The sequence below is a fragment of the Mesorhizobium sp. BR1-1-2 genome (assembly GCF_020165435.1).
Lineage (GTDB): Bacteria > Pseudomonadota > Alphaproteobacteria > Rhizobiales > Rhizobiaceae > Mesorhizobium.
Genome location: NZ_JAIUID010000002.1, coordinates 55,560 through 166,126, shown reverse-complemented (window position 1 = coordinate 166,126; position 110,567 = coordinate 55,560). Strand labels below are relative to the sequence as shown.

The window sequence follows — 110,567 nt, the reverse complement described above, 5'->3', positions numbered from 1 at the left end:
CCACATGCTGGCTGTTGGCGACAAGACCTTCAAGCGGCGTGTGCTGGAATTCTACGCCGAAAATCCGCTTTGACCCGGCGCAAGAGCCCGATAAAACCTGAGGCACAAGCCCAATATCACGCCGGTTTTTGCAGCGCTTCGAGCGACCGGGTGAGATTCAGCCTGGCCTGCCGCTCGAAGCGGCGGCGGAATTCCTCGCTGTGGAAGATGTGCGGGCGTGTCAGGAAGCTGTTCAGCACCGCGCCGCGTCCGGCCCGCCACATCGGCTCCTCCACCCATTGATATTCGGCGCGGATCGCGCGCTCATAAGCATCGAATGCATCCGGCGCTGCGCCCAGGATAGACAAATCCATGTCCAGGAAAAGAGCGGCGTCACGCACCGCGGCCGTGTCTTCGAAGTCGGGCAGCTGATGTGTTGCGGTGGCAAGGATCATGGCGCTGATGCGGCCGAGGCGCTCGGCGTCGAGGCGGTGCGCGAGCTTTTTCTCCGCGAGCGCCGCGCTTTGCGCCTCATTGTCCTTGGCACGGCTGTCATAGACGGCGTCGTGGAACCAGATCGCCGCCTCGACGGCTTCGGGATCGCCGAGCAGCTCCCGGTATTGGCCGGCGAGCGCCAGCATCGCCTCGATATGGGCAAGGTTGTGGTAATGGCGGTCCTCTCCCTCATAGAGGGCGGAAAGCTCGCGTTTGAGGGCATTGTCGAGCAAGCGTTCATTTTCCATGGCGGCTTGAATTCCCGCGAACCAAATCCATTTGACAAAGCACTAAGGAAAATTGAGTTCAATCGTGCTATGATCTGGCTTATATGTGCGGCCCGATATTAGGCAAGGCGGCAGGACGACGTCGATGAACAGCATCAGCATTTCCCGACACAGCGCGTTGCAGCCGGTCGATCCGATCTGGCGCTCGATCCGTGACGAAGCGATGGACGCGGTCAATCGCGACCCGCTGCTCGCCGCCTTCCTCTATTCGACCATCCTCAATCAGGAGAGCCTGGAGGAGGCAGTCATCCACCGGCTGGCCGAGCGGTTGGCGCACCAGGACATAGGCTCCGATCTCATCCGCCAGACCTTCAAGTCGATGTTGGCCGACGACAAGGATTGGCCGACCACCGTGCGTGTCGATATCCAGGCCTATTACGACCGCGACCCGGCCTGCGACCGCTTCATCATGCCGGTGCTCTACTTCAAGGGGTTTCACGCCATCCAGACCCACAGGCTGGCGCATTGGCTGTGGAACCAAGGGCGCAAGGATTTTGCGCTCTATCTGCAAAGCCGTTCGTCTTCGGTCTTCCAGACCGATATCAATCCGGCGGCCCGCATCGGCAAGGGCATCTTCATCGACCACGCCACCGGTCTGGTCGTCGGCGAGACAGCGGTCATCGAGGACGACGTGTCGATCCTGCACGGTGTCACGCTCGGCGGCACCGGCAAGGCCGGCGGCGACCGTCACCCAAAGATCCGTCGTGGCGTGCTGATCGGCGCCGGCGCCAAGATCCTCGGCAACATCGAAATCGGCCATTGCTCCAAGATCGCAGCCGGTTCGGTGGTGCTTTCGCCGGTGCCGCACAACAAGACGGTCGCGGGCGTGCCGGCTCGCGTCGTCGGCGAGACCGGTTGTGACCAGCCGTCGCGCCAGATGGACCAGCTTCTGCCGTCGCAGACGATGGACCAGGTCGTCAGCTTCGACATCTGATTTTCACCGCGGGGCGTCGCGGAGTTTCGCACTGCTCGCGCCGACGGGTCCGATTGCCGTGCAATACGGCGAGCTTGCCTTTACATCGCCATCGTCGACGTGTCAGAAGCGCCGTTCAAACGAGCAAGCCGATGATCGGAGAAGACTGTTGAAGCCTGACGAAATCAGAAAGCTGGACGCCTATTTCAAGCGCGTCTTCCAGAACCCCAAGCTTGAGGTCAAGGCACGGCCGCGCAAAGAGGATTCGGCCGAAGTCTACGTCGGCGACGAATTCCTCGGCATCGTCTTCAAGGACGAGGATGACGGCGACTATAATTTCTCGATGGCGATCCTCGACATCGATCTGGGCTGATCCCACCATCCCGTGGCGGTGCCGGACGCAAACGCGGCCGGCCTTCCCCTCAATGTCCCGTCTTCAGGACACGCCCGGCCTCGGCGGTGATTGCCGCGTCAAGGGCCTGCCAATCCCCCAGAAATTCTTTCGGGAAGCGATAGGTGAGGCTGAGATCCTCGCCGACATGGATGTCGCGCTCGCAAGGCGCCAGCGATTGTTCGGCTGCCGGCCCACTCAGGCAGCGGGCCACGAATGGGTCCTTGCCGGGCCGGTTGCCGACAACGAGCACCTCGTTGAGGTAACCTGATTTCGCGTTGAAACCGTAAATCGTCGTGCCGCCCGGACCTGCCGTGCCGGGCTGCACGATCAGCGCGCTGTAGATCGGCCCGAAACGTCCGCTCATGTCGCGAGACATCATCTGCTGTTCGAAGGACAGGAAGACGATGCTTTTGGCTGGCCCCGTGTGATTGAAATCGCTGCGGGCAGCTTCGCTGTAGCCATCCATCTGGGGGTAGCGCAGATAGAGGTCGAGCCGCGAGGCGATGCCGTCGCGCCGCGCCTGCTCGAAACGGATGAAATTGGCGGGCACGGCGATGACATTGTTGCCGATCACCACCTTGCGCATCGTCGCATCATCCGTGTAGCCGGCCATGGCGATCGAATGGCCGGCCCATTTGCCGCCAAGGCTGATTGCGACCGACAGCAGGGCGAGTGCCGCGAAGGCGTAGAATACCCGCTTCATCAGCGTGGAATCGACCACGGTGAATTCGGGGTCGTCGGCTATCGCTGCCTGCTTCATCTCTGTCCCCGGATTCCTGTCCCGTGACGGCACGCATCGCACGGCACGGCTCTTGCAGTCCTTCCAGCGACTGTGCGATTTCATGGTAAACGGAAGGTAAAGATGGGTCCGGTTGAGCTAACTGCGCTCGCTTTTCTTGTCGGGTTGACGGCTTGTGGGCTGGCCGGATCGGCAATGGAGTTGGTTGCCGGGCGCAAGGTCGCGTTCACCGAGCCTTATGTGTCCTCCGCGCACGTACTGCGTTCGCTCGCCGCCACGGCGTGCGCCGGACCGTTCATGCTGCTCAACGATGCCTTGGACGCCCGCCGCGAGGGGCGCATTTCGTCTGTGGCGCTGGTCTCCTGCGGCTGCACGGCGGTGGCCTGGATGCTGGCGCTCGGCATCGTCCTCGTCGCCATTGCGTGTTGGGGGGCTGCCAACCTAGGGTCTTTCGACTTCCAGGCTTGAAACGAATCGGAGACCGGAAATGCCGCTTTATGCGATCGATGGCACAGAACCAAGCTTCGCGGATGCGGATTCAAACTGGATCGCGTCCGATGCGACCCTGATCGGCGACATCAGCATCGGCCGCAATGCCGGCTTCTGGTTCGGCGTCGTCATTCGCGGCGACAATGAACCTGTCGTGATCGGCGCCGACACCAACGTGCAGGAGCACACGGTCATGCACACCGATCCAGGCTTCCCGCTGACCATTGGCGAAGGCTGCACGATTGGACACCGGGCCATGCTGCATGGCTGCACCATTGGCGACAACAGCCTGATAGGCATGGGCGCAATCGTGCTCAACGGCGCCAGGATCGGCAAAAACTCGCTGGTCGGCGCCGGCGCGCTGGTCACCGAAGGCAAGGAATTCCCTGACAATTCGCTGATCGTCGGCTCGCCGGCCAAGGCGATCAGGGTGCTCGACGAGGCGGCGATCGCGAGGCTGCGAGCTTCGGCCGCGCACTATGTCGCCAACGGCAAGCGGTTCAAGGCGGGGTTGAAGAAGGTCTAGGCTTCCGCCAGAAATGGCGGAGCCGGCCCGGGGACGGGGCCGGCTCCTTAGACCCGGTCGTTGGGACGGGGAGGGTGGGGACTCGACCGGGTTTCTCCTTAGGCGCATCGCGTTGATGCGTAGCGCCTGGTCTCTGGTTCACGCGTGCCGGTCCCCCAAAGCTGCGCGTTGGTCGCCATGGATCGACGCCTTCAGCGGACGCTGGCGACCGCGTCGGCGCGGCCGTCGTTGATCGTCACCCATACGCCGGAGTTGGTATCCGACTGTCGCTTGAGGTAGGTGTAGTCGGTGTCCGTCCAGGACAGGACCTTGGTTTCCAGATTGTCGAGGATGAACTCGCCGAGGCTGGTGCGCACGGTCAGCACCGCATGGCCGTCACCGTTCGGCTGGCGCGCGACCGTCATCAACAGGTTGCCGGCCGAAACGCCGGCGTCCATCAGCTCGCGGCGCTTTTCCAGCGCGTAGTCCTCGCAATCGCCATAGCCATTGTCGGGATAGGCCCAATATTCCTCGACGCCGTTGTTTTCCATGTCGGTGCGCGGCTTGATGCGGGTGTTGACCGAATTGTTGATGCTGACGATCGTCGCCCACAGCTTGCGGGTCAATTCGACCGGCGCCCCCTTGGGTGTCCGCTCGCTGCACTCGCCCGGTATGCGCCGGCAGAATTCATAGTGGCCGACAGGCTGTGTGGTGCGGCCGCCGGTGTGCATATAGGCCGGTCCCGCGGCATATGCTGATCCCCAAGCGGAAAGCTGCATCGCCATTGCCATCAGCAACAGCTTGCCCCTCGTTTTCTTCATTGTTCTTGTCTCCCCGTTCGAAGGAGACATTGCCACAGGTGGATTTATTCGACGCAAAAGCGCGCAGTAGATATTGAGTAAAACGCCCCTAGAATAAGTATCAAATTTGAAACTTTTGAACGGTCAATCGTTTAACGTTTCGGGGACTGAAGTGCCTCGAATTGCGCTGTCGTGAAATACAAAAACCGGCCGCGAAGGCCAGTTTTGATTTGGACGCTGTTGCGCCTTCAGGCGCGCGGCGTGTTGAATTCCGAATCGAGCGTCTCAGGCCGCTGGATGACGGCGAATTCGATGGCGACGCCATCCTCGAAATGACGCACGATCTGTCCGCGCATGGTGCCGAGCATGACCTGGACGCCGATCGCCGGCTTGACGTCGATCTCGATCGCCGCGCCGGAGAGCGACAGGTCGATGATGCGGCACTGGTACTGACGCCCGTCGGTGAGCTGCAGGATGCTGGTCGGGTTGCGGGGGGCGACGCGCTCGTGGCGGCGGTCTTCCGGCAGATCGAGCTCGTGCTTGTTGGCGAGCCACGTCAATTGCGCGGCGAGCTTGTCCTTCTTGCGGTCCGACGCAATCACCGTCATTGCGAAACCATCCTGCAAGGTGCGGGTGACGACGCCTTCTATGCGGCCGATATGGTCGATATAGGCGATGACCTTTTCGCCGGGCATGCCGATGCGGTCCGTGCGAAGCGCGACGTTACCCGGCGACATATCGACGACCTGGCAAGGATGTTCGGTGCGGTCTTCCAGCATGAAGCGCCCGTATATCTTGACCCGGACGCGCTGAAAGTTACGTCTCTCAGCTTGGGACGGCGCATAGTCGACCGCCGCTGACCTCATGACTGCCTACACCCCGTTTGGCATCCCCGCGCTCCGATGCCAGGGACTTCATCCCAGAACTACAGCAAAGCGGGTTAACAAAGGGGAAAAACGGGCCGGCGGGGCTGTAGGATCGTCAACTATTCCTCGCGCCCGCCATCGAAGACGACGAGGTGGCGAATGCGGCGCGCGCGGCCGAGCGCGGAGATGGTTTCGGGCGCCTCCAGTTCGGCGGGAACAAGCGAGGGAACATCGATCGCCGGGCGGCTCGCCAGCAGCTCTTTTTCCGGATCTATGACACGGATCGAATCGATCAACGCATCCGTGATCGGGTCGGCGCCCAGCCAGAACGGCTTCTCCACAGCGCTGATCACGCCGAGGCAACGCGGGTTTTCGACGCCGCCGTCCAGCGGCAAGGCAAGCAGTTCGAACTTGTTGGAACGGCCGTTGCGGCTGAAGCCCTCGAACATGATCAGCACGACGGATTTCTGGTCGAACACGCCATGGATCAGCTTCGAAACCAGCCGCTGGTCCTTCTCGCGCCACAGCGAAGGGAAGGAGAACCCCTTGAGTTCGCGGCCGTAGGAGGCGCAGAGCCTTGTGCCGGCCAGCCGGAACACAGCTTGCCCACGCGTGTCCCTTTCCAGGATGAACGTGTCGGCCAGCAGCGACTTGATGTCGGCCGGCTCTACTTCCGAGCGCTTCGGAGCAGGGCGTCCATCACGCAAGCGGTTCCAATACTGGAACAGCGTGATCGATCCGTTCTGTTTCATGCTAAGCAGCTCCGCGCATTCTGTCGTCTGATGTCCCATCGGTGAACAGAAGGGCGCCCTCCGATGACCTACATGCGTTGCGGAGCAGGAAGCGTGCCAGCGTCGTTAACACTTGTTCACGGGTCGGGGCCGTTAAGGTTAACAAGTGGTTTACGTTGCACCCAGGCGAGCCGCGTGGCACACAAAAACCACTCCAGAAGCGGTCGTTTCGCGACGATCGGCAGCACTTCAGTCAAGAGTTCGGGGGAACAGGGGGACTCGACAGCCGTTCAAGGGAAACCTTGGACGGCTTTCTTTTGATTCGGCACTTTTGATTCGCGCTCGGCGATTCGCCCTTTGTGGTCCGGCGGGCAGTGGTCTAGATGCTCGCAACAACGAATCCTGGACCGAGTGCTAGTGCGCATGAGTGAACCTGTAAGCCCACCGGAAATGGAACAGGCGGATCGCGAGCCCGAGCCGCGTCGCGAGCCGGTCTTCAACCTGCCGCCGATCGTGCTGGCGGTGATCGCCATTTGCGTGGCCATCTACCTGTTGCAGCAATACGTGCTGAGTGATGCTCAGCAAATGACACTGCTTTACGACGGAGCCTTCATCCCTGTCCTCTACACCGGCCAATACGGCTTCGACTGGTTCCTGTTCACGCGGCCCTTCACCTATGCCTTCATGCATGGTGGATTTGCCCATATCGCCATCAACATGGTCTGGCTCGCTGCCTTTGGCTCGCCGCTGGCCAATCGGCTCGGAGCCTTCTGGTTCGCGTTGTTCTTCGCCGCGACGGGACTGGCTTCAGTGGCGCTTTTCTGGGCCATGCATCCATATGGCGAAGCGCCGCTGGTCGGTGCTTCCGGTGCGATATCGGGCATGATGGGAGCGGCGGCACGCTTTGGCTTCCGTACGGATCGTTCGGCGGGCAAAGCCGCATTCGCCGGCCCCGTACTGCCGATAGCAATGGTGCTGCGTTCACGTGGCGTGATGATCTTCCTTGCCGTTTGGATGGTGATCAACCTTGTCACCGGCCTTGTCGGCTTCGCCCCCGGCGTCGACAGCCAGATCGCCTGGGAGGCTCATATTGGCGGCTTTGTCGCCGGCTTCTTCGGCTTGCGCTGGTTCGACAGAAATTGGCAGCCGCTCGACTGGGAGACGACCGACCACCGCACTTGAAATGCAACCGATCGCGGCGCACGATGTTCACTCTTACGTGAAAGCCGGTCAGGGCAGGAACCGGTTGGCAAAGTAGAGGAGGACGCCATGACGGTTAAGGCCATTCTTGAGCAAAAAGGCCACGACGTGTTGACGCTCGGGCCGAACGAAAAACTGAGCGAAGCCATCCGCATCCTTGCCGAACACAGGATCGGAGCGTTGGTCATCACCAATGGAGACCGCAAGATCGTCGGCATCCTGTCCGAGCGCGACATCGTGCGCGTCGTCGCCAGGGAAGGCGCAGCCGCGCTCGACATAGCCGTTCGTTCCGCAATGACGCCGAAAGTGAAGATCTGCAACGAGAACCACACCGTCAACGAGGTGATGGAGATCATGACCCGGGGCCGCTTCCGCCATCTTCCGGTGGAAAAGGACGGCATGCTCGACGGCATCGTGTCGATCGGTGACGTGGTCAAGCGTCGTATCGAGGACGTCGAGCGCGAGGCTGAGGAAATCCGCGCCTATATCGCGACCGCCTGAGCGGTAAGCAACCGCCGGCCGCGCAAACGGCCGGCGGGGCGATAGCTACCTGTTGTCGAGTTCGGAGCGGACGAGTTGGAGCCCGCGCCGCGTGATGCGGTAGGGGCCGCCGTCCGACGACGAAACCGCCTTCTTGCGTTTCAGCTTCCGAAACAGGTCGAGGTCGACGCCGGGGTAGTGCCAGCCGTCGCGGGTCAGGCATTTGACGGAGGCGATCCGTTTCTTCTCGCTCTTTTCGATTTCGATGCGTCCGCCCTGCGCGAGCAGGTGTAGAACGCGTTGTTCAATACGCGAAATATCCATGGAGAGAGTTCCGGGAAAACAACAAAAGCCGCCGCCGCGAAGCTTCGCGGCACGGGGTTTCAGGTTTTCTGCCCTGCCTCGTTACGAGGTCAGGGCCTTACCGGGACTGAGCGTAAGTGGACATCCACTCTCCATTGGGATGGATGGCCTATAGGCGAAAGCGGCGGAAAAGGCCAGCGGGCGGCTTTACGCTTGTCTCGCGAGGCGGTTTGCACTAGCGAATGACTTTCATTTTTAACGTGAAACTCACGTCCGAACGTGAGTTCGGTCCCGTAATTCGCAGGCTACCATGAGCATCATCGACACCCGCACGCCCGACGCGAAACGCCTGATCCCCGGCGCCACCGGCGACTGGGAAGTCATCATCGGGCTCGAGGTCCATGCGCAGGTGACATCGGAAGCAAAACTGTTTTCCGGCGCTTCGACGTCGTTCGGTGCCGCCCCCAATGCGAATGTCAGCCTGGTCGATGCGGCAATGCCCGGCATGTTGCCCGTCATCAACGAGGAATGCGTCAAGCAGGCGATCCGTACCGGCCTCGGGCTGAAGGCGCAGATCAACCACAAGTCTGTCTTCGACCGGAAGAACTACTTCTACCCGGACCTGCCGCAGGGCTACCAGATCTCGCAGTTCAAGCAGCCGATCGTCGGCGAGGGCACGGTGATCGTCTCCGTCGGTCCCGATCGCCAGGGCGAGTTCGAGGACATCGAGGTCGGCATCGAGCGCCTGCATCTGGAGCAGGACGCCGGCAAGTCGATGCACGACCAGCATCCGACCATGTCCTATGTCGATCTCAACCGCTCCGGGGTGGCGCTGATGGAAATCGTGTCGAAACCGGACATGCGTTCGGCCGACGAAGCCAAGGCCTATGTCACCAAGCTGCGCACCATCGTGCGTTATCTCGGCACCTGCGACGGCAATATGGACGAAGGCTCCATGCGAGCCGACGTCAACGTTTCGGTGCGCCGTCCGGGCGGCGAATTCGGTACGCGCTGCGAGATCAAGAACGTCAATTCGATCCGCTTCATCGGCCAGGCGATCGATTTCGAGGCGCGCCGGCAGATCGCCATCATCGAGGATGGCGGCACGATCGACCAGGAAACGCGGCTGTTCGACGCCGTCAAGGGCGAGACCCGGTCGATGCGCACCAAGGAAGAGGCGCACGACTACCGCTATTTTCCAGATCCCGACTTGTTGCCGCTGGAGTTCGACCAGGCCTATGTCGAAGCGCTGGCCAAGGAGTTGCCGGAACTGCCTGATGACAAGAAGGCGCGGTTGATCTCCTCGCTCGGCCTGTCGACTTACGATGCCTCGATCCTGGTGTCGGAAAAGCCGATCGCCGACTATTTCGAGAAGGTGGCCGCTGGCCGCGACGGCAAGCTCGCCGCCAATTGGGTCATCAACGACCTGCTCGGACAATTGAATAAAGCTGGCAAGGACATTGAAAACGCTCCGGTTTCGCCAGACCAGCTCGGCGCCATCATCGATCTGATCAAGGATGGCACCATCTCCGGCAAGATTGCCAAGGACCTGTTCGAGATCGTCTGGAACGAGGGCGGCGACCCGCGCCAACTGGTTGAGAGCCGCGGCATGAAACAGGTTACCGACACCGGCGCTATCGAAAAGGTGGTGGACGAGGTGATCGCGGCCAACCCGGACAAGGTCGAGCAGGCGCGCGCCAAGCCGACCATGGCCGGCTGGTTCGTCGGCCAGGTGATGAAGGCGACCGGCGGCAAGGCCAACCCGCAGGCCGTCAATGACCTGGTCAAGGCCAAGCTGGGCATCGAGTAGACTATGTTCGTGCGCACCGCCGGGGATCGCGACCTCGCCGCCATCCGGGCGCTGCTGGTCGACACCTGGCATGCGACCTACGACGCCATCTACGGCGCCGAACGGGTGACCGAGATCACCGATGAGTGGCATTCGATCGCCTCGCTCACGGCGCGGCTGGCAAAGCCGAACAGCGAGTTCCTCGTCGCCGACGATGGCCGGCGCATTGGCGGCATGGCATTTGCCGAGGCGGTCGATGGCGGCGGCTTGATCATGCTGAAGCAGCTTTACGTGCAGCCCGGCCTGCAGGGCCGAGGCATCGGCGGCATGCTTCTCGACGAGATCATCGAAAGTTTCCCGGAGGCCCGCGCCATCCGGCTGGAAGTGGAAGAGAAGAACACGCGCGCAATTGCCTTCTACCAGGCGAACGGCTTCGTCCGGACCGGCCGCACCGACAATTGCGGTTCGGCCCAATCCGCTATCCCGGCGCTCGTTTATGAAAGGCCGCTTGCCGCATAGCGGCGGACCTTTTCGGGGTGCGCAATCCGGCGGGTCGAATTCAGCGATCGAGCCGCGGCCTAACTGGCGGAAACATCCACATTGTCGATCAACCTGGTCTTGCCGAGCCAGGCGGCGGCGAGCAGGCGGCCCTCCTGTCCGCGGCGCCACGGGCCCAGCGTCCGGCTCTCGCGAACTTCGACATAATCGACCTTCTGGAAACCGGCCGAAAGCAGGGCGCGGCTGGCTTCGCCTGTCGCGCCGTTCTGGTCGGCGCCGGCCGCAAGCGCTGCGGCTGCCTTGCGCAGGACCACGTTGAGCCGGCGGGCGATCTGGAGTTCGGCCTCGCCGAGATAGGCGTTACGCGATGACATGGCGAGGCCGTGCGCGTCTCGGATCGTCGGCGCGCCGATGATTTCGACGGGCAGGTCGAGGTCGCGGCAGAGCTGCCTGACGACGCACAACTGTTGATAATCCTTTTCGCCAAAGACCGCGACGTCGGGCGACGTCTGCAGGAACAGCTTCGCCACGACGGTGGCGACGCCGTCGAAAAAAGTCGGTCGAAAATCCGATTCGAGGCCGGCGGAGGGACCGCCGACCGAGATTTTGGTGGCAAAGCCGGCAGGATACATCTCACCAACGCCGGGCGTGTAGGCAAGATCGGCTCCGGCCAAAGCCAGCTGGTCGAGATCGCGGGCGAGCTGACGTGGATATTTGTCGAGATCCTCGCTCGGCGCGAACTGCGTCGGGTTGACGAAGATCGAGACGACGCAGCGCTCGGCTCTTTCAAGCGCGATCCTGACCAGCGACAGGTGCCCTTCGTGCAAGGCGCCCATTGTCGGCACCATGGCGACGCGAAGGCCGTCGCGCCGCCAGTCGCGGATCCGCGCGCGAAGGCCGGCGACCGTGTCGACGACGAGGGGCCGGCTCATCTGTTGTCCTTGCCCAAGGTGGCCGAAAAGACATTTTCGGGGCCGGGGAATGTCCGGTCTCGTACCTCGCTGGCGTAACGTGCGGCCGCATGCGAGACCACGCTGCGCAAATCGGCGTACTTCTTGACGAATTTCGGCACGCGGTCGACGGTGAGCCCGACCATGTCGTCTATGACCAGGATCTGGCCGTCGCAAACGCCGCTCGCGCCGATGCCGATGGTCGGGATGGCGATGCGGCGGGTGATTTCGGCCGCGACCGCCTCCACCGTGCCCTCGATGACCACCGAAAAGGCGCCCGCTTCTTCGACGGCGCGCGCATCGGCAAACAGCGCTGCCGCATTCTCGTCGGTCCGGCCCTTGATCCTGTAGCCGCCGTCCTTCTCGACGGATTGCGGTAACAGGCCGATATGGCCCATGACCGCGATGCCCGCATCGACGACCGCGGCGATCTGCCGGGCCATACCGACGCCGCCCTCGAGTTTCACTGCCTGGCAGCCGGTTTCGCCAACGATACGCCGCGCCGAGGCAACCGCTTGGGTCGCCGAATCCTCATAGCTGCCGGCCGGCATGTCGACGACAACGCAAGCCTTGGCGGAGCCGCGCATCACCGCTTGCCCATGCGCGATCATCATCTCCAGCGAGGCGCCCAGCGTCGTTTTGTGGCCATGCAGGACCATGGCAACGCTGTCTCCGACCAGGAGCAGGTCGATATGCTCATCGAGCAGCCGGGCGATGGGGTAGGTATAGGCGGTGAGACAGACGATCGGCACGCCATGCTTGCGGCGGCGAATGGCGTCGGCGCCGATGCGAATGTCGGTGGTCGGCGATTCCGTGGCCAATCGTCACCTCCTTCGGCCAACCGTCGGCCGGATACCCACACGGGGCGGGCGCGCGCAGAGCTTTAGAAAGGCTGAGGGTGCTTGGCAAGCACCATACGGCGCGGGCCAATGCATCACAGGCTTGTGTCGCCTTACCGGCTCGCCATTTGCGCCCGCCAGGCGGCAAGACCCTTGCCTTCCCGAAGGGCTGACGCCATAAGCAGGAAACGGGCGCCACGGGCGCGAGGGTTTTGAAGATGAAGACTTTCCTTACGCAGTTTTTCACCTGGTGGAACGGCCAGACGCTTGGCACTCGCCTGCACACCTGGCGCTACGGCAGGAAGGTCGGGCAGGACGAGGTGGGCAACGTCTACTACGAAGGCGGTGTCGATTCCGAGGGACGCACGCGCCGCTGGGTCATCTATCGCGATTATTCCGAGGCTTCTTCTATCCCGCCCGGCTGGCACGGCTGGATCCATCACCGCGTCGACGTCGCGCCGCCGAGCGACGATTACAAGCCGCGCGACTGGCAGAAGCCGCATCAACCGAACCTGACCGGCTCGCCCTCGGCCTATCGTCCGAAGGGCTCGGTGCTGACCAACCAGCACCGTCCGCAGGTCACCGGCGACTACGACGCCTGGACGCCCGGATCGTAAGCGGGCGTCGGTCCTTTATCGCCACAATTGGTGTTTAGCTGCTTGCTGATCAAAAAACGGCGACTAGCCTTTGTGATAGAGAGAATCACCCGGGCGCTAACCACCGGTATCCCTGCATGAGCATTTCCAGCCTGACATCGATGGGCGCACTGATGGTAGCCGCCGGGCTCACCGTTAGCACCGTGGCACTTGCCGCTTCGCCAGAGCCGGCCGCACCCGCGCCGGGGTCGGATCGAATCACCAACCCGGTCGCCGAATTCGCCGGCATCGACAAGATCACCGGCCGCATCATCACCTTCGATGTCTATATCGACGAGACGGTGCAGTTCGGTGCTTTGCAGGTGACGCCGCGCGTCTGCTACTCCCGGCCGCAGAACGAGGAGCCGAAGACCGATTCCTTTGTCGAAGTCGACGAGATCACGCTCGACCGCAAGATCCGCCGCATCTTCACCGGCTGGATGTTTGCCGAAAGCCCTGGTCTCAATGCCGTCGAGCATGCCGTCTATGACGTCTGGCTGAAGGCCTGCAAGCAGAAGTCGGATGTGCCAGCGCCCGATGCGGCCAAGACCGATGCGGCCAAGCCCGATACGGCCCAGCCGAATGCCACGGCCGCTCCGGCTGCGGCCGAACCGGAAGCCACGGAACCGCCTACGACCAGCACCAACTGATCCTTCGGAACCGCCTTGACGGCAACGCGTTGGGCCCTGACGGCCATACGATGCGCGCCGGGAGGATTTTCCGATGTCTGCCAGAAAGCGGATCACCGCCAGCATCAAGGAACTGCTTGAGCTCGAAAAGGGCTTCTGGACAGGAGATTCGGCATTTTTCGCGGCCAATGCCGACACCGAGTGCCTTGTGGCATTTCCGCGGATGGCCCAGACCATGAGCAATGCCGATCTCGCCGAAACCGCCGCCGATCCCAAGCGATGGCGTGATCTCGAGATCGATCTCAAGGGCGTCGTGGAACCAGGCAGCGACATCGTCATCCTGGCCTATGAAGCGCATGCCGTGAGGGGCAATGGCGAAGCCTACGCGGCGCTGGTCAGCACCGGCTATGTCCATCGCGTCAACGGCTGGAAGATGATGTTCCATTCGCAGGCTCCGCTGGAAACGAAGGTCTGCTGACGGGCTGGACCATCAGGGGAAAAACACCGCTTCTCCCTTCAGCGCGTCGGCCAGCATCTTCTCGTATTTGCCGCGCGGCACGTCGATTGCGCCGAAGCGCTTGAGGTGTTCGGTGGTGAACTGCGTGTCGAGCAGCGCGAAACCACGCGCCTGCAGGCGTTCGACGAGATGCACCAGGCAGATCTTCGAAGCGTCCGTTTCCCGGGAAAACATGCTTTCGCCGAAGAACACCCGCCCCAGCGATACGCCGTAGAGGCCGCCGACCAGCCGTTCCTCGCGCCAGGCCTCGACCGAATGGCAATGGCCGATGCGATGCAACTGCACATAGGCCTCGCGGATCGGCGCGTTGATCCAGGTGGAACGGCGCTCCTCGCGCCTTTCGGCGCAACCATCGATCGTCGCCTCGAAATCGAAGTCGAAACGGATGTCGAAGAGCTCTCGCCGAAGCGCCTTCTTCAGACTTTTCGGCGTGTGGAAGCGGTCGAGCGGGATGATGCCGCGCGTCTCCGGCCGCACCCAGAACACTTCCGGGTCGGCGGCACTTTCGGCCATCGGGAAGACGCCCGAGGCGTAGGCCTTGAGCAGAAGGTCGGTCGGGATACGATAGCCTGGCGCGTAGGGGCGAGTCATCGCTTCATTATAGCGGCAAGTCGGGGGCTATTCGCCTTTGGCCAGATATTTTTCCAGCCAGTGGATGTCATAGTCGCCATTGGCGATGTCGGCGTTGCCGACGAGGTCGCGAAACAGCGGCAACGTCGTCTTGATTCCGTCGACGACGAATTCGTCCAGCGCCCGGCGCAGCCGCATCATGCATTCGACGCGGTTGCGCCCGTGCACGATCAGCTTGCCGATCAGGCTGTCGTAATAGGGCGGGATCTTGTACCCGGAATAGACGCCGGAATCGACGCGGATGCCAAGACCGCCTGGCGTGTGGAAATGGGTGATCGTGCCGGGCGAGGGCGTGAAGGTGCGCGGATCCTCTGCATTGATGCGGCACTCGATGGCATGGCCCTGGAAGCGGATGTCTTCCTGCTTGACCGAAAGACCGCCGCCCGAGGCGACACGGATCTGCTCATGCACCAGATCGATGCCGGTGATAGCCTCCGTCACGGGATGCTCGACCTGCAGGCGCGTGTTCATCTCTATGAAATAGAACTCGCCATTCTCGTAGAGGAACTCGATCGTGCCTGCGCCGGAATAGCCGAGATCGGCGATGGCCTTGGCGCAGATATCGCCGATGCGCGAGCGTTCCTCGGCGTTGAGGGCGGGTGAGTTGGCCTCTTCCCAGACTTTCTGGTGGCGGCGCTGCAAGGAGCAGTCGCGCTCGCCGAAATGCACGCCCCGGCCAAAGCCGTCGCCGAACACTTGCACCTCGATATGGCGCGGCTTTTGCAGGTACTTTTCAATATAGACGGCGTCATCGCCGAAGGCCGCGCCCGCTTCCGAGCGGGCCGTCTGCAAGGCGACTTCGAGGTCGGCCTCGGTATGCGCCACTTTCATGCCGCGGCCGCCGCCGCCGGCCGATGCCTTGATGATCACGGGATAGCCGATCTCTGCGGCGATGCGCTTGGCCTCCTTTTCCTCGGTCACCGCACCGTCGGAGCCGGGAACCACCGGAATCCCGAGGCGCTTGGCGGTGCGCTTGGCTTCGATCTTGTCGCCCATGATGCGGATATGGTCGCCGGTCGGACCGATAAAGGTAATGTTATGCGCGGCCAATATGTCGGAAAACTTGGCGTTCTCCGACAGGAAACCGTAGCCGGGATGCACGGCGTCGGCGCCGGTGATCTCGCAGGCGGCGACGATCTGGTGGATATTGAGGTAGCTGTCGCGCGATGGCGGTGGCCCGATGCATACGCTCTCGTCGGCGAGCCGAACATGCATGGCGTCAGCGTCGGCGGTCGAGTGCACCACCACCGTCTGGATGCCGAGCTCCTTGCAGGCACGCAGCACCCGAAGCGCGATTTCGCCTCGATTGGCGATGAGAATCTTCTGGAACATTAGGGCCGCTCTACTCGATCACGACGAGCGGCATGCCGTATTCGACCGGCTGTGCGTCCTCGAACAGGATCGCCGTCACCGTGCCGGCGCGCGGCGAGGGGATCTGGTTCATCGTCTTCATCGCTTCGATGATCAGCAGCGTCTGCCCTTCCTTGACGTTCTGGCCGATCTCGATGAACGGCTTAGCATCCGGCGAGGGTGCCAGGTAGGCGGTGCCGACCATGGGGGAGGCAACGGCGTTTTTCGACACGTCGGCCGTGGCCGGAACGGCTGCGGTGGCAGGTTGGGCCGCCGGCGCCGGCGCAAAGGCCGGCTGCGGCGCGGCTATCGCGTGAACCGCCGGTGCCTGCCGCGATACGCGCACCTTCAGGTCACCCAGCTCGACTTCGATCTCGGTGAGATTGGTGTCGTTCAGTATGCCCGCCAGGTCGCGGATCAGCTGCTGGTCAACACCGGTCTTCTTTATCGACATTTTCGAGCCTTCTGTTTGTTGGCCGGTCATAGGCGTGCGGCCAGCGCCTGCAGCGCCAGCGTGTAGCCGAGCGGCCCAAAGCCACAGATCATGCCGACAGCGACCGGCGCGACCATGGAGACGTGGCGGAATGATTCCCGCGCATGGATATTGGAAAGATGAACCTCGGCGACCGGCAGCGGCGCCACGGAACGGATGGCGTCGTGGATCGCGATCGAGGTGTGGCTATAGGCGCCGGGATTGATGACGATGCCGGCGGCCTTGTCGCCGGCTTCCTGGATCCAGTCGACGAGGTCGCCCTCGTGGTTCGACTGGCGGAAATCGATTTCGAGCCCGAGCGCCGTGCCCGCCTCTCTGCAGTCGTCCGCGATGGCGGCAAGCGTCTTGCCGCCATAGATGCCAGGCTCGCGCTTGCCGAGCGCGTTGAGATTGGGACCGTTCAGGACGAAAACCGTTTTCAAAAAATGCCGACCTTTTCCGGCACCGGCGTCAAACCGGCGCTGGGCCCTCTATAATGGGCATAGACGCCCGCGGAAAGAGCGCAAGTGCGTTCTTTCACTGTCCACAACAGGCGGAAATGCGCCCGTGAAGAAAACCCGCGGCCGATCAAAGCGCGGCTTTCGCCGCCTCGATCTTCTCCGCCAGGACTTCCTGTCCGAGCGCCCCGAACACCACCTCGTTGCCGACGACATAGGACGGTGTTCCGGTGATCGCCAGCTTGTTGGCGAGATCGTAGGTCTTGGAGAAGGCTTCGGTGATGGACGGGTCCTTCATCTTTTCACGCAGCGTCGCTTCGTCGGCGCCGAGCGAAAGCGCGACCTTGATCGCCGCCGCCTCGGTGGCGCGTCCCTGGCCGCCGAGCAGCGCATTGTGGAACTCGCCGTACTTCTGCGGCATCATCAGGTGGAAGGCCATCGAGACGACGCTGGCTTTCTGCGAATCCGGCCCGAGGATCGGGAACTCCTTGAGCACGAAACGCAGGTCCGGATCGGCCTTGGTCAGCGCCTGCATGTCTTCGATGGCGCGTTTGCAGAAGCCGCAATTGTAGTCGTAGAACTCGACGATCGTGACCTTGCCGTTCGGGTTTCCGACCACGCCGTCGAAGGAGGAGTTGAAGATCTGCTCCTTGGCGCCCTTGATGACGCCGAGATGGGCGATGCGCTGCTCTTCCTTCTGCTTGGCCTCGAGCGCATCCTGGACTTCCAGCAGCAGTTCCGGATTCTTCAGGAGATAATCGCGGATGATGCCTTCGACCTCGGTGCGGTCGATCTTGGTATCGGCCGCTGCCGTCTGAAGCGGTTGCGCCGCACCCGCTTCCGCGATTTGCGGGCTGCCGGCCACGAAACCGAACGCCAGCATGGCAAGGGCTATCGCAACTCCCGTGGTGCCCAGCAACAGTGCCTTTTTCATCGTTCCGTTCCTTTGCCTGTTTTCCGGTCTGGCTGCGTCGCAGCGCACGGCCGGAAGGTTCATTATACCTTGCCCGACGGCTTGTAGTTTATGATGTCCTGGGCGCGAATCCATCGCGGCTCGCCGCGTTTGAGTTGCTGCTGCGCTCGCATGGCGAAGATCTTCGCATCCTTGTAGTTACCGGAATAGAAATGACCCTCGGCCGTGGCGAGTTCGGCGCCCGGTATGTCTCCCAATTCGCCATAGGCCTGCGCCAGATAGCGGTATCCCACGGAATTTTCCTTGTCGCGTCGCAGGCCGTTGTTGATCTGCACCACGGCCTTTTTCAAGGCGTCGGGAGTGCCCGTCGCCATCAACGCCTGACCGAGCGAAACCGGCAGCAATCCGGATCGCGCCTTGTCGAGGCTGACTGCCTTGGCGTAGGCATCGGCAGCTTCCTTGGGCTTGTTCGCCTTCATCAATATATCGCCGCGCAATTCCTGGAAATAGGCGTTGCCGGGCTGGGCCTTGATCAAGGCGTTGGTCTTGGCGAGTGCGGTGGCGATGTTGCCGAAAAGATAAGCCGATTGGGCCTCGCCATACTGCGCGGCAAGGCTGCCCTGCATCTTTCGCATCAGCCGCGACGCGGCGGCCTGGCCTTCCATGTAGACAGCGATCTTCACCCGCATCATGTCGTGGCGCAATTGCAGAGCCGGCGCATCGACCTTGTCGAGATAGGGGCTCTGCTTGACCAGCACTTCGAGGTTGGAGATTCGGTCGCGCGGCATCGGATGGCTGATCCGGTAGGGATCGACCTGCGCGCCCGACAGCGACAAGGCCGTCTGGAAACGCTGAAACGTCTTCAGCATGCCCATGCCGGACTGGCCGGTGGCGTTGAGATAGGTGATCGCCGAGCGGTCGGCCGTCATCTCCTCTGTGCGCTGATAGGCGAGAATGCTGCGCTGCGCCATCTCGCCGCCGCCAGCCGCCACGCCCACGCCGGCGCCGGCAAGTCCGCGGCTGTTGGTGGTCGCTCCGGCGACCATGGCCCCGGCGCCCAGCAAGGTTGCGATGATGGCCATCGTCTTGGCGCGCTCGAGCTGGTCACGCAGTTTCTGCTGGTGGCCGCCGGCGATGTGGCCGGCCTCGTGGGCGATGACGCCGATGATCTCGTTGGGCGTTTCGGCTTCCATCAAGGCGCCCGTGTTGATGAACAGCCGGCGTCCGGTGACGAAGGCATTGAAGCTCTGGTCGTTGACCAGGACGATGTCGATGCCGTCATTCGCCAGACCGGCGGCCTTGAAGATCGGGCGGGCGTAGTCGCGCACCAGCGCCTCGATCTCGGCATCGCGCACCACCGGCACGTTCTGGGCGAAGGCGCTGATGGAACCAGACACCGCGACGGCGACGCCAAGCGAAAGCGTCGCAACGACGCGCGCTGCCCGGGCAACCATCGATTTGGGTCGGCTCAACATGACGTGTCCACTGGTAGACGAGCGGGCGAAAGATGAAAAGTCGGCACCGGAAAAACTTCCTCAACTTGTGATCCTCACACCAATCGGGCATTTGTGCGGCGCATGCACCAGGATGTGGCGCGCTCAATCGTCGGATCGAGGTCAAAATGGTCGTTTCGCTCTCACGCCGTGGCAATGTCGAACCCTTCCACGCCATGGATGTGCTGGCCGAGGCGAACCGGCTGAGAGCGACGGGCGCGCCGGTCATTTCCATGGCCGTCGGCCAGCCGTCCGATCCGGCTCCGGCCCGCGTTCGTGCCGCGGCGGCCAGAGCTTTGCAGGACGGGCGCATTGGCTATACCGATGCGCTGGGCCTGGCTGGATTGCGCAAGGCGATCGCCGAACACTATGGGGATCACTACGGGCTTGATGTCGCGCCCGACCAGATCGCGGTCACCACGGGATCCTCGGCCGCCTTCAATCTCGCTTTCCTGGCAATGTTCGATCCTGGTGACCGCGTCGCCATCGCAGCGCCGGGCTACCCCGCCTATCGCAATATCATGGCGGCGCTCGGCATCGAAGTGATCGAGATCGAGCTCGGCGATGCGGCCTATCTTCATGCCGCTCACCTGGAGACCGCGCATCGCGAAAAGCCGCTGAAGGGCGTGCTGTTCGCAAGTCCGGCCAACCCGACCGGCGCGGTCATCCCGGCCGATGATCTCGCGGACCTGGTCCGGACGGCGGAGGCGCTTGGCATTGCCGTCATCTCCGACGAGATCTACCATCGGCTGGCCTATGCGGCGCCCGACACCACCGCACTCGCCTTTGGCACCGGTGTCACAGCGATCAACTCCTTCTCGAAATATTATTGCATGACCGGCTGGCGCATCGGCTGGATGGTGCTGCCTGAAGCGCTGGTGCGGCCCATCGAGCGCATTGCGCAGAGTCTCTACATCTCGCCGCCGGAACTGTCGCAGGTCGCCGCAATCGAGGCCTTTGCCGCTACCGAGGAGCTGGAGGCGATCAAGGGTCGCTATGCCTGGAACCGCGAGCTCCTGATGAGGCGTCTGCCGGAGCTCGGCTTTCCGCTTGCCGCACCGATGGACGGTGCCTTCTATGCCTTTTGCGACGTCACCCGGCACAGCAATGACAGCATGGCCTTCGCCCGCAAGATGTTGGCCGAGGCGCATGTCGCGGCCACGCCCGGCCGGGATTTCGACACCCAGGCCGGGCACCGCACCATGCGGTTCTCCTATGCCGGCAGCCATGACGACATGGTCGAGGCATTGGCGCGCATCGAACGCTGGCTGAGATAGATCCATGCCGGAACTCGAGCAGGCCCTGGCCGAAGTCGCGGCCGAAATGGCCGAACGCACCGATCGCGGCGAGGTCGCCACCTATATTCCGCAACTCGGCAAGGTCGATCCCAAGAAATTCGGCATCGCAGCCGTCACCAATGACGGCCGTGTGCTTATGGCGGGCGACGCCGACCAGCCCTTTTCGATCCAGAGCATCTCGAAAGTGTTCACCTTGACGCTGGCACTGGGCAATGTCGGCGATGCGCTGTGGAAAAGGGTCGGGCGCGAACCCTCGGGCAACCCGTTCAACTCGATCGTGCAGCTCGAGCATGAGAACGGCATTCCGCGCAATCCATTCATCAATGCCGGCGCCATCGTCATTTCCGACATCCTGCTTGCCGGCCATCAGCCGCGCGAGGCGATCGGCGAGATCCTGCGCTTCATCCAGTTCCTCGCCGACGACGAGACCATCATCATCGACCGCGAGGTCGCGGCCTCGGAGCGCGCCACCGGCTACCGCAACTTCGCGCTCGCCAATTACATGAAATCCTTCGGCAATCTTCATCATGCGCCGGAGCTGGCGCTCGGCGTCTATTTCCACCATTGCGCCATCGCCATGAGCTGCCGGCAGCTTGCGATGGCCGGCCGGTTCCTCGCCAATGGCGGCAAGAATCCGGCGACCGGACATTCCGTGGTGTCGGCCGAGCGGGCACGCCGCATCGGCGCCATGATGCTGACCTGCGGCCACTATGACGGCTCCGGTGATTTTGCCTTCCGCGTCGGCATTCCGGGCAAGAGCGGCGTCGGCGGCGGCATATTGGGCATCGTGCCCGGCGTCGCCTCGCTCGCCGTCTGGTCGCCCGGCCTCAACGCCAACGGCAATTCCAAGTTGGGCTCGATCGCCCTGGAAAAGCTCGCCAGGATGATGAACTGGTCGATCTTCGCGCCGTAACGTTCCGGCAGATATGAAAAATCCCGCGCCGTCTTTCGACCGCGCGGGATTCTTTTATTCAGAAAATCAGTTCAAAGGGCTGAAATCCTAGAAGAAGCCTTTCCGCTGCCACCAGCCGGCGCGCTTCGGCTTCTCTTCGGTCTTGGTTTCCGGCTCTTCGGCGACGGTCGAGGAAACCACCGGCACGACCGGAGCATCGATGGCCGCCGGCTTGCGTCGCGACGGACGGGCCTTCGGTGTGTCTTCGGCGGTCGCTGCCGCTGCCTCGTCCGATGCCGTGGCTGGCGTCTCGGCGGGTGCCGGAACGGCCAGTTCAGCAGTCGGCTCCTCGGCGACGGCCTCGACGGCTGCCTTCTTCGGCTTGGCTGCACGCCGCGGCTTCTTGGGCTTCTCGGCGGTCGCCGCCTCGTCGCTCACCGGAGCCACGGGCTCTTCGACCGCGGCGATTGCTGCCGGCTCGATCGCAGGCTCGCTTTCGGAAGCATCGACCCCGGAAGGCTCGGTCGTTTCATCGGCGCTCGCCTCGGCCTCGCCTTCGCCATCCTCGCGCCGGTTGCGCTTGCCGCCGCGTTTGCCGCGGCGACGCTTCTTGCCCTGGCCCTCGTCGGATGCTTCCGCCGTTTCGGCCGTTCCGGCTGCGGGGACCGGCGCCTCGTCGCCGGCTTGCGCCTCGTCACGGCTCACCGGGCTTTCCGACGTGGACAGATCGTCGGCCTGCACGGACACGGAAGCACCGTCGGTGTGGCCATGTTCGCGATCGCGATCCTTGCCGCCGCGGCGTCTGCGACGCTTGCGGCGCTTGCGGTCGCGGCCTTCGCCCTCTTCGCCGGGCCTCTGCTGGTGCTGACCTTGCTGCGGCTGACGCGGCTGCTCGGCCTGGGCCGGTGCCTCGTCTTCCTCCTCGGCGATGGTCTCATCCTCCGGCTCTTCCGGTTCGACATAGGCCGGCAGGGTGCGCGCTTCGACGAAGCCTTCCGGCTTTTCGGCCAGCGCGCCGCGGAAGATCGCATAATGCTGCGAACCGACCGTGTCGTCGGCCTCAAGTGTGATGGTCAGGCCGAAGCGGCTTTCCAGTTCCACCAGCGTGCCGCGCTTGTGGTTGAGCACATAGAGCGCGGTCGCCGCGGGCGTGCGAACCGTGATGTGGCTGCGCGAATCCTTGAGCAGGAACTCCTCGATCGCCCTGACCACCATCAGTGCGACAGACGAATCGGAGCGCACATGGCCGGTGCCGCCGCAATGCGGGCAAGGCTTCATGGTCGATTCCAGCACGCTGGCGCGGATGCGCTGGCGCGACATCTCCATCAGGCCAAAATGCGAGATGCGGCCGACCTGGATGCGCGCGCGGTCGTTCTTGAGGTGATCCTTCAACCGCTTCTCGACGGCGCGGTTGTTGCGGTTCTCCTCCATGTCGATGAAGTCGATGACGATCAGGCCGGCAAGGTCGCGCAGCCTGAGCTGGCGGGCGACTTCCTCCGCTGCTTCCAGATTGGTGTGGAGCGCGGTGTCCTCGATCGAGTGCTCCTTGGTCGAGCGGCCCGAATTGACGTCGATGGCGACCAGCGCCTCGGTCTGGTTGATGATGATGTAGCCGCCGCTCTTCAGCGTCACTTGCGGCTGCAGCATGCGGTCAAGCTGCGCCTCTATGCCGTTGCGCACGAAGATCGGGGTCGTATCGCGGAACGGCTGAACCACCTTGGCGTGGCTCGGCATCAGCATGCGCATGAAGTCCTTGGCCTCGCGGTAGCCCTCTTCGCCGGAGACGAGGATCTCATCGATGTCCTTGTTATAGAGGTCGCGCACCGAACGCTTGATCAGGCTGCCTTCCTCGTAGACGAGGGCAGGGGCGGTGGACTGGAGCGTGAGATTGCGCACGTTCTCCCAAAGCCGCATCAGATATTCATAATCGCGCTTGATCTCTGCCTTGGTGCGGCTCTCGCCTGCGGTGCGCAGGATGACGCCCATGCCTTGCGGCACTTCGAGATCGGCGACCACTTCCTTGAGGCGCTTGCGGTCGACAGCACTGGTGATCTTGCGCGAAATTCCGCCGCCGCGCGCCGTGTTCGGCATCAGCACGGAATAGCGGCCGGCAAGCGACAGATAGGTGGTGAGCGCTGCGCCCTTGTTGCCGCGCTCTTCCTTGACGACCTGCACCAGCAGGATCTGGCGGCGTTTGATCACTTCCTGGATCTTGTACTGGCGGCGCATCGGCTTACGGCGGTTGCGCGCTTCCTCCAGGGCATCCTCGGCGCCGACCGATTCGACCTCGTGATCGTCCGGATGCGAAGACTGAACCTCTTCCAGCATGCCGCGATCATCGTCACTGGATTCACTGCCCTGTTCCGTCTGCGGGACAGGTTCGGAAATCACTTCGGCGTCGACGGAGGCGGCGATCGACGTCGGACCGCCCTCGCGGGTCTCGCCTTCGTTCTGTCCAGAAGATTCCTCGCTCAGCTCGGGGGAGGCTTCGCCAGGATTGGATACATCCGCGGCCCGTTCCGAGATATCGGCCGCATGTTCGATGGTTTCCGAACCGTGGGAAGTGTTCTCCGAGACGGCGTCGTTGCCATTGTCGGCGCCGCCTGCCTCGCCGGCCGTTTCGGTTGCCTCGTCGGCATCGGCCCCGCTCGCATCGCGCTTGTGTTCTGCGCGGTCGCGGCCCTTGCCGCCGCGCCGGCGCCCGCGCCGGCCGCGATCGCGGCTCTGGCGGTCGTCGCCTTCGCCGTCCTCATCGTCCTCGTCCTCGGCTTCCTGCGCTTCAGCGCGCAGCAGCGCCTGACGGTCGGCGACGGGGATCTGGTAGTAGTCGGGGTGTATTTCACTGAAGGCGAGGAAACCGTGACGGTTGCCGCCGTATTCGACAAAAGCTGCCTGAAGGGAGGGTTCGACGCGCGTTACGCGGGCGAGATAGATGTTTCCTTTGAGCTGCTTCTTGTCCTGTGATTCAAAGTCGAATTCTTCGATACGATTACCGCGTACGACGACAACGCGTGTTTCCTCCGGGTGGGAGGCGTCTATCAGCATTTTGTTGGGCATTATTTCGTTTCCCCCCGGCAGCCGTCAGCCGCAGCTTGCGGCGCAAAGGCCGCTGCTGTGTGTCTGGATGAATGTGGGTGCCGGATGTCTGAATGTCCGCCGGACGGTGCCTGCGCGCCATGGCGGTGCCGCCCGCAGCCATATTGGCGCGGTTTGATGCGGACCTTTCCATGATTGCGCTTGAAGCCATCGTCACCAGCAGAACCTTTTGAACCAAAGCCCGGAAACCGGACCAGCTTGTTTGCTCATACAGAGCCGGCGCGGGACAAACCCGGCCGTTTTCCTCACGCAGGCGATTCCCCCGCCACGGGCGCACACCTGCGAAATTCGTCGCGATCACCTGAACCCTTCTCGCATGGAGCGAAAGGAGCCGCCTTTCGTCTCACCTGTAGCGGGAAGCTGCGGAGGAGGGCGGTTCCAGGATTGCAGTGATCCACTATCGCTTTTATGATTTGGCGGGTTGGAAGGCAACCCCGATTTCCGACGCCGGCAAAAGCGGTTCCGGCACGGAAGCATGGGTCCGGGCCTCGCGTGAAAAGGCTTGGTTAACCTTCTCTGGATACCAATCGTTAATCGAGTTCGCGGCCTAACCGGCACTTCGACTACATGACCGGGCGCCTTGGCGCCAAACCGGGAGCGACTGCAAAGAGATGGGATTGGCAGGCTTCACAGACAAGGGCAGTCGTGCCGGCGGCCGTTTGCTCGCGATCTTCTGCCTCCTGCTGTCGATGACCATTTCGTTGGTCGCCAACGCCGCCGATGCCCCGCTCACGGCAACCGGTTACAAGATGGCGGGCGATGCCACCAAGATGCGCATCGTCATGAATTTCGACCGTGAGCCCGACGTCAAATGGTTCCTCTTGCGCGGGCCCAATCGTCTGGTCATCGATCTGGCGAATACCAGATTGGCCATCAATGCCAAGGATTTGAAGCCTCGCGGGCTGGTCAAGGGCGTGCGCCTGGGTGAGTTGGAGGCAGGCGTGTCGCGGCTGGTTCTCACCGGCAAGGGGCCGTTCGCGGTCGACAAGCTCGATGTTCTCAAGAACGAGGACGGCGCGGGCTACCGCATCGCCATCGACATGTCGGCGGCCTCCGAACGCGAGTTCGACACTGCCCTTGCCAATCAGGCGCTGACCACCGGTTCCACGGTTTCGACCGACAAGGGCGGGCGGGTCGGCACCGGGCCGGTCTCCAATCCGGGTCATCGCTTCACCGTCATCATCGATCCGGGCCATGGCGGCGTCGATGGCGGTGCCGAGGGCCTGAACGGCACAGTCGAAAAGAACGTCACGCTGGCTTTCGCCACGGAACTGCGCGACAAGCTCGCCGCCGTCGGCAGATACGATGTCTTCATGACGCGCGACACCGACGAATATTTGCGGCTGGACGACCGCGTGCGCATCGCTCGTCAGCATGAGGCCGACCTGCTCATCTCCATCCATGCCGACACCATCAGCCTCAAGGGTATCCGGGGCGCGACCGTCTATACCGTTTCCGACAAGGCTTCGGATCCGGAAGCACAGGCGCTTGCCGATCGTGAAAATCTCTCCGACCAGTTCGCCGGCATGGAGATCAAGGACGACAACAAGGAAGTTACCGATATCCTGATCGACCTGATCCGCCGCGAGACTCACACCTTCTCGATGAGTTTCGCCCACACGCTGGTCGGCCAGCTGTCGACCAGTGTCGGCCTCATCAACAATCCGCAGCGTTCCGCGGGATTCAAGGTGCTGAAAGCGCCTGACGTCCCGTCCGTGCTGGTCGAACTCGGCTATCTCTCGAATGCCAAGGACGAGGCGCAGCTGCTCGACGCCGACTGGCGCGGCAAGGCGGCGCAGAGCATCACCAACGCCGTCGCGCTGTTTGCTTCCGCGCGTGCCGGAACGGGAACCGGGGGCTGAAATGCCTGACGACGCCTGCAACCACAGGCAGCGTTGCGCAACGACAACACCCGACGCTTTTATTTGCTGCTTTCGGCCACGAAATCGGGCCTTGCCGTATTTTGCCCACATGGCGGCGACATGGGTTTTCGATTACGGGTTGGGACCGGCTCGAAAGCTTGCGCGGAAGGCGGCTTCGTCTAGGAAATTCCCGAACCAAGGACTGGAGCGGGCATGATTCGTCTCATTGGCTATTTCTTCGGCATCGGCACGACGCTGGCCCTGCTGGTCGCGGCGGGCGTTGCCATCTATATCGGCCATTTGTCGAAGGATCTGCCCGACTACGAGGTGCTGGCCAAATACGAGCCGCCGGTGACGACCCGCATCCATGCCTCGGACGGCGCGCTGATGGCCGAGTACGCGCGCGAGCGGCGCTTATACCTGCCGATCCAGGCCATCCCCGACCGCGTCAAGGCGGCCTTCCTGTCGGCCGAGGACAAGAACTTCTACAACCACCCCGGCATTGATGTGACTGGCCTCGGCCGCGCCATAATCGTCAACCTGCAGAATTTCGGCTCGGGCAGGCGTCAGGTTGGCGCCTCGACGATCACCCAGCAGGTGGCGAAGAATTTTCTGCTGACCTCGGACCAGACCTACGAGCGCAAGATCAAGGAAATGATCCTCGCCTTCCGCATCGAGCAGGCTTATTCCAAGGACCGCATTCTCGAACTTTACCTCAACGAAATCTTCTTCGGTTTCGGCGCCTATGGCGTTGCGGGTGCCGCGCTCACCTATTTCGACAAGTCGGTGAACGAACTGACCGTGGCCGAGGCCGCCTATCTGGCCTCGCTGCCCAAGGGGCCGAACAATTATCACCCCTTCAAGCATGCCGACCGCGCGCTTGAGCGCCGCAACTGGGTCATCGACCAGATGGTCGAGAACGGCTACGTCACGCGCGAGGAAGGCGACAAGGCCAAGGCGGAGCCACTCGGCGTCACGCCGCGCCGCAACGGCACCTATCTGTTCGCCGGCGAATACTTCACCGAGGAGGTGCGCCGCCAGATCATCGCCCGCTACGGCGAGAACGCGCTCTATGAAGGCGGCCTGTCCGTCCGCACCACGCTCGACCCGAAGATCCAGCTCATCGCCCGCAAGGCGATGCAGAACGGCTTGATCAAATACGACACGCTGCGCGGCTACCGTGGGCCGCTAAAGACGATCGACGTGTCCGGCGACTGGGGTGTGCCGCTGGGCAATGTGAAGGGGCTGGAAGACGTTCCCGAATGGAAGCTCGCGGTGGTGCTCGACAGTTCGGCATCCGGCCTGTCGATTGGCTTGCAGCCGGCACGCCAGGCGTCGGGCGACATCGTCAAGGAGCGCGTCGAAGGCACCGTCAGCAAGGAAGACATGGGCTTTGCCATGCGCCATGTGGTCGGCGGCAAGACGGTCAGGGCCAAGTCGCCGGCCGATGTGCTGAAGCCGGGCGACGTCATCTTCGTCCAGAAGAACGAAGGCTCCGACGCCGCCTACAGCCTGCGCCAGGTCCCCGAAGTGGAAGGCGGCCTGATCGCCATGGATCCGCACACCGGCCGCGTGCTGGCCATGGTCGGCGGCTTCTCCTACGCGCAGTCGGAGTTCAACCGCGCCACCCAAGCCATGCGCCAGCCCGGCTCTTCGTTCAAGCCGATCGTCTATTCCGCCGCGCTCGACAATGGCTACACGCCGGCGTCGGTGATCATGGACGGGCCGATCACCATCCAGAGCGGCAACACGACCTGGACGCCGAAGAACTACGACGGCACGGTTGCCGGTCCGGCAACCCTGCGCTCCGGCATCGAAAAGTCGCGCAATCTGATGACTGTGCGCCTCGCCAACGACATGGGCATGAAGCTGGTCGTCGAATATGCCGAGCGCTTCGGCGTCTATGACCATCTGGCGCCGTATTTGCCCATGGCGCTGGGTTCCGGCGAGACGACGGTGATGCGCATGGTTTCGGCCTATTCGATCATGGCCAATGGCGGCAAGTCGATCAAGCCGACACTGATCGACCGTATCCAGGACCGCTACGGCAAGACCGTCTTCAAGCAGGACGAACGCGGCTGCGAAGGCTGCAACGCGGCCGAATGGCAGAACCAGCCGGAACCCGAGCTTGTCGATAATTCCGAACAGGTGCTCGATCCGATGACCGCCTACCAGATCACGTCGATGATGGAAGGCGTCGTCCAGCGCGGCACCGGCGCCACCATCGCCGAGCTCGGACGCCACATCGCCGGCAAGACCGGCACCACCAACGACGAAAAGGACGCCTGGTTCATCGGCTACACGCCGAACCTCGTCGTCGGCCTCTATATGGGCTACGACACGCCGCGCGGCCTTGGCCATGGCGCCACCGGCGGCGGCCTCGCCGCTCCTATCTTCAAGGACTTCATGCGCGTGGCGCTGGATGGCACGCCCAATGTCGACTTCAAGGTTCCCGAAGGCATGAATCTGGTCGCCATCAACCGCAAGACAGGCATGCGGGCCAATTCGGGCGATCCCGGTACCATCATCGAAGCCTTCAAGCCGGGCACCGGGCCAGCCGACAGCTATTGGGTGATCGGCATGGGCGCCGACGGGTCCAATGCCTCCGGCGGCGCGCTGTCGCCTCAGGCCAACCAGGCCATCCAGTCGGGCGGCGGCGGTCTCTACTGACGGGGATGAAAATGCAGGGTTGGGCCGGCCCCAGGCCGGTCCAATTTGCTTTACAGGCGGCGGCGCCGTCCCTATGTATCGCGCCGACCAGGCGTCACTTTCAGCAACAGGATAAACCACCAGGCCATGCGCGCGGAAACGCAGAATATTGTCGACGAGATCAGGCAGGCGATTACCCTGCTGAGGAGGCATCTTTGACTGGGATCAGGCCATAAAGCGGCTTGAATACCTGAATGTCCGCGCCGAGGACGCCAGCCTCTGGAACGAACCGCTGGAAGCGCAGAAGCTGATGCGCGAGCGCCAGGGCCTCGAAGAAGGCATCGCGGCGGTCAGGGGCCTGACCCAGGCGCTTGAAGACAATATCGGCCTGATCGAACTCGGCGAGGAAGAGGGCGACGAGAGCGTCGTTGCCGAGGCTGAGGCCGCGATCCGCTCGATGCAAGGCGAGGCTAAGGCCCGCCAGGTCGAAACGCTGCTGTCGGGCGAAGCCGACGCCAACGACACCTATCTCGAAATCCACGCAGGCGCCGGCGGCACCGAAAGCCAGGACTGGGCCTCGATGTTGCTGCGCATGTACACGCGCTGGGCCGAGCGCCGCCGCTTCAAGGTAGAGGTGCTGGAAGTGCATGACGGCGAAGAGGCCGGCATCAAGTCCGCGACGCTGCTGATCAAGGGCCACAATGCCTATGGCTGGCTGAAGACGGAGTCCGGCGTCCATCGCCTGGTGCGCATTTCACCCTATGACAGCAACGCGCGCCGGCACACGTCCTTCGCCAGCGTCTGGGTCTATCCTGTCATCGACGATACGATCGAGATCGACGTTTCCGAATCCGACGTGCGCATCGACACCTATCGGTCGTCCGGTTCAGGCGGCCAGCACGTCAACACCACCGATTCGGCGGTGCGCATTACCCATCTCGCCACCGGCATCGCGGTCGCCTGCCAGGCCGAACGCTCGCAGCACAAAAATCGGGCAAAGGCCTGGGAGATGCTGCGCTCGCGGCTTTACGAGGAAGAGCTGAAAAAGCGCGAAGCCGTCGCCAACGCCACCGAAGCATCGAAGAGCGACATTGGCTGGGGTCACCAGATCCGCTCCTACGTGCTGCAGCCCTATCAGCTGGTGAAGGATCTGCGTACTGGCGTGGAAAGCACCAGCCCGTCGAGCGTGCTCGACGGCGACCTCGATGACTTCATGGAAGCCTCGCTGTCGCAACGCATCGAGGGTGGTTCTGGAGAAGCAGTGGCGGACCTGGATTAGGGCCGGCACCTACAGCGCCACACATTTGGATTGGATGATGGCTCGCAAGCTTGTTGGAAAGTGCTTCTGCGGCGCGATGCACTATGCGGTCGCTGACGAGTTCCTGTACGCGGCGAATTGCCATTGCTCGAACTGCCGGCGCACGACAGGTTCGGCTTTCAAGCCCTTCGCGGGCATCGAACGCGCCAAGCTTGTCCTGACCAAGGGCCACGACATGTTGCTGGTCTTCGGCGACGACAACGGCCATGACGCGCACTGCAAGCGGTGCGGTTCGCTGCTCTATTCGGTCGTGCGTGAGGGCGCCTTCGTCCATGTCGCGATGGGAACGCTCGTCGACGACCCGAGCATCCGTCCGACCGAGCATATCTTCGTCGGTTCCAAGGCGCGGTGGTATACGATCAACGACGGCCTGCCGCAGTATGACGAACACGTGATCGCAGGACCTGCCGGCGAATAGGCCGGAACTTCTCTCGCTGAATCTCGTTATCTGCGATCCCGTCTTCTGGGCATGGCTGTGCCTGCCTATCCAATCGAGAGACGGCGCCTGTTTTCTGTTGCCGATGCGCCGGATTCAGCCTGCGACGTCGGCATGCAGTGGTTTCTTGCGCCGACTCACAAATCGGCTCACCATCCATGGTCGAGGGGAGACAAAAGCATCTATGGCCGGGCGCGGCAGAACTACCCGCTGACGATCCGGCCGCTGGGAAGACACGTTTCAGGAACGGGCAAGCGAAACGCTTGATGCTCGTCGAAAGGAGCGCTTCCATGTCTGCTGCCCCATCAAGATCGGCTCGGGCCGCGGTGGGCCGACTCATGCTCTGCCTGCTTGCAATCGGAGCGATTGCGTTGCCGATGGCGCCTGCCTTCGCCCACGATGCCAAGCCTACAGCGGCGAAGCCGCTGGGTTGGAGCTATCCGTTCGCATGTTGTGCCAATTACGACTGCCGCACGGCCCATACAGGCGAGGTTTTGGAAAAACCCGAGGGTTATGTGATCGCCGGGACAGGGGAAGTTGTCCCGATGACCGACAAGCGTGTGAAGGACAGCCCGGACGGCGAATTCCACTGGTGCGCGCATCAAGCGGGTCTCGACGCCGGTAAGACGATCTGCCTGTTCGTGCCGCCGCGCTCCTACTGAGCCGGAGAGGCGCGGCGGCGACCGGCCCGGGGCGATGGGCGGCGGGCCGCCTGCTGAAGGACGGTTGCCAGGACGGCTCCTTTGTGTTGCGCTGCCTGCGGGCGGCGGACAAGGGAGAGGTAACGTCCATGACCATCAAGGGAAGCTGCCACTGCAAGGCCACGATATTCGAGGTTTCGCAAGCACCGCAGACGCTGACGCAGTGCACCTGTTCGTTCTGTTCGAAGCGCGGTTCGCTCTGGGCCTACTACACTCCGGCGCAGTTCAAGCTCCTCACGCCGCAGAAGAATGTTTCTTTCTATCTGTGGGGATCGAAGACCGTTAAGCACGGCTTTTGCGACACCTGCGGCTGCGGGACCTTCACCGAAACACCGGACTGGTCGAGCGGTGAGCCGGATTTCGACAATCCCAAGATCAGCGTCAACTCGCGGCTGTTTGACGATTTCGATCTGGACAAGGTGGAAGTGGTGGTCATCGACGGCAAGAATCTCTGGTAGATTCCCGGATGCCCAATCGGGAAATTTGTGCCCCGGGGAAAAGCCGTGGCCGGCGCTTTTCCCGTTCCGTTTTTCGCCGCATTTCATGGTACAAGTCGCGCGAAGGGCTGATTTGGCGCCACCGCAAGGCGTGACTTGGAGAGGGACAATCCTATGAAGAAGACCGTGCTCGTCGTCGTGGCGACGGCTGTGCTGGTGAGCGCCTGCACCACCACCGATCCGTATACCGGCGACCAGAAGATTTCCAACACCGCGGCCGGTGCCGGCCTCGGCGCTCTGGCCGGCGCCAGCCTTGGCCTGCTTGCCGGCGGCAATGATCGCCGCAACGCGCTGATCGGCGCCGGCATCGGCGCGCTGGCCGGCGGCGCCATCGGCGCCACCATGGACCAGAACGAAGCCGAACTGCGCCGGCAGTTGGAGGGCACAGGCGTCAGCGTAACCCGCTCCGGCGACCAGATCATCCTCAATATGCCGTCCGATATCACCTTCAACGTCGATCAGGACGCGGTGAAGCCCGGCTTCTACCAGGTGCTGAATTCGGTCGCGCTGGTGCTGAAGAAGTTCAAGCAGACCACGGTCGACGTGTTCGGTCATACCGATTCGACCGGCGGCGACCAGCACAATTTCGATCTGTCGCAGCGCCGCGCGCTAGCGGTCGCCAACTACCTGGCCGGCCAGGGCGTCGATTCGCGCCGCTTCGCCGTCACCGGCTTCGGCAAGACCCGTCCGATCGCGTCCAATGCCACGGCCGAGGGCCGCGCCCAAAACCGCCGCGTCGAGATCCAGCTTTCGCCGCTCACCTGAGCAGCATCGATCAGAATGCAAAAACGGCTCCTCAAGGGGCCGTTTTTTATTTGCAAAATGCGACCGATGGAGGCCTGCGGCCCCGGGTTCTTCTATAATGTTGCGGTGGGGTCGGCTTATCGACCGTCATTCATTGGATCAGGCGCTGCCGCCGGACGACATGGGCAACGATCAGTCCATGAATGAGCAGCCCGACCGCAGATCCAAGGACATGGAAGCCCGTTCCCGAACCGGAAAGCGTCAGGATCGACCAGATGGATGTGGGTAAGAACAAGACAGTTGCGGTGATGAGCCCCGGGTTATAGCTGCGCATCCTGATTGCCTGCGCGATGTGAACGAAAGCGTTGATCAGGGTGGTGTAGGCGGCGATCAGCCCTATCCCGGCATTGACCGTGACAGCGAGGGTGAAAACCAGGGAGTAGATGCCCCATACACCCGGTACGTTGATCACAAAGACATCGAAACGCGTAAGCAGCGGCGCCCCGCCGCCGAGCATCTTGTTGACAAAAAGCCGGAACCGGTCGTCCGCATGCTCCTCGTATTGGTGGAGCATGTAAATCGGGATCAGCAGGAAGACGGCGAACTCGGCTGTCTTTAATCGAGCGGCCAGCCCGATCGCCACCACGCACAGAGTGAGGCCGGCAAGCACGCCACCATAGACCCAATCTTCCACCAGACGCTTCATCACGCCATCTTCGGCGACGCCGTGCGTCCTTGCAACACACGACGATATCAGACCTTGGCAACGATGCGCATGAGGCCGGTGTGTCGTCGCCGAAGCCAACGGTCGCATGGCTCGGCGATTACGGCAACAGCTTCGCCGGCCGCGACCGGCCGCTCTCAGATTGAGATTGGCATGCCAGAGAATTAGCTAGTCCTAAATAACCGCTTTCCCGCAGCCATGGAAAGGAATAGCATCGTCGCTGTTCCGGAGGGGATGAGGCGGTACACCCGGCCGCGCAATAAGCATTTTTCAGCCTCGGTCTTGCACGGCCAGATCAGAAAAATCTGGGAGGAATGCATGACAAGAACAGCCGGCCTTGGGCGCTGCGGCGTCCTCGCTTTAACAGGTCTTGTGAGCGCATGGTTGGGCGTCGCGGCGGCTCGGGCCGAGGACGCCAACAAAGCTGACATCGAGGCCTTGAAAAAGTCGCTCGCCAAATATGAGGACTACACCGCCGCCGTCCGCGACCTTTATCTGTCGACGGTCGGCTGCGTCTACTATAGCGGAGAAAAGATATCCGGAGCGATGTATTACCCGAAAGGCGCCATGGGCATCCATTTCGTCAACGTCCCAAGTGTCGGCCAGAAACTCGACCCGATGCGCCCCAATGTGCTGATCTACGAGCCGACGAAGAACGGTCTGCGCCTGGTTGGGGCGGAATGGCTGGTGCCGCTGACGCCGGATCTCAAAGAGCCGCCGAAGCTGTTTGGCCAAACCTTCATGGGTCCGATGGAGGGACACTATCCGCTCATCCCGAGGGAGTTCGTCCACTACGATCTTCACGCCTGGCTGGGTGATAATCCGAACGGCATGTTCAGTCCGACGAACCCGAACGTGAAATGCAACAAGGCCGAGTTTCCGATGTTGGAGAAGCCGACCAAGATGATGCCTGGGCCGATGTAGCGGCCAGCCCAGCCAGGAGCTTGCCGGGAGGGCAAGCCGGATGGCCGTCTTGCCTGGAACTAGTCGTCGGTCAGCCCTTGGCGACGATACGCATGAAGGCCGGCATGTCGTCGCCGAAGCCGACGGTGCCGTCGTTTTCGTCGTCTCGGTTGCGGGCAGGGCGACGGTCATCTCGCTGAGGCCTGGTGTCGCCGCGCTCCGGTGCACGCTGCTCGCTGCGCGCCGCGGAGGCCTTGCGCCCGGAATTTTCCGAGCGGATAGCGTCCTTGCGCGTGCGCCGCTCACCGATGTCGGCGACCGTCTCCTCGGCCACGACCGGCTGTTCATCGCGCACGGTTTCCGGCGCCGCGTCTTCGCTGTGCTTGGCCTGGCGTCCGCCTCTCTTGCGCTCGCCCCTGTCCTTGCGGTCGTCGTCCTTGCGGCCGGCGCGACGCGGCGCACCGCGGCCACGGCGCGGAGCTTCGTCCTCGCCTTCGCTGGCCACCACCGTCGACAGGTCACCGTCATGCCATTCGATCTTGGTGCCGATCAGGCGTTCGATGGCGTCGATGTACTTGGTGTCGGACTTGGTCGCGATGGTAAAGGATTTTCCGGAGCGCCCGGCGCGGCCGGTACGGCCGATTCGGTGGACATAATCCTCGGCATGGATCGGCACGTCGTAGTTGAAGACGTGGCTGACATCGGGAATATCGAGGCCGCGCGCCGCCACGTCGGAGGCCACCAGATACCGAAGCTTGCCGTCGCGGAAATTCGCCAGCATCTGCATGCGTGCGCGCTGGTCCATGTCGCCATGCAGCGCGCCGGCGTCGAAATCATATTTCAGCAGCGAGCGGAACAGCTCCGACACCTCGATCTTGCGATTGCAGAAGATGATGGCGTTCTTCAGCTCCGCATCCTCGGCGCGCATCAGATTGCGCAGCGTCTCGCGCTTGTCCCAAGGTTTCGAGCCTGACTTGACCAGCCGCTGGGTGATGTTTGTGGCGGTAGAGGCAGCCTTTGAAACCTCGACGCGCACCGGCGCGTGCAGGAATTTTTCGGTGAGCTTGGTGATCTCGGGCGGCATCGTCGCCGAGAAGAACAGCGTCTGCCGGGTGAAGGGGATCATCTCGCAGATACGCTCGATGTCGGGAATGAAGCCCATGTCGAGCATGCGGTCGGCTTCGTCGATGACGAGGATCTCGACGCCGTTGAGCAAGAGCTTGCCGCGCTCGCGGTGGTCGAGCATGCGGCCGGGCGTCGCGATGAGCACGTCGGCGCCACGCTCCAGTTTCTTGTCCTGTTCGTCGAACGACACGCCGCCGATCAACAACGCGATGTTGAGCTTGTGGTTCTTGCCGTATTTTATGAAGTTTTCCTCGACCTGCGCCGCAAGCTCGCGGGTCGGCTCCAGGATCAGCGTGCGCGGCATGCGGGCGCGGGCGCGGCCCTTCTCCAGTCGTGTCAGCATCGGCAGCACGAAGGAGGCCGTCTTGCCGGTACCGGTCTGCGCTATGCCCAGCACATCCTTGCCCAAAAGCGCGTGCGGAATGGCGCCGGCCTGGATCGGCGTCGGCTTGAGGTAGCCGGCATCGGTGACTGCGGAAAGGACCTTCGGCGATAGGCCGAGGTCCGCGAAAGTCAACGCTTCTTGAGCGGTCTGGGTGTCTGAGGACAAGTTCTGGCTGTCTTTGGCTGTTCGGGGAAGCGCAACGGCATCCGTCGCGGCAGGCGCCGCGCGCCCGCAAGATCATCACTGCAACTAGGCGCAAGCCCGCGATTTGTCAACACAAACGGCCGGGAATGGCTCGATTGTGAAGTCGTAACCTTAATTGCTATGTCTGATCCGGCCGCTTATCCGCGCGCCGGCTCAATATCGGCTCAATAACGGAACTGTTCCGCCAGTATGCGTTCGTTCCACGAGTGATTGGGATCGAACAGCAAAGTTGCGGTCGCCCTCGCTGATTCCCGCACCGTCACGGAAGCCACGGCCTTGACTTCCGTATGGTCGGCGGCGGCGTTCACCGGCCGCTTTTCCGCCTCCAATATGTCGAAGCGCACGGTCGCCTTGTTGGAAAGCAAAGCGCCGCGCCAGCGGCGCGGGCGAAACGGGCTGACGGGGGTAAGCGCCAGCAGCGGCGCGTCGAGCGGCAGGATGGGCCCATGCGCCGAAAGATTGTAGGCGGTGGAACCGGCTGGCGTGGCGATCATCACGCCGTCGCAATTCAGTTCCTCGAGCCGTACCTGGTCGTCTATGGTGATGCGGATCTTGGCCGTCTGATAGGACTGGCGCCATAGCGCCACTTCGTTGATGGCCAGCGCCGAGACGGTTTCGCCATCGGAGGTAACAGCCTGCATCTCCAGCGGGCGGATCGTTTCGGCGACCGCTGCCGCGATGCGCTCGGCGAGACCTCCGGAACGGTATTCGTTCATCAGGAAGCCTATGGTGCCACGGTTCATGCCGTAGACCTTTTTGCCGGTTCCCATCGTATCGCGCAAAGTTTGCAGCAGGAAACCGTCGCCGCCGAGCGCCACAACGACCTCGGCTTCCGCGACCGAATGCTGGCCATAGCGCGCCGACAGGCTTTCCAGCGCCGCTTTGGCGTCAGGCGTGCCGGACGAGACGAAGGCGATGCTGTTGGCGGCTTTGCTCATGGCTCTCCGACGATGACCGGTTGGCGGCTGGGCCGGGGTAGCATGGGCGGGCCTGTGTGCAAAGAGAGCTCGCAGCCGTGTGGTTCGAACCGGCAGTCGCGAATCATATCAGGGAACGAGCCAATGTGATGGTTAAGGCCGGGCTTAAACTCTCGTAAAGCCGCATCGATCATGTTAGCCGGCATGGGTGGCGTGGGGGCGCCCGCAGCGAATTTATGCCTTTCAGGATACGAAAGACGCTGTGGCACTTTTGATCGTGCGTGAATCCTTCGAGAGTCGAGCCCGATTTCGGGGACACGCGCCAGCCGGGACCAACATATTGCTGGTAACACGCCTGATCATCATCTCCATCGTACTGGGAAGCTTCGCGCTTGTCTTCGCCGAACTGGTGCGCCACTCGGAAGAAACAAGCCTCAGGCCATTGCCCACGGCCTCGCGTTGCGGCGACGCCGTGGGAACGCCTTGTCCGCAAAGGGCGCTATAGATCAAAACTAGCTGATTGCTAGGAGCGTGGTTGCAGATGGCAGCCGGCTTGGCGTTTCTGTGCCAGATACTCGTCGATCAGCTGGCGATAGCGCGCCTTGCCGAAACTCGGGAAATGGCCGCCATGCACGACCGAGACGTCGAGGTCGCGCATGGCAAACAGCGTCCCCAAATAATCACCGATATCGGAATGGTAGACGTCGTCGATCAGCGGGCCGTCATAGATGATGTCGCCGGAAAGCAGGATGCCGGTCTTCTTCTCGTACAGCGCGATGCCGCCTGGCGAATGGCCGGGCGTGTGGATCACCTCGAAGGCGCGATCGCCGAGGTCGACGATGTCGCCATGTTCGAGCAGGCGGTCCGCCGGGGCGGGCACGATGCGATAGCGCGCCGTGTCCCAACCTTCCGGCTGGCGATCGAACATCTCTTCATTGGCGTAGCGGTCAGCCACCGTCCATTCGTTGCGCGGATCGGCGAGGATTTCAGCCTCGGCCGCATGCACGCAACGTTCGGGAAATTCATGGTGGCAGCCTATATGATCGAAATGCGTGTGGCTGGCGACGCAGGTGAGCCTGCGCTCGCTGACCAGCGGCACATGGCGCCTGAGGCTGAAATGGCCAAGCCCGGTATCGAACAGCAGGTCGCGGTCGCGGCCGCGCACATGCCACATATTGCAGCGGAAGAATGGTTTGATCCATGGTTCGTGGATCAGCGTGACACCGTCGCCCACGCGGATGGTTTCGTACCAGTCAGGTGCGTCGACGACCGCAAGCATGCCCATGTTCAATCCGCCAGCAGGATGATCTTGTCTGTATCGCAGGAAACCGAGATCGTGTCGCCCGGCTGCACGGCGGACGTCGCGGGCAGTTTGGCGATGAATTGCAGCTTAGCGTCTTCAGCGGAGACCGCGAGCACGCGCTTGAAGCTGCCCTGGAAGACGACGTCGCTGACCTGCGCCTTTCCCAGCTTGGTGGCGCCTGAGGTCTCGGCCAGGGTAAGGTGCTCCGGCCGGATGGCCAAGGCAACCGCCGATCCCACCGGCAACGCTCCGGACGCCGAGACCGGCCCGACCTGTGTCGCGACAGTGCTTGTCCTGTCCTTGATCTCCATCACCGTTCCGCCAAGAATGGTGCTCTCGCCCATGAACGTCGCCGAAAAGCGTGTCTTTGGGCGCGCATAGACGCGCTCGGGCGGCCCTTCGTCCTCGATGCGGCCATCATTCATGACAACACAGTGGTCGGCCAGCGCCATAGCTTCTTCCTGGTCGTGGGTGACGTGGATGAAGGCGGTGCCGACGCGCTTCTGAATCGCTTTCAGCTCATCCTGCATCTGCCGGCGCAGCTTGAGGTCGAGCGCGCCGAGCGGCTCGTCGAGCAGCAGCACCGCCGGCTCGATCACCAATGCGCGCGCCAGCGCCACGCGCTGCCGCTGGCCGCCGGAAAGCTGGTGCGGCTTCTTGTCGAAGGCGGCAGCCAGTCCGACGAGCGCCAGCGCCTCGCGCGCTTTCGCGGCGCGTGTCGCGCCGTCGACGCCTTGCATACGCAGGCCGAATCCGACATTGGCGCCGACGCTCATATGCGGAAACAGCGCATAATCCTGGAACACCGTCGTTGTCGGGCGCTTCGCCGGCGGAACCGCGGTGCAGTCCTCGCCGCGTATGAACACCTTGCCTTCGCTCGGTGTGACGAAGCCGCCCAAAATCGACAAAAGCGTCGTCTTGCCGGAGCCCGAAGGTCCGAGCAGGATGGTATAGCTGCCGGGCTCGATCCCCAGCGAGACGTCTTTCAGCACCGCCAGATGGCCGAAACGGTGCGAGACGCCGCGGATATCGACCAGGGGCGCGCTCATGCCGGCTTTCTCCGCAGCAATGTCAGTTCGAACAGCACGACCAGCACGATGGAGACGGCGAACACCAGCGAGCCGACTGCGTTGGTCTTGGGGTTGAGGCCGGAGCGTAAGAGATTCCAGATTTCGACCGGCAGCGTGGTTTCGAAGCGCGTCAGCAGGAAGGAAATCACGAATTCGTCCCAGGAAAAGGTCATCGACAGGAAGAAGCCGGCGAAGATGGCCGGCGACATCACAGGCACGGTGATCAAGAGCAGCACTTTCCATTCCGGCGCGCCGAGGTCGCGCGCGGCGCGCTCGATATTGATCTGGTGGTCGCCCATCTGGCTGTAGACGATGGCGAAGCAGAGCGGCAGGTTGATCACGACATGGCCGATGCCGGCGGCCATCAGCGATTTCGGCACACCGGCCCAGTTGAACAGCACCAGCAGCCCCATGCCGATGATGAGATAGCTGACGGTCAGCGGCAGCGTGATCAATCCCCGCAGCAGGGCCGAACCCGGCAGCACGAAGCGCGCGAACGCCCAGGCGCTGAGGAAGCCAAGCGTGACGGCCGCGAGCGACGAAAGGACGGCCACCAGCAGCGAGTTCGTCAGCGCCGATGTCAGCCGCGTATCGGACAGGACGGCCTGGTACCAGCGCAGCGACGGGCCGGTGAAGGGTGGGATGGGGAAGGAGGTTGCTTGCAGCGAGAACAGCACGAGCACGACCACTGGCAGGAAAATGAAGGCATAGATGGCGATCGCGTAGAGACAGGAAGCGATTCGGACGATCCGGCGCATCTCAGGCCCGCTCGATCTTCAGCCAGCGGGCGCAGGCGAGATAGGCGATGGTCACGACCGCCATCAGGATGATCGAGAGCGCCGAGGCCAGCGGAAAGTCGCCGCGCCTGCCGATCTGCATCATCACCAGCTGCGGCATGACCAACTCGTTGTTGCCGCCCAGAATCTGCGGCGTGATGTAGTCGCCGATGCACAGCACGAAGGTGAGAAAGGCGCCGACCATGATGCCGGGCAAGGTCAGCGGCAGGATGACATGCAGGAAAGTCCGCACCGGCCCGGCGCCGAGATCGGCGGCGGCCTTGCGGTAGCTCGGACTGAGCTGCTTCAAATTGGCGAAGATCGTCAGCGTCAAAAGCATGACGAAGAAATGCACGAAGCCGGTCACGGTGGCGAAGCGGGTGTTGGCGAGCTGCAGCGGTTCGCTGGTCAAGCCGATACCGGTCAGCGTCCGGTTGATGACGCCGTTCTGCGCCAGCACCAGAAGCCAGGAATAGGAGCGCACGACATAGGACGTCCAGAACGGCAGCACGGCCAGCATCAGCGCCAGCCGCTGCCAGCGTTCCGGCACCTGTTCGGCCAGGATCCAGGCGAAAGGATAGGCGAGCAGCAGCGAGACCACGGTGACGATTGCCGTCACCTGAAGCGAGTTCACCATCGCTTGCCAATAGGCAGGATTGGTGAAGAACTGGCTGTAGTTGGCTGATGTGAAGCCGCCGCCCTCATGCGACGTCAGGCTGGAAAGCCCCATGGCGATGAAGGGCAAAACGAAGAACAGCAAGGTCCAGCCGAGCGCCGGCGTAACCAGCGCCCACGGCAGGGCCTTGTTCGCGGTGCTGCTCACGACGCCCGTCTACTGCGCCTGCAGCATCTCGGTCCACATGTCCTGCATCTTCTTGTCGAGGTCGGCATTCGGCGCCGGATAGGCCTGGGCGCGGGCAAGGAATTCGGGCTGCTCGTCGAAGCGCAGGATCTTCTTCTGGTCGTCGGTGAGCGCCGCCTTGCTATTCGCCGGCATGCCCCAGTAGCAGGACGAGGTGGCAAGCCGGGCCTGACCCTCCGGGCTCATGATGTATTGGATGAATTTCAACGCCATGTCCTTGTTCTTGGAATCCTTGAACATGGCCAGCGACTGCGACCACAGCACGGCTCCCTCCCTGGGTATCGAGAAGTCCAGCGCCGGGTTCTCCTTGGCCAGGCCCGCCGTCACCCACTCACCACCGCCGACCAGTATGTCGACCTCGCCGGTGGCGAGCGCCGTCTGGCTGGCGGTCACCTCGCCAACCAGCTTGGCGTTGGCCTTCATCTTGAGCAGCTCGGCCTTGAGGGCGGGAAGGTCGGCCTCCGTGAGTTCAGCCGTCTTCTTGCCGATGGCGAGTGCCGCCATGCCGATGACCGGCAGGTAATAATCGTAGATGGCGACCTTGCCCTTGTACTTGTCGCTTGTCAGCGACGCCAAGGATTGCATGTCGGCCGGGTCGACCTTGGTCTTGTTGAAGCCGATCGTGTTGTAGCCGAACTTTTCGGTGATGCCGTAGCGCTTGCCGGCGACCACGGTGGAACTGTCCATCTTCACCTGCGGGAAGAGGTCGCCCAACGGCAGCTTGTCCTCCGGCAGCGGCTCGAACAGGCCCTTTTCCACGCCGCGCGGCACATCGATGCTGTCGATCACCATCACGTCCCAATCGCCGGGTTGCGACTGCTCGACGATGGCGAGCCCCGCGCCGGTGCCCTCGAATTCCTTGACGTTGACCTTGATGTTGTTGGCCTCTTCGAAGGGCTGCAGCAGCGCCGGGTCGGCGTGATCGCACCAGATCAGGGCGTTGAGATCGGCGGCTTGGCTGGCGCCGGCTGCTGAGAGCATCAGTGCCGTGGCGCCGCAAGCCGCGCGCAGATGCCTCTTCAGTGTTGAAAGCGGATTGTTGGATCGTGCGGACATCGAGTGTTCTCCCTTGCCTTTATGGCTTCTTGCAAAAAATTGAACCAATTCTAAAATTGAGTCAATTCTGTTTTTGTGGCAGACAGCCGGCATGAGTGGATTGAGGGCAAGGCAAAAGGCCGACCGGCACCGCCGCATCATTGAGGCGGCGGCCGAGCTTTTCCGCGAGGCCGGTTATGAAGGCGCGAAGATCGAGACGATCGCCGCCCAGGCCGAAGTGTCGATCGGGACGATTTACAATTACTACCAGAATAAGGGCGACATCCTCGGCGCCATCGTCTCCATGGAAGTCAACGAGGTGCTGAATGCTGGGCAAGGCGTGGTGGACAGCCCACCGGCCAATGTCGGCGATGCGCTGGACACGCTGATCGGCATCTATATCGAGCACTCGCTGCACTATCTCAGCAAGGAAATGTGGCGTCAGGCGATGGCGATCTCGACGCAACTGCCCGACAGCCCGTTCGGTCAGGCCTACACCGCGCTCGATCGCGCCTTGACCGAACAGATCCGCGCCCTGATCGCAAGGCTGCTGGAGATCGGCCTGGTGCGGCGCGACATCGACGGGCAGGCGGTGGGTGAGCTGGTCTTCAACAACATGAACATGATGTTCATCGAGTTCGTGAAGCGCGACGAGGCAAGGATACCGGAGCTGCGCGCGGCGATAAGGCGGCAGAACCGGATTCTCGTCGCCGCGATCGGGGTGTGAGGGCGGCCCTGTCAGCAAGAGGCAGGAGCTGATCGCTTAGGCAACGAACGCGCTGAAATCCCCTCTTGGGTTGAGATTTAAATCTGCTACCACCTATAGGGGTATCAAGGGGAGGGGTTGGATGCAGTTTTCTATCTGGCATTGGGCAATCGTGCTGTTGCTGATCGGCGTGCCTGTTTTCTTTGCCGTCCGGTCAGCCAGCAAGCCATCGCAGAACCCGGAGCAGCTTGCCGGTTTCGGCGGCTGGCTGATGCTGTTGGCTATCGGGCAAACATTGGCACCATTCCGCACGCTGGCCGACCTGTTCTCGTCGAGCGAGGGCTACCGGCAACTCTTGCTGCTGCCAAATGGCCCATTGGCTGTCTGCGGCGAAATCGTGTTGCTGTTGGCGGTCTGCCGCCCGAAGCTTCCAACCACAGCGCATCGGCAACAGTGGTCCGAACTGACCTACCATTCTTCTCGGGTGTCTGTTCACAAGGCGCATATTCGACTATGCTGTTTTAGCGGACATCGGTCCGTTGATACTTGTCGTGTTGGCTTGCTTGATTCCGGCATAAATATAGGTGCCGAAGGGGGGATCGAATGGCCGGTGAAAAAGCGAATGGTCCCGGCTGGGTTGTCACCATTGGGTCAGCCTTAATTGCGCTCGTTGGATCTTATTTCACCGCGAACTATGCAGCCACGAGCGCGGTTGCCGTTGCGAAACAGCAAGCAGATGCCGCGATAGCGTCAGCCAAGACACAGGCCGATGCGGCGGTACAGACAGCAAAGCAAACGGCTCAAGCCTCAATCGACGCGGCGAAAGCAGCGAACCGCGTCGAAATGGCGAAGCTCGCCCTTACCTATGTCAACGACAAAACGACGCCGGAAGGGATACGGGCTTGGGCGGTGCGGCTGTTGGCTGATTGCACCGGTGTTCCTCTCACGCGGGAAGAAACGGACGGCATAGTGAGGAAAATCGGCCAACTCGAACCCGAGGACCCGAATGGCAAGCTGCCATGGCCGAGCCTTGGCGATCCGAAGCTTGGCGCAATCGTCAAAGCTCTCAAACAAGACTATTCCGCCGCGTGGTACCCGACACAAGGCAACATATGAGACAGAGCGGTGCGGCGCACCATGCCACTGTCGATTTCTGAGCAGCGGCTGTCCGAACAGACGCCAGCTCGACCCTAGATAAATTCGCTGTTCGAAGTATGAAGAAGGCGAGGATGAACGATAGCGTTGTCATGCTGCATCAAGGCTGGTTCTAGAGCAGCAAACATTCAAACAGAGGCTAGCTGCACACAGGCCACGGCGAGTTCGCAATGAAATCAACCCTGAGCCCCAAAAGGTGGGTGGCCTGCCACCCGAAGCTCGAAGAGCGAAGGGTGGTGCCCCCGGCAGGAATCGAACCCGCGACCTTCGGTTTACAAAACCGCTGCTCTACCAGCTGAGCTACAAGGGCATGCGGCACCGGTTAGCCATATTTGCGGCGCCAGTAAAGACAAATGTCGGTTTTGAGGCGCTCATGAACGCTGCCGGGCGACAGACACGGCATCCTGAAAATGGCCAATTCGCTTCCTATATCCTACGGCAGGTGCAATCGCTTGGGCGAGGCTGTCGCATGATCAGATTCGTCATCATCCTGCCTATCGTCGTCATAGCCTGGATGCTGCTGGTGAAGCTTATCAGAAGCGTCAAGAACGCCAATGTCGACTGGACCGGCGTCACCACCATCATCGGCTTCATCGCGCTTGCCTTCTGGCTGCGCCATGTCACGGGCATGGGGTGGTGAGTAGTGAGTAGTGAACCGCACGACCGACATCGGTACTCACTACTCCCACTCCCCCGAAAAAATCTCCTCCCCCTTTCGAACCTTTTCCCGCGCTGCGCCGACTGATGGTCAGAGGCGAATGGGTCGCCTCGATCAAAAGATCCAGGAGATCATCATGTTCAAGCGCACTCTCGTCTCAGGCCTCGTTGCCATCTTCGTCGCCGCCGGCGCGCTCGCCGGCACCGTCGGCACGTCGTCGGCCCACGGCATGCACGGCCACCATCATCATCACCACCACCATCACAAGAAGCACTTCAAGAAGTTCTGGTGGAAGCACCACAACCATCATCACCACAAGCACGGCAAGGTGATCATTTTCCTTTGATGGAGGGACCCAATTCTCCCGAAAGGGCGGCTTCGGCCGCCCTTTTTTCGTTGGGCAAAAGGGGCGGGCGATCAATGTCTAGCCAGCCCCTTGCAGGCCGCCGTCAGCACGACCTCCTCGGTTCACGTTCAAAAAAGATTCGAACCTTTTTCTTGTGCCGAACGACAGATGATCAAGAGGCGGATGGGTCGCCTCTCCAAACGAAGCAAGGAGATCATCATGTTCAAGCGTGCACTCGTTTCCAGCCTCATCGCAACCACCGTCGCCGCCACCGCTCTGGTCGGCACCGTTCAGCCCTCGGCGGCTCATTCGCATCACCACCACCATGGCCTCGGCATTGGCATCGCCACCGGCGTCGGCGGTTTTGTCCTGGGCAGCCTGCTTGCCCAGCCTCGCACCGTCTACGTCGATGAGGACGGCGGTTCGTGGCACGTCCGCCGCTGCTTCGATCGCTATTCGAGCTACGATCCGGACTCTGACACCTACATTGGTTACGACGGCTATCGTCACTACTGCCGGCTCTGAAAAGGAGGAGCACCGTTCAGCACCGGAAGAGGGGCTCAGGCGAGCCCCTTTTCTGTTGCTTGGACGGTGGGGCCACCTGTTGGATTGGCGGACTTTCAAGGAGATGCCTGAACCCACGGTCATCGGCCTTTGTCGACGCGATCGGCAATGTACAGGCATTTCCCGAAGGCCTAATCTGCTTTGGCGATGATGGGGGAGGGTGACCCTTGGACGAGCAGGATCCGAAAGAGGAACAGGTCGAAACGATTTTCCGCAACGGCACGGTCACGACCGTCGGCATCCTGCTGGCGTTTTCGCTGGGCTTCATCACTCATTGGGCCGCCAACCCGATCCCGTGGCAGACCTATCACCTGACCGCCGTGCTACCGATCCTGGCCGGCATCGCCTTGCAGATGCGGGCACTGTGGCTTCTGCTCGACACAAAGTGCCTGCAGCGGCGCGTTTTCGAGCGCGCCAACCGCATCTTCATCGCCGGCCTCATCTTCACGGCCTGCGGCGTCGGCATGGCGATCCTGCTCGATTTTTTCGATATTGCGGCGAGGAGCGCGCTGCCCGGGGCAGGTTGATCATCCGGTTTGCACGCCACCGATCATTTTGGTCACCTCGGCCGCGGCGCTGTGCACCAGCGGGCCGATCTCGGCCAGCCGCTCAGGCGTCACCCGGACCGTCGGGCCCGACACGGAGACACCGCCGATCGGTTCGCCGAATTCGTTGAAGATGGCCGATGCCACGCAGCGCATGCCTGGATGCCGTTCCTCGTCGTCGACCGACCAGCCGCGCAGCTTGATCGTCGCGAGATCGCGCGCGAGGGCAGGGATGTCGGACAGCGTCCTGTCGGTGAAGCGCTGCAGGCCGGCCTTGCGCAGGATGGTTCCGACGCGCTCCGGTTCCAGATGCGCCAGCACCGCCTTGCCGATGCCTGAAGCATGAAAGGGGCTGCGCGTGCCCGGCCGGAAGAAGGCGCGGATCGCCTGGTGCGTCTCGACCTGGCCGACGAAGACCACGCAATCGTCCTCGGCGACGCCGAGATTGGCGGTCTCGCCGGTTTTCTCCATCAGTTCCTGCATGACGATGCGGGCGCGGTCGACCAGCTTGCGGCGGCGCAGGAACGCTGCTCCCATCCGGTAGGTCTCGACGCCGATCGACCAAAGCTGGTCCGAACTGTCGAACTCGACCATGCCGTGGTTTTCGAGCGTCGTCAGCATGCGGTATGCAGTAGAGGCAGCGAGACCGCTTCGCGCTGAAATCTCGCTCAGCGACAGGCCGCTGCCTTCGGCAACGATGGCCAGGATGCGCAAGGCACGATCCAACGACTGAACCGAAGCCGCTTCCGTCGGGCCGTTGAAGGCGCGCGGCCGACCGCGCTGGCGTTTTTCAGCGGTATCCATGGCGCCATCATGCCCGATTTTTCCGAACGGACAATGAAAAAGTTTTTCACGCATTCTGCATTGCCACATTTTGGAAAACAAAAAGAGGAATGAAATCAACATACAACGGCAGCTTCTTAGAAATGAAAAAATATTCTGAAAAAATTGAAAAATAGCCGGCTTGCTGACATTCTCGGCCATCCAACAATGACAACCCTGTGGAGGGCCGGAAAATGGCCAGGATGCGCGCTGTCGATGCGGCGGTTCTCGTTCTCGAAAAGGAAGGCATCGCCTGCGCCTTCGGCGTCCCGGGCGCGGCGATCAATCCGTTCTACGCGGCCCTGAAGGCGAGAGGCACCATCCGCCATGTGCTGGCCCGCCATGTCGAGGGCGCCTCGCACATGGCCGAGGGTTTTACCAGGGCCAAGGCGGGCAATATCGGGCTCTGCATCGGCACGTCTGGCCCGGCCGGCACCGACATGATCACCGGGCTCTACTCGGCCGCAGCCGATTCCATCCCGATCCTCTGCATCACCGGCCAGGCGCCACGGGCGAGGCTGAACAAGGAGGATTTCCAGGCCGTCGACATCGCCGCCATCGCTTCGCCCGTCGCCAAATGGGCGGTCACGGTCATGGAGCCCTATCTCGTGCCGATGGCGCTTCAGAAGGCATTCCACCTGATGAGGTCTTCGCGCCCGGGACCGGTCCTGATCGACCTGCCGGTCGACGTCCAATTGGCCGAGATCGAGTTCGACATCGACGCCTATGAGCCGCTGGCGCCGTTCAAGCCGGCGATGACGCGCGCCCAAGCCGAGAAGGCGCTTGCGATGCTCAACGCCGCCGAGAAGCCGCTGATCGTCGCCGGCGGCGGCATCATCAATGCCGATGCGTCGGACCTGCTGATAGAATTCGCCGAGATTACCGGCGTGCCCGTCATCCCGACGCTGATGGGTTGGGGCGCGATCCCCGACGACCACCGACTGATGGCCGGCATGTGCGGGCTGCAGACATCGCACCGCTACGGCAACGCGACGATGCTAGAAGCCGATTTCGTGTTCGGCATTGGCAACCGCTGGGCAAACCGCCACACCGGTTCCGTCGATGTCTACACCAAGGGAAAAAAGTTCATCCATGTCGATATTGAGCCGACGCAGATCGGCCGTGTGTTCGCACCCGATCTCGGCGTCGTCTCGGATGCGGGCGCCGCGCTGAAGATGCTGCTCGACGTCGCCACCGAATGGAAAACGGCCGGGAAGCTGCGCGACTGGTCAGGTTGGGCGAAGGAATGCCAGGGCCGCAAGAAGACAATGAAGCGCAAGACGCATTTCGACCAGGTGCCGCTCAAGCCGCAGCGCGTCTATGAAGAGATGAACAAGGCGTTCGGGCGCGACGTCACCTATGTCACCACGATCGGCCTGTCGCAGATCGCCGGCGCACAGTTCCTGCATGTCTACAAGCCGCGCAACTGGATCAATTGCGGCCAGGCCGGCCCGCTCGGCTGGACACTGCCGGCAGCCCTTGGCGTGCGCGCCGCCGATCCCGACCGCACCATCGTGGCGCTGTCGGGCGACTATGACTTCCAGTTCATGATCGAGGAACTGGCGGTCGGGGCGCAGCACAGGTTGCCCTACATCCACGTTGTCGTGAACAACGCCTATCTCGGCCTGATCCGCCAGGCGCAGCGCGGCTTCTCGATGGATTACGAGGTCAGCCTCGCCTTCGAGAACATCAACCGGTCAGACGACCCAGAGGCCGGCTACGGCGTCGACCACGTCGCTGTTGCCGAGGCGATGGGTTGCAAGGCGGTCAGGGTGCGCAAACCGGAAGAATTCGCCGGTGCCTTCAAGGAGGCGCAGCGGCTGATGAAGGAGCATCAGGTTCCGGTGGTGCTCGAATTCATCCTCGAACGCGTCACCAACATCTCGATGGGCACCGAGATCGACAAGATCACTGAATTCGAAGACCTTGCCGAACATCAAGAGGATGCCCCGACGGCGATCGTGATGCTGGACTAGGAGAAAGAGAATGCCGCGTTTTTCAGCCAATCTTTCGATGCTCTTTGGCGAGCATGACTTCCTCGACCGTTTTGATGCAGCTGCCCGCGCGGGCTTCAAAGGCGTCGAATATATAGGCCCCTACGACCATGCCCCCGAGGTGGTGGCCGCGCGGCTGAAGAAGAACGGCCTGACACAGGTGCTGTTCAACCTGCCTGCGGGCGATTGGGGGAAGGGCGAGCGCGGTATCGCCGTTTTGCCGGACCGCGTGCCGGAATTCCGCCAGGGCATCGCCAAGGCGATCGCCTATGCGCAGGCGCTCGGCTGCTCACAGGTCAATTGCCTGGCAGGCATCGCGCCCGCCGGTGTCGACCGCAAGGTGCTCGAGGATGTGTTTGCCGAGAACCTCGCCTTCGCTGCGGAGAAACTGGAGCAGGCCGGTATCAAATTGCTGATCGAGCCGATCAACACGCGCGATATCGAGGGCTTCTTCCTCAACTATTCCGACCAGGCGCTGGCGCTGATCGACCGTGTCGGCTCGAAGAACCTGTTCCTGCAATACGACATCTACCACATGCAGATCATGGAGGGGGATCTCGCCCGTACCATCGAGGCAAACCTCGGCCGCATCGCGCATATCCAGCTTGCGGACAATCCCGGCCGTCACGAGCCGGGGACGGGCGAGATCAACTATCCCTTCCTTTACGAGCACATAGACCGCATCGGTTATTCCGGCTGGGTCGGGGCGGAATACAAGCCGAAGGCGGGGACCGCAGCGGGATTGGGCTGGTTTCGGGAACTGGCCGGGCAAGGGAGCGCGGCGGCTTAGCAGTAGGAATTTGAACCCGCGCTCTACGGCGCCCCCTCTGGCCTGCCGGCCATCTCCCCCACAAGGGGGGAGATCGGATGTCACCGGCGGCTTCGCCAAATTTTTTGAACCGAGAAAGTTGAGGCCGGTGCCGGAACTGCCAATCTCCCCCCTCGTGGGGGAGATGTCCGGCAGGACAGAGGGGGGCGCGACGGAACTCGGCCTCAACAATGGAGAACCACTATGGAAACCATCGGCTTCATCGGCCTCGGCATCATGGGCGCGCCGATGGCGGGACATTTGCTGGACGCCGGCTGCACGGTCATCGCCAGCGACCATCGCTCCAAGCCGCCGGCCGATCTCGTCGCCAGGGGCCTGAAGTCGGTCACCGGCCACGCCGCCGTCGCGAAGGCCGCCGATATCATCATCACCATGGTGCCCGACACACCGCAGGTGGCCGAGGTGCTGTTTGGCGGGAACGGCGTCGCATCAGGTCTTTCCGAAGGCAAATTGGTCATCGACATGAGCTCGATCTCGCCGATCGAGACAAAGACCTTCGCCGGAAAAATCAACGAGCTGGGCTGCGATTATCTCGATGCGCCGGTCTCGGGCGGCGAGGTGGGAGCCAAGGCCGCATCGCTGACCATCATGGTCGGCGGCGAGGAGAGGGCCTTCGAGCGCGCCAGGCCCGTTTTCGAGAAGATGGGCAAGAACATCACTTTGGTCGGACCGAACGGCGTCGGCCAGACCACCAAGGTCGCCAACCAGATCGTCGTCGCGCTGACCATTGAAGCCGTCGCCGAAGCGCTTGTTTTTGCTTCAAAAGCCGGCGCCGACCCGGCCAAGGTCAGGCAGGCGCTGATGGGCGGGCTGGCCGCCTCGCGCATCCTCGAAGTGCATGGCGAGCGCATGGTCAGGCGCACCTTCGCGCCGGGTTTCCGCATCGAACTGCACCAGAAGGATCTCAACCTCGCCCTGGAAGGCGCAAGGGCGCTCGGCGTCTCCCTGCCCAACACGTCGACCACCCAGCAACTGTTCAATTCCTGCACCGCCAATGGCGGCGCCAGGGAGGATCACTCGGCCCTGGTCAGGGCGCTGGAGCGGATGGCCGGGCATGAGGTAGGCAGAGGCGAATAGCGAGTAGGGAATAGCGAATAGGGGTTGCAGCCGCGGAGAGCCGGGATTGGAGTTCGCTACTCGCTACTCGCTACTCGCTACTCGCTACTCGCTACTCGCTAAAAATTTCCGTGCCGCATAAAGGCTTACCGCCGCCGCGTTCGACACGTTGAGAGAGCGGATGGCGCCGGGCATGTCGAGGCGGGCCAGTGTCGTCACCGTCTCGCGCGTCTTCTGGCGCAGGCCCTTGCCTTCCGCACCCAGCACCAGCGCAAGCTTGTCGCCGGCAAAGCTCGTTTCGAGTTCGGCCGGGCCGTCCGAATCGAGACCGATTGTCTGGAAGCCGGCCTCATGCAGTTGCCCGAGCGCGTCGGCCAGGTTCTTCACCTCGATCTGGTCGATATGTTCGAGCGCGCCCGAGGCTGATTTCGCCAGCACGCCCGATTCCTGCGGGCTGTGGCGCGCCGTGGTGATCAGCGCGCCGGCATCGAAGGCGACCGCCGAGCGCAGGATGGCGCCGACATTGTGCGGATCGGTGATCTGGTCGAGCACCAGCACCAGTCTTGTATCGCCGAGCGCGTCGAGGCGCTTGGGCTTCAGCGGCTCGGCCTCGATCAGCACGCCTTGGTGCACGGCATCCGAACCCGTGATCTTGTCGATGTCCCTGGGTTCGGCCAGCTCCGCCTTGAAGGGCAGGGCCGCGAGGTCGGCCAGTCCCAGCCTCTCGGCGGCATTGCGCGTCACCAGCATTTTTTTGACCTTGCGGCGCGGATTGTCGAGTGCCGCCCGCACCGTATGCAGGCCATAGAGCCGCACCAGGCCGTCGGCTGCGTTCTCTCCCGGCGGCACGGGCTGGCGCGGCCGGAACGCCGGCGCGCCGCCGCTCTTCTCGTCGCGGTGCGCGCGGCGCAGCTTGGCGTAGTGGGTGTCTTTCGGGGTGCCGGTCTTGTTGCTCATGGCCGGCTTCTATAGCGGTCTCCGGCGGCCAGGGATATGGTCCGTCGCCGCAGCCGGCGAACAACATCGAAAAACCCTTCCCGCGCGGTTGACACCCACTGGCCTTGCCGCCATAAGGCGCTTCGCTGATTTCGGAGAAGTGATACTCGGGTCCGGATCGGCAAGAATGCCTCGTTGCATGGCTCCGGCGGCAGACTGGAGAGGTGCCCGAGTGGTTAAAGGGGACGGACTGTAAATCCGTTGGCTTAGCCTACGTTGGTTCGAATCCAACCCTCTCCACCACTGCCGGCCCGGAAGCCCTGAAACGTGAAAGCATCGGAGGCGAAAAGCGCATGGCGCTTTTCCAGGAAATCCGATACTTCAGTGCAAGGCGCGGGTATAGCTCAGTGGTAGAGCAGCAGCCTTCCAAGCTGAATATGCGGGTTCGATTCCCGCTACCCGCTCCAGATTTCCAACCGCGCCATCGGTAAGCTGAAACACTGCGCGGCCAGGTCGCGCAGCGCTCCAGAGGATGGCTGTCCACTCGTTTCAGCTGTTGAAGGCCGATGCGACCTGGTGTTGCTGCGGCACCTGGCCGTTCGGCGTCAGCTTGTCGACGATGCCCGGCAGGGCTGCGGACAGTTGCTTGAGCAGCTCCTGCTCGTCGAGCCCGGTCCGCTGCGCGATTTCCCGGATGACCTGCGGTCCGATCGCATTGCCCAGGTCATTGGGGTTGATCGGCTGGTTCTGGCCGGTTCCGACCCAGGAATCGGCGACGTTGCCGTGGCCGGAATTCTTCAATTTGTCGAGCAGGCCGCCCAGCCCGCCAAGAAGGCCGCCATCGCCTGCCGTGGCTTCACTGGGCTCGGCCGGTACGGGAGCCTGGGCTTGCTCCGGCTGTTCGGCGCTCCTGCCGCTCAGCATCTTTCCGACCAGCAACGCGCCGAGCGCGATCATCAGGGGTTTGGTGATGTTGCCGCCTGGAACGGCATTGTCAAACAGTCCCATCGTGGATCTCCTTGTCAGCCAAGCCCGCCCCATCCTCACAATGGCGCAAACGGGCGGAATTTCAAGCTGGCTTGAGCTTTTGACAATCATATGAAAATGATGGACGCGGCAGGGGATTGGAGAGGAAAATGTCAATCATCAGCTGGATTATTCTGGGCGTCATTGCCGGCTTTCTTGGCAGCAAGATCGTCAACAAGAGCGGCCAGGGCATGATCATGGATATCGTGCTCGGCATTGTCGGCGCCATTGTCGGCGGCCTGATCTTCAGCGCTTTCGGCGCGTCGGGCGTCACGGGCCTCAACATCTACAGCCTGATCGTCGCCGTGGTGGGCGCTGTGGTCGTGCTGTGGGCCTACCACCAGTTCGCCGGCAAGCGCACGATTTAAGCGCCGGCGCCGAACTGTCTGATACTTCGAATTCCGCCGAGGCAACACCGGCCGCCGGCCGGCATGCCCGGCAGGCCTGCCTATGGCATCAGGATTGCGTCGGCCGCGGCGAAAAAGATCAGCGTTCCCGCGATGAACACCGCCCAGCCGACAAGCGACTTGCGGATGGCCGCCTTGTGCTCGGCGTCGGAGTGCTTGTTCTGGTCAAAATCGGTCATGGGGAAGCTCCCTTGGCTGATCATCATGTCTTCGTCGATCAGACGATGCTTCGCCGATTAGACGATCAATCTGGCTACTGCAATATCAGCTGAAAGGGCATATGCGGGCGCCTGCCAGGGCGCCAGGCCTATGCGACGACGGTCAGCCGGCGCTTGCGCTGGTCGAGCGAGACGATGGCCAATCCGCTGCCGACAACCAGAAGGATGCCGCAGACCGCCAGCGCATTTGGGAATTGTCCGAACACCAGCAGGCCCGAAATCACCGCCCAGACGGTGAAGCAGTAGTAGAACGGCGCCACCGCGCTGGTCGGCCCGACGCGATAGGCCATGAAGATGAAGAAATGGCCGAAGATCAGGAAAAACCCGGCTCCGGCCATGAGCAGCAAATGATGCGCTTCGGGCATGATCCAGCGCTCTGAAACCAGGTGTGCCGCACCGGCGCCGATCAGCACCACCACGACGGCGGAAATCGCCACGATCATTCCGGGCACCTCGGCCGGGACCCGCCTGCCGGTGAGATCGCGCGCGGCCGACAATGCCGCGTTGCCGAGCGCCAGCAAGGCGTAGACCGAGATGCCCTGCATGGTCGGTTGCGCCACCATCAGCGCGCCGATGAAGCCGAGGCCGATCAGCGCCATGCGCTGGCCGCCGATCCGCTCGCCGAACAGGATGGAGGAGCCGACCAGCATCAACAGCGGCGTGACCTGTCCGAGCGCCGTGGAATCGGCGATCTGCATGTTGGCGAGCGCCACGACATAACAAAGGATGGCGGCCAGTTCGAGCAGGTTGCGGTGCAGCACGCGCTTGTCGAAGATCAGCGGGATTTGTTTGCCATAACCGAGCGCAAACAGCAGCGGAAAGCCCCAGAGCGCCGCCGCGGCGCCGCGCAGGAACAGCACTTCGTAGGACGGCAGGCCCGCCGTGGCGAGCTTCATCATCGTATCGTTGACGAGATACGAACCGGTCGAGACGATCATGAACAGGGGGCCGCGAACGGCTGTCGGGATGAAATGCATCGGTGCAGGAAATCAGAGCGGGAACGCCGCCGCAATGGGCCATGGAGCGCCGACCAATCCGACAGCAACCGACGAGCGGCGCGCGCAATGCCGGCGCCATTGCGCAGGGGTTTAGGCCATTCCATTTCGCGCGGCACGTTCCTATATCAGCGGCATATCCCCGCAATCGGATCACGGGTTCGGACCGAGTGAGACGGCGCCCAGGCAAAAGACGCTTGTGTTTTTTGGCCTTTGTCGCTAATCGCCCCGCATTCGACTGAACTGAAGGTCCAGGCCGTCCAAGGAAAGAGACTATGGCAAAAGGTAAATTCGAGCGCACCAAGCCGCATGTGAACATCGGCACGATTGGCCACGTTGATCATGGCAAGACGTCTTTGACGGCAGCGATCACCAAGTATTTTGGCGAATACAAGCGCTATGACCAGATTGACGCGGCGCCGGAAGAGAAGGCGCGCGGCATCACGATTTCGACGGCTCACGTTGAGTACGAGACGGAGAACCGTCACTACGCCCATGTCGACTGCCCCGGCCACGCCGACTATGTGAAGAACATGATCACCGGTGCCGCGCAGATGGACGGCGCGATCCTGGTCGTGTCGGCCGCCGACGGCCCGATGCCGCAGACCCGCGAGCACATTCTTCTGGCCCGCCAGGTCGGCGTGCCGTCGATCGTGGTGTTCTTGAACAAGGTCGACCAGGTCGACGACGCCGAGCTGCTTGAGCTGGTCGAGCTCGAGGTTCGCGAATTGCTGACCAAGAACGAGTTCCCCGGCGACGACATTCCGATCGTCAAGGGTTCGGCGCTGGCGGCTTTGGAAGATTCGGACAAGAAGATCGGCGAGGACGCGATCCGCGAGCTGATGGCTCAGGTCGACGCCTACATCCCGACGCCTGTCCGTCCGCTCGACAAGCCGTTCCTGATGCCGATCGAGGACGTGTTCTCGATCTCGGGCCGCGGCACGGTGGTGACCGGTCGCGTCGAGCGCGGCGTGGTCAAGGTCGGCGAGGAGCTGGAGATCATCGGCATTCGTCCGACCACCAAGACGACCTGCACGGGCGTCGAGATGTTCCGCAAGCTGCTCGACCAGGGCCAGGCCGGCGACAACATCGGCGCGCTGCTGCGCGGCGTCGACCGTGAAGGTGTCGAGCGCGGCCAGGTTCTGGCCAAGCCCGGTTCGGTGAAGCCGCACAAGAAGTTCGTGGCTGAAGCCTACATCCTGACCAAGGACGAGGGCGGCCGTCACACGCCGTTCTTCACCAACTACCGTCCGCAGTTCTACTTCCGCACCACCGACGTGACCGGCATCGTGTCGCTGCCGGCCGGCACCGAGATGGTGATGCCTGGCGACAACATCACGGTCGACGTCGAGCTGATCGTGCCGATCGCCATGGAAGAGAAGCTGCGCTTCGCCATCCGTGAAGGCGGCCGCACCGTCGGTGCCGGCATCGTCGTCACCATCAAGGAATAGTCGACACCGGCATCAGCCGGATCGAGAAGGAAGGGCGGTCCTCGGGCCGCCCTTTTTTGTTGGCGACCGAAGATCAGCCATTGGCATGCCGGGGCCGACACGCAGTCGAACGGTAGCCGCGTCATCGAACTGGCCATCGAGGCAGGTTGAGGCCCGCTCCATTTTTCCGCTATCGTCGCTGCAGGCGGCGCTGGGCGGAGGTCGAGTATGAGCCAGGATGTTCCGACACTGTATGAATGGGCCGGCGGCAGCGAAGCGCTGAACCGGCTGACGCAGACCTTCTATGACAAGGTGGCGCAGGATCCGGTCGTCGGGCCGGTGTTCAAGCATATGTCGCCCGACCACCCCGCCCATGTCGCGGCCTTTATCGGCGAGGTTTTCGGCGGCCCGAAAACCTACAGCGAAAAATTCGGCGGCCACCGCGAGATGGTGATGCATCACCTGGGCAAGCATTTGACGGAAGAGCAGCGCCGCCGCTGGATCAGTCTGCTGGCCGATGCCGCCGATGCGGTCGGCCTGCCTGACGACCCGGAGTTCCGTTCCGCCTTCATGGGCTATGTCGAATGGGGATCGCGGCTCGCCAAGATGAACTCCAATCTCGGCGAAACCTGCGACCCCGAGACCGAGCCCATGCCGGCCTGGGGCTGGGGCGTGCCTGGCGGGCCGTACCGGGTCCCGGACACCAAATAGCCGGCCAACGGATACACCGGCCGGCAGGCAAGATCTCCGCGAATGGCATGCCGACGCACTCGTGCGTGAACCGGCGATCGATGGCGGCGGGCTGGCCGTCGGCCATCCCGATTTCCGGCAAAGGGGATGAAGGCGCTTTTGCTTGCAAACCGCTCTTTACAGAGCGCGCGGAAGCTTTTAGGAAGCCCCTGCTGCGCCGAGGCGCACGTGTACGGGCATAGCTCAGTTGGTAGAGCGGCGGTCTCCAAAACCGCAGGTCGTAGGTTCGAGCCCTGCTGCCCGTGCCATTTCGAGAAATGGCACGTCAAAACAAAAACTCAGCCATTTCCTAAATGGCCATCAGAAACGATATTTCTGAGGGCTGCCCTTTGAAAATCGGCGACCGGCTTGCCATATTAGGCTGATTGAGGCATAAGGGCGCCATAGCCGGGACGGAACGACTGGATGGTTCCGAGGCGGCGTTTGGTCATAAAGCGGACACTTGCCACTTGCGTGGATCAAGAATCGGTTTTATGTAGACGAAACAGACACGCGACGCGTGGAGCTGGGAAGCCGGCTTTACGCGTCTGATTTGCATGGGCGAAATGATTGCGCTGATTCGGCGCGAAAATGGACCCAGGCGGCACGTCCCGGCCAGTGGGATCATCCAGGAGACCCGGCCAACGGGTCTTGAAGACAGAGCGGCATATGGCTTCGAAAACCACAAATCCTTTCGTCTTTCTCCAGCAGGTTCGCGCGGAGACCGCCAAGGTGACTTGGCCATCGCGGCGCGAAACGATGATCTCGACGGTGATGGTTCTGGCCTTCGCTGTGATCGCGATGATCTTTTTCTTCACCGCCGATCAGCTCATGGGCCTCGCGGTCGAACAGATTCTGGGCATTGGACGCTAAGTCCGGCGATTACGGAGAAGTCGTGAAATGACTACGCGCTGGTACATCGTCCACGCCTATTCGAACTTTGAGAAGAAGGTCGCCGAGGACATCGAGAACAAGGCCAAGCAGAAGGGCCTGTCCGCCGATATCGAGCAGATCGTCGTGCCGACCGAGAAGGTCGTCGAGGTTCGTCGCGGCCGCAAGGTCGATGCCGAGCGCAAGTTCTTTCCGGGCTATGTGCTCCTGAAGGCCAACCTGACCGACGCCGTGTTCTCGCTGGTCAAGAACACGCCGAAGGTCACCGGCTTCCTGGGCGACTCCAAGCCGGTGCCGATCACCGAGGCCGAGGCGCAGCGCATCCTGAACCAGGTGCAGGAAGGCGTCGAGCGGCCAAAGCCCTCGGTCACCTTCGAGATCGGCGAGGCGATCCGCGTTTCGGATGGCCCCTTCGCGTCCTTCAACGGCTTCGTCCAGGAAGTGGACGAGGAGCGGGCGCGGCTCAAGGTGGAAGTTTCGATCTTCGGGCGCGCCGTGCCTGTCGATCTGGAATTCGGACAGGTCGAAAAAGGCTGATCCGAAATCCCTGGCGCCGTTCCGGTGGTCAGGGGAGGCGGCGCGGCAACGCGCGGCCTGAGAACGGTGGGAGGCGAATGCGGCTTTAGCCGGCCGCAGGAACCGCACCACCAGACTGCAACAGCCGGTGCTTTCCCAGATCGTGGGACCGGCATAGACAAAGGCAGGAATAGAGATGGCTAAGAAAATTGCAGGCCAGCTCAAGCTCCAGGTTGCCGCGGGCTCGGCTACGCCGTCGCCCCCGATCGGCCCGGCGCTTGGTCAGCGCGGCATCAACATCATGGAGTTCTGCAAGGCGTTCAACGCGCAGACCCAGGAAATGGAAAAGGGATCGCCGATTCCGGTCGTCATCACCTACTACCAGGACAAGTCGTTCACCTTCGTCATGAAGACGCCGCCGGTGAGCTACTTCCTGAAGAAGGCCGCGAACCTGAAGTCGGGCTCGAAGGAGCCGGGCAAGGTCAAGGCCGGCACGATCGGCCGCGACAAGGTGCGCGCCATCGCCGAGCAGAAGATGAAGGATCTGAACGCAAACGACGTCGAGGCGGCCATGCGCATGGTCGAGGGCTCCGCCCGCTCGATGGGTCTGGAAGTGGTGGGCTGAGATCATGGCAAAGATTGCAAAGCGTGTATCGAAGACCCGCGAAGGCATCGATCCCAACAAGGCTTATACCTTGGGTGACGCGCTGAAGCTGCTCAAGGATCGCTCCACGGTCAAGTTCGACGAGACGATCGAAGTCGCGATGAATCTCGGCGTTGATCCCCGTCATGCCGACCAGATGGTCCGCGGCGTGGTCAACCTGCCGAACGGCACCGGCCGCTCAGTCCGCGTCGCCGTGTTCGCCCGTGGCGACAAGGCCGAGGAAGCCAAGGCCGCCGGCGCCGACATCGTCGGCGCGGAGGACCTGGTCGACATCGTCCAGAAGGGCACGATCGATTTCGATCGCTGCATCGCCACGCCGGACATGATGCCGCTCGTCGGCCGTCTGGGCAAGGTGCTCGGCCCGCGCGGCATGATGCCGAACCCGAAGGTCGGTACCGTCACCACCGACGTCGCGGCCGCCGTCAAGGCATCGAAGGGCGGCGCTGTGGAGTTCCGCGTCGAGAAGGCCGGCATCGTTCACGCCGGCGTCGGCAAGGTCTCGTTCGACGTCAAGGCGCTGGAAGAAAACGTCCGCGCCTTCGCCGATGCGGTGACCAAGGCAAAGCCTGCTGGCGCCAAGGGCAACTACGTCAAGAAGGTGTCGGTCACCTCGACGATGGGCCCGGGCCTCAAGCTCGATGTCTCGACGCTCGCAGCGTCCTGATTAAGACGATCTGGATCGGCCGCTGAAAGGTCGATCCGCAAGTGAATTCCGGGCCCGGATCGTTCTGGGCCCGGTACCGGGAGCCGAAAGGCTTCCGGACATCCTGTCCGAGATTGCAGGCGGCCCGGCCTTCATTGAAAAGGGGGCCTTAATTCATGTGGGCCTGCATGAGACGGGTGAAGACCTGACAGCGGAGCAAGTGCTCCAATGAAAGGTTCGAACCGTGTTTGCCTTTTGTCTGCGCATCGTCCGGCTTGCCGGCGATGTGGCGAAAGGGGGCAGGATCCTCGAGCGCTGTTCGGGAGATCCGTTACTGGATGGCCCGGCCGGCAAAAGGCAACCCGACGCCTGTCCTCGCGAATGGGAATGTTCCCGTTAGCAGGATGGGGGTCAACTGGAGATAGGCAGTGGACAGAGCGGAAAAACGCGAACTCGTCACGGGCCTGAACGATGCGTTCTCGAACGCGGGTTCAGTGGTCGTGGCCCACTATGCCGGTATCACCGTCGCGCAAATGAACGACCTCCGGTCGAAAATGCGCGCTGCCGGTGGCACCGTTAAAGTCGCGAAGAACCGTCTCGCCAAAATCGCTCTTCAGGGCACGGACTCCGCATCGATCATCGATCTGTTCAAGGGACAGACGCTGGTCGCCTATTCGGAGGATCCGATTGCGGCGCCGAAGGTCGCGTCCGATTTCGCCAAGGGGAATGACAAACTGGTCATCCTCGGCGGCGCAATGGGCACCACCTCGCTCAACGCCGACGGTGTGAAGGCACTCGCCACACTTCCGTCGCTCGACGAGCTGCGCGCCAGGCTGGTTGGCATGATCGCCACGCCGGCAACCCGGATCGCCCAGATCGTCAATGCGCCCGCGGCTTCGGTCGCGCGTGTCATCGGCGCTTACGCCCGGAAGGACGAGGCGGCATGAGGCCGTTCCTCGCTATCACAAACACACGTTCGAACCTTATGAAGGAATACAACAATGGCTGATCTCGCAAAGATCGTAGACGACCTTTCGAAGCTGACCGTCCTCGAGGCGGCTGAGCTGTCGAAGCTTCTGGAAGAAAAGTGGGGCGTTTCGGCTGCTGCTCCGGTGGCGGTTGCCGCTGCCGGCGGCGCTGCCGCTGCTGCTGCTCCGGTAGAGGAAAAGACGGAATTCGACGTCGTCCTCACCGACGCCGGCGCCCAGAAGATCAACGTCATCAAGGAAGTCCGCGCCATCACCGGCCTTGGCCTCAAGGAAGCCAAGGACCTGGTCGAAGCGGCTCCGAAGCCGGTCAAGGAAGCCGTTTCCAAGGCCGACGCCGACAAGTTCAAGGCCCAGCTGGAAGCAGCCGGCGCCAAGGTCGAGCTGAAGTAAGCGTAACAAGCGGCGGACGGCCTCGCGCCGTCCGCCACTCCCTTGGGTGACCCTGGGGAGGCTGCGTAGCGCGAGATGTACGAAAACCTCTTTCCTGAGGGCCGAAAACCGGCCCTCAGGAAACGGGTTTTCTCCCGTTTTAGCCGGCCGCCGCCAAGTAGTTTGGTAATGGGGCCGGAGAACAGACAGAGAGCCGCTGCCCAGGCGGTTCGGATGCAAGGCGAGCCGCGGCGAGGCTCGCCCCGAGTTTAGAGCTAAGGAGCGACGATGGCCCAGACCCAGACTTTCAATGGCCGCAGACGCGTACGCAAGTTCTTCGGAAAGATCCCGGAAGTTGCGGAGATGCCGAACCTCATCGAGGTTCAGAAGGCATCCTATGACCAGTTCCTGATGGTGGACGAGCCCAAGGGCGGACGTCCCGACGAGGGACTGCAGGCTGTTTTCAAGTCGGTCTTCCCGATCTCCGATTTTTCCGGCTCCTCGATGCTGGAGTTCGTGAAGTACGAGTTCGAAGGACCGAAATTCGACGTTGACGAATGCCGTCAGCGCGACCTCACCTATGCCGCGCCGCTGAAGGTGACGCTGCGCCTGATCGTGTTCGATATCGACGAGGATACCGGCGCGAAGTCGATCAAGGACATCAAGGAGCAGGACGTCTACATGGGCGACATGCCGCTCATGACCTCGAACGGCACCTTCATCGTCAACGGCACCGAGCGCGTCATCGTCTCGCAGATGCACCGCTCGCCGGGCGTCTTCTTCGACCATGACAAGGGCAAGTCGCACTCGTCGGGCAAGCTCCTGTTTGCCGCGCGCGTCATCCCCTATCGCGGTTCGTGGCTCGACATCGAGTTCGATTCCAAGGACGTCGTGCACGCCCGCATCGACCGTCGCCGCAAGATTCCGGTGACGTCGCTGCTGATGGCGCTCGGCATGGACGGCGAAGAGATCCTGTCGACCTTCTACAACAAGATCACCTACAAGCGCGCCGGCGATCACTGGCGCATTCCGTTCAACGTCGATCGTTTCCGCGGCTTGAAGGCCGTCGGCGACCTGGTCGACGCCGATACGGGTGAGGTTGTTGTCGAGGCCGGCAAGAAGATCACCGCCCGCCAGGCTCGCCAGCTCGGCGAAAAGGGCCTGAAGGCGATCAAGGCGACCGACGAGGACCTGCTTGGCAACTATCTCGCCGAGGACATCGTCAATTACGCCACCGGCGAGATCTTCCTCGAAGCCGGCGACGAGATCGACGACAAGACGCTGAAGGTGCTGCTCGGCACCGGCGAGGACGAGATCCAGATCCTCGACATCGACCACGTCAATGTCGGCGCCTACATCAGAAACACGCTCGCCGTCGACAAGAACGAGAGCCGCCAGGACGCGCTGTTCGACATCTACCGTGTCATGCGTCCGGGCGAGCCGCCGACGCTCGAAACCGCCGAAGCCATGTTCAACTCGCTGTTCTTCGACAGCGAGCGCTACGACCTGTCCGCCGTTGGCCGCGTCAAGATGAACATGCGCCTCGAACTCAAGGCCGAGGACACCGTGCGCGTGCTGCGCAAGGACGACATCCTGGCCGTGGTCAAGACGCTGGTCGAACTGCGTGACGGCAAGGGCGAGATCGACGACATCGACAATCTCGGCAATCGCCGCGTGCGTTCGGTCGGCGAACTGATGGAAAACCAGTACCGCGTCGGCCTGCTGCGCATGGAGCGCGCGATCAAGGAGCGTATGTCCTCGATCGAGATCGACACGGTCATGCCGCAGGACCTGATCAACGCCAAGCCGGCGGCTGCCGCCGTGCGCGAGTTCTTCGGTTCCTCGCAGCTGTCGCAGTTCATGGACCAGACCAACCCGCTGTCGGAGATCACCCACAAGCGCCGTCTCTCCGCGCTTGGACCGGGCGGTCTGACCCGCGAGCGCGCCGGCTTCGAGGTGCGCGACGTGCACCCGACGCATTACGGCCGCATCTGCCCGATCGAGACGCCGGAAGGCCCGAATATCGGCCTGATCAACTCGCTCGCCACCTTCGCGCGCGTCAACAAGTACGGCTTCATCGAGAGCCCGTACCGCAAGATCGTCGACGGCAAGCTGACCAATGACGTCGTCTATCTGTCGGCGATGGAAGAGGCCAAGCACCATGTCGCGCAGGCCAATGCCGAGCTCGACAAGGATGGCCGCTTTGTCGACGAATTCGTCATTTGCCGCAGTGCCGGCGAAGTGATGATGGCGCCCCGCGAAAACGTCGACCTGATGGACGTTTCGCCCAAGCAGATGGTATCGGTGGCCGCGGCCCTGATCCCGTTCCTTGAGAACGACGACGCCAACCGCGCGCTAATGGGCTCGAACATGCAGCGCCAGGCCGTGCCGCTGGTGCGCGCCGAAGCGCCGTTCGTCGGCACCGGCATGGAGCCGATCGTCGCTCGTGACTCGGGCGCCGCCATCGGCGCCCGCCGCGGTGGCATCGTCGACCAGGTGGACGCGACGCGTATCGTCATCCGCGCAACGGAAGATCTCGATCCGGGCAAGTCCGGCGTCGACATCTACCGGCTGATGAAGTTCCAGCGTTCGAACCAGAACACCTGCATCAACCAGCGTCCGCTGGTGCGCATGGGTGACCGGGTCAACAAGGGCGACATCATCGCGGACGGTCCTTCGACCGAGCTCGGCGATCTGGCCCTCGGCCGCAACGTGCTGGTCGCGTTCATGCCGTGGAACGGCTACAACTACGAGGACTCGATCCTCCTGTCCGAGCGCATCGTCGCCGACGACGTCTTCACCTCGATCCACATCGAGGAGTTCGAGGTCATGGCGCGCGACACCAAGCTCGGACCGGAGGAAATCACGCGCGACATTCCGAACGTCTCGGAAGAAGCGCTGAAGAACCTCGACGAAGCCGGCATCGTCTATATCGGTGCCGAAGTTCAGCCGGGCGATATCCTTGTCGGCAAGATCACGCCGAAGGGCGAAAGCCCGATGACGCCGGAAGAAAAGCTTCTGCGCGCCATCTTCGGCGAAAAGGCATCCGATGTGCGCGACACCTCTATGCGCATGCCTCCGGGCACCTTCGGCACCGTCGTCGAGGTACGCGTGTTCAATCGCCACGGTGTGGAGAAGGACGAGCGCGCCATGGCGATCGAGCGCGAGGAGATCGAACGCCTCGCCAAGGACCGTGACGACGAGCAGGCGATCCTGGATCGCAACGTCTACGCGCGCCTTTCCGATGTGCTCGTCGGCAAGGAAGCGATCGCCGGACCGAAGGGCTTCAAGAAGGGCTCGACGCTGTCGAAGGACACGCTCGACGAGTATCCGCGTTCGCAGTGGTGGCAGTTCGCCGTGGAGAACGAAAAGCTCCAGAGCGAACTGGAAGCCCTGCGCGGCCAGTACGACGATTCCAAGAAGGCGCTCGAACAGCGCTTCATGGACAAGGTCGAGAAGGTGCAGCGCGGCGACGAAATGCCTCCGGGCGTCATGAAGATGGTCAAGGTCTTCGTGGCGGTGAAGCGCAAGATGCAGCCGGGCGACAAGATGGCCGGCCGTCACGGCAACAAGGGTGTCGTGTCGCGCATCGTTCCGGTCGAGGACATGCCTTTCCTCGAGGACGGCACGCATGCCGATATCGTGCTCAACCCGCTGGGTGTGCCGAGCCGCATGAATGTCGGCCAGATCCTGGAAACGCATCTGGGCTGGGCTTGCGCCGGAATGGGCAGGAAGATCGGCGAGATGATCGACGCCTACAAGTCTGCCGGCGACATCAAGCCGCTGCGCAAGACGCTGGAGAGCTTCATGCCCGCCAACGACCGCAACGAGCCGGTCCGCGAGTATGACGACGAGAGCATCGTTCGCCTGAGCGAGCAGATGCGCCGCGGCGTCTCGATCGCGACACCGGTGTTCGACGGCGCGCACGAGGCCGACATCAACGTCATGCTGGAGCAGGCGGGCCTGCACACCAGCGGTCAGTCGCAGCTCTATGACGGACGCACCGGCGAGCCGTTCGATCGCAAGGTGACGATGGGCTACATCTACATGCTCAAGCTTCACCACCTCGTGGACGACAAGATCCACGCGCGCTCGATCGGTCCGTACTCGCTCGTCACCCAGCAGCCGCTGGGCGGCAAGGCGCAGTTCGGCGGCCAGCGCTTCGGCGAAATGGAGGTCTGGGCACTGGAAGCCTACGGCGCCGCCTACACGCTGCAGGAAATGCTGACGGTGAAGTCGGACGACGTCGCCGGCCGCACCAAGGTCTACGAGGCGATCGTCCGCGGTGACGACACCTTCGAGGCCGGCATTCCCGAGAGCTTCAACGTTCTCGTCAAGGAGATGCGGTCGCTCGGCCTCAACGTCGAATTGGAAAACACCAAGCTCGACGAAGCCCCGGTGCGGCTGCCCGACGCAGCGGAATAAACAAGACACCCGGTCGCGGGAGAGGCTTCCGCGACCGGGTGCACCAAATTCTTCGGCCGGTGGGCCGACCACTCAGCGGGCATTCGCCCCGCATCAGATGCAAGGGGTTTTCGAGGACCCCGAAAGGAGAACGGCATGAACCAAGAGGTCATGAATCTCTTCAATCCCCAGGCGCCGGCGCAGGTGTTCGATTCCATCCGGATATCGCTCGCCAGCCCTGAGAAGATTCTGTCCTGGTCGTTCGGCGAGATCAAGAAGCCGGAGACCATCAACTACCGCACCTTCAAGCCGGAGCGTGACGGTCTGTTCTGCGCGCGCATTTTTGGCCCGATCAAGGACTACGAATGCCTGTGCGGCAAGTACAAGCGCATGAAGTACAAGGGCGTCATCTGCGAAAAGTGCGGCGTCGAAGTCACGCTGTCGCGCGTTCGCCGCGAGCGCATGGGCCATATCGAGCTGGCGGCGCCCGTCGCCCATATCTGGTTCCTGAAGTCGCTGCCCTCGCGCATCGGCACGCTACTCGACATGACCTTGAAGGACATCGAGCGCGTCCTCTACTTCGAGAACTACATCGTCACCGAACCCGGCCTCACCGCGCTGAAGGAGCACCAGCTGCTCAGCGAGGAAGAGTACATGATCGCCGTCGACGAATATGGCGAGGATAGCTTCACCGCCATGATCGGCGCCGAGGCCATTCATGACCTTCTGGCCGGCATGGACCTGGAGAAGATCGCCGGCGACCTGCGTTCGGAGCTGGCTTCGACCACGTCCGAGCTGAAGCAGAAGAAGTATCTGAAGCGGCTCAAGGTCGTCGAGAACTTCATGGAGTCCGGCAACCGTCCGGAATGGATGATCATGAAGGTGGTTCCGGTGATCCCGCCGGACCTGCGCCCGCTCGTCCCGCTGGACGGCGGACGTTTCGCGACGTCGGACCTCAACGATCTCTATCGCCGCGTCATCAACCGCAACAACCGTCTGAAGCGGCTGATCGAGCTGCGTGCCCCCGGCATCATCGTGCGCAACGAAAAGCGCATGCTGCAGGAAGCTGTGGACGCGCTGTTCGACAACGGCCGCCGCGGCCGCGTCATCACCGGCGCCAACAAGCGTCCGCTGAAGTCGCTGTCGGACATGCTCAAGGGCAAGCAGGGCCGGTTCCGCCAGAACCTGCTCGGCAAGCGCGTCGACTATTCCGGCCGTTCGGTCATCGTCACCGGTCCGGAGCTCAAGCTGCACCAGTGCGGCCTGCCCAAGAAGATGGCGCTCGAATTGTTCAAGCCCTTCATCTACGCCCGCCTCGACGCCAAGGGTTACTCCTCGACCGTCAAGCAGGCCAAGAAGCTGGTCGAGAAGGAGCGTCCGGAAGTCTGGGATATCCTCGACGAGGTCATCCGCGAGCATCCGGTGCTCTTGAACCGCGCGCCGACGCTGCACCGCCTCGGCATCCAGGCGTTCGAGCCGATCCTGATCGAAGGCAAGGCGATCCAGCTGCACCCGCTGGTCTGCACGGCCTTCAACGCCGACTTCGACGGCGACCAGATGGCCGTTCACGTGCCGCTGTCGCTGGAAGCGCAGTTGGAAGCCCGCGTGCTGATGATGTCGACCAACAACATCCTGCACCCGGCTTCCGGCGCGCCGATCATCGTGCCGTCGCAGGACATGGTTCTGGGTCTCTACTATCTCTCGATCGTCAACCAGAACGAGCCGGGCGAGGGCATGGTGTTTGCCGACATGGGCGAACTCCAGCACGCGCTCGAGACCAAGGCGGTGACCCTGCACGCCAAGATCAAGGGCCGCTTCCGCTCGGTCGACGCCGAGGGCAAGGTCGTGTCGAAGATCTACGACACCACGCCTGGCCGCATGATCATCGGCGAGCTTCTGCCGAAGAACGTCAACGTGCCTTACGAGACCGCCAACCAGGAGATGACCAAGAAGAACATCTCCAAGATGATCGACACCGTCTACCGCCATTGCGGTCAGAAGGAGACGGTCATTTTTTGCGATCGCATCATGGCGCTCGGTTTCGCTCATGCCTGCCGCGCCGGCATTTCGTTCGGCAAGGACGACATGCTGATCCCGGACACCAAGATCAAGCTGGTGTCGGACACCGAGGCCTTGGCCAAGGAATACGAGCAGCAGTACAATGACGGCCTGATCACGCAAGGCGAGAAGTACAACAAGGTCGTCGACGCCTGGGCCAAGTGCTCGGAAAAGGTCGCCGACGAAATGATGGCCCGCATCAAGGCGGTCGAGTTCGAGGACAATGGCCGTCAGAAGCCGATGAATTCGATCTACATGATGTCGCACTCCGGTGCGCGTGGCTCGCCCACCCAGATGCGCCAGCTCGCCGGCATGCGCGGCCTGATGGCCAAGCCGTCGGGTGAAATCATCGAGACGCCGATCATCTCGAACTTCAAGGAAGGCCTGACCGTGCTCGAGTACTTCAACTCGACCCACGGCGCCCGCAAGGGTCTGGCAGACACCGCCTTGAAGACGGCGAACTCGGGCTATCTCACCCGTCGTCTGGTCGACGTGGCGCAGGACTGCATCGTCAACTCCGTGGACTGCGGCACCGACAAGGGCCTCACCATGCAGCCGATCGTCGATGCCGGTCAGGTCGTCGCTTCGGTCGGCCAGCGCGTGCTGGGCCGCACCGCGCTCGACGACATCAACCATCCGGTGACCGGCGAATTGCTGGTCAAGGCCGGAACGCTGATGGACGAGCGCGACGTGGAACAGATCGAGAAGGCCGGCGTGCAGTCGGTCCGCATCCGCTCGGCGCTGACTTGCGAAGTCAGGGTCGGCGTCTGCGCGGTCTGCTACGGACGCGATCTGGCCCGGGGCACCCCGGTCAACCAGGGCGAGGCCGTCGGCGTCATCGCGGCGCAGTCGATCGGCGAGCCGGGCACCCAGCTCACCATGCGTACCTTCCACATGGGCGGTACGGCGCAGGTGGTGGATAGCTCGTTCCTTGAAGCCTCCTATGAGGGCAAGGTCGAGATCCGCAACCGCAACGTGGTGCGCAACTCGGACGGCCAGCAGATGGTCATGGGCCGCAACATGGCGGTGCTGATCCTCGACGAGGCCGGCAAGGAGCGCGCCACGCACCGCGTCACCTATGGTTCGCGCATCTTCGTGGACGATGGCGACAAGGTGAAGCGCGGCCAGCGCATCGCCGAGTGGGATCCTTACACCCGCCCGATCCTCACCGAAATCGAGGGCAAGGTGGCGTTCGAGGATCTGGTCGACGGCATTTCCGTCCAGGAAACGGCCGACGAGTCGACCGGCATCACCAAGCGCGAGGTCATCGACTGGCGTTCGACGCCGCGCGGCAACGACCTGAAGCCGGCGATCGTGGTTCAGGATGCCAAGGGCAAGGTCGGCAAGCTGTCGAAGGGCGGCGATGCTCGCTTCCTGCTCTCGGTCGAGGCCATTCTCTCGGTCGAGCCGGGTGCTCAGGTTCGCCCCGGCGACGTCCTGGCGCGTATCCCGATGGAAAGCGCCAAGACCAAGGACATCACCGGCGGTCTGCCGCGTGTTGCCGAGCTGTTCGAGGCTCGTCGTCCGAAGGATCACGCCATCATCGCAGAGATCGATGGCACGATCCGCTTCGGCCGCGACTACAAGAACAAGCGCCGCATCATCATCGAGCCGCATGACTCGACGCTTGAGCCGGTCGAATACCTGATCCCGAAGGGCAAGCCGTTCCATCTCCAGGACGGCGACGTCATCGAGAAGGGCGACTATATCCTCGACGGCAATCCGGCGCCGCACGACATCCTGGCGATCAAGGGCGTGGAGGCGCTTGCGTCCTACCTCGTCAACGAGATCCAGGAGGTCTACCGTCTGCAGGGCGTGTCGATCAACGACAAGCACATCGAGGTGATCGTTCGCCAGATGCTGCAGAAGGTCGAGATCACCACGCAGGGCGACTCGACCTATATTCCGGGCGACCACGTCGACGTGATCGAACTGGAAGAGGTCAACGAGCGCCTGATCGAGGACGGCAAGAAGCCGGCCGAAGGCCAGCCGGTGCTGCTCGGCATCACCAAGGCCTCGCTGCAGACGCCGTCCTTCATCTCGGCCGCCTCCTTCCAGGAGACGACCAGGGTGCTGACGGAAGCCGCGGTTGCCGGCAAGACCGACATGCTGCAGGGCTTGAAGGAAAACGTCATCGTCGGCCGGCTGATCCCGGCCGGTACCGGCGGCACGATGAGCCAGATCCGCCGCATCGCCACCTCGCGCGACGAACTGATCATCGACGAGCGCCGAAAGGCCTCCGGTGTCGAAGTCGCGGAGCCGATGCTGGCCGACATGACAACCGCCGCGCAATAAGCGCGGCGGCAAGAAATCTCAGGCAACAAGGCCGCCGGGGCAACCCGGCGGCTTTTTCGTTTCAACGAACGAGAGAGGAAGGCAGATGAACACGAAAACCTGGACGGCTGTCGACAACTACATCGTTTCCTCGCTCTTCGAGGCGGATCCCGTTCTCGACGCGGTCCTGGCGGCCAACCGCGACCATGGCCTGCCGGCGATCGACGTCTCGGCGGCGCAAGGAAAGCTGCTTTCGCTGCTGGTGCGCATCAGCAGTGCGAAAAAGGTGCTCGAGATTGGTACGCTGGGCGGCTATTCCACCATCTGGATGGCGCGGGGATTGCCAGCCGGCGGCAGGATCGTGACGCTCGAACTCGATCCGCACCATGCCAAGGTCGCGCGTTCGAATTTCGAGCGGGCAGGGGTTTCCGAACGGGTCGATCTGCGGGTCGGGCCGGCGCTGCAATCGCTCGCTGCGCTGGGTGCCCAGAATGCCGGGCCGTTCGACCTCGTTTTCATCGACGCCGACAAGCCGAACAACCCCAACTATCTCTCCTGGGCCATGCGGCTGTCGCGCTCGGGGACGGTCATCGTCTGCGACAACGTCATCCGTGACGGCGCGGTGCTCGATGAGGATGGCAACGACGCCAACGTCGAAGGTGCACGCGCGGCGTTCGCCTTCATCGCCGGCGACAAGCGCCTGGACGGCACCGCGATCCAGACTGTCGGTACCAAGGGCTATGACGGGTTTGCCATAGCGATTGTCGATTGAGTTGTTGCGATGGCGGCCGGATCCGAGATCCGGGCGACAGTCGCTGCTCAGTCGAAGAACGCCTCGACCACATTGCGCTTGCCGAGCATGAAGGCGTCGGCGACATGCTGCAGCGGTGCCAGGTCGACATCGGAGATACCGGCGCGCACGATTTCGGCGAAACGCCTGTAGAGCATCGGATATTCCGCTTCCGGTTCTTCATGGACGACGCGGCCGTCGACGGCGAGTTTCGAGCCACCGCCCGAGAGCACCATCTTGCCGGCCTCCGTGTCGGCGAGAATGTCCCAGCTCTGCGGTCCGGTCTGGAGCCAGTCGAGATCCATCGTCACCGCCGAACCGTTCGCCGCGCGGAAGGCGACCTGGGCGGCGATCGGCGCGTCGCGGTTCTCCGGGAAATCGAGCGCGGCCGAGGTGATGTACATGGCGGGCAGGATGTAGGTCGCGATCGACAGCGCGTTGATGCCGGGATCGAAGACGCCGAAGCCGCCAGGCTGCCAGATCCAGTCCTGGTTCGGATGCCAGCGGCGCACATCTTCCTTCCAGACGATTGCCGCTGATCTGATCTTCGTCGAGGCCAAGAATGTCCGCGCCGCTTCCACCGCCGGCGCATAGCGCGAATGCCAGCTGGCGAACAGCGACACGCCCTGTTTCGTCGCCAGTGCCTTCAGGTCCTCGACCTCGCTGACCGTGGCGCCGGGCGGCTTTTCCAGGAATACGTGCTTCTTCGCCTCGAGTGCGGCGCGCGCCGCGTCGTAGCGGAATTGCGGCGGCATGCAGAGCGAGACGGCGTCGAGCTCGGGAACCGCGCCAAGCATCGTCTCGATATCGGGAAAATTTGCGATGCCGTCCACCTTGCCGTGGCGGCTGGCCGCCGCGATCAGCCGGTAGTCTCGGTCCTTGGCGAGCGCCGGAAGGTGCTGGTCGCGCACGATCTTGCCGACACCGACAATGCCTATCTTGATGGGCTGGGACACGGCCGCTCCGTCTGTTGGATGATGGTGAGCGCTTCTTATCAGAACACTTGCCCCGGGCAAGCCGAAGTCGAAAGGTCAACTCCGGCTTTGCTGGAACCGCAACGCCAGCCTCTCACCGTTGGAGGGCTTCAGCGCCGATTCGAAAGGCGAGGGCCGGCATGACTTCAGATTGGCACGTCGAAGGTCACGATCGACACTTCGCCTTCGAGCGCGCCCTGGAAGGCCGAAAGATGCGGCTCCTCGTCGGGCTCGCCCTCCATGTCGCCGATCTGGTCGAGCTCGGCTTCGGCGTAACCCTCCGCCGCCAGCGATTCGAGCGCACGGCGCACCGCCGAATCGTCATCGGGCGCAACCAGCATGACGTGCACGCCTTCCGGCTTGCCGCCTTTTCTCTTCCACACCCGGCCGGTGATGATGGTGACCGGGCGTTCCTCGTTGTCGTTCACGGGCCGATTCCTTCGCGGCGAGGGGCTTTGGTTGTTCATGCGGCTTTTTCGCATGAAGCCGCGCCGCGCAACAGCCAAAAGCCATTCACTTTGCTAAAGGTTTGGCATTTTCTTCCTCGCCCTTGCAAAATGACGAAAGAAAATTACATGCGGTTTACGCATGGCTGCCAAGCCCCGGCTTCATTGCAATATTTGCCGCTCCGGGGTTGACGGTACGCGGGCTTGCGAGTAGAAGCCGCCCAGTCAGAACCGATGTGAGGCTCTCCCTTCCGAAGCGACACGCTTTGGAGTTTGCCTCAAACAGGGTTCGTTTTACGAGCGAAAAGACATTTCCGGCGTGCACGAAGCGGTTTCCGCTTCCTCTGCGATTTGTTCGGGCAAGACCGCAAGGCGCGGTTTGTGGCCCGAATTTGCGTATGGAAATGACGCTTTGAGCGAGCCTTGACCGGCACGAGACACGGAATTGAGAGACAAGAGGGTTTAATGCCTACCGTCAACCAGCTGATCCGCAAGCCGCGCATTGCGCCGGTGAAGCGCAACAAGGTCCCGGCCATGCAGCAGAACCCGCAGAAGCGGGGCGTCTGCACGCGCGTCTACACAACGACGCCGAAGAAGCCGAACTCGGCGCTGCGCAAGGTGGCCAAGATCCGCCTGACCAATGGTTTCGAGGTGATCGGTTACATTCCCGGCGAAGGTCACAACCTTCAGGAGCACTCCGTGGTCATGATCCGCGGCGGCCGCGTCAAGGACCTTCCGGGTGTCCGTTACCACATCATCCGCGGCGTGCTTGACACGCAGGGTGTGAAGAACCGCAAGCAGCGCCGTTCGAAATACGGTGCCAAGCGTCCGAAGTAAGGTTTTCCGGCTTCGGCGCTTTTTTGACTGCGCCGGGCTATGAGAGATTGAGAGACAAAAGCCATGTCCCGTCGTCACAGTGCAGAAAAGCGTGAGATCAATCCGGACCCCAAGTTCGGCGACCTGATCGTCACCAAGTTCATGAACGCCGTCATGTATGACGGCAAGAAGTCGGTTGCCGAGACCATCGTCTACGGCGCGCTCGACCAGGTCCAGTCGAAGACCAAGCAGGAGCCGGTCACCGTCTTCCATCAGGCGCTCGACAATGTCGCGCCGCATGTGGAAGTGCGTTCGCGTCGCGTCGGCGGCGCCACCTACCAGGTTCCGGTCGACGTGCGCCCCGAGCGCCGTCAGGCGTTGGCCATCCGCTGGCTGATCGCCGCTGCCCGCAACCGCAACGAGACCACCATGGTCGACCGCCTCTCCGGCGAGCTGATGGACGCGGCCAACAACCGCGGCACCGCCGTGAAGAAGCGTGAAGACACCCACAAGATGGCTGAAGCCAACCGCGCCTTCGCGCACTACCGCTGGTAAAGCGCGAACGAGACTGAGAGGCAGTTACGATGGCCCGCGAATATAAAATCGAAGACTACCGCAATTTCGGTATCATGGCGCATATCGACGCCGGCAAGACGACGACCACCGAGCGCGTCCTCTATTATACGGGCAAGTCGCACAAGATCGGCGAAGTGCACGACGGCGCCGCGACCATGGACTGGATGGAGCAGGAGCAGGAGCGCGGCATCACGATCACGTCGGCCGCGACCACGACCTTCTGGAAGGGCCGTGACGGCAAGATGCACCGCTTCAACATCATCGACACGCCCGGACACGTCGACTTCACCATCGAGGTCGAGCGTTCGCTGCGCGTGCTTGACGGCGCCATCGCGCTGCTCGACGCCAATGCCGGTGTGGAGCCGCAGACGGAAACCGTCTGGCGTCAGGCCGACAAGTACCGCGTGCCGCGCATGATCTTCTGCAACAAGATGGACAAGACCGGCGCCGACTTCTACCGCTCGGTCGAGATGATCGGCTCGCGCCTCGGTGCGCAGGCTGTCGTCATGCAGTTGCCGATCGGCGCCGAGACGGAGTTCAAGGGCGTCGTCGACCTGGTCGAGATGAACGCGCTTGTCTGGCGCGACGAGACGCTGGGCGCTGCCTGGGACGTCGTCGAGATCCCGGCCGACCTCAAGGCCCGCGCCGAGGAATACCGCGAGAAGATGATCGAGGCCGCCGTCGAGATGGACGAGACGGCGCTCGAAAACTACCTCGAAGGCAAGATGCCTGACAATGACGAGATCCGCGCGCTGATCCGCAAGGGCACCATCGCGGTCAAGTTCTTCCCGATGTTCTGCGGCTCGGCATTCAAGAACAAGGGCGTGCAGCCTCTGCTCGACGCCGTCGTGGAATACCTGCCGTCGCCGGCCGATGTGCCCGCGATCAAGGGTGTCGATGCCAAGACCGACGCCGAGATCGAGCGTCACGCCGATGACAACGAGCCGCTGTCGATGCTGGCGTTCAAGATCATGAACGACCCGTTCGTCGGTTCGCTGACCTTTGCCCGCATCTATTCGGGCAAGCTCACCAAGGGCATCTCGGTCGACAACACCGTGAAGGGCAAGAAAGAGCGCATCGGCCGCATGCTGCAGATGCATGCTAATTCCCGTGCCGACGTTGAAGAGGCCTATGCCGGCGACATCGTCGCTCTCGCAGGTCTCAAGGACACGACCACCGGCGACACGCTGTGCGATCCGCTGCATCCGGTCATCCTCGAGCGTATGGAGTTCCCCGATCCGGTCATCCAGATCGCCATCGAGCCGAAGACCAAGAACGACCAGGAAAAGATGGGCCTCGCGCTGCACCGCCTGGCTGCCGAGGATCCGTCCTTCCGCGTCAAGACCGACGAGGAAAGCGGCCAGACCATCATCTCGGGCATGGGCGAGTTGCACCTCGACATCATCGTCGACCGCATGCGCCGCGAGTTCAAGGTCGAGGCCAATGTCGGTGCGCCGCAGGTGGCTTATCGCGAGACGATCACCCGCAGGCACGAGCAGGACTACACGCACAAGAAGCAGACCGGCGGTACCGGGCAGTTCGCCCGCGTGAAGATCGTGTTCGAGCCGAACCCCGAGGGCGAGGATTTCGTGTTCGAATCCAAGATCGTCGGCGGCGCTGTGCCGAAGGAATACATCCCGGGTGTCGAGAAGGGCCTGCTGAGCAAGATGGGTTCCGGCCCGTTTGCCGGTTTCCCGATGATCGGCGTCAAGGCAACCCTGATCGACGGCGCTTTCCACGACGTCGACTCTTCGGTGCTCGCATTCGAAATCGCTTCCCGCGCTTGCTTTATGGAAGCTTCGCCGAAGCTCGGCGTGCAGCTGCTCGAGCCGATCATGAAGGTCGAGGTCGTGACGCCGGAAGATTATGTCGGCGGTGTCATCGGTGACCTCAACGGCCGTCGTGGCCAGATCCAGGGCCAGGAAGCCCGCGGCGTGGCGGTCGTCATCAACGCGATGGTGCCGCTCGCCAACATGTTCAAGTACGTCGACAACCTGCGCTCGATGAGCCAGGGCCGCGCGGCCTACACGATGCAGTTCGACCATTACGAGCCGGTCCCGACCGCGGTCGCCCAGGAAGTCCAGAAGAAATACGCGTAACCCGGCAGGGGTGCTGCGGCAACTTAATTAAGAGCCCGTACGGGCGAGCAGGAATGGAGACATCACATGGCAAAAGGTAAATTCGAGCGCACCAAGCCGCATGTGAACATCGGCACGATTGGCCACGTTGATCATGGCAAGACGTCTTTGACGGCAGCGATCACCAAGTATTTTGGCGAATACAAGCGCTATGACCAGATTGACGCGGCACCGGAAGAGAAGGCGCGCGGCATCACCATTTCGACGGCTCACGTTGAGTACGAGACGGAGAACCGTCACTACGCCCACGTCGACTGCCCCGGCCACGCCGACTATGTGAAGAACATGATCACCGGTGCCGCGCAGATGGACGGCGCGATCCTGGTCGTGTCGGCCGCCGACGGCCCGATGCCGCAGACCCGCGAGCACATTCTTCTGGCCCGCCAGGTCGGCGTGCCGTCGATCGTGGTGTTCTTGAACAAGGTCGACCAGGTCGACGATGCCGAGCTGCTTGAGCTGGTCGAGCTCGAGGTTCGCGAATTGCTGACCAAGAACGAGTTCCCCGGCGACGACATTCCGATCGTCAAGGGTTCGGCGCTGGCGGCTTTGGAAGATTCGGACAAGAAGATCGGCGAGGACGCGATCCGCGAGCTGATGGCTCAGGTCGACGCCTACATTCCGACGCCTGTCCGTCCGCTTGACAAGCCGTTCCTGATGCCGATCGAGGACGTGTTCTCGATCTCGGGCCGCGGCACGGTGGTGACCGGTCGCGTCGAGCGCGGCGTGGTCAAGGTCGGCGAGGAGCTGGAGATCATCGGCATCCGTCCGACCACCAAGACGACCTGCACGGGCGTTGAGATGTTCCGCAAGCTGCTCGACCAGGGCCAGGCCGGCGACAACATCGGCGCGCTGCTGCGCGGCGTCGACCGTGAAGGTGTCGAGCGCGGCCAGGTTCTGGCCAAGCCCGGTTCGGTGAAGCCGCACAAGAAGTTCGTGGCCGAAGCCTACATCCTGACCAAGGACGAGGGTGGCCGTCACACGCCGTTCTTCACCAACTACCGTCCGCAGTTCTACTTCCGCACCACCGACGTGACCGGCATCGTGTCGCTGCCGGCCGGCACCGAGATGGTGATGCCTGGCGACAACATCACGGTCGACGTCGAGCTGATCGTGCCGATCGCCATGGAAGAGAAGCTGCGCTTCGCCATCCGTGAAGGCGGCCGCACCGTCGGTGCCGGCATCGTCGTCACCATCAAAGAGTAATTTAGACTTAAACCGATCTGTCGCGGGCGCGGGTGCCCGCGCCGCGCCAGAACAAGGAAGTGACGCATGAACGGACAGAATATCCGCATCCGCCTGAAGGCGTTTGATCACCGGGTGCTCGACGCCTCGACGCGCGAAATCGTGTCGACGGCCAAGCGCACCGGTGCCAACGTCCGCGGCCCCATTCCGCTGCCGACGCGGATCGAAAAGTTCACGGTCAACCGGTCGCCTCACGTCGACAAGAAGAGCCGCGAGCAGTTCGAGATGCGCACGCACAAGCGTCTGCTCGATATCGTCGATCCGACCCCGCAGACCGTCGATGCTTTGATGAAGCTCGATCTGGCCGCCGGTGTCGACGTCGAGATCAAGCTCTAAGGGAATGAGAGCGCGGTAAGGGGCGGTGCCCCTGGCCCGGAACTCTAAAGGAATTGAACCGATGCGTTCAGGTGTGATTGCAAAGAAGGTGGGAATGACCCGCATCTACAACGATGCCGGGGAACATGTTCCCGTCACCGTTCTCCAGATGGAGAACTGCCAGGTCGTGGCGCAGCGCACGCAGGAGAAGAACGGCTACACCGCCGTTCAGCTCGGCGTTGGCCTTGCCAAGGTGAAGAACACGTCGAAGGCGATGCGCGGCCATTTCGCGACCGCTTCCGTCGAGCCGAAGGCCAAGCTTGCCGAGTTCCGCGTCTCTGCCGACAACATGATCGATGTCGGCGCCGAGATCACCGTCGAGCATTTCGTCGCCGGCCAGAAGGTCGACGTCACCGGCACGACGATCGGCAAGGGTTTCCAGGGCGTCATCAAGCGCCACCACATGGGTGGTGGCCGCGCGACCCACGGTAACTCGGTCTCGCACCGCACGCACGGCTCGACCGGCCAGCGCCAGGACCCCGGCAAGGTGTTCAAGGGCAAGAAGATGGCCGGCCACATGGGCGACACGCGCGTCACCACGCAGAACGTCGAGATCGTCTCGACCGATGCCGACCGCGGCCTGATCCTGATCCGCGGCGCGGTTCCCGGGTCGAAGGGCGCCTGGATCCTGGTTCGCGACGCCGCCAAGGTGGCGCTTCCGGCCAATGCGCCGAAGCCCGCCGCGATCCGCCCAGTTGCTGCCGACATGGGCACGAAGAATGAGGCTCCGGCCACAGAGGGAGCGGAATAATGGATCTCAAGATCACAACGCTGGGCGGCAAGGACGCCGGCAAGGTGAAACTCTCCGAGGAGATTTTCGGCCTTGATCCGCGCGAGGACATTTTGCAGCGCGTCGTGCGCTGGCAGCTCGCCAAGAAGCAGCAGGGCACGCACAAGGCCAAGGGCCGCGCCGAGATCGCGCGCACCGGCGCCAAGATGTACAAGCAGAAGGGTACGGGCCGCGCCCGTCACCATTCGGCACGCGCTCCGCAGTTCCGCGGCGGCGGCAAGGCTCACGGCCCGGTCGTCCGCAGTCACGAGCACGAACTGCCGAAGAAGGTCCGGGCGCTCGGCCTCAAGCATGCTCTCTCGGCCAAGGCCAAGAGCGCGTCGATCATCGTCATCGACGAGCTGAAGCTGACCGAGGCAAAGACCAAGGCGCTGATCGCGAATTTCGCGACCCTGGGCCTGACGAACGCCCTGGTGATTGGTGGCGCCGAGCTCGACCGGAACTTCAAGCTGGCCGCGACCAACATCCCGAACATCGACGTGCTGCCCATCCAGGGCATCAACGTCTACGACATTCTGCGCCGCGGCACGCTGGTCCTTTCGAAGGCCGCCGTCGAGGCTCTCGAGGAGCGCTTTAAATGACCGACCTTCGTCACTACGACGTAATCGTCAGCCCGGCGATCACCGAAAAGTCGACCATGGCTTCCGAGCAGAACCAGGTCGTCTTCAACGTCGCCAAGAAGGCGTCGAAGCCGGAAATCAAGGCCGCCGTCGAAGCGCTGTTCGGCGTCAAGGTGATGGCCGTGAACACGCTTGTCCGCAAGGGCAAGATCAAGCGCTTCCGCGGCACGATCGGCCGCCAGAGCGACGTCAAGAAGGCGGTAGTGACGCTGGCCGATGGCCAGTCGATCGACGTCGCGACGGGTCTCTGAGCAAGGCCGCGAGGACAGGACAATGGCACTTAAAAAATTCAACCCGATAACGCCGAGCACCCGTCAGCTGGTCATCGTCGACCGCTCGGGCCTCTACAAGGGCAAGCCCGTCAAGGGCCTGACCGAGGGCCTGACCAAGTCGGGCGGCCGTAACAATTACGGCCGCATCACTGCCCGCTTCATCGGCGGCGGTCACAAGCGTTCGTACCGCATCATCGATTTCAAGCGCCGCAAGTTCGACGTCGTCGGCACGGTCGAGCGCATTGAATACGATCCGAACCGCACCGCCTTCATCGCGCTGATCAAGTATGACGATGGCGAGCTGTCCTACATCATCGCTCCGCAGCGCCTTGCCGCCGGCGACAAGATCGTGTCCGGCGAAGCGGTCGACGTGAAGCCGGGCAATGCGATGCCGCTGGCCTCGATGCCGGTCGGCACGATCGTCCACAACATCGAGCTGAAGCCGGGCAAGGGCGCCCAGGTCGCCCGTTCGGCTGGCGGTTACGCCCAGCTCGTCGGCCGCGACCAGGGCATGGCGATCCTGCGCCTCAACTCGGGCGAGCAGCGTGTCGTTCACGGCTCCTGCATGGCCACCGTCGGTGCCGTGTCCAACCCGGACCACGGCAACATCAACGACGGCAAGGCCGGCCGCACGGTTTGGCGCGGCAAGCGCCCGCACAATCGCGGCGTGACCATGAACCCGGTCGACCATCCGCATGGCGGTGGTGAAGGCCGCACCTCCGGTGGCCGCCATCCGGTCTCGCCGTGGGGCAAGCCGACCAAGGGCAAGAAGACGCGGTCCAACAAGGCGACCGACAAGTTCATCCTGCGCTCGCGCCATCAGCGCAAGAGCTAAGAAGAGGTAACGCCAAAGTGACTCGTTCTATTTGGAAAGGCCCCTTCATCGACGGCTACCTTCTCAAGAAGGTGGACAAGGTTCGTGAAGGTGGCCGCAATGAGGTGATCAAGATGTGGAGCCGTCGCTCCACCATCCTGCCGCAGTTCGTCGGCTTCACCTTCGGTGTCTACAACGGCCAGAAGCATGTTCCCGTCTCGGTGAACGAGGACATGGTCGGTCACAAGTTCGGTGAATTCGCTCCGACGCGGACCTATTACGGTCACGGCGCGGATAAGAAGGCGAAGAGGAAATAATCATGGGCAAGGCCAAAGCTCCGCGCAGGCTTGCTGACAACGAAGCGCGCGCCGTTCTGCGCACGATCCGTATCAGCCCGCAGAAGCTGAACCTGGTTGCCGCGCTGATCCGCGGCAAGAAGGTCGCGACAGCGCTTTCCGACCTGGAATTCTCGGCCAAGCGGATTTCCGGCACGGTCAAGAAGACGCTGGAATCGGCGATCGCCAACGCGGAAAACAACCACGACCTCGACGTCGATGCGCTGATCGTGGCGGAAGCCTATGTCGGCAAGTCGATCGTCATGAAGCGGTTCCATGCCCGGGGCCGTGGTCGCGCCAGCCGTATCGAGAAGCCGTTCTCGCACCTCACGATCGTCGTTCGTGAAGTCGAAGAAAAAGGGGAGGCCGCATAATGGGCCAGAAAGTCAATCCGATCGGTCTTCGCCTCGGCATCAACCGCACCTGGGATTCGCGCTGGTTCGCGAACACCGGCGAGTACGGCAAGCTGCTGCATGAGGACATCAAGATCCGCAAGTACCTCGAGAAGGAGCTCAAGCAGGCTGCCATCTCCAAGGTCGTGATCGAGCGTCCGCACAAGAAGTGCCGCGTCACCATCCATGCCGCGCGCCCGGGTCTGATCATCGGCAAGAAGGGCGCCGACATCGAGAAGCTTCGCAAGAAGCTGATGGAGATGACCAAGTCCGAGACGCACCTCAACATCGTCGAAGTGCGGAAGCCGGAGATCGACGCGACCCTGGTCGCCCAGTCGATCGCCCAGCAGCTCGAGCGCCGCATCGCGTTCCGCCGCGCCATGAAGCGTGCCGTGCAGTCGGCGATGCGCCTCGGTGCCGAAGGCATCCGCATCAACTGCTCGGGCCGTCTCGGCGGCGCCGAAATCGCGCGCATGGAATGGTACCGCGAAGGCCGCGTGCCGCTGCACACGCTGCGCGCCGATGTCGACTACGGCACGGCCGAGGCGAATACGGCGTACGGCATCTGCGGCGTCAAGGTCTGGGTGTTCAAGGGCGAGATCCTCGAGCACGACCCGATGGCTTCGGAGCGCCGCGCGACCGAGGGCGATCATGCGCATGGCGGTGGTGGTGGTGATCGCGAACGCGGTCGTCGTCGCGAAAACGCCTGAGACATTTAGGAATTTGGAGTTAGAACGATGCTGCAGCCAAAGCGCACAAAGTTCCGTAAGCAGTTCAAGGGCCGCATCCACGGTACCGCCAAGGGCGGCACCAATCTGGATTTCGGTGGTTTCGGGCTGAAGGCGCTTGAGCCGAACCGCGTCACCGCGCGCGAGATCGAGGCGGCTCGCCGCGCGATCACCCGCGAGATGAAGCGCGCCGGCCGTGTCTGGATCCGTATTTTCCCGGATCTGCCGGTCACCTCGAAGCCGACCGAAGTCCGCATGGGCAAGGGCAAGGGCGCGGTCGACTACTGGGCGGCGCGCGTCAAGCCGGGCCGGATCATGTTCGAGATCGACGGCGTCAATGAAGAAACCGCCCGTGAGGCACTGCGTCTCGGCGCGGCCAAGCTCTCGGTCAGGACGCGCTTCGTACAGCGCATCGCAGAATAAGGACGGGCTGATCATGAAAGCCGAAGACATCCGGACCAAGACCCAGGACCAGCTGACCGACGACCTGGCCAGCCTGAAGAAGGAGCAGTTCAACCTGCGCTTCCAGAAGGCGACCGGCCAGCTCGAAAAGACCGCGCGCGTGAGGCAGGTCCGCAAGGACATTGCGCGTATCAAGACCATCGCTGCGGAAAAGTCCGCGGCTAAGAAGGCTTAAGGACGAAAACCATGCCAAAGCGCATTCTGCAGGGCACCGTCGTCAGCGACAAGAACGAGAAGACGGTTGTCGTCAAGGTCGAACGGCGCTTCACGCATCCCGTGATGAAGAAGACCGTGCGCATGACCAAAAAGTACAAGGCGCACGACGAGAACAACGCCCACAAGGTCGGCGATCAGGTGTTCATCCAGGAATCGAAGCCGATTTCCAAGGACAAGCGCTGGATCGTCGTGTCTTCGGACCAAGCCTGATCTCTGGACGTAAACAAACGAATTTTGGACAGACCGGGGAAGGGTGAAGAACCCGTCCCGTTAGAAAAGAAGAAGGCGGCCAGTCATGATTCAGATGCAAACAAACCTCGACGTCGCGGACAATTCCGGCGCCCGTCGTGTCATGTGCATCAAGGTGCTGGGCGGCTCGAAGCGGAAATACGCTTCCGTAGGCGACATCATCGTGGTGTCGATCAAGGAAGCCATCCCGCGCGGCCGCGTGAAGAAGGGCGATGTGATGAAGGCGGTCGTGGTTCGCACGGCCAAGGACATCCGCCGCCCGGACGGCAGCGTGATCCGTTTCGACAAGAACGCGGCCGTTCTCGTCGACAACAAGAAAGAGCCGATCGGCACGCGTATCTTCGGACCGGTTCCGCGCGAACTCCGCGCCAAGAACCACATGAAGATCATCTCGCTCGCGCCTGAAGTGCTGTAAGGAGCCGGACCAATGCAGAAGATTAGAAAAGGCGACAAGGTCGTCGTGCTGGCTGGCAAGGACAAGGGCCGTTCGGGCGAAGTCCTGTCGGTGCAGCCGAAGGACGACACCGCGCTGGTGCGCGGCGTCAACATGATCCGTCGTCACCAGAAGCAGTCCCAGTCCCAAGAGGGCGGGATCATCACCAAGGAAGCGCCGATCCAGCTGTCGAACATCGCGCTGGCCGACCCCAAGGATGGCAAGCCGACCCGCGTCGGCTTCATCTTCCAGAAGGACGGCAAGAAGGTGCGCGTCGCCAAGCGCTCGGGAGAAGTCATCAATGGCTAAGGCTCAAACCAAGCAGGCGACCGCCCAGAACACGCCGCGCCTCAAGCAGGTCTACAACGAGACCATCCGCAAGGCCCTGCAGGAGCAGTTCGGCTACGAGAACGAGATGCAGGTTCCGCGCATCGACAAGATCGTGCTGAACATGGGTGTTGGTGAAGCGACCGGCGATTCGAAGAAGCCTTCGATCGCGGCCGAGGATCTGGCGATGATCGCCGGCCAGAAGGCCGTCGTCACCCGCGCCCGCAATTCGATCGCTGGCTTCAAGGTCCGCGAGAAGATGCCGATCGGCGCCAAGGTCACGCTGCGCAAGGAACGCATGTACGAGTTCCTCGACCGCCTCGTGAACATCGCGTTGCCGCGCGTCCGCGACTTCCGCGGCCTGAATCCGAAGAGCTTCGATGGCCGTGGCAACTACGCCATGGGCATCAAGGAACACATCGTGTTCCCGGAGATCAACTACGACAAGGTTGATCAGATCTGGGGCATGGACGTCATCGTTTGTACGACTGCGAAGACGGACGACGAAGCCAGGGCACTGCTCAAGGCCTTCAACTTCCCCTTCCGCCAGTAACGGCAGCGAGAAAAGGAAAAATCTGAAATGGCAAAGACCAGCTCAGTCGAGAAGAACAACAGGCGCCGCAAGCTTGCCGACCAGTACGGTCCCAAGCGCGCTGCCCTGAAGGCGATCATCATGGACCAGTCCAAGCCGATGGAAGAGCGCTTCCGCGCTCAGCTCAAGCTTGCTGCCCTGCCGCGCAACTCGGCCAAGATCCGCATCCGCAACCGCTGCGAAGTCACCGGCCGTCCGCGTGCCTACTATCGCAAGCTCAAAGTATCGCGCATCGCGCTTCGTGATCTCGGCAATAACGGCCAGATCCCGGGCCTGGTCAAGTCGAGCTGGTAAGGAGGACATAACATGTCATTGAGCGATCCTCTCGGCGATATGCTGACCCGCATCCGCAACGCCTACGGCCGCAAGAAGTCGAGTGTGTCCACGCCGGCCTCGCGTCTGCGCACCCGCGTCCTCGACGTTCTGAAGGCTGAAGGCTATATCCGCGACTACAGCCAGACCGATTTCGACAACGGCAAGTCCGAAATCGAGATCGAGTTGAAGTATTTCGACGGAGCGCCGGTGGTGCGCGAAATCGCCCGCGTCTCGAAGCCGGGCCGCCGCGTTTACGTTTCGGCAAAGTCGATCCCGCATGTCGCCAACGGCCTCGGTATCGCCATCCTTTCGACGCCCAAGGGCGTGATGGCCGACCACGAAGCGCGCGAACAGAACGTCGGTGGCGAGATCCTCTGCCAGATCTTCTGATCCGGCAGCGTGATCCCGAAAAAATGGAATCCGGTCTTCGGATCGTTCCGAAGACAGAGACCTGAAACAAGAGAAGTGACGAGGACAACAAAATGTCTCGTATTGGAAAGAAACCCGTTTCGCTGCCGCAGGGCGTGACCGCGACCGTCAACGGCCAGACCGTGACGGCGAAGGGCCCCAAGGGCGAGCTGAAGTTCGTGGTCAACGACGAAGTGCTGGTCAAGATGGAAGGCAGCGAGATCGCTGTCGAGCCGCGCGACCAGTCCAAGACCGCCCGCTCCAAGTGGGGCATGTCGCGCACGCAGATCGTCAACATCCTGCAGGGTGTGAAGGACGGCTTCGAGAAGAAGCTCGAGATCACCGGCGTCGGCTATCGCGCCGCCTTGCAGGGCAAGAACCTGCAGCTGGCGCTCGGCTTCAGCCACGATGTCGTTTACGAGACGCCGCAAGGCATCACCATCACCGTGCCGAAGCCGACCGAAATCACCGTGGCCGGCATCGACAAGCAGCAGGTTGGCCAGGTGGCCGCGGAGATCCGCGAATACCGTGGTCCCGAGCCCTATAAGGGCAAGGGCGTCCGCTACGCAGGCGAGAAGATCGTCCGCAAGGAAGGCAAGAAGAAGTAGTGGGTTTGGCCCCGGGAAGGTGCAGACTTTTCGGAAGGGGGCCAAGCCAGGAAGTGTAACGCCGCGGGGAGCGGTCGCGGGAGGCGCTTTCGCCTGCCGCACAGGGCGGCCCCCGTTTTCTGAAGGCAAGGAAGACCATCATGGGTACCAAGGAAGCAACTCAGCGCCGCGCGCAGCGCGTCCGCCGCCAGATCAAGAAGGTCGCCGGCGAGCGTCCGCGCCTGTCGGTTCACCGCACGTCGAAGAACATCTACGTCCAGGTCATCGACGACGCCAAGGGCCACACCATCGCTGCTGCCTCGACACTTGAGAAGGACCTCAAGGGTTCGCTCAAGACCGGTGCCGATACCGCTGCCGCTGCCGCGATTGGCAAGCTGATCGCCGAGCGCGCCGCCAAGGCGGGCATCAAGGAAGTCGTCTTCGACCGCGGCCCGTACATCTATCACGGCCGCGTCAAGGCGCTGGCCGAGGCCGCTCGCGAAGGCGGCTTGAGCTTCTAAGCCTGGTCCGGACCGAAGGTCGGCAGAAAGTTGCAGACTTTTCGGAAAGGATCATGCAAGGGAGTGATGATTTTCACCGTCGGCGACCCGCAATGAGGCGTCGGCATTCAGAAACCCGTGCTTCCGGAAAAGAACAAGGAACAGGATATGGCACAGGAACGTAGGGATGGCGGCCGCGGCCGCGATCGTGAAGAGCGCGATGACGGCATGGTGGACAAGCTCGTCCACATCAACCGTGTCGCCAAGGTCGTCAAGGGCGGCCGCCGCTTCGGCTTTGCAGCACTCGTCGTCGTCGGCGACCAGAAGGGCCGCGTCGGCTTCGGTCACGGCAAGGCGCGCGAAGTGCCGGAAGCCATCCGTAAGGCGACCGAATCGGCCAAGCGCGACATGATCTTCGTGCCGCTGCGCTCGGGCCGTACGCTGCACCACGACGTCGAGGGACGCTGGGGCGCCGGCCGCGTTCTGCTGCGCGCCGCCAAGCAGGGTACCGGCATCATCGCCGGCGGCCCGATGCGCGCCGTCTTCGAGACGCTCGGCATGCATGATGTGGTCGCCAAGTCGATGGGTTCGTCGAACCCCTACAACATGGTTCGCGCCACCTTCGACGCGCTGAAGAGCCAGATGCATCCCAAGGATGTGGCTGCCGCGCGCGGCATCAAGTATTCGACCCTTCAGGCCCGCCGCGGCACCGCCGTCGCGGCTGAAGAATAGTCGATCTGACCAGGGATTTTGACCATGGCCAAGAAAGCAACCAAGACCATCACCGTTGAGCAGATCGGTTCGCCGATCCGCCGCCCGAAGGAGCAGCGCGCGACGCTGGTCGGCCTCGGCCTCAACAAGATGCACAAGCAGCGCACGCTGGAAGATACGCCTTCCGTGCGCGGCATGATCGCTGCCGTCCAGCATCTCGTCCGCGTCGTGGACGAGGGCTGAGCACAGGCGCAGGAGAAGCAAGATGAAACTCAACGATCTGCGTGACAAGGACGGCGCGACGCATTCGAAGAAGCGTCTCGGCCGCGGCATCGGCTCCGGTTCCGGCAAGACCGCCGGTCGCGGCGTCAAGGGCCAGAAGGCGCGCTCCGGCGTTGCCGTCAACGGCTTCGAGGGTGGCCAGATGCCGCTCTATCGGCGCCTGCCGAAGCGTGGCTTCAACAACATCTTCGCCAAGAGCTTCACCGTCGTCTCGCTGGCCCGTATCCAGGCCGCTGTGGACGCCAAGAAGCTCGACGCGAAGGCGACCGTGACGGCCGAGGCGCTGGTCGCCGCCGGCGTCATCCGTCGCGTGAAGGACGGCGTGCGTGTGCTGTCGGACGGCGATCTCAAGGCAAAGCTCGCCTTTGACGTGGCCGGCGCTTCCAAGGCCGCGATCGAGAAGATCGAAAAGGCCGGCGGCTCGGTCAAGCTGCCGCAAGAGGCGGCCGCCGAGTAACAGCAATTTGAAGCGCGGTCGGCAAGGCCGGATCCGGTTTTGCTTTCGATCGCGCTTCGACCTGTTCAATATGGCGGCCGCGTCAACGCGGCCGCTTGCATGTTTACAGTCCGGAGCTTATCTCGTGAGCTTCGGTGACACGCGCCGCCTGACCTTAGGGCCATCAAGCGTGACCAAGCGGAGAATCGGGCATGGCTTCGGCTGCTGAACAACTAGCCTCGAATCTGAATTTCTCGGCCTTCGCCAAAGCGGAGGACCTGAAGAAACGAATCTGGTTCACCGTCGGCGCGCTGCTCGTCTACCGCCTCGGCACCTACATCCCGCTTCCCGGCATCAATCCCGACGCCTTCGCCCAGGCCTTCTCTTCGCAGAGCAAGGGCGTGCTCGGCATGTTCAACATGTTCGCTGGCGGCGCCGTGCAACGCATGGCGATCTTCGCGCTCGGCATCATGCCTTACATTTCCGCCTCCATCATCATGCAGCTGATGACCTCCGTCATCCCGTCGCTGGAAGCGCTGAAGAAGGAAGGCGAGCAGGGCCGCAAGGTCATCAACCAGTACACGCGCTACGGCACGGTGCTCCTGGCGCTGGTGCAGGCCTATGGTATTTCTGTCGGGCTTGAAGGCGGCAACGGTATCGTCAGCGATCCCGGCATGTTCTTCCGCATCTCGACTGTCGTCACGCTGGTCGGCGGCACCATGTTCCTGATGTGGCTCGGCGAGCAGATCACCGCGCGCGGCATCGGCAACGGCATTTCGCTGATCATCTTCTCCGGCATCGTCGCCGGCTTGCCGCATGCCATCTCCGGCACGCTGGAGCTCGGTCGCACCGGAGCGCTGTCGACCGGCCTGATCCTGGCGATCATCGTGCTGGCCATCGTCGTCATCGCGCTAATCGTCTTCTTCGAGCGTGCCCAGCGGCGTCTGCTGATCCAGTATCCGAAGCGCCAGGTCGGCAACCGCATGTTCCAGGGCGACACCTCGCACCTGCCGCTCAAGCTCAACACATCGGGCGTGATCCCGCCGATCTTCGCCTCGTCGCTGCTCTTGCTGCCGGCGACCGTCGCCGGCTTCTCGCAGACCACGAACATGCCGGCCTGGGCCAGCACCGTCCTGGCCTCGCTCGGCCATGGCCAGCCGCTCTATATGTTGTTCTACGCCGCGATGATCGTGTTTTTCGCCTTCTTCTACACCGCGATCGTGTTCAACCCGAAGGACACCGCCGACCAGCTCAAGAAGCACTCCGGCTTCATCCCCGGCTACCGTCCGGGCGAGCGCACCGCCGACTACATCGACTACGTTCTTACCCGCATCACTGTCGTGGGCGCCATCTATCTGGTGCTGGTCTGTCTGCTGCCGGAGTTCCTGATCTCGGCGACTGGCGTACCATTCTACCTCGGTGGCACATCGCTTCTGATCGTGGTCAGTGTCACGCTCGACACGGTTGCGCAGATTCAGGGCCACCTGATCGCGCACCAGTATGAAGGCCTGATCAAGAAGTCGAAGCTGCGCGGGGGGAAGAAAGCCAGATGAGGTTGATTTTGCTTGGGCCGCCAGGAGCGGGCAAGGGGACACAAGCACAAAGACTGGTAGAGAGACACGGCATACCCCAGCTTTCCACGGGCGACATGCTGCGCGCCGCGGTTCAGGCCGGTACCGAAGTCGGCAAGCGCGCCAAGGCGGTCATGGATGCCGGCGAACTGGTCTCGGATGCCATCGTCAACGCCATCGTGGCCGAGCGCATTGACCAGCCCGATTGCGCCAATGGTTTCATCCTCGACGGCTACCCGCGTACGCTGGTGCAGGCTGATGCGGTTGAATCGATGCTTGACGAACGTGGCATCGGGCTCGACACCGTCATCGAGCTTGTCGTCGACGACAAGGCGCTGGTCGGCCGCATCGTCAAGCGAGCCGATGAGGCCAAGGCAGCCGGTCAGCCGGTGCGCAAGGACGACAATCCGGCGGTGTTCGAGGAGCGCCTGCGGGAATATTACAAGAAAACCGCTCCGCTGATCGGCTATTATTATGCCAAGCGCCGGCTGAAGAGCGTGGACGGCATGGCTGGTATCGATGCCGTGACGTCGGAGATCGAAGCCGTGCTCGCGGCGACGGTGAAAGAGGCCGCCGCGGCCAAATAGAGATTGTGCTTGACTGAAGCGGTCCGCTGGGGTATGGCGGCCCGTCTTCCTGTCAGGCATGGAGTTTGCTTGCCCGCAAGGGCAGGGCAGCCGTTTTTGACCAGGAAACTCCCGCAAGGGCCGGCCTCCACCGGACGCGGGGCAACGCAGACAGCGCCGGCTTGTCCGGCCCATATGGAGATGAGAAGAACATGGCTCGTATAGCCGGCGTCAACATTCCGACCAACAAGCGCGTTGTCATCGCGCTTCAGTACATTCACGGCATCGGCAAGAAGTTCGCCCAGGAAATCGTCGACAAGGTCGGCATCCCGGCCGAGCGCCGCGTCAACCAATTGACCGACGCGGAAGTGCTGCAGATCCGCGAGACGATCGACCGCGACTACCAGGTCGAGGGCGACCTGCGCCGCGAAGTGTCGATGAACATCAAGCGGCTCATGGACCTTGGCTGCTACCGCGGCCTGCGTCACCGTCGCTCGCTGCCGGTTCGCGGCCAGCGCACGCACACGAATGCCCGCACCCGCAAGGGCCCGGCCAAGTCGATCGCCGGCAAGAAGAAGTAATTTAGGGGAGTAAGGGAATAGGGCAGTAAGGCAGTAGAGATTGTTTCCCTATTCCCTTACTGCCTTACTCCCCTACTGCCTTTCCTAGGTGGAGCCGCTGGCATTACGGCGGTGTAGAGATCAACTGAAAGGAATACCATGGCCAAGGAAGCCGCTCGTGTTCGCCGTCGCGAACGCAAGAACATCTCGTCGGGCGTTGCCCACGTCAATTCGACCTTCAACAACACCATGATCACCATCACCGATGCGCAGGGCAATTCGATCGCCTGGTCGTCGGCTGGTGCCCAGGGCTTCAAGGGTTCGCGCAAGTCGACCCCCTTCGCCGCCCAGATGGCTGCCGAGGATGTTGCCAAGAAGGCCCAGGAACACGGCATGCGCATGCTCGAGGTCGAGGTCTGCGGACCGGGCTCGGGCCGTGAATCGGCGCTGCGCGCCCTGCAGGCGGCCGGCTTCACCATCACCTCGATCCGTGATGTGACGCCGATCCCGCACAATGGCTGCCGCCCGCGCAAGAAGCGCCGCGTCTAAGGAATTACCGAACGCCGCGTGAACGCCAGAAGCGTTCCTCCGCGGTTTTCCAGGTCGCCCGCCACGATTGGATGGTGGCGGGTCAACGGAAGGAAAGCATCATGATCCAGAAAAATTGGCAGGAACTGATCAAGCCGAACAAGATCGAGTTCTCGTCGAAGAAGAAGACGCTGACCACGCTGGTGGCCGAGCCGCTTGAACGCGGCTTCGGCCTCACGCTCGGCAACGCGTTGCGTCGCGTGCTTCTGTCTTCGCTGCGCGGGGCGGCAGTCACGGCCGTACAGATCGACGGCGTTCTGCATGAATTCTCGTCCATCGCCGGCGTGCGCGAGGACGTGACCGACATCGTCCTCAACATCAAGGAAATCGCCATCCGCATGGAAGGCGACGGCCCCAAGCGCATGGTCGTGCGCAAGCAGGGCCCGGGTGCGGTTCTCGCCGGCGACATCCAGACGGTGGGCGACGTCGAGATCCTCAATCCCGACCACGTCATCTGCACGCTGGACGAAGGCGCTGAAATCCGTATGGAATTCACCGTCGACACCGGCAAGGGTTACGTGCCGGCCGACCGCAACCGCGCCGAGGATGCGCCGATCGGCCTGATCCCGGTCGACAGCCTCTATTCGCCGGTCAAGAAGGTCTCTTACAAGGTCGAGAACACCCGTGAGGGCCAGGTCCTCGACTACGACAAGCTGACCATGACCATTGAGACCGACGGTTCGATCTCGGGCGAGGACGCGGTGGCTTTCGCCGCCCGTATCCTGCAGGACCAGCTTGGCCTGTTCGTCAATTTCGACGAGCCGCAGAAAGAAGTCGCCACCGAAGCCGTCACCGAGCTCGCCTTCAATCCGGCGCTGCTCAAGAAGGTCGACGAACTCGAGCTTTCGGTGCGTTCGGCCAACTGCCTGAAGAACGACAACATCGTCTACATCGGCGATCTCATCCAGAAGACCGAAGCCGAGATGCTGCGCACCCCGAACTTCGGTCGCAAGTCGCTGAACGAGATCAAGGAAGTCCTGGCGGCGATGGGCCTGCACCTCGGCATGGAAGTGCCGGACTGGCCGCCGGAAAACATCGAAGACCTCGCCAAGCGTTACGAAGACCAATATTGAGCATGAATTCCAAGGATCGGCGGCGTGAGCCGCTCGATCCGACGGTCATGCGGAAAACCATCAGAGGCCGTGGCCTCTTGAACAACTGAAGAAGGAAAAGAGCCATGCGCCACGGTTTTAAAGGCCGTCGCTTCGCCCGCAGCGTAAGCCACCGCAAGTCAATGTTCGCCAACCTCGCCGTGTCGCTGCTCGAACACGAGCAGATCGTCACCACCTTGCCCAAGGCGAAGGACCTGCGTCCGATCGTCGAGAAGCTGGTGACGCTCGGCAAGCGCGGCGACCTGCACGCCCGCCGTCAGGTGATCGCGCAGATCGGCAATGAAGGCGTCGTCAAGCGCCTGTTCGACACCATCGCGCCGCGCTACGCCACCCGCAACGGCGGCTATCTGCGCATCATGAAGGCGGGCTTCCGCCACGGCGACAATGCCGCGATGGCGGTCATCGAGTTCGTCGACCGCGACACGGACGCCAAGGGTGCCGGCGACCGCGCTCGCCTCGAAGCCGAAGGCGCCAACGAGGAAGCCGCGGCCGCGTAAGGCTTCGTCTTTCCCAAGTGATTTAAAGGGGCCCGCGGGCCCCTTTTGCTTGTCTAAGTGTGTCAGGCGCGCTCGTACTGGGCTGCCGGCGTGAAAATATTCGGATTTCAGCGGCTTAGCCTTTTATTTTGCACATTCGTCGGGACAATGCGCCCGAACTCGCTCGGAGGATTCGCAATGCGCGCTAAAAGACTGTCCCTGGTTCTGCTCTGCGCCTTCATGGTGTTCGCAACCATGCCGACAGTCCGGCAGGCACTGGCCGAGGATGCCCCCAAGGCCGATCCGGGTCTCTCCGATGTACTGACCGACCTGCTGCACGGCGTCGAGGGTGAAAACGCCACCTCAGGCCCCGACAAGCGCGTGCCGTTCGGCCGTGAGGAAGTGCAGTTGTCGTTCGCGCCATTGGTCAAGCAGACGGCGCCGGCCGTGGTCAATGTCTATGCCTCACAAACGGCCAAGGTCGTTTCGCCCTTCGAAGGCGATCCGTTCTTCGAAGAATTCTTCGGTCGCGCGCAGCCGCGCGCGCAGTCCTCGCTGGGCTCGGGCGTGCTTGTCGATCCGAGCGGCGTCATCGTCACCAATTTCCACGTCATCAAGGATGCCGACGAGGTGAAGGTCGCGACCGCCGACGGGCGCGAATTCACCAGCAAGGTGATGCTCAAGGACGAGACGCTCGATCTTGCCGTGCTCAAGATCGAATCCGACAAGCCATTCCCGGTCATCGCCATCGGCGATTCGGATGCGCTCGACGTCGGCGACCTGGTGCTGGCCATCGGCAATCCTTTCGGCGTCGGGCAGACCACCACCAGCGGCATCGTTTCCGCACTTGCCCGCAGCCATATAGGCGTTTCGGATTCGGGTTATTTCATCCAGACGGACGCTGCCATCAATCCCGGCAATTCCGGCGGCGCGCTGATCAACATGGGCGGTCAGCTGGTCGGCATCAACACTGCCATCTTCAGCCGCAGCGGCGGCTCGATCGGCATCGGCTTTGCCATTCCCGCCAACATGGTGCGCGCTTTCGCCGATGCCGCCAAGGCCGGTCTCGATTTCTTCGAGCGGCCTTACATCGGGGCCGAGTTCGAAGCAGTGACGCCGCAAATCGCTGAATCGCTCGGCATGGAAAAGCCGGCCGGCGCGCTGGTCTCGTCCGTGGACGAGGCCGGACCGGCCGGCAAGGCCGGATTGAAGCCTGGCGACGTCGTCCTGCAGATAAACGGCAAGCCGGTCGAGAGCATCGAGGCACTGGACTATCGCATGGCGACGCTGTCGATCGGTACCAAGGCCAATTTCGCGGTGCTGACCAAAGGCCAGCAGGCGGCGATGGACATCGCGCTGGAACGCGCGCCCGAGGGTGCAAAACCCTCGGAGGTGACGCTGCATGGCCGCAGCCCGTTCTCGGGCGCCAAGGTTGCGGAATTGTCGCCGCGGCTGGCTCAGAAGCTCGGCCTGCGCACCGACATCAAGGGCGTCACCGTGGTCGACATCAATCGCGATTCGCCGGCCGCCGATTTCGGTTTCCAGCCGGGCGACATCGTGCGCGAGGTCAACGGCACGACAATCGATACGGCGGCGACGCTGGCGCAGGCTTCCCAGCAGGATACACGCTGGTGGCGCTTTACCGTCGAGCGCGGCGGGCAGATACTGCGCCAGGTGTTGCGTTATTGAGCCCGGTCGCTGAGATCGCGCTCCAAACCAAAAGAAGTGTATGGCCGATCTGTTCAGTGTCGATGAACCGGAAAAGGCGCCGCCAGGCCGGCCGCTGGCAGACAGGCTGCGCCCGAAAAATCTTGGCGAGGTCGTCGGCCAGGAGCATCTGACCGGCCCCGATGGTGCGCTGACCCGGCTGATAAATTCCGGTTCGCTCGGCTCCATGATTTTCTGGGGGCCGCCCGGCACCGGCAAGACCACGGTGGCGCGTCTGCTCGCGGGTGAAACGAGCCTTGCCTTCGAGCAGATTTCGGCGGTTTTCTCCGGCGTGGCCGACCTGAAGAAAGTGTTCGAGGCGGCCAAGCTGCGCCGCGCCAATGGCCGCCAGACCCTGCTGTTCGTCGACGAGATCCACCGCTTTAACCGCGCCCAGCAGGATGGTTTCCTGCCGGTCATGGAAGACGGCACCGTCGTGCTCGTCGGCGCCACCACCGAAAATCCGTCCTTCGAACTCAATGCAGCTCTGCTGTCGCGTGCGCGCGTGCTGGTCTTCCATTCGCTCGGCGAGGAAAGCATAGCAAAGCTTCTGGCCAGGGCCGAGGAGACGGAGGGCAGGGCGCTGCCGCTCGACGACGAGGCACGGGCGATGCTCATTCGCATGAGCGACGGCGATGGCCGGGCCTCGCTGACGCTGGCGGAAGAAGTGTGGCGCGCCGCCAAAGCAGGCGAGATGTTCGGCCCCGAAGGCTTGCAGCGCATCATTCAGCGTCGGGCGCCGATCTACGACAAGGGCCAGGACGGTCATTACAATTTGATCTCGGCGCTGCACAAATCCGTGCGCGGTTCTGATCCCGACGCCGCGCTCTACTATCTCGCGCGCATGTTCGACGCCGGTGAGGATCCGCTCTATCTCGGCCGCCGGCTGGTGCGCATGGCGATGGAGGACATCGGGCTGGCCGATCCGCAGGCACTGGTCGTCGCCAACGCGGCCAAGGACGCCTACGATTATCTGGGTTCGCCCGAGGGCGAACTCGCCTTCGCCGAGGCCACCGTCTATCTCGCCACCGCGCCCAAATCCAACGCCGTCTACACCGCCTTCAAAGCCGCCACGCGTGCCGCCAAGGAGCACGGCTCGCTGCTGCCGCCCAAGCACATACTCAACGCGCCGACCAAGTTGATGAAGGACGAAGATTACGGGGCCGGCTACCGCTACGATCATGACGAACCGGACGCGTTTTCCGGCCAGGACTATTTTCCGGAAAAGATGGGCCGCCAGACCTTCTACGACCCACCCGAACGCGGCTTCGAGCGCGACATCAGGAAGCGGCTCGACTACTGGGCAAAGCTGCGCAAAGAGCGGGAATAGCCGGCTTGCGGCGACCGATAGCGGTTGCGGTCCGAAACGAGGCCTCGCCTTGGGGCATCTCCACGTCGGTTCTTCTGCACGTGGTGTTGGCGGCCACGATTATATCGATACCAATGCCGAAAGCCCCGAGCGGGCCGGTGGAAGAGCGGGTGACGGTCGACATCCTGACCCGGCGACAGTTCGAGGCCTCGACAAGGCCGCTTCGGCAGCGTGAGCCAGAGGTGCCGGCCACGCAAGCGCCTGAACCGCCCCCGCCCGCTCCCGCCGCTGTTCAGCCTCGACCTTCGGCGCCAGCCATGATCCGCCCGACGCAGATGCTGCCGGCCAGGACGCTCGCCGACCCGCGCAGCCGGCAGGCACGCGCCGATCTCAAAACCTTCGCCTCGGATGAGCGCATGGTGCAGTTGTGCAATCTCGAGGCCATGGATCAGATCCGCCAATGGCGCGCGGATTTCCAGCCGGACCGGGTGGTGCCTTATGCGACAGCACAGGAAAAGGTCACCGGCACGACAATCGCCGCAAATGGTGCGGCTTTCCGCAGTCGCGGAAAATGGTATGGTCTGAAATTCAGATGCCAACTGGCTCAGGGCGGCGAAAGCGTCGTCGGCTTTGAATTCCTCGTTGGCGATCCCGTGCCCAGGGAAAAATGGGATGAGCTTGGCTTGCCGGCGGTGCATTGACCCCAATTGGCAAACTTGACAAGGCAGTCAGCCGGCCACGATGCCGTGGCCGTTGTGTGGCAACCCAAAAGACCTTATCAAGGCGCACGGCCGGGCGGTGGTCGTTGTCGAGATTTTGGCACTATTCGTTCGCAACAGGATCGCGCTCGGCGCGTGGAAAAATGACAAAAAACCTTCGCAAAACCCTTCGCAAATTCGCCATTGCCATCCCGCTCCTTGCCCTTGGCTTCTATTTCATCCCGATCCTCACGACGATTTTTATCGTTTGTGGCCTGATCGACGTGCTGCGCAACGACCGCAAGAATCTGTCCTTGTTCAGCGGCTATTTCCTGGGCAACGGCATCTTCACCTGGCTGCTTTCGCCATTCAACCTGCTGGTCGATCTCCTGTGCTACAGAAATCCGGGCGTGTGGAAGCTGGAGCAGTTCCCGGAGGATTATCAGCGCGAGGTCAACGAGGTTCTTGACGTCTTCAAGGCGCGCAAGGCCGAAATCATCGCCGACATCGACGCCAATTTCGGCGCCGGCCGGCGCGGCATGTATGTCTATCAATGGTATGGCAAGCACAGGATCGACAATGTTGCCGAGTTCAACAAGGATTTCAAATACATCAAGACCATAGCCGTCTCCGTCTTCAGCAAGCGTGAATCGACTTCCTGGCACTTCGGGCCGCTGCGGCTCAGCCTGCGCATCCTCTACAACCTCATTCCGGTGAAGTCAGAGATCTTCGTCGAGTGCGGCAACGTCAAGAACTACTGGCACGACAATCCGCTGTTCATTTTCGACGACACGCTGCTGCACCGCTCGGTCAACGAGTATGACGGCCGCCGCTACTGCGTGTTCATGGACATTATCAGGCCGTCCCCGGTCCCCAGGCTTATCGCCGGCCTTCTCGCCATCGTCTCGGTGAGCGTCGAGCGAATCAATTCGATGTTCTACAAGAATTGGAAGATGATCGGCTCGACCAAGCCGAAAAAGGTCGAAACCACCTGAGCTGGCAAGTTTTCAAACGTAGCCGGCGCGCCGGACAGGTATGAACAGTCAGGGACAGTAGACGGCGATGTTCAATCTGCTTCTCGTGATGGCCGGCGGCGGGATTGGCGCCGGCATTCGCCATCTGACCAATATGGGCTCGCTGCGCCTTGTCGGCCCCAACTATCCCTGGGGCACGATGGCGATCAACATCGTCGGTTCGTTCGCAATGGGCCTGTTCATCGCCACCCTGGCGCGCCGCGGCGGGTCTAACGAAGTCAGGCTGTTTGTCGCCACCGGCATCTTAGGCGGCTTCACGACCTTTTCCGCCTTTTCGCTCGATTTCGCGACCTTGTGGGAGCGGGGAGCCACCTTGCCGGCGTTTGGATATGCGCTGGCCAGCGTGATTGGCGCCATCATTGCACTGTTTTTGGGTCTTTGGCTCGCACGAAGCCTGCCTTAATGCTATTGCCGCGCCGAGAGCAGGCCCGGGCCTGCCAGGAAACGGATAAGCGAAAACAATATGGCAGGCGTTGAACAGATCACGGTGGAGGCTGGCGAGGCGGGCATGCGGCTCGATCGCTGGTTCAAGACCCATTTCCCGGGCCTTGGCTTTGGTCATCTCCAGAAACTGCTGCGTTCCGGTCAGATCCGCGTCGACGGCGGCCGCGCCAAGGCCGACACCCGAGTCGAGCCTGGCCAGACGGTGCGCGTTCCACCGCTGGAGGTGGACAAGAAGGGCGAAAGCCCGCTGACCGGCCACTCGATCCGCAACCAGGGCGACGCCGACGTCCTGGCAAAAATGCTGATCCATGAGGATCCGAAGGTCTTCGTGTTCAACAAGCCGGCTGGTCTTGCCGTGCAGGGCGGCTCGGGCGTCACCCGTAACGTCGACGACATGTTGGAAGCCTGGCGCAACCAGAAGGGCGAGAAGCCGCGGCTGGTGCACCGGCTCGATCGCGACACGTCTGGCGTGCTGGTCGTCGCCCGCACCCGGCTAGCGGCGATGAAACTCTCCGAGGCGTTTCGCGCCCGCGAAACCAAGAAGACCTATTGGGCCCTGGTCAAGGGCGTGCCGCCCAAGCGCGAGGACAAGATCTCGACCTGGCTGATCAAGGAGCCGACCGAGGACGGCGACCGTGTTCGGGTCGCCGCGCATGGAGAAAAAGGCGCCGACCACGCCGTGTCCTACTATCGTATCATCGAGCAGGCGGCGCAGACCATGACGTGGCTGGAGATGGAGCCTTATACGGGCCGCACCCACCAGCTTCGCGTCCATGCCGCCTATATCGGCTGCCCGATCATCGGCGACCCGAAATATTTCGAGGCCGACACCAACTGGGATTTCCCCGGCGGCATCCAGAACCGCCTGCATCTGCATGCGCGCCGCATCATCATTCCCCATCCCGACAAGGGCGTCATCGACGTCACCGCGCCTATGCCGCCGCATATGCGCCAGAGCTGGAACCTGATCGGTTTCGACGACGCCAGCGCGGAGGATTGACATGAGCGGCGCTGCCGATGCGCTCGACCGTCGCGATGCGGTCGACATGGCGGCCGCCGCCATAATGGTCGGCCTGACGTTCTCCTGGGGCCTGAATTACGTCGCCGCCAAGATCTCCTATGCTGGCTATGATCCGGTTTTCCTGTCGATCGCACGCTCGGTTATTGGCGGGTTCTGCGTCTTCCTCTGGTGCCGCTGGCGCGGCGTTGCGCTTTTCAAGAGAGACGGGACATTGCTCGCGGGCGTTGCAGTGGGCGTGCTCTTCGGCATCGAGTTCCTCTGCCTCTATGTCGGGCTGGAGCACACCACGGTCGCCCGCAACACGCTGCTGGTCAACACCATGCCGTTTTGGATGCTGTTGGGCGGCCATTTCCTGCTCGGCGAGCCGATCAGCCTGCGCAAATCCCTTGGCCTTCTGCTTGCCTTTGCCGGCCTCGCAGCGGTCTTTTCCGACAAGCTCGGCGGCAGCGGGGACATGCTGTTCGGCGATCTGCTGAGCCTTGGCTCCGGATTCGTCTGGGCCTTGACCAATATCCTCATCAAGCGCTCGAAGCTGGTTGAGACGAGCGCCGAAAAGCTGCTGCTCTATCAACTCTCCGGCGCTGCGATCGTCGGCGTCCTGGTGTTGCCTCTGGCTGGCCCCTCCGTGCGCGATCCCGCGCTGTTGCCGACGTTAGCCCTGCTTTTCCAGGCGCTCTATATCGTCGCCTTCACCTATGTTTTGTGGTTCTGGCTGCTGCGGCGTTATCCCGCCTCGAGCCTGTCGAGTTTCACGTTCCTGTCGCCGGTCTTCGGCGTGCTGTGCGGCGCCCTGTTCTTGAACGAGCCGCTGACCATACGCATTTTTCTGGCACTTGGTCTCATTGCCGCCGGTCTGGTGATCGTCAACAGGCCGCCGCGCCAGCAGACGGCCGAAGGAGGCTGACATGCGCGATATCCTCAGCGATCTCGAAGCGGGGAAACTGCTCTCCGACCCCGATCCGGTGCGCCGCGCCCAAATCCAGATGAAGAAGCCGCTGCCGAGGCGTTTTTACAAGACCGTTTCGGTCGCGCCCGCCGATGCCGGCTTTGCCGTCCATCTCGACGGCAAGCCGGTGCGTACGCCGGGCAAGGCGCTGCTGACGCTGCCGACCGAGAAGGCGGCATCGCTGGTCGCCGATGAATTCGCCGCCCAGGGCGAGACCATCGATCCGGTATCGATGCCGGTGATGCGTCTCGTCAACACCGCGCTCGACGGCGTCGCCAGCGATCCGCAGGCGGTGCTGGAGGACATACTGCGCTTTGCCTCGTCGGATCTGCTCTGTTATCGCGCCGACGCACCACAAGGCTTGGTCGAGCGGCAGAACGAGCTGTGGGATCCTGTCCTCGATTGGGCGCAGGCAGCACTTGGCGCTCGCTTCAACCTTGCCGAGGGCATCATCCACGTCGAGCAACCGCGCGAAACCATCGCTGTGCTGGGTGTGCATCTTGCCCAGCGTGCCGAGCCGCTGCGCCTGGCAGCGATCCACGTCATGACCTCGCTGACCGGTTCGGCGCTGCTGGCGTTGGCCGTGGAGTTCGGCGAACTTGGCGGTGAGGCGGCCTGGACTGCGGGCCATGTCGATGAGGATTGGCAGATCGAGCATTGGGGACAGGATGCGGAAGCTGTCGCGCGTCGCTCCGCCCGCAAGCGCGACATGATGGCTGCCGTCGGTCTTATCGAGGCGCTCGAAGGCTGACCGGCCACCGCACCGCACCTAATACCAAAGTCATAATCCCAAAGTCATCTGCCGTTGGCAGGCGCTTTCTGTCATTTTTCCCGTGATTGCTGCCGCGAGTCTGCGTTCGGAGGAGAATGCGAACGCAACGGCGCTGCATCGAGCACAAGGGTCTCACGGGAGGAGCATCTCAATGGCTATCGCATCGACCGCCAGCGGAAAGAGCCGCGGCATGACGCGAGAGGAGAAGAAAGTCATCTTCGCTTCTTCGCTCGGCACAGTTTTCGAATGGTACGATTTTTATCTCTACGGATCGCTGGCGGCCTTTATCGGTTCGACCTTTTTCAGCCCGACCATTCCGGAAGCGACGCGCAATATTTTCGCGCTGCTGGCTTTCGCCGCCGGCTTCCTCGTCCGTCCGTTCGGCGCTTTGCTGTTCGGCCGCATCGGCGACCTTGTCGGCCGCAAATATACCTTCCTCGTCACCATGACGATCATGGGCCTGTCGACCTTCCTGGTGGGCTTGCTGCCTGGCTATGCGAGCCTCGGCATCGCGGCTCCGGTGATCCTGATCATTCTGCGCATGCTCCAGGGCTTGGCACTGGGCGGCGAATATGGCGGTGCAGCCACCTATGTCGCCGAGCATGCGCCGGACGACCGGCGCGGCTACTATACGTCGTGGATCCAGACGACCGCCACACTCGGCCTGTTCCTGTCGCTGATCGTCATCCTGATCGTCCAGGGCTCGATGAGCAAGGAAACCTATGCCGCCTGGGGCTGGCGCGTTCCTTTCATCGTGTCGTTCCTGTTGCTCGGCATTTCCATCTGGATCCGGCTGTCGCTTTCCGAATCGCCCACCTTCCAGCGCATGAAGGAAGAGGGCAAGGGTTCCAAGGCACCGCTCTCGGAAGCCTTCGGCCAGTGGAAGAACGCCAAGATCGCGCTGCTGGCACTGCTCGGCCTTACGGCCGGCCAGGCCGTGGTCTGGTATAACGGCCAGTTCTACGCCCTGTTCTTCCTCCAGAACGTTTTGAAGCTGGACGCCCAGTCGGTCAACATCATGATCGCCATCGCGCTTGCGCTGGGCTCCATCTTCTTCGTCGTGTTCGGCTGGCTGTCCGACAAGATCGGTCGCAAGCCGATCATCATGGCCGGGCTCGCACTGGCGATCGTCTGCACCTTCCCGCTGTTCAAGGCATTGACCTGGGCCGCCAATCCGGCCCTTGCCGAGGCACAGCAGAGCACCCGCGCGACGGTGACCGCGGCACCTGGCGACTGCAGGTTCCAGTTCAATCCGGTGGGTACCGCGAAGTTCACGACGTCTTGCGACATCGCGACCTCGTTCCTGACCAAGAACTCGGTGCCCTATGACGTCGTTTCCACGGCGGCACCGGGTACGGCTGCTTCGGTCAAGATCGGCAATGAGACGGTGGCATCCTACGATTCTGTCGCCGCGGGCGACCAGGCCAAGGCCAAGGAGGCCGCCTTCGTCAAGGCCGTCAACATGTCGCTGCAGGACGGCGGATATCCGCTGAAGCGTGCTGCGATCAAGATACCGGACCAGAAGCTCGACGCGTTTGTCGCTGCCAATCCCGAACTGAAGCTCGACGCCGCCGTCATCCGCGCCGGCGAGAAGGCGACGGTTCCTACCGATCAGGCGATCAAGGACAAGCTTTTGACCGCCGACGAGGCTGCCGGTGCGCCTGAGGTCACCGTCTACAACATACCCGGCGGCGGTGCCTTCGCCATGTTCGCCGACCCTGCGGCCGTGAACTGGCCAATGACGATCGCTATCCTGTTCGTCCTCGTCCTGTTCGTGACCATGGTCTACGGTCCGATCGCGGCCATCCTGGTCGAGATGTTCCCGACCCGCATCCGCTACACCGGCATGTCGCTGCCCTACCATATCGGCAATGGCTGGTTCGGCGGGTTGCTGCCGGCGACCGTGTTCGCGCTCAGTGCCTACAGGGGCGACATCTATTATGGCCTCTGGTATCCCGTGATAATCGCGGCGATGTCGCTCGTCATCGGCATGATCTTCATCAAGGACACGCTGGGCACGAACCTGGACACCAAGCAGTAACAGATCGAATCGGCATGCATAAGAAACCCGGCGCGAGCGATCGCGCCGGGTTTTCATATCGAGGCTGAAGATGCGTTCAGCTCTTCGGCTGCTGGTTTTCTTCCTCGACAGCGGCCTCGTGATACCAGCCATCGAAATCGGCATGCGTGTTACGCAGCGAGGCAAGCTCTGCCGCGAACTTGGCCTTCGCGCCTAAATTTGAGGCAGATACGCGGCCTGCAAGTGGGAACATCAGGATCTTTGCCGAAGGACGGACGAGGGTGGCTTCCATTGGCGGTCTCCTTTCATTTCAGGAGCGTGTCGATTCAGCTTCCCACAAGATAGGCCTTGCGATTCTTTTAGGCAATATGCCTACGAAAAGAACAGCAAATGCCTAATATTTATGCGCAATCCGCATTTGACTGATATGAGCCCAGGGATGAGGCGGCTCAGCAAAATTCGACGCGATATCACTGCATTTTGCCGCACCTGCCGAAGTCGGAGTGGCACACGAATTGCATTTCAGGGATCGGCAGCGCCGGCTGCCGACGGCTGATGCATGTCGACGCCGTTTGGTATTCGGTGAACAAGCAACGAGAGGCTCTATAATGACCAAATACAAGCTCGAGTATATCTGGCTCGACGGATACACCCCGGCCCCCAATCTTCGCGGCAAGACCCAGATCAAGGATTATGCCGAGTTCCCGACGCTCGACCAGTTGCCGCTGTGGGGCTTCGATGGCTCGTCCACCCAGCAGGCCGAGGGCCGCAGCTCCGATTGCGTCTTGAAGCCGGTCGCACTTTATCCCGATCCGGCCCGCACCAACGGCGTTCTCGTCATGTGCGAAGTCATGATGCCCGATGGCGTCACGCCGCACGTGTCCAACAGCCGCGCGACCATTCTCGACGACGAGGATGCCTGGTTCGGCTTCGAGCAGGAGTACTTCTTCTACAAGGACGGCCGTCCGCTCGGTTTCCCCGAGAGCGGTTATCCCGCCCCGCAGGGCCCGTACTACACCGGCGTCGGCTATTCGAACGTCGGCAGCATCGCCCGCCAGATCGTCGAAGAGCATCTCGACCTCTGCCTCGCCGCCGGCATCAACCATGAAGGCATCAACGCCGAAGTGGCCAAAGGCCAGTGGGAATTCCAGATTTTCGGCAAGGGCTCCAAGAAGGCCGCCGATCAGATGTGGATGGCCCGCTACCTGCTTCAGCGCCTCACCGAAAAGTACGGCATCGATATCGAGTTCCACTGCAAGCCGCTCGGCGACACCGACTGGAACGGCTCGGGCATGCATTGCAACTTCTCGACCAAATATATGCGCGAGGTCGGCGGCAAGGCCTATTTCGAGGCCCTGATGGCGCAGTTCGAAAAGAACCTGATGGACCATATCGCCGTGTACGGCCCGGACAACGACAAGCGTCTGACCGGCAAGCACGAGACGGCGCCCTGGAACAAGTTCAGCTACGGCATCGCCGACCGCGGCGCCTCGATCCGCGTGCCGCATTCCTTCGTCAAGAATGACTACAAGGGTTATCTGGAAGACCGCCGCCCGAACTCGCAGGGCGACCCCTACCAGATCGCTTCCCAGGTCCTGAAGACGATCTCGCAGGTTTCGACTGGCGCATGGGTTTCGGCCGCTGCTTGATATTTCACGTCGGGCCTCAAGATCCCCGACAACCATGACGCGAGCCCCGGCGAGAATTGCCGGGGCTTTTTCGTATGACGACGGCGGGCACTATTGCATGCCGCTGGTTCCGTTCGCCGATCCTCGCCGTCCTGGCTCCTGGGCCTGGCAAAGCAAATTCCCCCAAAAAAAGTCAGGTTGAAAAGGGCGGTTCAAACCCATCCCGACAAGGCGGCTTTGGGCTGACGAAAGCATGCCTTGGCGCTGGGCCGCAGGCTTCGAAATCCTCGAAAAAGCCCGGAAATCCGGCCATTCCGACAAGAATGCCTGTCGAGCGATCCTTTCATAAGCCCCTGTTCATGCACCAAAATCGACCCTCTCGACGCCCGGCAGGCGACATTGACAGGCTGCGGCGCAACATGCGTATTCGCAGGCATTGGGGGATACGCCAAGCGGTGCTGTTCGAACGGGGCGGGGTTTCTTGAACGACAGCATTGGCGGGGGCGCCGGACGAGCGGGCATTGCAGCCTGAGGCAGTGTGCCGCTCGCTCCTGGCTTATCTCTTCCCTTGCAAAAAGCGCGTGCCGGCTCGCCTGGCAGCCCAGCTAGGCTGGCTCAAGCCGACCAGTGCCTCAGCGCAATCGACACGTGTGGCGTGACCGCTAGATCGGGCAGCATCCGATCGAACGCGTCGGCGTCCGCGGATTTGGGCTGAATGGAAGCCTCGATATGTGCAAACAAAAGGGCCGGAAGAGGTTCATCTTCCGGCCCCGCATTTGCAGGCTGAATTGAAGCCGCTGGATCCGGGTTGCGCCGGGTCCAGGGAGATCAAAAATCAGACCGAATAATACATGTCGTATTCGACGGGATGCGGTGTCATTTCGAAGCGCATCACCTCGGCCATCTTCAACTCGATGTAGCTGTCGATCTGGTCGTCGTCGAAGACGCCGCCGGCCTTCAGGAAGCCGCGGTCCTTGTCGAGGCTCTGGAGCGCTTCACGCAGCGAGCCGCAGACGGTCGGGATCTTCTTCAACTCCTTCGGCGGCAAATCGTAGAGATCCTTGTCCATCGGCTGGCCGGGATGGATCTTGTTCTTGATGCCGTCGAGGCCGGCCATCAGCATGGCGGCAAACGCGAGATAGGGGTTCGCGCCCGGATCGGGGAAGCGGACCTCGACCCGCTTCGACTTTGGCGACGAGCCGAACGGGATACGGCAGGAGGCCGAGCGGTTGCGCGCCGAATACGCGAGCAGCACCGGCGCCTCGTAGCCCGGCACCAGGCGCTTGTAGGAGTTGGTCAGCGGGTTGGTGAAGGCGTTGATGGCCTTGGCGTGCTTGATGATGCCGCCGATATAGAACAGGCAGCTTTCCGACAGGCCGGCATACTCGTTGCCGGCGAAGGTTGGCTTGCCGCCTTTCCAGATCGACTGGTGGACATGCATGCCCGAGCCGTTGTCGCCGAAGATCGGCTTCGGCATGAAGGTGGCGGTCTTGCCATAGGCATTGGCGACTTGATGCACGACATATTTGTAGATCAGCATCTTGTCGGCGTTGCGGACCAGCGTGTCGAATTTGATGCCGAGTTCGTGCTGGGCCGCGGCCACCTCGTGGTGATGCTTCTCGACCCGCACGCCCATCTCGGCGAGCACGGTCAGCATCTCGGAACGCATGTCTTGCGCCGAATCGATCGGCGGCACCGGGAAATAACCACCTTTGATGCGCGGACGGTGGCCGAGATTGCCGGTTTCGTAGTCGGTGTCGTCATTGGACGGCAGTTCGGTGGAATCGAGCCTGAAGCCGGTGTTGTAGGGATCGGCTTTGTACTTGACGTCGTCGAAGACGAAGAACTCGGCTTCCGGGCCGACATAGATGGTGTCGCCGATGCCTTCCGACTTCATGTAGGCCTCCGCCTTCTTGGCAGTGCCGCGCGGGTCGCGGTTGTAGGATTCGCCCGAAACCGGATCGAGGATGTCGCACAGGATGACCATGGTCGACTGCGCGAAAAACGGATCCATGTGGACCGTTTCAGGATCGGGCATCAGCACCATGTCGGACTCGTTGATCGCCTTCCAGCCGGCGATCGAAGATCCATCGAACATCACGCCATCGGCGAACATGTCTTCCTCGACCTCGATGACATCCATCGTCACGTGCTGCAGCTTGCCTTTCGGGTCGGTGAAGCGCAGGTCAACGAATTTCACATCGTTGTCCTTGATCTGCTTCATGATGTCTTTGGCTGTCGTCATGTCGTGTATCCCTGTGTGACGTTTTTTTGATAATGACGTTTCGGAAGGTGGACGAGGTGTCAGACGGCATCCATGCCGGTTTCGCCGGTGCGGATGCGCACGACTTCCTCGATGTTCGAGACGAAGATCTTGCCGTCGCCGATGCGCCCGGTCTGGGCCGCCTTGCGGATGGCTTCGATGGCGCCTTCGACGGCATCGTCGCCGAGCACGACCTCGATCTTCACCTTGGGCAGGAAGTCGACGACATATTCAGCGCCGCGATAGAGCTCGGTGTGGCCCTTCTGGCGTCCAAAACCCTTGGCCTCGGTCACGGTGATGCCTTGCAGCCCGGCCTCCTGAAGCGCTTCCTTCACTTCGTCCAGCTTGAATGGCTTGATGATCGCTTCGATCTTTTTCATGTAAAAAGTGGCCTCCACTGCCAAAAAAACGGGTTGTGAGCCCCCGCTTGCGCCTCCATCAAGCACGAATTGTGCCAATTGGCGGGATTTCAAGCGGTGTCATTCGATTCCAGAACCATGCCGCACCAAGATGCAAATTCGCATCGTTCACCGCATCCAGCGCGCGACGGATGGCTGCAACCTACGCGGCGTCGGTGTTTATGTCTGCCCGATATTTAGGCCTATTGCTTACTCGGTGGGCATTGCTCAGCTTGGCTGGGACCGCGCCAACTCCTCTGCGTTTGCGTCGAGCCGAAAACTGGACAATGCTTGATCGAATGCGGATCGGCAATCCATGAGCAACGAACTTCTTACTCCCGGGGAGATGAGCGAGGCGGATCGGTTGACGATTGCCGCCGGCGCAATCGACGGCATCGGCCTGATGCGCCGTGCAGGCGAAGCCGTCGCGGCCGAAATTTTCAGGCGCTATCCGGCGGCGAAGCGGGTCCATGTGCTTTGCGGTCCCGGCAACAATGGCGGCGATGGCTATGTCGCGGCACGCAGCCTGGCAGCCGCTGGTGTCGACACGATGGTCTGGGCGTCGGGCACGCCGAAGCCGGGCAGCGATGCCGCGCTCGCCGCCGGTGAATGTCCGGTGAAGCCTCGATCGCTGGCGAATTTCGCGGCCGAGGCCGGCGCTGTCGTCGTCGACGCCCTTTACGGCGCAGGGCTGTCCAAACCGCTATCGGGTGATGCGGCGAGAACGGTTGGCATTGCGGCAAGCCTGGCCTTGCCGGTCGTCGCGGTCGATCTGCCATCAGGCGTTTCCGGGGACAGCGGCCAAGTGCTCGGCCATGCTTTTCGGGCTGAGGTCACCGTCACCTTCGCGCGCAAAAAACCTGGCCATCTTTTGCTGCCCGGGCGCGAGATGTGCGGGGAGATCGTGCTCGCCGACATCGGCATCACCGATGGTCTCATTGCGCGGATTCGGCCCCAGGCCTTCGAGAACTCGCCGGCGCTTTGGCTCAGCGCCTTTCCGATTCCAGGCGTCGATACGCACAAATACAAGCGCGGCCACGTCGGTGTCTTTTCCGGCGGCCCGAGCGCCACCGGCGCGGCGCGGCTTGCGGCGCTTGCCGCGGCGCGAAGCGGGGCAGGGGCGGTCACTGTCCTGTCCCCGGCGAACGCCATGCAGGTCAATGCCGCGCATCTGACCTCGATCATGCTGCGCAAGGCCAATGACAGCGCCGACATCGAGGCCTTCATCGGCGAACGCCGGCCCTCCGCCTTTGTGCTGGGGCCTGGCTTCGGTGTCGGTGAAAGAGCGCAGAATTTTGCGCTCACGCTGCTCGCCGCTGGCCAGCACCGGAACATTTCCGCGCGGGTCGATGGCCTGGTGTTCGACGCCGACGCGATCACCTCGTTTCGCGAGGCGCCGGACGTCCTGTTCGAAGCCGCGCGCCAGACGGGCGCACTGCCGCTGGTGATGACGCCGCATGAGGGGGAATTTGCCAGGCTGTTTGCTGACATTGCGGGTGGCGCCGTTTCGTCCAAGCTGAGCAGGGCCCGTATGGCCGCCACCCGTGCCAACGCCGTGGTCGTCTACAAGGGCGCGGACACCGTAATCGCTGCTCCCGATGGCAGGGCTGCGATAAACTCCAATGGCGCGCCATGGTTGGCAACCGCCGGTTCGGGCGACGTGCTCTCAGGGCTCGTGGCCGGCTTCCTGGCGCAAGGCATGCCGGCCTTCGAGGCGGCATGCGCGGCGGCGTGGATCCATGCCGAGGCCGGCAGCCGGTTCGGGCCGGGCCTGATCGCTGAGGACTTGCCGCTGGCGCTGGTGCCTGTGCTGCGTGAACTGGTGGCGGCTCGCGGCGCGCGCTGACCGGCCGCGACATTCAGCTCACAGCGGAATGTTGTCGTGCTTTTTCCAGGGGTTCTGCATGTCTTTGTTGCGCAGCATCCGCAGCGCGCGGGCAATGCGGCGGCGGGTCGAATGCGGCATGATCACCTCGTCGACATAGCCGCGCTCGGCGGCGACGAAGGGCGACAGGAAACGGTCTTCGTAAGCCTTTGTATGGGCTGCGATCTTTTCGGCGTCGCCGATGTCCTTGCGATAGATGATCTCGACCGCGCCCCTGGCGCCCATCACGGCGATCTGCGCCGTCGGCCAGGCATAGTTCATGTCGCCGCGCAGGTGTTTCGAAGCCATCACGTCATAGGCGCCGCCATAGGCTTTTCTGGTGATGACGGTGATCTTCGGCACGGTCGCTTCGGCATAGGCGAAGAGCAGTTTGGCGCCGTGCTTGATCAGCCCGCCATATTCCTGCGCCGTGCCCGGCAGGAAGCCCGGAACGTCGACGAAGGTGACGATTGGAATCGAAAAGCAGTCGCAGAAGCGCACGAAGCGCGCCGCCTTGCGGCTGGCGTCGGAATCGAGCACGCCGGCCAGCACCATGGGCTGGTTGGCGACGAAGCCGACCGTGCGGCCATCGATGCGTCCGAAGCCGGTGACGATGTTCTTGGCGAAGCTTTGCTGGATCTCGAAGAAATCGCCCTCATCGGCGACTTTCAGGATCAGCTCCTTGATATCGTAAGGCTTGTTGGCGTTGTCGGGTATCAGACGGTCGAGCGACAGATCGTGATCGGTGACCGACTGGTAGCATTCGATCTCGGGGATCTCCGATGTGTTCGAAGCCGGCAGCAGGTCGACCAGCCGGCGCATTTGCAGCAGCGCCTCGACGTCATTGTCATAGGCGCCGTCGGCGATCGAGGATTTCGTCGTGTGGACGGAAGCGCCGCCGAGGCTCTCGGCGGTCACCGTCTCGTTGGTTACGGTCTTCACCACGTCCGGCCCGGTGACGAACATGTAGGAGGTATCGCGCACCATGAAGATGAAGTCGGTCATGGCCGGCGAATAGACGTCGCCCCCGGCGCAAGGTCCCATGATCACGGAAATCTGCGGAATGACGCCCGACGCCAGCACATTGCGCTGAAAGATCTCGGCATAGCCGCCGAGGGCGGCCACGCCCTCCTGGATGCGGGCGCCGCCGGCATCGTAGAGGCCGATGATCGGCGCGCGGTTGCGCAGCGCCATCTCCTGCACTTTGATGACTTTCTCGGCATGCGCTTCCGACAGCGAGCCGCCGAACACGGTGAAATCCTTGGCGAAGAGATAGACCGGACGGCCGTTGACGGTTCCCCAGCCGGTGACGACGCCGTCGCCGGCGATCTTGGTCTTTTCCATGCCGAAGTCGGTCGAACGGTGCTCGACATACATGTCGAACTCCTCGAACGAGCCCTCGTCGAGAAACACCTCGATGCGTTCGCGGGCGGTCAGCTTGCCCTTCTTGTGCTGGGCATCGATTCGGGCCTGACCCCCGCCCATGCGGGCGATCTCGCGACGACGCTCGAGTTCCTTCAGCACGTCCTTCATTCTCGATCTCCTGCGCGGGCTGCTTTGTGGTAATGATGCCCGCAGGCGAGCGCAAGCGTCGCTTTTTCGAGGCGTTTTGTTGCGCTGCAACATGATGCCCTTGCATTTCAGAGCGAACTCAGCCATATGCACGGCATAGGCGCTTGGGCCGGACTGATCCGGCCTTCTCCTCGAATGAGACTGGTTGCGTCTGTTTTCCCTCTTTCCTGCTGATCGGCCCCGATTGGTTAGCAAGGTGGCGAAAAAGCCCCGTGGCATGATGCCTGCGGGCACGACAGCGCAGCCGCGCGGACGGACACGTCCGCCGCCTTGTCGTTCCATAACAATTGTCCGACGGCAGGTTGCGCCCTGCCGCCATTGATGTTTGCGGCCAGAGGCCGTGTGAAAGAAGAATATTTTGACCAACGAAAACACTTTGCCCGGCAACGACACTGGAGAACTCTCCGGTTTCGCGGCGCTGGGAATTACGGGTGCGCTGCTCAAGGCCACCCATGCCGCCGGCTTCGCCGATCCGAAACCGATCCAGGTCCAGGCTATCCCGCCGCAGATGGAAGGCCGTGACATTTTCGGCATCGCCCAGACCGGCTCCGGCAAGACAGCGGCTTTCGCTCTGCCGATTCTCTCCAAGATCATCGCGCTCGGCACCAAACGGCGTGCCAAGACGACCCGCGCGCTGATCCTGGCGCCGACTCGTGAGCTCGCCGTGCAGATCGAAGACACCATCAAGATCCTCGCCAAGGGCGCGCATGTCTCGACGGCGCTCGTGCTGGGCGGCGTCTCGCGCTTCAGCCAGGTGAAGAAGATTGCTCCCGGCGTCGATGTACTGATCGCCACGCCCGGCCGGTTGACCGACCTGGTGCGTGAGGGCGACCTCATCCTCTCCGACACCAAATGGCTGGTGCTCGACGAGGGCGACCGCATGCTCGACATGGGCTTCATCAACGACGTCAAGCGCATCGCCAAGGCGACCGCGCCCGATCGCCAGACGGCGCTGTTTTCGGCGACGATGCCGAACGAGATCGCCGAGCTGGCCAAGGGTCTGTTGAAGAGCCCGGTTCGCGTCGAAGTCGCGCCACAGAGCACGACGGCGGCCGAGATCGTGCAGAGCGTCGTCCTTGCCCGCACCAAGCAGAAGCGCCAGGTGCTGTCGACGATGCTCGCCGACGAGGCGATGAAGTCCGTCATCATCTTTTCGCGCACGAAGCACGGCGCCGACCGGGTGACCAAGGACCTCGAGCGCGACGGCTTCAAGGCCGCCGTCATTCACGGCAACAAGTCGCAGAATGCACGCCAGAAGGCGCTCAATGATTTCCGCGACGGCGCGGTGCGCATCCTGGTGGCCACCGACATCGCCGCGCGCGGCATCGACGTGCCCGGCATCAGCCATGTCGTGAATTTCGACCTGCCTGATGAGGCGGAGAGCTATGTCCACCGCATCGGCCGCACCGGCCGCAATGGCCGGGACGGCATTGCGATTACGCTCTGCGATCCGGCCGAGAACAGCAAGCTGCGCCAGGTCGAGCGCATCATCCGCGCCAAGCTGCCTGTTGTCGCCGACCATCTCGGCAGTCCCGATCCGCAGCGCAACCCGGCTGAGAAGAACGAGCGCTTCGAGCCTGCCAATGACCGTAACGAGCGCAATGGCCGTCGCGACGGCCGGCGGCCGGGCGGTCAGAACAACGGCTCCGGCAAGAAGCGCTTCGGTGACAAGCCGGCCTTCGCTGGCGACCGCAAACCAGAAGGCGCCAAGCCCTTCAAGGGCAACAATAAACGCCGCTTCGGCGGCAAGCGTCCTGCGGCGCGGGCTGCGTAGACAGGCCGCTTCGTATTGGCCGGGCATTTGCGTGCCCGGCTGG

General features: G+C 62.5%; 121 protein-coding genes and 4 tRNA genes (1 of these 125 only partly in view). 90 read left to right on the top strand and 35 right to left on the bottom strand.

All coding sequences use genetic code 11. The features are described 5' to 3' along the window. On the top strand, positions 1-73 hold the 3' end of the coding sequence (locus tag LB551_RS04100) for an alpha/beta fold hydrolase (protein ID WP_224622319.1). Its footprint begins 695 nt before the window's first position; 73 of the gene's 768 nt are visible here — the last part of the coding sequence; the start codon falls outside the window, past its left edge; it ends in the stop codon at positions 71-73. A 43-nt stretch (positions 74-116) separates the two neighbouring features. On the opposite strand, the gene LB551_RS04095 is transcribed toward LB551_RS04100, so the two are convergent. Next, positions 117-722, bottom strand: a complete 606-nt coding sequence (locus LB551_RS04095; protein ID WP_224658296.1) for a hypothetical protein — start codon at positions 720-722, stop codon at positions 117-119. Positions 723-846: 124 nt separating this feature from the next. Between LB551_RS04095 and cysE the strand changes: the two genes are divergently transcribed. Together cysE and LB551_RS04085 are read left to right on the top strand one after the other, a co-directional pair. Then, positions 847-1,695 carry a serine O-acetyltransferase gene (gene cysE / locus LB551_RS04090; RefSeq protein WP_140493699.1) on the top strand — a complete coding sequence of 283 codons (849 nt, stop codon included), beginning with the start codon at positions 847-849 and terminating at the stop codon, positions 1,693-1,695. Between the two features lie 148 nt (positions 1,696-1,843). Beyond that, positions 1,844-2,047 (top strand): DUF3126 family protein, encoded by a 204-nt coding sequence (locus tag LB551_RS04085; RefSeq protein WP_019857879.1) that lies wholly within the window; start codon positions 1,844-1,846, stop codon positions 2,045-2,047. A gap of 49 nt (positions 2,048-2,096) precedes the next feature. On the opposite strand, the gene LB551_RS04080 is transcribed toward LB551_RS04085, so the two are convergent. Then, entirely contained in the window at positions 2,097-2,828 is a 732-nt protein-coding gene (locus LB551_RS04080) for a hypothetical protein (RefSeq protein WP_224658295.1), read from the bottom strand. Between the two features lie 102 nt (positions 2,829-2,930). Between LB551_RS04080 and LB551_RS04075 the strand changes: the two genes are divergently transcribed. Both LB551_RS04075 and LB551_RS04070 read left to right on the top strand, forming a co-directional pair. After that, positions 2,931-3,275 carry a DUF6949 family protein gene (locus LB551_RS04075; RefSeq protein ID WP_224658293.1) on the top strand — a complete coding sequence of 115 codons (345 nt, stop codon included), beginning with the start codon at positions 2,931-2,933 and terminating at the stop codon, positions 3,273-3,275. Positions 3,276-3,294: 19 nt separating this feature from the next. Then, positions 3,295-3,822 (top strand): gamma carbonic anhydrase family protein, encoded by a 528-nt coding sequence (locus LB551_RS04070; RefSeq protein WP_140548774.1) that lies wholly within the window; start codon positions 3,295-3,297, stop codon positions 3,820-3,822. A 191-nt stretch (positions 3,823-4,013) separates the two neighbouring features. On the opposite strand, the gene LB551_RS04065 is transcribed toward LB551_RS04070, so the two are convergent. The 3 genes from LB551_RS04065 to LB551_RS04055 all read right to left on the bottom strand — a co-directional run bounded on the left by LB551_RS04065 (position 4,014) and on the right by LB551_RS04055 (position 6,219). Further along, the gene (locus LB551_RS04065; protein WP_224658292.1) at positions 4,014-4,622 is read right to left on the bottom strand and encodes a transglutaminase-like cysteine peptidase; all 609 of its coding nucleotides are present in this window, start codon (positions 4,620-4,622) and stop codon (positions 4,014-4,016) included. Between the two features lie 227 nt (positions 4,623-4,849). Then, positions 4,850-5,467 (bottom strand): PilZ domain-containing protein, encoded by a 618-nt coding sequence (locus LB551_RS04060; protein WP_140548770.1) that lies wholly within the window; start codon positions 5,465-5,467, stop codon positions 4,850-4,852. A 119-nt stretch (positions 5,468-5,586) separates the two neighbouring features. Continuing rightward, positions 5,587-6,219 carry a PAS domain-containing protein gene (locus LB551_RS04055; RefSeq protein ID WP_224658289.1) on the bottom strand — a complete coding sequence of 211 codons (633 nt, stop codon included), beginning with the start codon at positions 6,217-6,219 and terminating at the stop codon, positions 5,587-5,589. A 402-nt stretch (positions 6,220-6,621) separates the two neighbouring features. Between LB551_RS04055 and LB551_RS04050 the strand changes: the two genes are divergently transcribed. Then, a complete protein-coding gene (locus tag LB551_RS04050) occupies positions 6,622-7,380 on the top strand; it encodes a rhomboid family intramembrane serine protease (RefSeq protein WP_224658284.1) in 759 nt (252 codons plus the stop codon). A gap of 87 nt (positions 7,381-7,467) precedes the next feature. Beyond that, positions 7,468-7,899 (top strand): CBS domain-containing protein, encoded by a 432-nt coding sequence (locus LB551_RS04045; protein ID WP_140493682.1) that lies wholly within the window; start codon positions 7,468-7,470, stop codon positions 7,897-7,899. Between the two features lie 45 nt (positions 7,900-7,944). Here LB551_RS04045 and LB551_RS04040 read toward each other — a convergent pair whose 3' ends face one another. Then, positions 7,945-8,202: a YjhX family toxin gene (locus tag LB551_RS04040; RefSeq protein ID WP_140493680.1), complete on the bottom strand. Its 258-nt coding sequence runs from the start codon at positions 8,200-8,202 to the stop codon at positions 7,945-7,947. 289 nt (positions 8,203-8,491) lie between these two features. Between LB551_RS04040 and gatB the strand changes: the two genes are divergently transcribed. Both gatB and LB551_RS04030 read left to right on the top strand, forming a co-directional pair. Next, the gene (gene gatB, locus LB551_RS04035) at positions 8,492-9,991 is read left to right on the top strand and encodes an Asp-tRNA(Asn)/Glu-tRNA(Gln) amidotransferase subunit GatB (RefSeq protein ID WP_224658283.1); all 1,500 of its coding nucleotides are present in this window, start codon (positions 8,492-8,494) and stop codon (positions 9,989-9,991) included. Between the two features lie 3 nt (positions 9,992-9,994). After that, a complete protein-coding gene (locus LB551_RS04030) occupies positions 9,995-10,489 on the top strand; it encodes a GNAT family N-acetyltransferase (protein WP_224658281.1) in 495 nt (164 codons plus the stop codon). Positions 10,490-10,548: 59 nt separating this feature from the next. Here the strand turns inward: LB551_RS04030 and panC are convergent, their stop codons facing one another. Both panC and panB read right to left on the bottom strand, forming a co-directional pair. Then, entirely contained in the window at positions 10,549-11,400 is an 852-nt protein-coding gene (panC, locus tag LB551_RS04025; RefSeq protein WP_224658279.1) for a pantoate--beta-alanine ligase, read from the bottom strand. Next, positions 11,397-12,239 (bottom strand): 3-methyl-2-oxobutanoate hydroxymethyltransferase, encoded by an 843-nt coding sequence (gene panB / locus LB551_RS04020; RefSeq protein ID WP_224658277.1) that lies wholly within the window; start codon positions 12,237-12,239, stop codon positions 11,397-11,399. Before panB ends, panC begins: the two co-directional genes overlap by 4 nt. 236 nt (positions 12,240-12,475) lie before the next feature. On the opposite strand from panB, the gene LB551_RS04015 reads away from it, so the two are divergent. The 3 genes from LB551_RS04015 to LB551_RS04005 all read left to right on the top strand — a co-directional run bounded on the left by LB551_RS04015 (position 12,476) and on the right by LB551_RS04005 (position 13,999). Beyond that, positions 12,476-12,874, top strand: coding sequence for an NADH:ubiquinone oxidoreductase subunit NDUFA12 (locus LB551_RS04015; RefSeq protein ID WP_140548754.1), 399 nt, complete (start codon positions 12,476-12,478; stop codon positions 12,872-12,874). Between the two features lie 116 nt (positions 12,875-12,990). Then, positions 12,991-13,542, top strand: a complete 552-nt coding sequence (locus LB551_RS04010) for a DUF2155 domain-containing protein (RefSeq protein ID WP_224658275.1) — start codon at positions 12,991-12,993, stop codon at positions 13,540-13,542. A gap of 73 nt (positions 13,543-13,615) precedes the next feature. Next, entirely contained in the window at positions 13,616-13,999 is a 384-nt protein-coding gene (locus LB551_RS04005; protein WP_224658274.1) for a hypothetical protein, read from the top strand. Between the two features lie 12 nt (positions 14,000-14,011). Here LB551_RS04005 and aat read toward each other — a convergent pair whose 3' ends face one another. The 6 genes from aat to LB551_RS03975 form a co-directional block, all read right to left on the bottom strand. Then, positions 14,012-14,629: a leucyl/phenylalanyl-tRNA--protein transferase gene (gene aat / locus LB551_RS04000; protein WP_224658273.1), complete on the bottom strand. Its 618-nt coding sequence runs from the start codon at positions 14,627-14,629 to the stop codon at positions 14,012-14,014. A gap of 27 nt (positions 14,630-14,656) precedes the next feature. Next, positions 14,657-16,000, bottom strand: a complete 1,344-nt coding sequence (gene accC / locus LB551_RS03995; protein ID WP_140548748.1) for an acetyl-CoA carboxylase biotin carboxylase subunit — start codon at positions 15,998-16,000, stop codon at positions 14,657-14,659. 10 nt (positions 16,001-16,010) lie between these two features. Further along, complete coding sequence (accB, locus tag LB551_RS03990; RefSeq protein ID WP_224658272.1) at positions 16,011-16,472, bottom strand: acetyl-CoA carboxylase biotin carboxyl carrier protein; 462 nt, start codon at positions 16,470-16,472, stop codon at positions 16,011-16,013. A gap of 26 nt (positions 16,473-16,498) precedes the next feature. Further along, positions 16,499-16,933 (bottom strand): type II 3-dehydroquinate dehydratase, encoded by a 435-nt coding sequence (gene aroQ / locus LB551_RS03985; RefSeq protein ID WP_140548744.1) that lies wholly within the window; start codon positions 16,931-16,933, stop codon positions 16,499-16,501. 145 nt (positions 16,934-17,078) lie between these two features. Beyond that, complete coding sequence (locus LB551_RS03980; RefSeq protein ID WP_224658271.1) at positions 17,079-17,882, bottom strand: DsbA family protein; 804 nt, start codon at positions 17,880-17,882, stop codon at positions 17,079-17,081. A 62-nt stretch (positions 17,883-17,944) separates the two neighbouring features. Beyond that, a complete protein-coding gene (locus LB551_RS03975) occupies positions 17,945-19,336 on the bottom strand; it encodes a M48 family metalloprotease (protein WP_140522130.1) in 1,392 nt (463 codons plus the stop codon). Between the two features lie 146 nt (positions 19,337-19,482). Here LB551_RS03975 and LB551_RS03970 point away from each other — a divergent pair, with 146 nt between their 5' ends. Then, the gene (locus tag LB551_RS03970; RefSeq protein ID WP_224658270.1) at positions 19,483-20,631 is read left to right on the top strand and encodes a pyridoxal phosphate-dependent aminotransferase; all 1,149 of its coding nucleotides are present in this window, start codon (positions 19,483-19,485) and stop codon (positions 20,629-20,631) included. A gap of 4 nt (positions 20,632-20,635) precedes the next feature. Further along, the gene (locus LB551_RS03965) at positions 20,636-21,565 is read left to right on the top strand and encodes a glutaminase (protein WP_224658269.1); all 930 of its coding nucleotides are present in this window, start codon (positions 20,636-20,638) and stop codon (positions 21,563-21,565) included. An 87-nt stretch (positions 21,566-21,652) separates the two neighbouring features. Here the strand turns inward: LB551_RS03965 and LB551_RS03960 are convergent, their stop codons facing one another. Continuing rightward, positions 21,653-24,601, bottom strand: coding sequence for a ribonuclease E/G (locus LB551_RS03960; protein WP_224658268.1), 2,949 nt, complete (start codon positions 24,599-24,601; stop codon positions 21,653-21,655). A 650-nt stretch (positions 24,602-25,251) separates the two neighbouring features. Here LB551_RS03960 and LB551_RS03955 point away from each other — a divergent pair. From LB551_RS03955 to LB551_RS03925, 7 genes are all read left to right on the top strand, one after another. Further along, positions 25,252-26,502, top strand: a complete 1,251-nt coding sequence (locus tag LB551_RS03955) for an N-acetylmuramoyl-L-alanine amidase (RefSeq protein ID WP_224658267.1) — start codon at positions 25,252-25,254, stop codon at positions 26,500-26,502. A gap of 213 nt (positions 26,503-26,715) precedes the next feature. Further along, the gene (locus LB551_RS03950) at positions 26,716-29,172 is read left to right on the top strand and encodes a penicillin-binding protein 1A (RefSeq protein ID WP_224658266.1); all 2,457 of its coding nucleotides are present in this window, start codon (positions 26,716-26,718) and stop codon (positions 29,170-29,172) included. Positions 29,173-29,298: 126 nt separating this feature from the next. After that, a protein-coding gene (prfB, locus tag LB551_RS03945) for a peptide chain release factor 2 (protein WP_140548727.1) occupies positions 29,299-30,430 on the top strand; the annotation gives its coding sequence in 2 pieces (ribosomal slippage) (positions 29,299-29,364 and positions 29,366-30,430; 1,131 coding nt in all). A 37-nt stretch (positions 30,431-30,467) separates the two neighbouring features. After that, positions 30,468-30,887, top strand: a complete 420-nt coding sequence (locus LB551_RS03940; protein ID WP_224658265.1) for a GFA family protein — start codon at positions 30,468-30,470, stop codon at positions 30,885-30,887. A 308-nt stretch (positions 30,888-31,195) separates the two neighbouring features. Beyond that, complete coding sequence (locus LB551_RS03935) at positions 31,196-31,567, top strand: hypothetical protein (protein ID WP_224624508.1); 372 nt, start codon at positions 31,196-31,198, stop codon at positions 31,565-31,567. A 128-nt stretch (positions 31,568-31,695) separates the two neighbouring features. Further along, positions 31,696-32,064, top strand: coding sequence for a GFA family protein (locus LB551_RS03930; protein ID WP_140548721.1), 369 nt, complete (start codon positions 31,696-31,698; stop codon positions 32,062-32,064). A gap of 153 nt (positions 32,065-32,217) precedes the next feature. Then, a complete protein-coding gene (locus tag LB551_RS03925; protein ID WP_224624509.1) occupies positions 32,218-32,868 on the top strand; it encodes an OmpA family protein in 651 nt (216 codons plus the stop codon). A gap of 130 nt (positions 32,869-32,998) precedes the next feature. Here LB551_RS03925 and LB551_RS03920 read toward each other — a convergent pair whose 3' ends face one another. Next, a complete protein-coding gene (locus tag LB551_RS03920) occupies positions 32,999-33,553 on the bottom strand; it encodes an HXXEE domain-containing protein (RefSeq protein ID WP_224658264.1) in 555 nt (184 codons plus the stop codon). Between the two features lie 336 nt (positions 33,554-33,889). Here LB551_RS03920 and LB551_RS03915 point away from each other — a divergent pair, with 336 nt between their 5' ends. Continuing rightward, complete coding sequence (locus LB551_RS03915; RefSeq protein ID WP_224624752.1) at positions 33,890-34,495, top strand: hypothetical protein; 606 nt, start codon at positions 33,890-33,892, stop codon at positions 34,493-34,495. A gap of 70 nt (positions 34,496-34,565) precedes the next feature. Here the strand turns inward: LB551_RS03915 and LB551_RS03910 are convergent, their stop codons facing one another. From LB551_RS03910 to LB551_RS03880, 7 genes are all read right to left on the bottom strand, one after another. Next, entirely contained in the window at positions 34,566-36,149 is a 1,584-nt protein-coding gene (locus tag LB551_RS03910; RefSeq protein WP_224658263.1) for a DEAD/DEAH box helicase, read from the bottom strand. A 203-nt stretch (positions 36,150-36,352) separates the two neighbouring features. After that, the gene (locus LB551_RS03905; RefSeq protein ID WP_224658262.1) at positions 36,353-37,126 is read right to left on the bottom strand and encodes an NAD kinase; all 774 of its coding nucleotides are present in this window, start codon (positions 37,124-37,126) and stop codon (positions 36,353-36,355) included. A gap of 502 nt (positions 37,127-37,628) precedes the next feature. Beyond that, positions 37,629-38,390, bottom strand: coding sequence for an MBL fold metallo-hydrolase (locus tag LB551_RS03900; protein WP_224658261.1), 762 nt, complete (start codon positions 38,388-38,390; stop codon positions 37,629-37,631). 2 nt (positions 38,391-38,392) lie between these two features. Continuing rightward, the gene (locus LB551_RS03895) at positions 38,393-39,457 is read right to left on the bottom strand and encodes an ABC transporter ATP-binding protein (RefSeq protein WP_224658260.1); all 1,065 of its coding nucleotides are present in this window, start codon (positions 39,455-39,457) and stop codon (positions 38,393-38,395) included. After that, positions 39,454-40,236: an ABC transporter permease gene (locus LB551_RS03890; protein WP_224658259.1), complete on the bottom strand. Its 783-nt coding sequence runs from the start codon at positions 40,234-40,236 to the stop codon at positions 39,454-39,456. The genes LB551_RS03895 and LB551_RS03890 overlap by 4 nt, the downstream gene beginning before the upstream one ends. A 1-nt stretch (position 40,237) precedes the next feature. After that, positions 40,238-41,077 (bottom strand): ABC transporter permease, encoded by an 840-nt coding sequence (locus LB551_RS03885; RefSeq protein WP_224658257.1) that lies wholly within the window; start codon positions 41,075-41,077, stop codon positions 40,238-40,240. Positions 41,078-41,086: 9 nt separating this feature from the next. Then, entirely contained in the window at positions 41,087-42,172 is a 1,086-nt protein-coding gene (locus LB551_RS03880) for a spermidine/putrescine ABC transporter substrate-binding protein (protein ID WP_224658256.1), read from the bottom strand. A gap of 91 nt (positions 42,173-42,263) precedes the next feature. On the opposite strand from LB551_RS03880, the gene LB551_RS03875 reads away from it, so the two are divergent. From LB551_RS03875 to LB551_RS03865, 3 genes are all read left to right on the top strand, one after another. Continuing rightward, positions 42,264-42,878 carry a TetR/AcrR family transcriptional regulator gene (locus tag LB551_RS03875; RefSeq protein ID WP_224658255.1) on the top strand — a complete coding sequence of 205 codons (615 nt, stop codon included), beginning with the start codon at positions 42,264-42,266 and terminating at the stop codon, positions 42,876-42,878. A gap of 121 nt (positions 42,879-42,999) precedes the next feature. Beyond that, positions 43,000-43,518, top strand: a complete 519-nt coding sequence (locus tag LB551_RS03870; RefSeq protein WP_224658253.1) for a hypothetical protein — start codon at positions 43,000-43,002, stop codon at positions 43,516-43,518. Then, a complete protein-coding gene (locus LB551_RS03865; protein WP_224658252.1) occupies positions 43,461-43,973 on the top strand; it encodes a hypothetical protein in 513 nt (170 codons plus the stop codon). The genes LB551_RS03870 and LB551_RS03865 overlap by 58 nt, the downstream gene beginning before the upstream one ends. A gap of 273 nt (positions 43,974-44,246) precedes the next feature. Here LB551_RS03865 and LB551_RS03860 read toward each other — a convergent pair. Continuing rightward, positions 44,247-44,322 (bottom strand) — tRNA-Thr (locus tag LB551_RS03860). 159 nt (positions 44,323-44,481) lie between these two features. Between LB551_RS03860 and LB551_RS03855 the strand changes: the two genes are divergently transcribed. From LB551_RS03855 to LB551_RS03840, 4 genes are all read left to right on the top strand, one after another. Beyond that, entirely contained in the window at positions 44,482-44,652 is a 171-nt protein-coding gene (locus LB551_RS03855; protein WP_140548699.1) for a hypothetical protein, read from the top strand. 154 nt (positions 44,653-44,806) lie between these two features. Next, the gene (locus LB551_RS03850; RefSeq protein ID WP_224658251.1) at positions 44,807-45,016 is read left to right on the top strand and encodes a hypothetical protein; all 210 of its coding nucleotides are present in this window, start codon (positions 44,807-44,809) and stop codon (positions 45,014-45,016) included. Positions 45,017-45,235: 219 nt separating this feature from the next. After that, on the top strand, positions 45,236-45,541 hold the full coding sequence (locus tag LB551_RS03845; RefSeq protein ID WP_224658250.1) for a BA14K family protein: 306 nt from the start codon (positions 45,236-45,238) through the stop codon (positions 45,539-45,541). 206 nt (positions 45,542-45,747) lie between these two features. Further along, positions 45,748-46,107, top strand: coding sequence for a hypothetical protein (locus tag LB551_RS03840; RefSeq protein WP_140548693.1), 360 nt, complete (start codon positions 45,748-45,750; stop codon positions 46,105-46,107). Here LB551_RS03840 and bhcR read toward each other — a convergent pair whose 3' ends face one another. Then, a complete protein-coding gene (gene bhcR, locus LB551_RS03835) occupies positions 46,108-46,929 on the bottom strand; it encodes an HTH-type transcriptional regulator BhcR (RefSeq protein ID WP_224658249.1) in 822 nt (273 codons plus the stop codon). Positions 46,930-47,141: 212 nt separating this feature from the next. Between bhcR and gcl the strand changes: the two genes are divergently transcribed. The 3 genes from gcl to LB551_RS03820 all read left to right on the top strand — a co-directional run bounded on the left by gcl (position 47,142) and on the right by LB551_RS03820 (position 50,847). Further along, positions 47,142-48,923, top strand: coding sequence for a glyoxylate carboligase (gcl, locus tag LB551_RS03830; RefSeq protein WP_224658248.1), 1,782 nt, complete (start codon positions 47,142-47,144; stop codon positions 48,921-48,923). Between the two features lie 10 nt (positions 48,924-48,933). Then, the gene (gene otnI, locus LB551_RS03825) at positions 48,934-49,731 is read left to right on the top strand and encodes a 2-oxo-tetronate isomerase (RefSeq protein ID WP_224658247.1); all 798 of its coding nucleotides are present in this window, start codon (positions 48,934-48,936) and stop codon (positions 49,729-49,731) included. A gap of 222 nt (positions 49,732-49,953) precedes the next feature. Then, positions 49,954-50,847 (top strand): 2-hydroxy-3-oxopropionate reductase, encoded by an 894-nt coding sequence (locus LB551_RS03820; RefSeq protein WP_224658246.1) that lies wholly within the window; start codon positions 49,954-49,956, stop codon positions 50,845-50,847. Positions 50,848-50,931: 84 nt separating this feature from the next. Here LB551_RS03820 and LB551_RS03815 read toward each other — a convergent pair whose 3' ends face one another. Next, positions 50,932-51,783 (bottom strand): TrmH family RNA methyltransferase, encoded by an 852-nt coding sequence (locus tag LB551_RS03815; protein WP_224658245.1) that lies wholly within the window; start codon positions 51,781-51,783, stop codon positions 50,932-50,934. A 197-nt stretch (positions 51,784-51,980) separates the two neighbouring features. Here LB551_RS03815 and LB551_RS03810 point away from each other — a divergent pair. After that, positions 51,981-52,065: transfer RNA gene (locus tag LB551_RS03810), tRNA-Tyr, on the top strand. A gap of 90 nt (positions 52,066-52,155) precedes the next feature. Continuing rightward, a tRNA-Gly gene (locus LB551_RS03805) sits at positions 52,156-52,229 on the top strand. 82 nt (positions 52,230-52,311) lie between these two features. On the opposite strand, the gene LB551_RS03800 is transcribed toward LB551_RS03805, so the two are convergent. After that, positions 52,312-52,770 carry a YidB family protein gene (locus LB551_RS03800; RefSeq protein ID WP_224658244.1) on the bottom strand — a complete coding sequence of 153 codons (459 nt, stop codon included), beginning with the start codon at positions 52,768-52,770 and terminating at the stop codon, positions 52,312-52,314. A gap of 128 nt (positions 52,771-52,898) precedes the next feature. Between LB551_RS03800 and LB551_RS03795 the strand changes: the two genes are divergently transcribed. Continuing rightward, positions 52,899-53,156, top strand: a complete 258-nt coding sequence (locus tag LB551_RS03795; protein ID WP_140493554.1) for a GlsB/YeaQ/YmgE family stress response membrane protein — start codon at positions 52,899-52,901, stop codon at positions 53,154-53,156. A gap of 80 nt (positions 53,157-53,236) precedes the next feature. Here the strand turns inward: LB551_RS03795 and LB551_RS03790 are convergent, their stop codons facing one another. Together LB551_RS03790 and LB551_RS03785 are read right to left on the bottom strand one after the other, a co-directional pair. Continuing rightward, positions 53,237-53,374 carry a hypothetical protein gene (locus tag LB551_RS03790; protein WP_181172379.1) on the bottom strand — a complete coding sequence of 46 codons (138 nt, stop codon included), beginning with the start codon at positions 53,372-53,374 and terminating at the stop codon, positions 53,237-53,239. 128 nt (positions 53,375-53,502) lie between these two features. Next, positions 53,503-54,390 carry a DMT family transporter gene (locus tag LB551_RS03785; RefSeq protein WP_224658243.1) on the bottom strand — a complete coding sequence of 296 codons (888 nt, stop codon included), beginning with the start codon at positions 54,388-54,390 and terminating at the stop codon, positions 53,503-53,505. Between the two features lie 293 nt (positions 54,391-54,683). Between LB551_RS03785 and tuf (LB551_RS03780) the strand changes: the two genes are divergently transcribed. The 12 genes from tuf (LB551_RS03780) to LB551_RS03725 all read left to right on the top strand — a co-directional run bounded on the left by tuf (LB551_RS03780) (position 54,684) and on the right by LB551_RS03725 (position 70,147). Then, positions 54,684-55,859 (top strand): elongation factor Tu, encoded by a 1,176-nt coding sequence (gene tuf, locus LB551_RS03780; RefSeq protein WP_140515452.1) that lies wholly within the window; start codon positions 54,684-54,686, stop codon positions 55,857-55,859. A 207-nt stretch (positions 55,860-56,066) separates the two neighbouring features. Then, a complete protein-coding gene (locus LB551_RS03775; protein ID WP_224658242.1) occupies positions 56,067-56,549 on the top strand; it encodes a group II truncated hemoglobin in 483 nt (160 codons plus the stop codon). Positions 56,550-56,760: 211 nt separating this feature from the next. Then, positions 56,761-56,836, top strand: a tRNA-Trp gene (locus LB551_RS03770). 400 nt (positions 56,837-57,236) lie between these two features. Beyond that, on the top strand, positions 57,237-57,440 hold the full coding sequence (secE, locus tag LB551_RS03765) for a preprotein translocase subunit SecE (protein WP_013531408.1): 204 nt from the start codon (positions 57,237-57,239) through the stop codon (positions 57,438-57,440). Positions 57,441-57,467: 27 nt separating this feature from the next. After that, positions 57,468-57,995 (top strand): transcription termination/antitermination protein NusG, encoded by a 528-nt coding sequence (gene nusG / locus LB551_RS03760; protein ID WP_140501620.1) that lies wholly within the window; start codon positions 57,468-57,470, stop codon positions 57,993-57,995. A gap of 175 nt (positions 57,996-58,170) precedes the next feature. Beyond that, positions 58,171-58,599 (top strand): 50S ribosomal protein L11, encoded by a 429-nt coding sequence (gene rplK, locus LB551_RS03755; RefSeq protein ID WP_140501622.1) that lies wholly within the window; start codon positions 58,171-58,173, stop codon positions 58,597-58,599. Between the two features lie 4 nt (positions 58,600-58,603). Continuing rightward, on the top strand, positions 58,604-59,302 hold the full coding sequence (rplA, locus tag LB551_RS03750) for a 50S ribosomal protein L1 (protein ID WP_140501624.1): 699 nt from the start codon (positions 58,604-58,606) through the stop codon (positions 59,300-59,302). A gap of 407 nt (positions 59,303-59,709) precedes the next feature. Next, positions 59,710-60,228, top strand: coding sequence for a 50S ribosomal protein L10 (gene rplJ, locus LB551_RS03745; protein ID WP_140515456.1), 519 nt, complete (start codon positions 59,710-59,712; stop codon positions 60,226-60,228). A 54-nt stretch (positions 60,229-60,282) separates the two neighbouring features. Next, positions 60,283-60,660: a 50S ribosomal protein L7/L12 gene (gene rplL / locus LB551_RS03740; protein ID WP_027146630.1), complete on the top strand. Its 378-nt coding sequence runs from the start codon at positions 60,283-60,285 to the stop codon at positions 60,658-60,660. A gap of 267 nt (positions 60,661-60,927) precedes the next feature. Further along, positions 60,928-65,064 carry a DNA-directed RNA polymerase subunit beta gene (gene rpoB / locus LB551_RS03735; protein ID WP_140501628.1) on the top strand — a complete coding sequence of 1,379 codons (4,137 nt, stop codon included), beginning with the start codon at positions 60,928-60,930 and terminating at the stop codon, positions 65,062-65,064. Positions 65,065-65,199: 135 nt separating this feature from the next. Beyond that, a complete protein-coding gene (gene rpoC, locus LB551_RS03730) occupies positions 65,200-69,396 on the top strand; it encodes a DNA-directed RNA polymerase subunit beta' (protein ID WP_140501630.1) in 4,197 nt (1,398 codons plus the stop codon). A gap of 85 nt (positions 69,397-69,481) precedes the next feature. Continuing rightward, positions 69,482-70,147, top strand: coding sequence for an O-methyltransferase (locus tag LB551_RS03725; protein ID WP_224658241.1), 666 nt, complete (start codon positions 69,482-69,484; stop codon positions 70,145-70,147). Positions 70,148-70,194: 47 nt separating this feature from the next. Here LB551_RS03725 and LB551_RS03720 read toward each other — a convergent pair whose 3' ends face one another. Together LB551_RS03720 and LB551_RS03715 are read right to left on the bottom strand one after the other, a co-directional pair. Beyond that, positions 70,195-71,121, bottom strand: coding sequence for a Gfo/Idh/MocA family protein (locus LB551_RS03720; RefSeq protein ID WP_224658240.1), 927 nt, complete (start codon positions 71,119-71,121; stop codon positions 70,195-70,197). Between the two features lie 164 nt (positions 71,122-71,285). After that, a complete protein-coding gene (locus LB551_RS03715) occupies positions 71,286-71,567 on the bottom strand; it encodes a transcriptional regulator (RefSeq protein WP_140501636.1) in 282 nt (93 codons plus the stop codon). Between the two features lie 483 nt (positions 71,568-72,050). Between LB551_RS03715 and rpsL the strand changes: the two genes are divergently transcribed. The 40 genes from rpsL (at position 72,051) to LB551_RS03515 (ending at position 101,046) form a co-directional block, all read left to right on the top strand. Continuing rightward, the gene (gene rpsL / locus LB551_RS03710) at positions 72,051-72,422 is read left to right on the top strand and encodes a 30S ribosomal protein S12 (RefSeq protein WP_006333356.1); all 372 of its coding nucleotides are present in this window, start codon (positions 72,051-72,053) and stop codon (positions 72,420-72,422) included. Between the two features lie 63 nt (positions 72,423-72,485). Beyond that, complete coding sequence (rpsG, locus tag LB551_RS03705) at positions 72,486-72,956, top strand: 30S ribosomal protein S7 (protein WP_008875664.1); 471 nt, start codon at positions 72,486-72,488, stop codon at positions 72,954-72,956. 29 nt (positions 72,957-72,985) lie between these two features. After that, positions 72,986-75,076, top strand: a complete 2,091-nt coding sequence (gene fusA, locus LB551_RS03700; protein ID WP_140548665.1) for an elongation factor G — start codon at positions 72,986-72,988, stop codon at positions 75,074-75,076. Between the two features lie 66 nt (positions 75,077-75,142). Next, positions 75,143-76,318, top strand: coding sequence for an elongation factor Tu (gene tuf / locus LB551_RS03695; protein ID WP_140515452.1), 1,176 nt, complete (start codon positions 75,143-75,145; stop codon positions 76,316-76,318). A gap of 66 nt (positions 76,319-76,384) precedes the next feature. Next, positions 76,385-76,693: a 30S ribosomal protein S10 gene (rpsJ, locus tag LB551_RS03690; protein WP_006205468.1), complete on the top strand. Its 309-nt coding sequence runs from the start codon at positions 76,385-76,387 to the stop codon at positions 76,691-76,693. 61 nt (positions 76,694-76,754) lie between these two features. Continuing rightward, positions 76,755-77,483 (top strand): 50S ribosomal protein L3, encoded by a 729-nt coding sequence (rplC, locus tag LB551_RS03685; RefSeq protein WP_224624532.1) that lies wholly within the window; start codon positions 76,755-76,757, stop codon positions 77,481-77,483. After that, the gene (rplD, locus tag LB551_RS03680) at positions 77,483-78,103 is read left to right on the top strand and encodes a 50S ribosomal protein L4 (RefSeq protein ID WP_140501259.1); all 621 of its coding nucleotides are present in this window, start codon (positions 77,483-77,485) and stop codon (positions 78,101-78,103) included. Before rplC ends, rplD begins: the two co-directional genes overlap by 1 nt. Next, positions 78,100-78,393, top strand: a complete 294-nt coding sequence (locus LB551_RS03675; RefSeq protein WP_006205465.1) for a 50S ribosomal protein L23 — start codon at positions 78,100-78,102, stop codon at positions 78,391-78,393. The genes rplD and LB551_RS03675 overlap by 4 nt, the downstream gene beginning before the upstream one ends. Positions 78,394-78,415: 22 nt before the next feature. Next, complete coding sequence (gene rplB / locus LB551_RS03670) at positions 78,416-79,249, top strand: 50S ribosomal protein L2 (protein ID WP_140548661.1); 834 nt, start codon at positions 78,416-78,418, stop codon at positions 79,247-79,249. 17 nt (positions 79,250-79,266) lie between these two features. After that, complete coding sequence (gene rpsS / locus LB551_RS03665; RefSeq protein WP_006205463.1) at positions 79,267-79,545, top strand: 30S ribosomal protein S19; 279 nt, start codon at positions 79,267-79,269, stop codon at positions 79,543-79,545. 2 nt (positions 79,546-79,547) lie between these two features. After that, positions 79,548-79,937: a 50S ribosomal protein L22 gene (gene rplV, locus LB551_RS03660; protein WP_006205462.1), complete on the top strand. Its 390-nt coding sequence runs from the start codon at positions 79,548-79,550 to the stop codon at positions 79,935-79,937. Further along, the gene (gene rpsC / locus LB551_RS03655; RefSeq protein WP_140501263.1) at positions 79,937-80,665 is read left to right on the top strand and encodes a 30S ribosomal protein S3; all 729 of its coding nucleotides are present in this window, start codon (positions 79,937-79,939) and stop codon (positions 80,663-80,665) included. The genes rplV and rpsC overlap by 1 nt, the downstream gene beginning before the upstream one ends. Before the next feature lie 27 nt (positions 80,666-80,692). After that, entirely contained in the window at positions 80,693-81,106 is a 414-nt protein-coding gene (gene rplP / locus LB551_RS03650; RefSeq protein WP_027026963.1) for a 50S ribosomal protein L16, read from the top strand. A 13-nt stretch (positions 81,107-81,119) separates the two neighbouring features. Continuing rightward, positions 81,120-81,320: a 50S ribosomal protein L29 gene (rpmC, locus tag LB551_RS03645; protein ID WP_006205459.1), complete on the top strand. Its 201-nt coding sequence runs from the start codon at positions 81,120-81,122 to the stop codon at positions 81,318-81,320. 11 nt (positions 81,321-81,331) lie between these two features. After that, the gene (gene rpsQ / locus LB551_RS03640; protein ID WP_010909280.1) at positions 81,332-81,571 is read left to right on the top strand and encodes a 30S ribosomal protein S17; all 240 of its coding nucleotides are present in this window, start codon (positions 81,332-81,334) and stop codon (positions 81,569-81,571) included. Between the two features lie 85 nt (positions 81,572-81,656). After that, complete coding sequence (rplN, locus tag LB551_RS03635; RefSeq protein ID WP_006205457.1) at positions 81,657-82,025, top strand: 50S ribosomal protein L14; 369 nt, start codon at positions 81,657-81,659, stop codon at positions 82,023-82,025. Positions 82,026-82,037: 12 nt separating this feature from the next. Next, positions 82,038-82,352, top strand: a complete 315-nt coding sequence (rplX, locus tag LB551_RS03630; protein ID WP_006205456.1) for a 50S ribosomal protein L24 — start codon at positions 82,038-82,040, stop codon at positions 82,350-82,352. Continuing rightward, complete coding sequence (rplE, locus tag LB551_RS03625; protein WP_008875670.1) at positions 82,345-82,923, top strand: 50S ribosomal protein L5; 579 nt, start codon at positions 82,345-82,347, stop codon at positions 82,921-82,923. Before rplX ends, rplE begins: the two co-directional genes overlap by 8 nt. 27 nt (positions 82,924-82,950) lie before the next feature. Next, positions 82,951-83,256, top strand: a complete 306-nt coding sequence (gene rpsN, locus LB551_RS03620) for a 30S ribosomal protein S14 (protein ID WP_010909282.1) — start codon at positions 82,951-82,953, stop codon at positions 83,254-83,256. A gap of 12 nt (positions 83,257-83,268) precedes the next feature. Continuing rightward, a complete protein-coding gene (gene rpsH, locus LB551_RS03615; protein ID WP_006205453.1) occupies positions 83,269-83,667 on the top strand; it encodes a 30S ribosomal protein S8 in 399 nt (132 codons plus the stop codon). 92 nt (positions 83,668-83,759) lie between these two features. Beyond that, positions 83,760-84,293, top strand: coding sequence for a 50S ribosomal protein L6 (gene rplF, locus LB551_RS03610; protein ID WP_140501269.1), 534 nt, complete (start codon positions 83,760-83,762; stop codon positions 84,291-84,293). Positions 84,294-84,433: 140 nt separating this feature from the next. Then, a complete protein-coding gene (rplR, locus tag LB551_RS03605) occupies positions 84,434-84,793 on the top strand; it encodes a 50S ribosomal protein L18 (RefSeq protein WP_224658239.1) in 360 nt (119 codons plus the stop codon). Positions 84,794-84,940: 147 nt separating this feature from the next. Then, complete coding sequence (gene rpsE, locus LB551_RS03600; protein ID WP_006333394.1) at positions 84,941-85,504, top strand: 30S ribosomal protein S5; 564 nt, start codon at positions 84,941-84,943, stop codon at positions 85,502-85,504. 24 nt (positions 85,505-85,528) lie between these two features. Then, positions 85,529-85,726, top strand: a complete 198-nt coding sequence (gene rpmD, locus LB551_RS03595) for a 50S ribosomal protein L30 (RefSeq protein WP_006205449.1) — start codon at positions 85,529-85,531, stop codon at positions 85,724-85,726. A gap of 22 nt (positions 85,727-85,748) precedes the next feature. Then, positions 85,749-86,222: a 50S ribosomal protein L15 gene (gene rplO, locus LB551_RS03590; RefSeq protein WP_140501273.1), complete on the top strand. Its 474-nt coding sequence runs from the start codon at positions 85,749-85,751 to the stop codon at positions 86,220-86,222. A gap of 191 nt (positions 86,223-86,413) precedes the next feature. Then, positions 86,414-87,754, top strand: a complete 1,341-nt coding sequence (secY, locus tag LB551_RS03585) for a preprotein translocase subunit SecY (RefSeq protein WP_140548657.1) — start codon at positions 86,414-86,416, stop codon at positions 87,752-87,754. Further along, complete coding sequence (locus tag LB551_RS03580; protein ID WP_140548655.1) at positions 87,751-88,359, top strand: adenylate kinase; 609 nt, start codon at positions 87,751-87,753, stop codon at positions 88,357-88,359. Before secY ends, LB551_RS03580 begins: the two co-directional genes overlap by 4 nt. 191 nt (positions 88,360-88,550) lie before the next feature. Then, positions 88,551-88,919, top strand: a complete 369-nt coding sequence (gene rpsM / locus LB551_RS03575; RefSeq protein WP_006205445.1) for a 30S ribosomal protein S13 — start codon at positions 88,551-88,553, stop codon at positions 88,917-88,919. Between the two features lie 138 nt (positions 88,920-89,057). Beyond that, a complete protein-coding gene (gene rpsK / locus LB551_RS03570; protein ID WP_006205444.1) occupies positions 89,058-89,447 on the top strand; it encodes a 30S ribosomal protein S11 in 390 nt (129 codons plus the stop codon). 101 nt (positions 89,448-89,548) lie between these two features. Next, positions 89,549-90,559, top strand: coding sequence for a DNA-directed RNA polymerase subunit alpha (locus LB551_RS03565; protein ID WP_023682599.1), 1,011 nt, complete (start codon positions 89,549-89,551; stop codon positions 90,557-90,559). 104 nt (positions 90,560-90,663) lie between these two features. Then, entirely contained in the window at positions 90,664-91,095 is a 432-nt protein-coding gene (gene rplQ, locus LB551_RS03560) for a 50S ribosomal protein L17 (RefSeq protein ID WP_140548653.1), read from the top strand. A 177-nt stretch (positions 91,096-91,272) separates the two neighbouring features. After that, on the top strand, positions 91,273-92,763 hold the full coding sequence (locus tag LB551_RS03555) for a DegQ family serine endoprotease (RefSeq protein WP_224624534.1): 1,491 nt from the start codon (positions 91,273-91,275) through the stop codon (positions 92,761-92,763). 40 nt (positions 92,764-92,803) lie between these two features. After that, on the top strand, positions 92,804-94,111 hold the full coding sequence (locus LB551_RS03550; protein WP_140548649.1) for a replication-associated recombination protein A: 1,308 nt from the start codon (positions 92,804-92,806) through the stop codon (positions 94,109-94,111). Positions 94,112-94,407: 296 nt separating this feature from the next. Beyond that, positions 94,408-94,791 carry a DUF930 domain-containing protein gene (locus LB551_RS03545; RefSeq protein ID WP_224658238.1) on the top strand — a complete coding sequence of 128 codons (384 nt, stop codon included), beginning with the start codon at positions 94,408-94,410 and terminating at the stop codon, positions 94,789-94,791. A gap of 161 nt (positions 94,792-94,952) precedes the next feature. Further along, the gene (locus LB551_RS03540; protein ID WP_224658237.1) at positions 94,953-95,783 is read left to right on the top strand and encodes an aspartyl/asparaginyl beta-hydroxylase domain-containing protein; all 831 of its coding nucleotides are present in this window, start codon (positions 94,953-94,955) and stop codon (positions 95,781-95,783) included. A gap of 67 nt (positions 95,784-95,850) precedes the next feature. Then, a complete protein-coding gene (gene crcB / locus LB551_RS03535; protein ID WP_224658236.1) occupies positions 95,851-96,225 on the top strand; it encodes a fluoride efflux transporter CrcB in 375 nt (124 codons plus the stop codon). Between the two features lie 60 nt (positions 96,226-96,285). Then, positions 96,286-97,266 carry an RluA family pseudouridine synthase gene (locus tag LB551_RS03530; protein ID WP_224624540.1) on the top strand — a complete coding sequence of 327 codons (981 nt, stop codon included), beginning with the start codon at positions 96,286-96,288 and terminating at the stop codon, positions 97,264-97,266. Position 97,267: 1 nt separating this feature from the next. Further along, positions 97,268-98,191: a DMT family transporter gene (locus LB551_RS03525; protein WP_140548639.1), complete on the top strand. Its 924-nt coding sequence runs from the start codon at positions 97,268-97,270 to the stop codon at positions 98,189-98,191. 1 nt (position 98,192) lies between these two features. Beyond that, the gene (locus LB551_RS03520) at positions 98,193-98,984 is read left to right on the top strand and encodes an ATP12 family chaperone protein (RefSeq protein ID WP_224658235.1); all 792 of its coding nucleotides are present in this window, start codon (positions 98,193-98,195) and stop codon (positions 98,982-98,984) included. 172 nt (positions 98,985-99,156) lie between these two features. Continuing rightward, a complete protein-coding gene (locus LB551_RS03515; protein ID WP_224658234.1) occupies positions 99,157-101,046 on the top strand; it encodes an MFS transporter in 1,890 nt (629 codons plus the stop codon). A gap of 76 nt (positions 101,047-101,122) precedes the next feature. Here LB551_RS03515 and LB551_RS03510 read toward each other — a convergent pair whose 3' ends face one another. Beyond that, a complete protein-coding gene (locus tag LB551_RS03510) occupies positions 101,123-101,317 on the bottom strand; it encodes a DUF2735 domain-containing protein (RefSeq protein WP_140548633.1) in 195 nt (64 codons plus the stop codon). 316 nt (positions 101,318-101,633) lie between these two features. Here LB551_RS03510 and LB551_RS03505 point away from each other — a divergent pair, with 316 nt between their 5' ends. Next, a complete protein-coding gene (locus LB551_RS03505; protein ID WP_140548631.1) occupies positions 101,634-102,674 on the top strand; it encodes a glutamine synthetase beta-grasp domain-containing protein in 1,041 nt (346 codons plus the stop codon). An 814-nt stretch (positions 102,675-103,488) separates the two neighbouring features. Here LB551_RS03505 and glnA read toward each other — a convergent pair. Next, positions 103,489-104,898 (bottom strand): type I glutamate--ammonia ligase, encoded by a 1,410-nt coding sequence (glnA, locus tag LB551_RS03500; protein ID WP_140515442.1) that lies wholly within the window; start codon positions 104,896-104,898, stop codon positions 103,489-103,491. Positions 104,899-104,957: 59 nt separating this feature from the next. Beyond that, positions 104,958-105,296 (bottom strand): P-II family nitrogen regulator, encoded by a 339-nt coding sequence (locus tag LB551_RS03495; protein WP_006205430.1) that lies wholly within the window; start codon positions 105,294-105,296, stop codon positions 104,958-104,960. Positions 105,297-105,630: 334 nt separating this feature from the next. Here LB551_RS03495 and LB551_RS03490 point away from each other — a divergent pair, with 334 nt between their 5' ends. Next, the gene (locus tag LB551_RS03490; RefSeq protein ID WP_224658233.1) at positions 105,631-107,160 is read left to right on the top strand and encodes an NAD(P)H-hydrate dehydratase; all 1,530 of its coding nucleotides are present in this window, start codon (positions 105,631-105,633) and stop codon (positions 107,158-107,160) included. Between the two features lie 18 nt (positions 107,161-107,178). On the opposite strand, the gene LB551_RS03485 is transcribed toward LB551_RS03490, so the two are convergent. Beyond that, entirely contained in the window at positions 107,179-108,711 is a 1,533-nt protein-coding gene (locus LB551_RS03485) for an acyl-CoA carboxylase subunit beta (RefSeq protein WP_224658232.1), read from the bottom strand. Between the two features lie 397 nt (positions 108,712-109,108). On the opposite strand from LB551_RS03485, the gene LB551_RS03480 reads away from it, so the two are divergent. Beyond that, on the top strand, positions 109,109-110,524 hold the full coding sequence (locus tag LB551_RS03480; protein WP_224658230.1) for a DEAD/DEAH box helicase: 1,416 nt from the start codon (positions 109,109-109,111) through the stop codon (positions 110,522-110,524). The last annotated feature ends 43 nt before the right edge of the window (positions 110,525-110,567 follow it).

Bases quoted from the DNA above. Each gene is read 5' to 3' on its own strand.
- LB551_RS03520 (WP_224658235.1), top strand. From the start codon at position 98,193: ATGCGCGATATCCTCAGCGATCTCGAAGCGGGGAAACTGCTCTCCGAC.
- LB551_RS03950 (WP_224658266.1), top strand. From the start codon at position 26,716: ATGATTCGTCTCATTGGCTATTTCTTCGGCATCGGCACGACGCTGGCC.
- LB551_RS03490 (WP_224658233.1), top strand. From the start codon at position 105,631: ATGAGCAACGAACTTCTTACTCCCGGGGAGATGAGCGAGGCGGATCGG.
- LB551_RS04060 (WP_140548770.1), bottom strand. From the start codon at position 5,467: ATGAGGTCAGCGGCGGTCGACTATGCGCCGTCCCAAGCTGAGAGACGT.
- rpmD (WP_006205449.1), top strand. From the start codon at position 85,529: ATGGCCAAGAAAGCAACCAAGACCATCACCGTTGAGCAGATCGGTTCG.
- LB551_RS03505 (WP_140548631.1), top strand. From the start codon at position 101,634: ATGACCAAATACAAGCTCGAGTATATCTGGCTCGACGGATACACCCCG.
- LB551_RS03935 (WP_224624508.1), top strand. From the start codon at position 31,196: ATGTCTGCTGCCCCATCAAGATCGGCTCGGGCCGCGGTGGGCCGACTC.
- rpoC (WP_140501630.1), top strand. From the start codon at position 65,200: ATGAACCAAGAGGTCATGAATCTCTTCAATCCCCAGGCGCCGGCGCAG.
- LB551_RS04055 (WP_224658289.1), bottom strand. From the start codon at position 6,219: ATGAAACAGAACGGATCGATCACGCTGTTCCAGTATTGGAACCGCTTG.
- LB551_RS04080 (WP_224658295.1), bottom strand. From the start codon at position 2,828: ATGAAGCAGGCAGCGATAGCCGACGACCCCGAATTCACCGTGGTCGAT.
- rpsL (WP_006333356.1), top strand. From the start codon at position 72,051: ATGCCTACCGTCAACCAGCTGATCCGCAAGCCGCGCATTGCGCCGGTG.
- gatB (WP_224658283.1), top strand. From the start codon at position 8,492: ATGAGCATCATCGACACCCGCACGCCCGACGCGAAACGCCTGATCCCC.
- LB551_RS03920 (WP_224658264.1), bottom strand. From the start codon at position 33,553: ATGAAGCGTCTGGTGGAAGATTGGGTCTATGGTGGCGTGCTTGCCGGC.
- LB551_RS03675 (WP_006205465.1), top strand. From the start codon at position 78,100: ATGACCGACCTTCGTCACTACGACGTAATCGTCAGCCCGGCGATCACC.
- nusG (WP_140501620.1), top strand. From the start codon at position 57,468: ATGACTACGCGCTGGTACATCGTCCACGCCTATTCGAACTTTGAGAAG.
- rplC (WP_224624532.1), top strand. From the start codon at position 76,755: ATGCGTTCAGGTGTGATTGCAAAGAAGGTGGGAATGACCCGCATCTAC.
- LB551_RS03970 (WP_224658270.1), top strand. From the start codon at position 19,483: ATGGTCGTTTCGCTCTCACGCCGTGGCAATGTCGAACCCTTCCACGCC.
- rplF (WP_140501269.1), top strand. From the start codon at position 83,760: ATGTCTCGTATTGGAAAGAAACCCGTTTCGCTGCCGCAGGGCGTGACC.
- aat (WP_224658273.1), bottom strand. From the start codon at position 14,629: ATGACTCGCCCCTACGCGCCAGGCTATCGTATCCCGACCGACCTTCTG.
- LB551_RS03895 (WP_224658260.1), bottom strand. From the start codon at position 39,457: ATGAGCGCGCCCCTGGTCGATATCCGCGGCGTCTCGCACCGTTTCGGC.
- tuf (WP_140515452.1), top strand. From the start codon at position 75,143: ATGGCAAAAGGTAAATTCGAGCGCACCAAGCCGCATGTGAACATCGGC.
- rpsH (WP_006205453.1), top strand. From the start codon at position 83,269: ATGTCATTGAGCGATCCTCTCGGCGATATGCTGACCCGCATCCGCAAC.
- LB551_RS03870 (WP_224658253.1), top strand. From the start codon at position 43,000: ATGCAGTTTTCTATCTGGCATTGGGCAATCGTGCTGTTGCTGATCGGC.
- LB551_RS03975 (WP_140522130.1), bottom strand. From the start codon at position 19,336: ATGTTGAGCCGACCCAAATCGATGGTTGCCCGGGCAGCGCGCGTCGTT.
- LB551_RS03890 (WP_224658259.1), bottom strand. From the start codon at position 40,236: ATGCGCCGGATCGTCCGAATCGCTTCCTGTCTCTACGCGATCGCCATC.
- rplR (WP_224658239.1), top strand. From the start codon at position 84,434: ATGGGTACCAAGGAAGCAACTCAGCGCCGCGCGCAGCGCGTCCGCCGC.
- LB551_RS03820 (WP_224658246.1), top strand. From the start codon at position 49,954: ATGGAAACCATCGGCTTCATCGGCCTCGGCATCATGGGCGCGCCGATG.
- rplB (WP_140548661.1), top strand. From the start codon at position 78,416: ATGGCACTTAAAAAATTCAACCCGATAACGCCGAGCACCCGTCAGCTG.
- LB551_RS03580 (WP_140548655.1), top strand. From the start codon at position 87,751: ATGAGGTTGATTTTGCTTGGGCCGCCAGGAGCGGGCAAGGGGACACAA.
- rpsE (WP_006333394.1), top strand. From the start codon at position 84,941: ATGGCACAGGAACGTAGGGATGGCGGCCGCGGCCGCGATCGTGAAGAG.
- rpsC (WP_140501263.1), top strand. From the start codon at position 79,937: ATGGGCCAGAAAGTCAATCCGATCGGTCTTCGCCTCGGCATCAACCGC.
- LB551_RS03800 (WP_224658244.1), bottom strand. From the start codon at position 52,770: ATGGGACTGTTTGACAATGCCGTTCCAGGCGGCAACATCACCAAACCC.
- LB551_RS04045 (WP_140493682.1), top strand. From the start codon at position 7,468: ATGACGGTTAAGGCCATTCTTGAGCAAAAAGGCCACGACGTGTTGACG.
- LB551_RS03515 (WP_224658234.1), top strand. From the start codon at position 99,157: ATGGCTATCGCATCGACCGCCAGCGGAAAGAGCCGCGGCATGACGCGA.
- rpsK (WP_006205444.1), top strand. From the start codon at position 89,058: ATGGCCAAGGAAGCCGCTCGTGTTCGCCGTCGCGAACGCAAGAACATC.
- LB551_RS03540 (WP_224658237.1), top strand. From the start codon at position 94,953: ATGACAAAAAACCTTCGCAAAACCCTTCGCAAATTCGCCATTGCCATC.
- rplX (WP_006205456.1), top strand. From the start codon at position 82,038: ATGCAGAAGATTAGAAAAGGCGACAAGGTCGTCGTGCTGGCTGGCAAG.
- LB551_RS03865 (WP_224658252.1), top strand. From the start codon at position 43,461: ATGGCCGGTGAAAAAGCGAATGGTCCCGGCTGGGTTGTCACCATTGGG.
- LB551_RS04070 (WP_140548774.1), top strand. From the start codon at position 3,295: ATGCCGCTTTATGCGATCGATGGCACAGAACCAAGCTTCGCGGATGCG.
- rpsM (WP_006205445.1), top strand. From the start codon at position 88,551: ATGGCTCGTATAGCCGGCGTCAACATTCCGACCAACAAGCGCGTTGTC.
- LB551_RS03875 (WP_224658255.1), top strand. From the start codon at position 42,264: ATGAGTGGATTGAGGGCAAGGCAAAAGGCCGACCGGCACCGCCGCATC.
- fusA (WP_140548665.1), top strand. From the start codon at position 72,986: ATGGCCCGCGAATATAAAATCGAAGACTACCGCAATTTCGGTATCATG.
- LB551_RS03980 (WP_224658271.1), bottom strand. From the start codon at position 17,882: ATGAAAAAGGCACTGTTGCTGGGCACCACGGGAGTTGCGATAGCCCTT.
- LB551_RS03850 (WP_224658251.1), top strand. From the start codon at position 44,807: ATGTTCAAGCGCACTCTCGTCTCAGGCCTCGTTGCCATCTTCGTCGCC.
- LB551_RS03525 (WP_140548639.1), top strand. From the start codon at position 97,268: ATGAGCGGCGCTGCCGATGCGCTCGACCGTCGCGATGCGGTCGACATG.
- LB551_RS03960 (WP_224658268.1), bottom strand. From the start codon at position 24,601: ATGCCCAACAAAATGCTGATAGACGCCTCCCACCCGGAGGAAACACGC.
- LB551_RS03785 (WP_224658243.1), bottom strand. From the start codon at position 54,390: ATGCATTTCATCCCGACAGCCGTTCGCGGCCCCCTGTTCATGATCGTC.
- panC (WP_224658279.1), bottom strand. From the start codon at position 11,400: ATGAGCCGGCCCCTCGTCGTCGACACGGTCGCCGGCCTTCGCGCGCGG.
- LB551_RS03775 (WP_224658242.1), top strand. From the start codon at position 56,067: ATGAGCCAGGATGTTCCGACACTGTATGAATGGGCCGGCGGCAGCGAA.
- rplD (WP_140501259.1), top strand. From the start codon at position 77,483: ATGGATCTCAAGATCACAACGCTGGGCGGCAAGGACGCCGGCAAGGTG.
- LB551_RS03940 (WP_224658265.1), top strand. From the start codon at position 30,468: ATGGCTCGCAAGCTTGTTGGAAAGTGCTTCTGCGGCGCGATGCACTAT.
- rplL (WP_027146630.1), top strand. From the start codon at position 60,283: ATGGCTGATCTCGCAAAGATCGTAGACGACCTTTCGAAGCTGACCGTC.
- rpsG (WP_008875664.1), top strand. From the start codon at position 72,486: ATGTCCCGTCGTCACAGTGCAGAAAAGCGTGAGATCAATCCGGACCCC.
- rpsJ (WP_006205468.1), top strand. From the start codon at position 76,385: ATGAACGGACAGAATATCCGCATCCGCCTGAAGGCGTTTGATCACCGG.
- LB551_RS04010 (WP_224658275.1), top strand. From the start codon at position 12,991: ATGAGCATTTCCAGCCTGACATCGATGGGCGCACTGATGGTAGCCGCC.
- LB551_RS03565 (WP_023682599.1), top strand. From the start codon at position 89,549: ATGATCCAGAAAAATTGGCAGGAACTGATCAAGCCGAACAAGATCGAG.
- LB551_RS03965 (WP_224658269.1), top strand. From the start codon at position 20,636: ATGCCGGAACTCGAGCAGGCCCTGGCCGAAGTCGCGGCCGAAATGGCC.
- rplK (WP_140501622.1), top strand. From the start codon at position 58,171: ATGGCTAAGAAAATTGCAGGCCAGCTCAAGCTCCAGGTTGCCGCGGGC.
- LB551_RS03485 (WP_224658232.1), bottom strand. From the start codon at position 108,711: ATGAAGGACGTGCTGAAGGAACTCGAGCGTCGTCGCGAGATCGCCCGC.
- LB551_RS03925 (WP_224624509.1), top strand. From the start codon at position 32,218: ATGAAGAAGACCGTGCTCGTCGTCGTGGCGACGGCTGTGCTGGTGAGC.
- secY (WP_140548657.1), top strand. From the start codon at position 86,414: ATGGCTTCGGCTGCTGAACAACTAGCCTCGAATCTGAATTTCTCGGCC.
- LB551_RS04005 (WP_224658274.1), top strand. From the start codon at position 13,616: ATGTCTGCCAGAAAGCGGATCACCGCCAGCATCAAGGAACTGCTTGAG.
- LB551_RS03845 (WP_224658250.1), top strand. From the start codon at position 45,236: ATGTTCAAGCGTGCACTCGTTTCCAGCCTCATCGCAACCACCGTCGCC.
- bhcR (WP_224658249.1), bottom strand. From the start codon at position 46,929: ATGGATACCGCTGAAAAACGCCAGCGCGGTCGGCCGCGCGCCTTCAAC.
- rpoB (WP_140501628.1), top strand. From the start codon at position 60,928: ATGGCCCAGACCCAGACTTTCAATGGCCGCAGACGCGTACGCAAGTTC.
- LB551_RS03495 (WP_006205430.1), bottom strand. From the start codon at position 105,296: ATGAAAAAGATCGAAGCGATCATCAAGCCATTCAAGCTGGACGAAGTG.
- rpsQ (WP_010909280.1), top strand. From the start codon at position 81,332: ATGCCAAAGCGCATTCTGCAGGGCACCGTCGTCAGCGACAAGAACGAG.
- LB551_RS03555 (WP_224624534.1), top strand. From the start codon at position 91,273: ATGCGCGCTAAAAGACTGTCCCTGGTTCTGCTCTGCGCCTTCATGGTG.
- accC (WP_140548748.1), bottom strand. From the start codon at position 16,000: ATGTTCCAGAAGATTCTCATCGCCAATCGAGGCGAAATCGCGCTTCGG.
- LB551_RS03550 (WP_140548649.1), top strand. From the start codon at position 92,804: ATGGCCGATCTGTTCAGTGTCGATGAACCGGAAAAGGCGCCGCCAGGC.
- rplP (WP_027026963.1), top strand. From the start codon at position 80,693: ATGCTGCAGCCAAAGCGCACAAAGTTCCGTAAGCAGTTCAAGGGCCGC.
- gcl (WP_224658248.1), top strand. From the start codon at position 47,142: ATGGCCAGGATGCGCGCTGTCGATGCGGCGGTTCTCGTTCTCGAAAAG.
- LB551_RS03725 (WP_224658241.1), top strand. From the start codon at position 69,482: ATGAACACGAAAACCTGGACGGCTGTCGACAACTACATCGTTTCCTCG.
- LB551_RS03790 (WP_181172379.1), bottom strand. From the start codon at position 53,374: ATGACCGATTTTGACCAGAACAAGCACTCCGACGCCGAGCACAAGGCG.
- glnA (WP_140515442.1), bottom strand. From the start codon at position 104,898: ATGACGACAGCCAAAGACATCATGAAGCAGATCAAGGACAACGATGTG.
- LB551_RS03900 (WP_224658261.1), bottom strand. From the start codon at position 38,390: ATGGGCATGCTTGCGGTCGTCGACGCACCTGACTGGTACGAAACCATC.
- LB551_RS04030 (WP_224658281.1), top strand. From the start codon at position 9,995: ATGTTCGTGCGCACCGCCGGGGATCGCGACCTCGCCGCCATCCGGGCG.
- LB551_RS03905 (WP_224658262.1), bottom strand. From the start codon at position 37,126: ATGAGCAAAGCCGCCAACAGCATCGCCTTCGTCTCGTCCGGCACGCCT.
- LB551_RS04065 (WP_224658292.1), bottom strand. From the start codon at position 4,622: ATGAAGAAAACGAGGGGCAAGCTGTTGCTGATGGCAATGGCGATGCAG.
- LB551_RS04040 (WP_140493680.1), bottom strand. From the start codon at position 8,202: ATGGATATTTCGCGTATTGAACAACGCGTTCTACACCTGCTCGCGCAG.
- LB551_RS03545 (WP_224658238.1), top strand. From the start codon at position 94,408: ATGATCCGCCCGACGCAGATGCTGCCGGCCAGGACGCTCGCCGACCCG.
- rpsN (WP_010909282.1), top strand. From the start codon at position 82,951: ATGGCAAAGACCAGCTCAGTCGAGAAGAACAACAGGCGCCGCAAGCTT.
- rplN (WP_006205457.1), top strand. From the start codon at position 81,657: ATGATTCAGATGCAAACAAACCTCGACGTCGCGGACAATTCCGGCGCC.
- LB551_RS03530 (WP_224624540.1), top strand. From the start codon at position 96,286: ATGGCAGGCGTTGAACAGATCACGGTGGAGGCTGGCGAGGCGGGCATG.
- rpmC (WP_006205459.1), top strand. From the start codon at position 81,120: ATGAAAGCCGAAGACATCCGGACCAAGACCCAGGACCAGCTGACCGAC.
- rplA (WP_140501624.1), top strand. From the start codon at position 58,604: ATGGCAAAGATTGCAAAGCGTGTATCGAAGACCCGCGAAGGCATCGAT.
- LB551_RS04050 (WP_224658284.1), top strand. From the start codon at position 6,622: ATGAGTGAACCTGTAAGCCCACCGGAAATGGAACAGGCGGATCGCGAG.
- LB551_RS03815 (WP_224658245.1), bottom strand. From the start codon at position 51,783: ATGAGCAACAAGACCGGCACCCCGAAAGACACCCACTACGCCAAGCTG.
- secE (WP_013531408.1), top strand. From the start codon at position 57,237: ATGGCTTCGAAAACCACAAATCCTTTCGTCTTTCTCCAGCAGGTTCGC.
- accB (WP_224658272.1), bottom strand. From the start codon at position 16,472: ATGTCGATAAAGAAGACCGGTGTTGACCAGCAGCTGATCCGCGACCTG.
- LB551_RS03795 (WP_140493554.1), top strand. From the start codon at position 52,899: ATGTCAATCATCAGCTGGATTATTCTGGGCGTCATTGCCGGCTTTCTT.
- crcB (WP_224658236.1), top strand. From the start codon at position 95,851: ATGTTCAATCTGCTTCTCGTGATGGCCGGCGGCGGGATTGGCGCCGGC.
- otnI (WP_224658247.1), top strand. From the start codon at position 48,934: ATGCCGCGTTTTTCAGCCAATCTTTCGATGCTCTTTGGCGAGCATGAC.
- LB551_RS03955 (WP_224658267.1), top strand. From the start codon at position 25,252: ATGGGATTGGCAGGCTTCACAGACAAGGGCAGTCGTGCCGGCGGCCGT.
- LB551_RS03510 (WP_140548633.1), bottom strand. From the start codon at position 101,317: ATGGAAGCCACCCTCGTCCGTCCTTCGGCAAAGATCCTGATGTTCCCA.
- rplQ (WP_140548653.1), top strand. From the start codon at position 90,664: ATGCGCCACGGTTTTAAAGGCCGTCGCTTCGCCCGCAGCGTAAGCCAC.
- rplE (WP_008875670.1), top strand. From the start codon at position 82,345: ATGGCTAAGGCTCAAACCAAGCAGGCGACCGCCCAGAACACGCCGCGC.
- rplV (WP_006205462.1), top strand. From the start codon at position 79,548: ATGGGCAAGGCCAAAGCTCCGCGCAGGCTTGCTGACAACGAAGCGCGC.
- LB551_RS04015 (WP_140548754.1), top strand. From the start codon at position 12,476: ATGAAGACTTTCCTTACGCAGTTTTTCACCTGGTGGAACGGCCAGACG.
- LB551_RS03930 (WP_140548721.1), top strand. From the start codon at position 31,696: ATGACCATCAAGGGAAGCTGCCACTGCAAGGCCACGATATTCGAGGTT.
- LB551_RS03855 (WP_140548699.1), top strand. From the start codon at position 44,482: ATGATCAGATTCGTCATCATCCTGCCTATCGTCGTCATAGCCTGGATG.
- LB551_RS03915 (WP_224624752.1), top strand. From the start codon at position 33,890: ATGACAAGAACAGCCGGCCTTGGGCGCTGCGGCGTCCTCGCTTTAACA.
- LB551_RS04075 (WP_224658293.1), top strand. From the start codon at position 2,931: ATGGGTCCGGTTGAGCTAACTGCGCTCGCTTTTCTTGTCGGGTTGACG.
- rplO (WP_140501273.1), top strand. From the start codon at position 85,749: ATGAAACTCAACGATCTGCGTGACAAGGACGGCGCGACGCATTCGAAG.
- LB551_RS03880 (WP_224658256.1), bottom strand. From the start codon at position 42,172: ATGTCCGCACGATCCAACAATCCGCTTTCAACACTGAAGAGGCATCTG.
- LB551_RS04095 (WP_224658296.1), bottom strand. From the start codon at position 722: ATGGAAAATGAACGCTTGCTCGACAATGCCCTCAAACGCGAGCTTTCC.
- cysE (WP_140493699.1), top strand. From the start codon at position 847: ATGAACAGCATCAGCATTTCCCGACACAGCGCGTTGCAGCCGGTCGAT.
- tuf (WP_140515452.1), top strand. From the start codon at position 54,684: ATGGCAAAAGGTAAATTCGAGCGCACCAAGCCGCATGTGAACATCGGC.